Below are 114,043 nucleotides of genomic sequence, written 5' to 3' on the forward strand. Positions count from 1 at the left end.
GTCCCCGGCCGCCCCGGCGGGCACGCTCCCGCTCGGCACGGCGGCGGGCCGCCCGTCCCTCGAACTCCTCGGGCTCCGGCCGCCGCAGTCCCACGGTCAGCCGGTCGTCGTCCGCGGCCGCCTCGGCGGCGGTCCGCCCGGCGTCCGCCTGCCGGCCGGGCATCGGCGCTCCGGCCGCCCGCTCCCCGGCCGCCGCCTCCGCTTCGCGGGACTCCCGCTCCCGCGCGATCTGCTCCCGCAGCGGGCCCACGGAGAGCCCGACGGTCGGCGCCGGGCCCGCGGCACCCACCGCGCCGCCCTCCTCCGGCCAGGACTCCCGCGGCCCCAACTTCTGCCGCCCCGCGCCACGTTGGGCCGATCCGGCACCGCCGGAGGGGCGAGGGCTCGCGGTGTCCGGGGCCGGGGCGTGCGGGACGGGTGCTTCCGGGGCGGCGGCGTACGGGGCAGCCGGGTACGACGGGCCGGGGTCGCCGAGGCCGGAGGCGTACGGGTCCGAGGCGTACGGGTCCGACGCGGCCGCACCCGAGCCGTACGCGTCCGACGCGGCCCCACCCGCCCCGTAAGCCCCCGCCCCGTACGGATCAGCAGTCGGCGGGCCGGGGTTCTCGTTGGCGGGGTTCCGGCGCTGCGGACGGAACCAGGGGGAGCCGTGGTCCGGGTCCGGGGCGGCCTGCGCGCCCTCGTCTCCCGGCAGCGGGTCGTTGAGGGGGTCGGCGAGGGCGTCGACGGCGGCCTGGAACGCGCCGTTCCGGGCGTACGGCTCCGGCCCGTGAGCTCCCTCCTGCTCCGGGCGGAGGGACGTCACGCGACGACCTCCCCCGGCTGACGCCGGGCGGTGCCCCCTCCCTGCCCCTCGGCGGCGGGAGCGCGGAAGCCGGCGAGCCCGGCGGAGCGCTCGACGGCCTCCGGGTCGCCGCACTCCGTCAGCCAGTTCGCGAGCATGCGGTGACCCCACTCCGTCAGCACGGACTCGGGGTGGAACTGCACGCCCTCGACGGGCAGTTCACGGTGCCGCAGGCCCATCACGAGCCCCGCGTCCGTCCAGGCCGTCACGCGCAGCTCGGCGGGGACGTCCGCGCGGTCGACGCCCAGCGAGTGGTAGCGCGTCGCGGTGAAGGGCGAGGGCAGGTCGGTGAAGACGCCGGTGCCGTCGTGGCCGACCGGCGAGGTCTTGCCGTGCAGCAGCTCGGGGGCGCGGGTGACGGCGCCGCCGTACGCGGCCGCCAGCGACTGCATGCCGAGGCAGACGCCCAGCAGCGGAACCCCGCGCTCCGCGCAGTGCCGCACCATGTCGACGCAGACCCCGGCCGTGTCGGGGTTGCCGGGGCCGGGGGAGAGCAGGACGCCGTCGAACCCGTCGTCGGCGTGGGCCAGTTCGGTCTCGTCGTTCCGCACGACCTCGCACTCGGCACCCAGCTGGTACAGGTACTGGACGAGGTTGAAGACGAAGCTGTCGTAGTTGTCGACGACCAGAATGCGTGCGCTCATGACCCCGCTCCACCGCCATCGACGGTGACGTCATTGAACGGAAGGAGCGGCTCCGCCCAGGGGAAGACGAACTGGAAGAGCAGAAACACGACGACGGCGACGAGCGCGAGCGAGATCACCGCCCGCACCGCCGTGTTGCCCGGCAGATGCCTCCAGATCCAGCCGTACATCCCGCGATGCCGTCCTTTCCCTCCGCCGCGCCGTCCTGGCGCGCGCCCTCCAGAGTACGGGTCGGCCACGCCGGCCGTCGCCGGAGTCGGACTACTCGTCCAGTACGTCCGGCCTGCCCTCCGCGACGGGCTGGGTGGCGTCCAGGTGCGCCCAGGCGATCAGCCGGTGGCTGCTGCCCCACTCGGGCTCGCAGGTGGTGAGCGTGAGGTACCGCCCCGGGTCGCGGTACGGCGCGGCGGAGGGCGTCAGCGGGTCGGGGACGGGGTCGAGGACGCCGGTGTCGGAGGGCACCGTCTTGTACGGCCGGTCGTCGATCCGGTACGTGTACCAGGTGCGGCCGTCGGAGAGCACCACGGCGTCGCCCGGCCGCAGTTGGGGGAAGTCCTTGAACGGGTCGCCGTAGGTGCGGCGGTGCCCGGCGACGGCGAAGTTGCCGCGCCCGCCGAGCGCGGCGGTCTCCGCGTAGTGGCCGAGGCCCTTGCGGAGCGTCTGCTTCTCGGTGTTCTCCAGCACGGGCCTGGCCCAGTCCCGCCCGAAGCGGGGGATGTACATCACGGCGAAGGAACCGCCGTCCGGATAGCGCGTCCCGGCGTCGTCCCGCCCGGTGCCGTCGGGGCCGGCGAGCCCCTCGCCGGAGGAGCCCGGGGCGTCCTCGTCGGGGGCGTCGGCGGAATCGGACGTGCCCGGGGTCAGCGAGCCGGAGGCCCAGCGGTCCTGGAGCCGGGAGATCTCACCGGCGCCCGCGCTGTCGGCCTGAACTCCCGTCCAGTACAGGAAGTACACGACGAAGAGGACGATCAGCACCCCGCCCGTGATGCACAGCTCGCTGAACGTCCGCACGACCCCGCGCACCGAAACACGCACCGACACCCGACCCGACACCCCCCAAGGCGCCACTCAGCAGGCTTCGTTGACCTCGCTCACTCAGCAGGCTTCGCGTAGTGGAGGTCCACTGTGCCCGAGTACCCCGGAAGAGTCACCGCGTTGTGCCCGTCGACTTTCCAGCCGAGGCCGTACGCGTCCACGTACTGCATGTAGTTCTGGATCGCGGGCGAGGTGTCGAGGGCGCGGCGGAGCTTCTGCTGGTCCCCCACGGCGGTGATCGTGTAGGGCGGCGAGTAGACGCGGCCCTGGAGGATCAGGGTGTTGCCGACGCAGCGGACCGCGCTGGTCGAGATCAGCCGCTGGTCCATGATCTTGATGCCCTCGGCGCCGCCCTTCCACAGGGAGTTGACGACGGCCTGCAGGTCCTGCTGGTGGATGACGAGGTCGTTGGCCTGCGGCTCGGGGACGCCGGGGACCTGCGCCGTGGCGTTCGGCGGGGCGTCGTCGAGGGTGACGGTGAGGCCCGAGCCGGAGACCTTCTCGGTGCCGGCGTCGGCCTGGAGCTGCTCGAACTCGCGCTTCTCGGAACCGCTGGTCCCGCTGTCCCGACGGGCGAGGTCGTCGACCTGCTCGCGGACGGCGGCGGCCGAGGAGTCCAGTTCGGCGTTGGTGCGGCTGCGTTCCTGGATCAGGTCGGAGAGCCGCAGCATGGAGGAATCGCTGCGGATGTTCGTGCCCTGCGCCGTGTTGAAACTGATCCAGAAGATCAGCCCGGCGAGTGCGAAGACGCCGAGCGTGGCCAGCCGTACAGGACGGAAGCGGAATCTGGTCACCGTACCCCTGTCTCCCTCCACCACCGGGACGCACTACGCTAACGGACCATCGCAGAAAGCCACTTCCCGGCCGCGTCCGGGAGGCACCGGAGCGCGGTCACGCAGCGCATCGACAGGAGAACCTCTCGTGCCGAAGTCACGGATCCGCAAGAAGGACCGCGGAAGCGCCCCCACGCCGCCGTCCGAGAAGAAGACCGAGATCACGCTCAGTTCGGGCGGCCGCCGCTGGGTGGCCCCACTGATGCTGACCATGTTCCTGATCGGACTCGCGTGGATCGTGGTGTTCTACGTGACCGAGGGGACGCTGCCGCTCGACGCGATCGGCAACTGGAACATCGTCGTCGGGTTCGGCTTCATCGCCGCCGGCTTCGTCGTCTCGACGCAGTGGAAATGACGCGGCGGACCTGACGTGCCGGCCGGGCCGGGGCGTTCCCCGCGAGGCGGTCCGCCCTGTCCCGACGGCGCCGGGAGTGAGTTGTCCACAGGTTGATCCACAGGCTTGGAAAACTTCACAAGATCTGTGGATAACTCCACGGCGGTTGACGCCGGTGTGACCTTACCGCCGCCCGGCGGGACTCCGAAAACCCCGATCTTGCAGGGCAAACGCGGGTTCCCATCGATTCGCACACGAGTCCAGTGCGTCATGCACAGGGGTCAGCACGCTCTGTGGACAACTCCGGGGAAAGCCTGCGGAGGGCCGCCGGAATCTCAGCCCGTGAGCTGGAGCGTCCGCACCACGCACAGGGCGACGACCGCCAGCCCCACCGCCACGCACACGCCCCACTGCACCAGCGCCCGGTGCTCCCGCGGCGCGTGCACCATCCCGTACGCGATGGCCGCGCCCGCGACGAGCCCGCCCACGTGCGCCTCCCAGGCGATGCCGCTCCAGGTGAAGGTCAGGACGAGGTTGACCGCCAGCAGCACCAGGATCGGCCGCATGTCCTGCCGCAGCCGCCGCATCAGCACCGCCGCCGCGCCGAACAGGCCGAAGATCGCGCCGGAAGCGCCCAGCGAGGGCTGCGCCGGGTCCGCGATCAGATACGTCAGCGCGCTGCCGCCCAGCCCGGACAGCAGGTAGAGCGCGATGAACCGGACCCGCCCGAGCGCCTGTTCCAGCGGCGGGCCGAGGAACCACAGGCCCAGCATGTTCATCAGGACGTGCCAGACCTCCTGATGCAGGAACATCGCGGAGACCAGGCGGTACCACTGGCCCTCGGCGACGCCCTCGACCGGACCGAAGTGCTCCGTCATCGCCCGGCCGAAGAGCAGCATCGAGTCCCGCAGCCCGTCCCCGGCGATCTGCACCGCCAGGAAGACCGCGACGTTGATGCCGAGCAGGACCTTGGTGACCAGCCGCGGGTCGGACGTCAGCATCCCGCCCGCGAGGGTGCGGGGCCGCATCGCGCCGGGTGAGGCCCCCGTACCGCCGCCGTCGCGTACGCACTCGGGGCACTGGTGGCCGACCGCGGCGGCGATCATGCACTCGGGGCAGATCGGCCGCTCGCAGCGGGTGCAGGAGATGCCCGTCTCACGGTCCGGGTGCCGGTAGCAGTACGCCGGGCCCGGCCCGGCCGCTCGCTGTTCTTCCATGGCCCCGTCCCCTGTGCCCCTCCGTGCGTACATACTTTCCGGGCACAGACGCGCCCCACCCTGTCTACGGACGGGTGGGGCGTCACGGTTCCCGGGCGGGAACGCTCGTCTGCGCCGTACCGAGACCGCGGCGTCAGCGGCGCTCGACCGTGACCGACTCGATGACGACGTCCTGCGTCGGGCGGTCGGTGCGCGGGTTGGTGTCGACGGCGGCGATCGCGTCGACGACCTTCTTGCTCGCGTCGTCGGCGACCTCACCGAAGATGGTGTGCTTGCCGGTCAGCCAGGCGGTGGGGCCGACGGTCACGAAGAACTGCGAACCGTTGGTGCCCGGGCCCGCGTTGGCCATGGCCAGCAGGTACGCCTTGTCGAAGGCCAGGTCGGGGTGGACCTCGTCGCCGAACTCGTACCCGGGGCCGCCGGTGCCGTTGCCCAGCGGGTCGCCGCCCTGGATCATGAAGCCGCTGATCACCCGGTGGAAGACCGTGCCGTCGTACAGCCGGTTCGTGGACTTCTCGCCGGTCGCCGGGTGCGTCCACTCGCGCCGGCCCTCGGCGAGCTCCACGAAGTTCGCGACCGTCTTCGGCGCGTGGTGGGGGAAGAGCTGGACCACGATGCTGCCGTGGTTCGTCTTCAGGGTGGCGTAGAGCTGCTCAGCCACGATGTGCCTTTCCTTAAACCTGCAGGGACTTCCCCGATCCTCCCACGGACTCCCGGACGAGGAGGGCCGTACCGAATGACCCGGATGCCCGGCTGCGGCAGCCGGACAGCGCACACGCAGGCATGATCTTCAGAACGCGTGGAAAGCGACAGTGTGTCCGTTCGTCGTACCGCAGGGGCAACCCCCTGATCACCTGACCGCCACCGAGGAGGAGGATCCCCGTGACCCGTAAGGACAGCGTGCGCGCGTCCAGCACCGCCAAGGACAGCGTGCGGCACGCTGCGGAGGTGGTGGCGCCCTACGCGGAGAGCGCGAGGGACACCGCCGTGCACTACGCGCACGAGGCGGGCGCCCGGCTCGGCCCCCGTGCCTCCCGCGCCGCACACCAGGCCCGCTGCGCCGCGCGCGACGGCTACGACCAGCACGTCCTGCCCCGGCTCGCCCAGGCCAGGGAGCAGGCCAGGCAGAACCTGCCGCACGAGTGGGAGGTCGCCGCCGAGCGCGCCGCGCGCCGCACCCGCCGCGCGGCCCGGCAGGCCGGCGACTACGCGGCCCCCCGCATCGAGAGCGCCCTCAAGGAGGCCCAGGCCGCGGCCGGGCCCGCGAAGGAGGAGGCGGCCGCGCGCAGCGCCGCCGCGCTCGCCGCGCTGCGCGGGCAGGTCAGCCCGCGCGAGATCGAGAAGCTCAGCCGGCGCAGGTCGCGCCGCGCCTGCACCGGCCGTGCGCTGAAGCGGGCCGGGGTGCTCGCGCTGCTCGCCGGCGGCTGTTACGCGGCCTGGCGCTGGTGGGACAAGCAGGCCAACCCCGACTGGCTGGTGGAGCCGCCGGCCGCGACCGAGGTCGGCGACCGCGACACCCTGGCGCCCGAGGAGGGCCCGCTCGACCCCGAGGTACGGGCCAAGCAGGCCGAGGCGGAGGGCGGCGAGGGCACCCGCTGACCGCGGCCTCCCGTACCACGCCCCGCCCGGACGACGAAGGACGACGAACGGCCCGGCAGCCCGCGCGGCTGCCGGGCCGTCGTCCGTGCGGTCAACGCACGTGCCGGTGCCACCGGTTGGCCGCTGGGGCATGATGTGCCGGGCCCGGACCGGTCCGTGAAGCCGCAGGAGGAGTCGTCGTGAGTGACAGCAGCGAGCTCGCCGGGAGTGCCGCCGTGGGCGAGGGGATCGCGCACAACGCACGGGTCTGGAACTACTGGCTCGGCGGCAAGGACTACTACCAGGTCGACCGCGTCGTGGGGGACCGGGTCACCGGCATGTACCCGAGCATCCGCGAGGTGGCCCGCGCCGACCGCCGGTTCCTCGGCCGGGCCGTGCGGTACCTCGCGGGCGAGGCGGGCGTACGGCAGTTCCTCGACATCGGCACGGGGCTGCCGACGGTGCACAACACGCACGAGGTGGCGCAGGAGATCGCGCCTCAGGCGCGGATCGTCTACGTGGACAACGACCCGGTCGTCCTGCTGCACGCCCGTGCGCTGCTCACCAGCTCGCTGGAGGGCGCCACCGACTACGTCGACGCCGACGCGCGCGACCCCGAGCGCATCCTGCGCGCGGCCGCCGGGACGCTGGACCTCTCCCGTCCGGTGGGCCTGATACTGCTCGGCATCCTCAACTTCGTGCCGGACACCGAGGAGGCCACAGCTGTCGTCCGGACGCTGCTGGCGGCGCTGCCCTCCGGCAGCCATCTGGTGCTGACCCATCCGACGCTGGAGCTGGGCGGCGAGGCCAACGCCGAGGCCATGGAGTTCTGGAACGCGCACGCGACGCCCCCGATCGTGGCCCGCGGCCGGGAGGACGTCGCCCGCTTCTTCGACGGCCTGGAGCTGCTGGAGCCCGGCATCGTCTCCTGCTCCCGGTGGCGTGCCGGGAGCGGTGCGGACGAGGAGCCGGAGGTCGCCCAGTTCGGCGCCGTGGGGCGGAAGCCGTGATGCGCGGGACGGCGCTGCTGCGGGCCGTCGGGGCCGCGACCACGCTGTACGGGCTGACCGTCACCGCGCGGCCCGAGCTCCTGGCCCGCCCCTCCGGGCTCACCGACGCGGGCGGGCGCCGGGTGGCGGAGGCGACGCGCGTCTCGCTGCGGCCGTTGGCCTGGCGGGACGCGGCGAGCGGGCTGGCGCTGCTGCTGGCCCCCGAGGGCCCGGCGCTGCGCACCGCCGCCCGGGTGCGGATCGCGGCCGACCTCGGCGACGCGGTGCTGCTCGGCGCGACGCTGCCGGGCCGGGGCAGGCGCGCGGGCGCGGTCGCCGTCTCGCTCGGCTGGGGCGCGCTCTCCGTCGCGGGCCTCCTCGCGGACCGGCCGCGCCCCCGCACCCCGCGCCCCTGACGTACGCCCGGCGTACCGCCCGCGCGCCGGGTCCGGCACTGGCGGCGGCACGGGCAGAGTGGCCCCGTGCGTACTCGGAGAGACCCTGAAGAGCCCCCGCTGTGTCTGGTGACGGGGGCGAGCGGCTACATCGGCGGGCGCCTCGTGCCCGAACTGCTCGACGCGGGCCACCGCGTGCGCTGCCTGGCCAGGAACCCGGGCGCGCTGCGCGACCACCCGTGGGCCGGGCGGGCCGAGACCGTACGCGGGGACGTCACCGACGCGGAGTCCGTGGCGGCCGCGCTGGACGGAGTCGACGTCGCCTACTACCTCGTCCACGCGCTGGGCAGCGGGCGGGACTTCGAGGAGACCGACCGCCGCGCGGCGCGCGTCTTCGCCGAGCGGGCGCGGGCGGCGGGCGTGCGGCGGATCGTCTACCTGGGCGGGCTGACGCCCGAGGGGGTGCCCGAGCGGGAGCTGTCGCCGCATCTGCGCTCGCGGGCCGAAGTGGGCCGGATCCTGCTGGAGTCGGGGGTTCCGACGGCGGTGCTGCGGGCCGCCGTCGTCATCGGCTCGGGCTCGGCCTCCTTCGAGATGCTGCGCTACCTCACCGAGCGCCTGCCACTGATGATCACCCCGAGCTGGGTGCGGACGCCGGTGCAGCCGGTGGCCGTACGGGACGTGCTGCGGTACCTCGTCGGCTGCGCGCGGCTGCCGGAGGAGGTGAACCGGACCTTCGACGTCTGCGGCCCGGACGTGATGACGTACCGCGCGATGATGCGCAGGTACGCGGCCGTGGCCGGGCTGCCGCGCCGGGTGATCCTGCCCGTGCCGCTGCTCACGCCGGGGCTGTCCAGCCTGTGGGTCGGGCTCGTCACGCCCGTGCCGGCCTCGCTGGCGCGGCCGCTCGCGGAGTCGCTGCGGCACCCGGTCACCGCCCGCGAGCACGACATCGCCCGGTACGTGCCCGATCCGCCGGGGCATCCGCTCGGCTTCGAGGCGGGGGTGGAGCTGGCGCTGCGGCGGATCAAGGAGGCCGAGGTCAGCACCCGTTGGTCCTCGGCCGCGACGCCGGGGGCGCCGAGCGAGCCGCTGCCCACCGATCCGGACTGGGCGGGCGGCAGCCTCTACACCGATCACCGCAGCCGGGTCGTCGACGCGCCGCCCGAGGCGCTGTGGCGGGTGATCGAGGGGATCGGCGGCGAGAACGGCTGGTACTCGCTGCCGCTGGCCTGGAGCGTGCGCGGCTTCCTGGACCGGCTCGTCGGCGGCGTCGGCCTCCGGCGCGGGCGCCGGGACGCGGCCCGGCTGCGCGCGGGCGACTCGCTCGACTTCTGGCGCGTCGAGGAGCTCGAACGCGGCCGACTGCTGCGGCTGCGCGCCGAGATGCGGCTGCCCGGGCTGGCCTGGCTGGAGCTGCGGGTGGCCCGTGACGCGCGGGGCCGCACCGTCTACCGGCAGCGCGCGCTGTTCCATCCGCGCGGGCTGGCGGGGCAGGCGTACTGGTGGAGCGTCGTCCCGTTCCACGCGGTCGTCTTCGGCGGGATGGCCCGGAACATCGCGCGCGCCGCGGAGGCGCCGGGGGACGGGGCGTGAGCGCGGGCCGCGTGTCCGTCGCGCTGTTCACCTCGGATCTGCGGCTGCACGACAACCCGGTGCTGCGGGCCGCGCTGGCCGCGGCGGACGCGACGGTCCCGCTGTTCGTCCTGGACACCGGCGTCCGCGCGGCCGGTTTCGACGCGCCCAACCGCCGCGCCTTCCTCGCCGACTCCCTGGCCGCCCTCGACGCGGGGCTGCGGGAGCGCGGCGGGTGGCTGGTGGTGCGCGCCGGCGAGGCCGTGGCCGAGGTGCGGCGGCTGGCGGCGGAGACGGGGGCGCACGAGGTGCATCTCGCGGCGGGCGTCAGCGGCTACGCGCAGCGCCGCGAGGACCGGCTGCGCCGGGCGCTGGCGGCGGACGGGCGGCGGCTGCGGGTGCACGACGCCGTGGTGACGGTGCTCCCGCCGGGGGCCGTCGCCCCGCAGGGCCGGGACCACTTCGCCGTGTTCACCCCGTACTTCCGCCGCTGGAGCGCCGAGCGGCCGCGCGAGGTGCTGGACGCGCCGCGTGCGGTGCGGGTGCCGACGGGCGTCGCCTCGGAGCCGCTGCCCCGGCGCGCGGACGTGCCGGGGACGGCGCCCGCGCTGGCGGCGGGCGGGGAGCCGGAGGGCAGGCGCCGGTTCACGGCCTGGCGGCGGGGCGGGCGGCTCGGCGCGTACGCGGAGCGGCACGACGACCTGCCGGGCGACGCCACCTCGCGGCTGTCGCCGCACCTGCACTTCGGCACCCTCTCGCCGGTCGAACTCGTCGCGCTGGCACGGGAGTCGGCGCAGGACTCCGAGGCGTTCGTGCGGCAGCTGGCCTGGCGCGACTTCCACCACCAGGTGCTGGCGGCGCGGCCGCGGGCCGCCTGGTCCGACTACCGCCCGCCGCACGGCGGCTGGCGCTGGGACGAGGCGGAGTTCGCGGCCTGGTGCGCGGGCCGGACGGGCTACCCCGTCGTGGACGCGGCGATGCGCCAGCTGCGGCACGAGGGCTGGACGCACAACCGGGGACGGCTGCTCGCCGCGAGCTTCCTGACCAAGACGCTCACCCTGGACTGGCGGCACGGGGCGCGGTTCTTCCTCCGGCACCTGGTGGACGGCGACGTCGCGGACAACCAGCTCAACTGGCAGTGGGCGGCGGGCACCGGCACCGACACCCGCCCGGGCCGGGTCCTCAACCCCGTGACGCAGGCCCGCCGTTTCGATCCCGGAGGGGAGTACGTGCGCCGCTGGGTGCCCGAACTCGCGGGCGTCGGCGGCCCGTCCGTGCACCGGCCGTGGGCGCTGCCGCGTGCGGAGCGCGCCCGGCTGGACTACCCCGAGCCGCTCGTCGCGCTCGACGAGGGACTCGACCGCCACCGACGCATTCGGGGCCGTTCAGGTTGAGCCGGTTCCGGACCGACGTATCCGATTTTGGCCGGAGTATGCGTAGACGGGACAACCGTGGCAGGCGTTATGTGGACCACGGTATGTGGACAGACCTCCCCGGATCGGACCGGACGGGGAGTGCCCGCAGCACGGCACAGCACAGCGTCACGACGGACGACCCTTCGCCTGCGAGGCCACCATGAGTGAGATCACCGAAACCGTCCCGTTCCCCCAGGACCGCACCTGCCCGTACCACCCGCCCACGGCCTACGCCCCGTTCCGCGAGCACCGCCCCCTCTCCCGCGTCACGCTCTACGACGGCCGCGAGGTGTGGGTCGTCACGGGCCGCGACACCGCCCGCAAGCTCCTCTCCGACAAGCGGCTCTCCTCCCGCCGCGACCACCCGCACCTGCCGATCACCACCCCGCGGCTGGCCGCCAACGTCGACCGGCGGCCCGCGCTGCTCGGCGTCGACGACCCCGAACACGGCGTCCAGCGGCGGCTGGTGATCCCCAGCTTCAGCGTGAAGCGGATGGCCGAACTCCGCCCGCGCATCCAGGAGACCGTCGACCGGCTGCTCGACGCCATGGTCGAGCAGGGCCCGCCCGCCGAGCTCGTCGAGTCCTTCGCGCTGCCCGTCCCGTCGATGGTGATCTGCGCGCTGCTCGGCGTCCCGTACGAGGACCACGACTTCTTCGAGTCCGCGTCGCGTCGCCTGCTGCGCGGGCCGCTGCCGGAGGACAGCCGGCAGGCCGCCGACCAGCTGGAGGACTACTTCCGCACCCTCGTCGCGCACAAGCGGAAGCACCCGGGCGACGGCCTGCTCGACGACCTCGTCCAGCAGCGCCTGCCCGGAACGGGCACCGGGGACTCGGGGCTCTCCGCGGCGGAGGAGCGCGAGGCCGTCGAGGAGCTGATCAGCCTCGCCACGATCCTGCTCGTCGCGGGCCACGAGACCACCGCCAACATGATCTCCCTCGGCACCTACACCCTGCTCCAGCACCCGGAGCGGCTGGCCGAACTCCGCGCCGACGAGAGCCTGTTGCCCGCCGTCGTCGAGGAGCTGCTGCGGTATCTGTCCATCGCGGACGGCATGCTGCGCGTCGCCACCGACGACATCGACGTGGACGGCACCGTCATCCGCGCCGACGAGGGCGTCATCTTCTCCACCTCCGTCATCAACCGCGACCCGGACGCCTTCGCCGACCCGGACACCCTCGACTGGCAGCGCTCCGCGCGGCACCACGTCGCCTTCGGCTTCGGCATCCACCAGTGCCTCGGCCAGAACCTCGCCCGGGCCGAGATGGAGATCGCCCTGGGCAGCCTCCTGCGCCGGCTGCCCGGGCTCCGCCTGGCCGTCCCCGCCGAGGAGGTCCCCTTCAAACCGGGCGACACCATCCAGGGCCTGACCGAACTCCCGCTCACCTGGTAGGAGTTCCGCCCCCGCGCGTCCACGAGAGCGAGAGAGGCAGCACACGCATGCGTACGCACGTCACCATCGACCGGGAGCTGTGCATCGGCTCGGGCCAGTGCGCCCTCACGGCACCCGGCGTCTTCACCCAGGACGACGAGGGCCTCAGCGCCCTCCTCCCGGAGGCCGAGGCCGGCGACGGGACCGGAGCGGACCTGGAGGAGGCCGCCCGCGCCTGCCCCGTCTCCGCGATCACGCTCGGCTGAGCCCGCGGGCCCGCGCCCGCCGAGGACGCGGGCCCGCCGCCGGCTCAGGAGACGTACTTCCCCGCGCTCTCCACGATCTCGACGATCACCGGGATCAGCGAGAGCACCAGCAGCACCGCCATCGACACGTTGAACACCCGGAACTGGCGCGGCCGGTTCAGCACGCGCTTGAGCCCGATCCCGAGCAGCAGCCAGAAGAAGGTGCAGGGCGTCCCGAACACCAGGAAGACCAGCGCGACGGCCACGATGTTCCACACGTGCCCGCCGTCCAGCGCCGCCGCGTAGGTGGTGACGGCGCCGACGACCATCACCCACGACTTCGGGTTGACGAACTGGAACAGCGCGGCCTGCACCGCCGACAGCGGCCTGGCCTCGCCCCGTTCCTCCTCCCCGACCGGCGCCGAGGCGATCCGCCAGGCGAGATACAGCAGGTAGGCGGCCCCGGCCGGACGCAGCAGGTCGAGCACCTCCGGGTGGTCCCGCAGCAGCCCGTCGATGCCCAGCCCGACCGCGACGACCATGACGGGGAACCCCACGTTGATCCCCATCGCGTGCGGAAAGCTCCGCCGGAACCCGTGGTTCACCCCGGAGGACATGATCATGTTGTTGTTCGGCCCCGGCGTACCGCACGTGGCGATCACGAACAGGGCCAGGGAGACGTAGACCATCAGGTGTTTCCCGTTCCTCGGCTCAGCCCAGATCCTGGAGCGTGCCCCGCCGCCGGATGTCCACCGAGACGCAGTGGAACCCTCCGCTCAGGGTCCGCGGATGCCGCATCCGGAGCGGCGCCACGGTCACCCCGTGCCGCTCCAGCTCCCGGATCAGCGCGTGCTGGGTGTCCCCGACGACGGCCAGCTGCGGGCTGACCATCACGAAGTTCATGCCCATCGCGACGGACCCGCGGGGGAAGGCGCCGGTGTACCCGGTGTCCGCGATCTCCGAGGCCCAGATGATGTCCCAGCCCTGAAGCGGAGGCGGCAGCTGGTCCTCACGGATGCGTTCCGGATTGAGCACGACGAGCCCCGGCCGCACGGGCGTGATCGTGGTGTCCAGATGGGTGCCCTCGTACACCCCCGCCACCGGGTGCACCCGGTACCCGTCCCCGAGCACCCGGCGCAGCCAGCGGAAGCCGTACTCGTTCCCGCTGCACGAGATCTGGTACAGGATGTCCCGCCCGAGCCGCAGCACGTTCGCCGCGTCGAAGACCGGCTCGAAGTTCCGCAGCACCGGCCCCGCCGTACGGTCCGCGTTGTACGTCGCGTCGGGCAGCCGGGGCTTCGGCGCGGAGATCCAGTGCGCGCCGCTGTCGAAGTACTCGCGCAGGATGTCGCGGTACGCGAACGGCTCGAAGTAGCGCGAACGCAGCGTCATCGGCGCCTCGATGACGGTCTCCCCGATCGGCAGCAGCACGTCGCGCGGGCAGTAGTTGTACTCCCCGTCCGCGCTCCACTCCGGCGTCCCGAACCGGCGCGAGTGGTCGGTCACCTCCGGCCGCCGCACCGTGACGCCCTCGCCGCGCAGCAGCTCGACGAAGCCCTCCAGGTCCTCGTTCGCCTCCTCGACGACGCGGGGGTCGTACGGGCCGGTGGGGATCTCGGCGGCGGATTCCAGATCGTCGGCGTAGTCCACGGCGTACAGCCCCGGGTCGGGGGACGGCACCCGCGCGCCGTCCGCGATCCCGACGATGACCTCCTCCAGCGGATCCCACTCGTTGTGCACACTGACCAGCGACATGGCCTGCTCCTCCCGCTCCGCCACGGCCGCGCGAGCGCCCCGGCACACGCTCCGGGAGCCCCGCGCACACGAAGAGCCCGCCCCTGCCACGGGACGGGCTCGCAGATTCCGGTTCCGGTGATGGTGAGCCGTCCGGCGCGCTGGCCTCCGCCGGACGGTGGTCAACCGGCCGGTCCCCGGCGGCACTTGGGCCTCACCGAAGCGCGCGGACGCGGGCACAGCTGTGCCCCGATTCAGCGTGACAGCGGCACCCACCATGGTCAACACCGCCCATGCCGCACAGCATCAGGCGCGGCCCGCGGGAAGCGGACCGCGCCTCGTCGTACATCTTCCGGCGCCGTGCGGAGATCTCCCACTCCGGGTTCCGCACGCCTTGTCCGGCTCGTCACCGGCGCGGAACGATAAACGTTTCTGCGTCACGAGGGCACGGGCTGGGGACGCTGCGGCAGCACCGCGTGCCGCGGCCGGGACGGCGCGAGGTGGATGATCAGCAGCTGGAGGCAGGACAGCGCCGCGACCGGCGGCAGCGCGGCCACCGCGATGCTGGCCAGGTCGTTGTCGGCCCGCACCACGCACAGCGCCCCCGCGATCAGCGAGAAGGCCAGCAGCGCGGCCCAGGCGATCCGCGGCCGCTTCCCGCACCGCGCGGGCCCGCGCAGGATGAACAGGGAGGCAGCCGTCCACGGCCCGTAGATGAGGAACGGCCACCAGGCGGCCAGATACCCGACGCTCGGCGTGGCCATCGCCTTCAGCGGCGTGTACGTGATCAGCCCGCTGACGACGCTGACCGCCCCGAAGATGCCCATCGACACCGCGACGATCCCGAACGTCAGCGAGGGCCACAGCAGTTGGCGCACGGTGTGCCGCGCCCGCCGCCGCCGTCGCCTGGGCAGCACCGTCCCGCGCCCGTACGGCGGCACACCCGCGCCGTGCGTCACGGCGGACGACGAGCCGGCGGCGGGCGGCGCCGTGGAAAAACCTTCCGGCTCCTCCCGGTGCACCTCCTGGGCTTCCTGCGCCTGCTGCGCCTCCTGCGCGGAGTGCTGCCGCAGCAGCAGCGTCAGCTCGCTGTCCAGGTCCCAGCCGCGCCCCGACTCCATGAACTGCGCCGCGGGGAAGTCCGGTTGGGTCCCCTCGGCCCAGGCGTACGGGTCCTGCAAGGCGCCCTGCGCGTCCGGCGTGCCGCTGTACGGCTGCGCGAAGTACCGCCCGTCCTGCCCGTGTTCAGCCACCTGCCCGTACTCCCCGTACCCCGGATACTCCGCGTACGGCCCCTGCTCACCGCGCCCCGGCCCCTGCTCCGGACGCGGACACTCCTGCGGCCCGCCGAGCGTGGGCACGACGCCCCACTCGTCGGGCTCCTGCTGCCATGTCACGCGACGCCCCCGTGCTGCTGTTGTGAGAAGCGGTGCCGGAAGTCGTCCTCGATGCGGCTCATCCGCCCGAGGAACTCGGTCAACAACGGCTCCGCGGAACGTTCCTGGCCCCCACCGTGCCCGACTCTCCCGTCGCCGCCCGGGACCCGGGACGGCTGCGGCGGAACATGCGTCACCCGGTCCCCCGGCTCCCCGCACTCCGGCGCACACGGCGCCGCGGGGCAGGAGCAGAGGCCCGGGACTCGATTACCTGAGATGGTCACAGTCACGTGAACGAGAAGCCCTACGCCCCGGTACTCCGGCACATGGGTGAATACGCGACATCGAATCAACCGCCCACGGCCCGGATCACCAACACCCGAGGTCCCGCCGCCCGTTGACCACTCGACGTCCCCAACTCGCCCCGCCCACCGGTACGCACGAAAGTGCCCCGCTCGCGTCCTCCCGCTGACGCCCACCCGCGGTCACAGCACCGGACGGGACGGTCACCCAGGGTCGACCAGCCCCCGACTTCTCACCTGCAAGCCCACCGGAACCGACCCGCCACCGCACCCCCGCACCCCCGACGTGACGACGCCCACTCCCGCGCACGCCCCACCCGCGCGCTCCCCGCCCTCCGCCCGGGACCACCGGCACCCCGACGCCCCCCACGGCCCACGACGCCCCGCCACCGGCCCGCACCGGACCCACGCGTCCCAGGGCCTTGCCCGGCCCTCCCGGGAAGCGGCCCGGCACACACGAAAAAGAGGTCCTCCGACCTGCGTTTCCACAGGTCGGAGGACCTCTCGCGGTGTGGAGCCTAGGAGAGTCGAACTCCTGACATCTGCCATGCAAAGACAGCGCTCTACCAACTGAGCTAAGGCCCCGCGCTCAACAAGGGTACAAGAGCCTGAAGCCGAATCCTGACCGGGTCTCGCCCAGCGTCCCGCCCCCTCCGTAGGATGCACCGCAAGTTCGCGCCAGCGAAGCGGCCAGGGGAGCCAGGGGAGACGTGATGGACGCAGCACAACAAGAGGCAACCGCGAAGGCGCGGGAGCTCCAGAGCCAGTGGTACGGCGAGCCCCTGGGCACGCTCTTCCGCAGGCTGATCGACGATCTGGGGCTCAACCAGGCCCGGCTCGCCACCGTGCTGGGACTGTCCGCCCCCATGCTGTCGCAGCTGATGAGCGGCCAGCGCGCGAAGATCGGCAACCCGGCCGTCGTGCAGCGCGTCCAGTCCCTCCAGGAGCTGGCCGCCGAGGTCGCCCGCGGCGACATCAGCGCCGCCGACGCCACCCAGCGCATGGACGACATCCGCCGCACCGCCGGCGGCAGCGTCCTCAACAACAGCGCGCACAGCGGCCCTTCGGGCACCTCGCAGACCCCGGTCAAGCGCGTCGTCCGCGAGATCCAGTCGCTGCTGCGCTCGGTGTCGGACGCGGCGGACATCATCGAGGCGTCCTCGACGCTCGCCGACTCCCACCCCGAACTGGCCGAGTTCCTGCGGGTGTACGGCGCCGGCCGCACCTCGGACGCGGTGAAGCACTACGAGGCCCACCAGAACTGACGGCCCCGCCCCGCTCCGCAACCCCCGTACACAGCACGAGGCCCCGGCACCGCGAGGAACGCGGCCGGGGCCTCGGTCAGGAATGCTGCGGGGTCTGTGGGTCACACACCCGAACCTGCGGGCACGGAGTCGGTCGCCTCCGTCCACAGATCCTGCTCGGCGCGATCCGCCTGGATCTGGCGGTACACGAGGAGCCCGCCGACGGCGGCCAGTGCGACCAGGAGAAGCTTCTTCACCGCGCTACCTCGTCCTTCTGAGAGACGTTGGGACCTTCTGGCGCCCGATGATACCCAACAGCCTCACACGACAAAGCAGTCGGCCCGCCCGGAGATGATCTCCGAACGGGCCGACCGTTGCTGTGCGGCTACCTGGACTTGAACCAGGGGCCTCATCCTTATCAGGGATGCGCTCTAACCATCTGAGCTATAGCCGCTCGCGCTCTCGCGCTGCACCGAAAGATTAGCGCACTTCAGCCCGCGTTCCCAAATCCGCTCCCGGAGGCCCTTCCGGAGCGGCCGCCGGGCGGTCCGGAAGCCCCGCGACGAGGGCGTGCACCGCTCCCGGAAGGACGACGGCGGGTGCCGGGCCCGTGGGCCCCGCACCCGCCGTCGCGGGGTGTGTGCGCCGGGACTACTCGTCCTCGGCCAGCGTCAGTTCGACGCCGCCGACGAAGCCCGCGGAGATGTTGTAGATGAAGGCGCCCAGGGTGGCCAGGGCCGTCGCCAGGACGACGTCGATGACCGCGATCACCGAGGTGAACAGCAGCACCCGGGGCAGCGAGAGGAAGGACTCCAGGTCGAAGCCGCCGCTCTCACCGGTGCCCGTCGCCTCGCTGACCGTGCCGCCGACGGAGGTGAAGACGCCCATGGCGTCCATCACCATCCACAGCACGGAGGCGGCGACGATGGTGCACAGCCCCAGCGCCAGCGACAGCAGGAAGCTGACCTTCATCACCGACCACGGGTCGGCCTTGGCCACCCGGAGCCGCGCCTTCCGGGTCCTGGGGACCGTACGCGCGTCGGTGCGCGGCTTGCGGACGCCGCCGATCAGCGACTCGTCCTCAGCCGCCGACGGCGCCGGGTAGGCCTGCGGCGGACGGTGCGGCTCGGCCTGCGGCTGCGCCGCCGTGCCCGCGCCCCCCGCCGAAGCACCCGCCGACTGCGGTTCGGCGGCGGGGAGGGGCTGGGCGCCGGCCGCCGGAGCCGAGGACGACGTACCGGACCCCGACTTCGGCGCGGACTTCTTCGGCTCCGTCTTCGTCCCCGGCTTCTCGGACGTGGCCGGCGTACCCGAAGGCTTCTTCGGCTCCGTCGTCTTCGTCCTGTCCTTGGACTTCGTCCGCGCCGCCGCCCCCTGAGACGAGCCGGCCGACGGCTGGGGCTGAGCACCACTCACGACTTACTCCTCGTCGTTCGATGTGGCCGGGGACTCCCCGGACTCCCCACCGGGCTCCACAGCCGCCTCCACTTCCTCGGCCTCACGACCGGCCTCGGCGTTCCGCGCGATGCCGACAACCGCGTCCTTCTTGCCCAGGTTGATCAGTTGGACGCCCATGGTGTCACGGCCGGTCTCCCGCACCTCGCTGACCCGCGTGCGGATCACACCGCCGCCGAGCGTGATCGCGAGGATCTCGTCGCTCTCCTCGACGACCAGCGCGCCGACCAGTTCACCGCGGTCCTCCACGATCCTGGCCGCCTTGATGCCGAGGCCGCCGCGGCCCTGGATGCGGTAGTCGTCCACGTCCGTGCGCTTGGCGTAGCCGCCGTCGGTCGCGGTGAAGACGAAGGTGCCGGTGCGTACGACGTTCATGGACAGCAGCTCGTCGCCCTCGCGGAAGCTCATGCCCTTCACGCCGGAGGTGGCGCGGCCCATCGGGCGCAGTGCCTCGTCGGAGGCGACGAAGCGGATCGACTGGGCCTTCTTGCTGACCAGCAGCAGCTCGTCCTCGCCGGAGACCAGCTCGGCGCCGATCAGCTCGTCGTCGCGGCCGTCGTCCATCTGACGGAGGTTGATCGCGATGACGCCGCCGGAGCGCGGGGAGTCGTAGTCCTTCAGCGGGGTCTTCTTCACCAGGCCGGACTTGGTGGCGAGCACCAGGTACGGCACCGCCTCGTAGTCACGGATGGCGAGGATCTGCGCGATCTGCTCGTCCGGCTGGAAGGCCAGCAGGTTCGCGACGTGCTGGCCGCGGGCCTCGCGGCCGACGTCCGGCAGCTCGTAGGCCTTCGCGCGGTAGACGCGGCCCTTGTTGGTGAAGAACAGCAGCCAGTGGTGCGTGGTGGAGATGAAGAAGTGGTCGACGATGTCGTCCTCCTTCAGCTTGGTGCCGCGCACCCCCTTCCCGCCGCGCTTCTGGGCCCGGTAGTCGTCCGTCTTCGTCCGCTTGACGTAGCCGCCACGGGTGATCGTGACGACGATGTCCTCCTCGGCGATGAGGTCCTCGATGGACATGTCGCCCTCGAAGGGGATCAGCTTCGTCCGACGGTCGTCGCCGTACTTGTCGACGATGGCCGTCAGTTCGTCGCGGACGATCTCGCGCTGGCGGGCGGGCGAGGCCAGGATCTTGTTGTACTCGTCGATCTTCGCCTGCAGCTCGTCGTGCTCGGCGGTGATCTTCTGACGCTCCAGCGCGGCCAGGCGGCGCAGCTGCATCTCCAGGATCGCGTTGGCCTGGATCTCGTCGATGGCGAGCAGCTCCATCAGGCCGCCGCGCGCCACGTCGACCGTCTCGCTGCGCCGGATCAGCGCGATGACCTCGTCGATCGCGTCCAGCGCCTTGAGCAGGCCGCGCAGGATGTGCGCCCGCTCCTCGGCCTTCCGCAGCCGGAACTGCGTACGGCGGACGATCACGTCGATCTGGTGCGAGACCCAGTGCCGGATGAAGGCGTCCAGCGCGAGGGTGCGCGGCACGCCCTCGACCAGCGCGAGCATGTTCGCGCCGAAGTTCGTCTGCAGGTCGGTGTGCTTGTAGAGGTTGTTCAGCACGACCTTCGCGACGGCGTCCCGCTTGAGGACGATCACCAGACGCTGGCCGGTACGGGACGAGGTCTCGTCACGTACGTCGGCGATGCCGCCGATCCGGCCGTCCTTGACCAGCTCGGCGATCTTCAGCGCGAGGTTGTCGGGGTTGACCTGGTACGGCAGCTCGGTGACGACCAGGCACTGCCGGCCGTGGATCTCCTCGACCTCGACGACGGCGCGCATCGTGATCGAGCCGCGGCCCGTCCGGTACGCCTCCTCGATGCCCTTGCGGCCGACGATCAGCGCGCCGGTGGGGAAGTCCGGGCCCTTGATCCGCTCGATGAGGGCTTCGAGCAGCTCCTCGTTGGAGGCCTCGGGGTTGTCCAGGTACCACTGCGCACCCGCGGCGACCTCGCGCAGGTTGTGCGGCGGGATGTTGGTGGCCATGCCGACCGCGATGCCGGCGCTGCCGTTGATCAGCAGGTTCGGGAAGCGGGCCGGCAGGACCGTCGGCTCCTGGTTCCGGCCGTCGTAGTTGTCCTGGAAGTCGACGGTCTCCTCGTCGATGTCCCGGAGCATCTCCATGGCCAGCGGCGCCATCTTGCACTCGGTGTACCGCATGGCGGCGGCCGGGTCGTTGCCCGGGGAGCCGAAGTTGCCGTTGGAGTCGACCAGCGGCATCCGCATCGACCAGTGCTGCGCGAGGCGCACCAGGGCGTCGTAGATGGAGGTGTCGCCGTGCGGGTGGTAGGTGCCCATGACGTCGCCGACGACGCGGGCGCACTTGTAGAAGCCCTTCTCGGGGCGGTACCCGCCGTCGTACATCGCGTACAGCACGCGCCGGTGCACCGGCTTGAGGCCGTCGCGGATGTCGGGCAGCGCACGCGAGACGATCACGCTCATCGCGTAGTCGAGATACGAACGCTGCATCTCGGTCTCGAGGCTCACCGGGTCCACTCGGGCCGCCGCGCCCTCGATCTGGACCGGCGCCGGGTCGCCCTCGACGCTCTCGGGGCTGGGGGGGTTCTCGTCGGCCATACTCTCGCTCAAGTCCTGTCTGTGTTTTACGGAGGGGATTACGGAGCGTTTCCTCCGCGCTGTCCGCAGTTCCCGCGCGGGGGTACGAGACGGGCTCGTGACCGCCCGCGCGGGCCGGCCGACCGGCTCAGATGTCGAGGAAGCGGACGTCCTTGGCGTTGCGCTGGATGAAGGAGCGCCGGGCCTCGACGTCCTCACCCATGAGGATCGAGAAGAGGTCGTCGGCGGCCGCCGCGTCGTCCAGCGTCACCTGGCGCAGCACCCGGTGGTTCGCGTCCATGGTGGTGACGCGCAGCTCCTCGGCGTTCATCTCGCCCAGACCCTTGAAGCGCTGGATCGAGTCGTCCTTGATGCGCTTGCCCTGCTCGCGGCCGAGCTGGACGAGGCTGTCCCGCTCGCGGTCCGAGTAGGCGTACTGGTGCTCGTCCCGGCCCCACTTGACCTTGTACAGCGGGGGCTGGGAGAGGAACACGTGCCCGGCCTCGACGAGCGGACGCATGAAGCGGAACAGCAGCGTCAGCAGCAGGGTGTTGATGTGCTGGCCGTCGACGTCGGCGTCCGCCATCAGAATGATCTTCTGGTAGCGGAGCTTCTCGATGTCGAAGTCCTCGTGGATGCCGGTGCCGAAGGCCGAGATCAGCGCCTGGACCTCGGCGTTCTGCAGCACCTTGTCGATCCGCGCCTTCTCGACGTTCAGGATCTTGCCGCGGATCGGGAGGATCGCCTGGTACTCGGGGTCACGGCCGGACTTGGCCGAGCCGCCGGCGGAGTCGCCCTCGACGATGAAGATCTCGCACTTCGCCGGGTCGTTGGACTGGCAGTCGCTGAGCTTGCCCGGCAGCGAGGCCGTCTCCAACAGGCCCTTGCGGCGGGTGAGATCGCGGGCCTTGCGGGCCGCCACCCGGGCCGTCGCGGCCTGGATGCCCTTGCGGATGATGTCCGCGGCCTCGTTCGGGTTCCGGTCCAGCCAGTCGGCGAAGTACTCGTGCGTGATCTTCTGCACGAAGGTCTTGGCCTCGGTGTTGCCCAGCTTGGTCTTGGTCTGGCCCTCGAACTGGGGCTCGCCGAGCTTGACCGAGATGATCGCCGTCAGGCCCTCGCGGATGTCCTCACCCGTGAGGTTGTCGTCCTTCTCGCGCAGCAGCTTCTTGTCCCGCGCGTACCGGTTGATCAGGCCCGTCAGCGCCGCACGGAAGCCTTCCTCGTGGGTGCCGCCCTCGTGCGTGTGGATCGTGTTCGCGAAGGAGTAGACGCCCTCGCTGTACTGGTTGTTCCACTGCATCGCGACCTCGACCGAGAGCATGCGCTCCTTGTCCTCGGCCTCGAAGTCGATCACCGTGGGGTGAACCAGCTCCCCCTTGCGGGAGTTGAGGTACTTCACGAAGTCGGAGATGCCGCCCTCGTAGTGGTACGCGACGGAGAGCTGCTTGCCCTCCTCGTCGACGTGCTCGGGGCGCTCGTCGGTCAGCGCGATCGACAGGCCCTTGTTGAGGAACGCCATCTCCTGGAAGCGGCGGGCCAGGGTCTCGAACGAGTAGTCCGTGGAGTCGAAGATGTCGCCGTCGGCCCAGAACGTCACCGACGTCCCGGTCTCCTCCGTCGCCTCGTTCTTGAGCAGGGGCGCGGTGGGCGTGCCCATCTTGTAGTCCTGCGTCCAGCGGAAGCCGTCGGTCCTGACCTCGACCGCGACCTTGGTGGACAGCGCGTTGACCACGGAGACGCCGACGCCGTGCAGACCACCGGAGACCGCGTACCCGCCGCCGCCGAACTTGCCGCCCGCGTGCAGCACCGTCAGCACGACCTCGACCGCGGGCTTGCCCTCGGACGGGACGATGCCGACCGGGATGCCGCGGCCGTTGTCCGTGACGCGCACCCCGCCGTCGGCCAGCAGCCGTACGTCGATGGTGTCCGCGTAACCGGCCATCGCCTCGTCGACCGCGTTGTCGACGACCTCCTGCACCAGGTGGTGCAGGCCGCGCTCGCCGGTGGACCCGATGTACATACCGGGCCGCTTGCGTACCGCCTCCAGGCCCTCGAGCACGGTGATCGCGCTGGCGTCGTAGGACGGCTCGGGCGCCGCGGCCTCGGCCGCCTGACCGGCGCCGGGCTCGGCTACGGGCACGGCGGCGCCATCGATGTCGGAGGGGTTCTGCTCGTTCTCGGGGTGATTGCCGGAATCGGCCACGAAGCGCCCTTTCTGGCACAGCACAGGCCGTCTCCAGGGCATGGCGGAGCGGCTGCGTAGTTCGACATGTTCCGCAACGGGGCGGGGTTCGCGCTCCAGTGTACCGCTGGCGTCACGGGGAATGGGGGTTTGCCGGTGCCTGAGTCCGCATGTGCCGGTCTCAACCGCCCTGAGCCGACTCCCCATATGCAGACCGGGGGGCGGATGCGCTCACAGGGGCGCTCAGAGCTTTGATGTGTCAACGCTTCGTCACCGTGAGCGCCGTCACCCACTACGGACCCTTATCGCCCGATATGACGCCCCGCCGGAGGCCGGAACGGGCACGAGGAAGCCGGCGGCCTACCCGTAGGTGTCGCCCGGACCCTTGCTGCCCGGGGCGCGCAGCGGGCCGGAGCGCGTGGTCGGCGCCTCGGGGCCGCGCACCTTGATCAGCTTCACCGTGCCGGGGCCCAGGTCCTCGTTGAGCCGGGCGACCAGCCGGGGCGCCAGCAGCCGCAGCTGCGTCGCCCACGCCGTGGAGTCGCAGCGCACCGTCAGCGTGCGCTCCTCCTCGTCGTACCGCTGCGGCTCGCAGTGCTGCGCGACCTGCGCGCCCACCAGCTGCGGCCACCGGCCCATCACACCGCCGACGGCGGCGGGGGCCTCCCAACCGCGGTCCGTGATCAGCCCGTTGACGGCCGAGCCCAGCGCGACGGGGTCGCGCCCGTCCCGGCGCGCGCCGGAGCGCAGGCCGCCGCGGCGCGCCTGCTTCTTCTGCTGCGCGGCCGCTCCGCGCGCGCGGGCCTGCTCCTTCGCGGCCCGCAGCGCGACCCGGGCCAGGTCCACGCCGGTGGGCTCGGGCACCGGACGCTCCTCGGCGCCCGGCGGCGTACGGTCTTCCGCTTCCTCGCTCACAGCCGGGTGACCTCCCCTCGCGCCACCGCGTAGCGGGCGCCGGCCAGCACCCCGGGGACGTCCTCCGGTACGGCCGCGGTGACGAGCACCTGTTCGCCCGGAGCGACCAGTTCCGCGAGGCGTTCCCGGCGCTTCACGTCCAGCTCGGCGAAGACGTCGTCCAGCGCCAGCACCGGCTCGGGGCCCTCGCCCTCGCTCTTCAGCAGCTCGTAACTGGCCAGCCGCAGGGCCAGCGCGTACGACCAGGACTCGCCGTGACTCGCGTACCCCTTCGCGGGCAACTCGCCCAGTTTCAGGAGCAGTTCGTCACGGTGCGGGCCGACGAGGGTGACCCCGCGCTCGACCTCCTGCTTGCGCGCCTCGCCCAGCTCGGCCAGCAGCCGCTCGTACAGCTCCTCGCGGGAGCCGCCCACGGCCGGGCCCTTGTACTCCAGCTCGACGGGGCCGCCGCCCGGCGCGAGGGCCTCGTACGCCTTGTCGACCAGCGGGCCCAGCACGCCGATCAGGTCCAGCCGCTGGGCCAGCAACTCGGCGCCGACGCGGGCCAGATGCTGGTCCCACACGTCCAGGGTGGAGAGGTCGACGGTGCGGCCGCCGCCGTGCCTGCGGGCCATCGCGGCCGACTTGAGCAGCGAGTTCCGCTGCTTCAGCACCCGGTCGTAGTCCCCGCGCACGCCCGCCATCCGGGGCGAGCGCGCGGTGACCAACTCGTCCAGGAACCGGCGCCGTTCGCCCGGGTCGCCCTTCACCAGGGACAGGTCCTCCGGCGCGAAGAGCACCGTCCGCACGATGCCCAGCACGTCCCGCGGGCGCACCTGCGAGGAGCGGTTGATCCGCGCCCGGTTCGCCTTCCCCGGGTTCAGCTCCAGCTCGACGAGCTGCTGCCGCTCGCCCTCCCGCACGGCCGCGCGGACGATCGCGCGCTCCGCGCCCATCCGCACCAGCGGGGCGTCGGACGAGACCCGGTGGCTGCCCAGCGTCGCGAGATAGCCGACGGCCTCCACCAGATTCGTCTTGCCCTGGCCGTTCGGGCCGATGAACGCGGTGACGCCCGGGTCGAGGGGAACCTCGGCCCGGGCGTACGAGCGGAAGTCGGCGAGCGAGAGATGCGTCACGTGCACGGTCGGAGCCGACCTCCAGCGGCTGCTACTTCTTCTTGCTCTCCACCGCGTGGCCACCGAACTGGTTGCGCAGCGCGGCGATCATCTTCATCTGCGGCGAGTCCTCCTGGCGGGAGGAGAAACGGGCGAAGAGCGAGGCGGTGATCGCGGGCAGCGGCACCGCGTTGTCGATCGCCGCCTCCACCGTCCACCGGCCCTCGCCGGAGTCGGCCGCGTATCCGCGCAGGTCGGCGAGGTGCTCGTCGTCGTCCAGCGCGTTGACCGCCAGGTCCAGCAGCCAGGAACGGATGACCGTCCCCTCCTGCCAGGAGCGGAAGATCTCACGCACGTCCGTGACGGAGTCCGCGGCCTCCAGCAGCTCCCAGCCCTCGGCGAAGGACTGCATCATCGCGTACTCGATGCCGTTGTGCACCATCTTGGCGAAGTGGCCTGCGCCGACCTTGCCCGCGTGCACCGAGCCGAACTCGCCCTCGGGCTTCAGCGCGTCGAAGACCGGCTGGACCTTCGCGACGTCCTCGGCGGAGCCGCCGTACATCAGCGCGTAGCCGTTCGTAAGGCCCCAGACGCCGCCGGAGACGCCGCAGTCGACGAAGCCGATGCCCTTCTCGGCCAGCTCCTTCGCGTGCTTCTCGTCGTCCGTCCAGCGCGAGTTGCCGCCGTCCACGACGACGTCGCCGGGGGAGAGCAGCTCGGCCAGCTCGTCGATCGTCGACTGCGTGGCCGCGCCGTGCGGCACCATCACCCACACCACGCGGGGGCCCTTGAGCTTGCCCACGAGCTCCTCGAGCGAGGCGACATCGGCGATGTCCTGATTGCGGTCGTAGCCGACAACCGTGTGTCCTGCGCGGCGGATGCGCTCGCGCATGTTGCCGCCCATCTTGCCGAGACCGACGAGACCGAGCTCCATCACTGCCCCTTCTTTCACCAAAACTGACCCGGGTACCTGGGGCCGAGCCTACGCCCACAGGCCCCTGCACAGTTGTGGACTCGTCCCGCTCACATGGGCCTGACCTGCGGATCTTCCCCCGCCGGGGCCGCACCCGTCCGGGGCGGCGGGCCGCCGGGACGGCACGACGGCGCCCCGGGCCGTGGTCCGAAGACCGGCTCCGGGGCGCTTCGTCGCGGGCCTCCGGCCGCGGGCCGGAGAGGCGGCGTCAGCCGGAGAGGCGCACCGGCATGATCAGGTACTTGTACGCGTCGTCGGCCTCGACGTCCTTCGCGGGCTTGCCCGTGAGCAGCGCCGGCTTGGTGGACGTCGTGAAGGACAGCTGGGCCCAGGGGGAGTCGATGGCGCTGAGGCCCTCCAGCAGGAAGCCCGGGTTGAAGGCGATCGACACGTCGTCGCCCTCCAGGTCCGCCTCGACGCGCTCCACAGCCTGTGCGTCGTCGCTGGAACCGGCCTCCAGGGTGAGCACACCCTGCTCGAAGCTCAGCCGGACCGGGGTGTTCCGCTCCGCGACCAGCGCCACACGCTTCACGGCCTCGACGAACGGCGCCGTCTCGATCTTCGCGACCGAGTTGAACTCCGTCGGGAACAGCGTCCGGTACTTGGGGAGGTCGCCCTCCAGCAGCCGCGTCGTCGTCCGGCGGCCCGCGCCCTCGAAGCCGATCAGGCCCTCGCCGGAGCCCGAGCCGGAGAGCGCCAGCGAGACGCTGTCCCCGCTGCTCAGCGACTTGGCGGTGTCCAGCAGCGTCTTCGCCGGGACGAGCGCCACCGCGGAGGAGTCCGGCGTCTCCGGCTTCCACAGGAACTCGCGGACGGCGAAGCGGTAGCGGTCCGTGGAGGCGAGGGTGACGGTGTCGCCCTCGATCTCGATCCGCACACCCGTCAGCACCGGCAGGGTGTCGTCCCGGCCGGCGGCGATGGCCACCTGCTGGACGGCGGAGGCGAAGACCTCACCGGGGACGGAGCCGGTGGCGGTGGGCATCTCCGGCAGCGCCGGGTACTCCTCCACAGGCAGTGTGTGGAGGGTGAACCGCGAGGAGCCGCAGACCACCGTGACGCGGACGCCGTCGGTGGAGATCTCCACCGGGCGGTTCGGCAGCGCGCGGCAGATGTCCGCCAGCAGCCGGCCGGAGACCAGGACGGTGCCCTCGTCGTCGACCTCTGCGTCCACCGAGACCCTCGCGGAGACCTCGTAGTCGAAGCCGGAGAGGCTCAGCGTGCCCTCTTCCGCCTTCAGCAGCAGGCCCGCGAGGACCGGCACCGGCGGACGGGCGGGGAGGCTCTTGGCCGTCCAGGCCACCGCCTCCGCGAGAACATCGCGCTCTACCCGGATCTTCACCTTCAGCCGCCTCCTGCTGTTGCTGGCTGCTCGCCCTGCTCGTGTCTGTCGCTGCTTGCCGGCTCCACCGCTGTGGGGCGTTGCCGGGGGTCCAGTCTGACGCACGTCTCGGACAGTCGGTGCGGGCACGGGTCAAGTCGAGCCGAGCGGGGTATGACGTGAGCGGCTCGAGTTATGCACAGCCCCCACTTCGAATCGAATCCCGGGCTCTCTCTAGGTGGTCGTAGTAGTAGGGCTTGTGGAAACCGTGGATAAGCCCGTTTCCGCAGCTCAGAGCCGAGATTTTGTCCACCGGGCCTGTGGGCGCAGCAGTGGACGGAGAGGGGTTCGCTGTGGACACGCGAGCTCTGTACACACCCGATGCACAGGCGGACGGCACTTCCCCACAGCTCCGCCCACAGAATTACCCGGCTTACCCACAGCCCAACCCACGGCCTTGGTGTGACGGCTTTCACTCGCACCGGTGAGCAGGCGCGTGCGCTTGCCGAACAGTGGACAGCTCTGTGGAGAAGCTGGGGACAACCCCCGTCTTCCTGTGGGCGGGCAGTGGACAACCAACTCACCGTCCGGTGGGCCCAATCAGGCGTCCACACCCTGTGGATGACGATTGCGCACAAGTACACAGCCCTCTGACCTCGGCAAACTATCCCGTGCGCCGGTGCCCTGTGGACACTGTCGGGAAAAACTACGGGGTCCCCAGGGTGTGGACGCCATCTTCCGCCCAGATCTGTGGACTTCGCATCCCCAAGACGGTGGATTCGAACAGCGAGCTTCCGACGGGGAGTTGGCGCGTCCGCTCCTCAACACCCGCCGCCCGCACCCACAGACGGTGGACGGCGCCCATCGCGCTCGCGGGAGCGCCCTCACCGACGTACCAGGGGCGCACCCCGCGTACGCGAGAGAAGCGCCCGTACGCACGCGAGGGGCCCGGCGGCGCGTGTGTGCGCCGCCGGGCCCCTCGGGCGGTGTGTCCGGCCGTCAGCCGTTCTTGATGCGGTTGGTCAGCTCGGTGACCTGGTTGTAGATGGAGCGGCGCTCGGCCATCAGCGCGCGGATCTTCCGGTCCGCGTGCATGACGGTGGTGTGGTCGCGGCCGCCGAACTGCCCGCCGATCTTGGGCAGGGAGAGGTCCGTGAGCTCACGGCACAGATACATGGCGATCTGTCGCGCGGTGACCAGGACCCGGCTGCGCGAGGAACCGCACAGGTCGTCCACCGTCAGCCCGAAGTAGTCGGCGGTGGCGGCCATGATGGCGGGCGCGGTGATCTCCGGGGTGGCGTCCTCGCCGCCGGGGATGAGGTCCTTCAGCACGATCTCGGTCAGCCCGAGATCCACCGGCTGCCGGTTCAGGGACGCGAAGGCGGTGACGCGGATCAGCGCGCCCTCCAGCTCCCTGATGTTCCGCGAGATGCGGGAGGCGATGAACTCCAGCACCTCCGGCGGGGCGTTGAGCTGTTCCTGCACCGCCTTCTTCCGGAGGATCGCGATCCGCGTCTCCAGCTCGGGCGGCTGGACGTCCGTGATGAGGCCCCACTCGAAGCGGTTCCGCAGCCGGTCCTCCAGCGTTACCAGAGCCTTGGGCGGCCGGTCGCTGGACAGCACGATCTGCTTGTTCGCGTTGTGCAGCGTGTTGAAGGTGTGGAAGAACTCCTCCTGCGTCGACTCCTTGTCGGCGAGGAACTGCACGTCGTCGACGAGCAGGATGTCCATGTCCCGGTACCGCTTGCGGAAGGTGTCCGCCTTGCCGTCCCGGATCGAGTTGATGAACTCGTTGGTGAACTCCTCCGAGCTCACGTACCGCACCCGCGTCCCCGGGTAGAGGCTGCGCGCGTAGTGCCCGATCGCGTGCAGCAGATGCGTTTTGCCGAGCCCCGACTCCCCGTAGATGAACAGCGGGTTGTACGCCTTGGCCGGCGCCTCGGCCACGGCGACGGCGGCCGCGTGCGCGAACCGGTTCGAGGCGCCGATGACGAAGGTGTCGAAGAGGTACTTCGGGTTCAGCCGCGCCGTCGGCTCACCGGGCCCGGTGGCCGGCGCGGGCTGCGCGGCCAGCGGCCCGGGCGCCCCGCTCGGCGCGGGCAGCTGCGAGGGCCCGTCGTACGGCGGCGCCGGCGGCTGACCCTGCGCGGGCAGCCGCGGCTCGGCCTGCTGCGGCCTGCCCTGATGCCGCCCGCCGCCCTGCTGCCCCCGGTCGTAGGAGTGCTGCTGCGGCACGGCGGCCTGCTGCTCGTAGCGCTGCTCGTACGCCTGCTGCTCGTACTGCTGCGCCGGATGCGGCTGCTCGTACTGCTGGGGCTGCTGCTCGTACTGCGGCTGCTCGTAGGGCTGTTGGGGCAGCTGGCCCGCGTAGTGCTCGGGCGCGGGCTGCTGACCCGGCCAGCTGCCGGGACGGTGCTGCCCCTGGCCCTGGCGGCCGTGCCCCTGCTGCGGGTGGCCCTCGCCGCCGAAGTCACCGGGGAACTGGCCCTGCTGCTGCGGAGCTTGGGGGAAGTCCGGGTACGCCGGACGGGCACCGGGAAGCTCCCGGCCGCCGTCGTAGCCCTGCTGGCCCTCGTACGACTCGTACTGCTCGTACGCCTGGCCGCCGCCCTCGTACCCCTGCTCGTACCCGCCGGCGCCGTGCTGCTGGGGCACCGAGGGGCCCGGCTGCTGCTCCTGCGCGGGCTGCGGCTGCTGCGGCGCCGACTGCGGGGCGGGCTGCGGCTGTTGGGGCGCGGGCTGGGCCTGCTGCGGCGCGGAGGCCATGCCGGGGACCTCGGGGGCCGGGCCCGTGACGGTGATCGCCAGCCGGATCGGCTGCCGGCACTCGCGGCCGAGCGCCTCGCTGATCATCGGCGAGAGCCGCCCCTCGACGACACCCTTCGCGTACTCGTTGGGAACCCCGATCAGCGCGGTGCCGGAGACGAGGACGAGGGGCTGGCAGTCGCGCAGCCAGCGCTGGTCCTTGGCCTCGACACCCTGTTCGTCGGAGAGCAGCTGATCCAGTACGCGTGGCCACACTGCGGCAAGATCGGCAGGTACGTCAGCCACGCGGCACGCTCTCTCACTCGCTGGGTGTGGGGGCCTTCCGGGAAGTCGACCGGATCCCACGAATGTGTGGTTCTCAGCGCGGTCGGGAAGGATCGGGAGTTCCGTCACGGTAGTCAGCCCGGCGTGCACCATTCAAGTCGTTGTCCACAGGCTGTGCACGAGTGCAGTAGGCGCAACCCCTGGAAGTGCGGGGTGGGAGGGCTTGGGACGGGGTGCCGGAGGGGTCCCGTCAGCCCTCGTTTGACCGGATGCTGTGGCCGCGCGTACCGTAACCAGGTCGAGTTGTCGACGGCTGCTGCCGCCTGCCTCCGATGGGCAAAGGTCCCCGAGAACCTTCGTGGATCGTGATGCGGTGCACACTCGGGCGTGATCGCGAGCTCCTCGTGGGCGCACGGTGACAGCCAGTCGACGCCCCACACCCTGTCGCACGGGATCCGTGTGACTCGAAGCATTTCTGGAGCCCCCGAGTGAGCAAGCGCACCTTCCAGCCGAACAACCGTCGCCGCGCCAAGACCCACGGTTTCCGGCTGCGCATGCGGACGCGCGCCGGCCGCGCGATCATCGCGAACCGCCGCAGCAAGGGTCGCGCCCGCCTGTCGGCCTGATCTGTCTGACCGCAGGTCCATGTCGTGCTGCCTACCGAGAACCGGCTGAGGCGGCGCGAGGACTTCGCAGCCGCGGTACGCCGAGGACGTCGCGCCGGAAGGCCGCTCCTCGTCGTACACCTACGCAGCCGCAAGGACCCGCACGTGGCGGGGGGAGAGGCTCCCCCCGCGCGTGCGGGTTTTGTCGTAAGCAAGGCGATAGGCAACGCCGTCGCCCGCAACCTCGTGAAGCGAAGGCTGCGGCATCTGGTGCGCGAGCGGTTGGCTCTCCTGCCCGCAGGTAGCCTGGTGGTGGTGCGGGCGCTGCCCGGTGCGGGTGAGGCGGGCTACGACGAGCTGGCCCGCGACCTGCACACCGCTCTGCAGCGGCTGCTTGGAGGGCCTTCGCGATGAAGTACCCGCTGCTGTGGTTGATCAAGCTGTACCAGTGGACCATCAGTCCCCTGCTCGGTCCTGTGTGCCGCTACTACCCCTCGTGCTCGCACTACGGGTACACGGCCATCAACCGGCACGGTGCTGTGAAGGGAACGGGGCTGACCGCCTGGCGCATCCTGCGCTGCAACCCGTGGTCACCAGGTGGCGTCGATCACGTTCCTGCCCGGAAGCACCCGGTATGGCACCAGCGGCTGCGTGCCCGCTGGCAGCAGCGCCGGACCCAGTCCAACGCCCAAGGAGCTTGATTCGTGGACACGATCCTCGGTCCTCTCTATACCGCTGTCTCCTGGATCATTGTCCAGTTCCATTCGCTGTTCAGTCTGGTCTTCGACGCGGACGGCGGCTGGGCCTGGGGTCTGTCCATCTTCTGCCTGGTGGTCCTGATCCGGATCTGCCTGATCCCGCTCTTCGTGAAGCAGATCAAGTCGACCCGGAACATGCAGGCGCTCCAGCCGAAGATGAAGGCCATCCAGGAGCGCTACAAGAGCGACAAGCAGCGTCAGTCCGAAGAGATGATGAAGCTGTACAAGGAGACGGGCACCAACCCGCTCTCCTCGTGCCTGCCGATCCTCGCGCAGTCGCCCTTCTTCATCGCGCTCTTCCAGGTGCTCAACCACATCGCGAGCAACAAGCCCGTCGGCGTCCTCAGCGCCGAGCAGGTGGACAGCGCGCGGAACGCCCAGATCTTCGGCGCCCCGATCGCCGCGAAGTTCATGGACAGCGCCGACAAGGCCGCTGAGCTCTCCGCCTCGCTGACCGACATCCGCGTGGTCACGGTCATCATGATCGTCCTGATGTCGGCGTCGCAGTTCTACACGCAGCGCCAGCTGATGACGAAGAACGTCGACCTCACGGTGAAGACGCCGTTCATGCAGCAGCAGAAGATGCTGATGTACGTCTTCCCCATCATGTTCGCCGTCTTCGGCATCAACTTCCCCGTCGGTGTCCTCGTCTACTGGCTGACCACCAACGTGTGGACGATGGGCCAGCAGATGTACGTGATCAAGCGCAACCCGACTCCGGGGTCCCGTGCCTTCACCGAGCGCCAGGAGAAGCTGCGCGCCCAGGGCAAGCTCAAGGAGGACCCCAAGGAGGTCGAGGCGCGCGAGGCCGCCGAGGCCGCGCGTACCCGTCGCCAGCAGCCCAAGCGGCAGACGAAGGCCCAGCGCCAGTCCGGCGCCGCGGGCTCCCAGACCCAGGACGCGGGCGACGGCTCGACCGGGTCCGAGGAAGCCGCCGAGTCCGGGAAGAGCGCCGGCGCCTCGCTGGACAAGGGCGACTCCCCGGCCAAGAAGTCCGGCTCCGGCCAGCAGTCCAAGAAGTCGGGTCAGAAGAAGTCCGGGCAGCAGCGCAAGAACGGCCCGCAGCGCCCCAAGCACCCGTCGAAGAAGTAGGAAGAAGGAGTCCACGCCGTGACGGAGACGACTGCCGCAGAGGGCGCCGACACCATGACCCACCTGGAGCAGGAGGGTGAGGTCGCGGCCGACTACCTCGAGGGGCTTCTCGATATCGCCGACATGGACGGCGACATCGACATGGACGTCGAGGCCGACCGTGCCGCGGTGTCGATCATCGGTGAGGGTGCCGGGCGCGACCTGCAGAAGCTGGTCGGCCGCGACGGCGAGGTCCTGGAGGCGCTCCAGGAGCTGACCCGCCTCGCGGTGCACCGCGAGACCGGTGAGCGCAGCCGCCTGATGCTGGACATCGGCGGGTTCCGCGCGCGCAAGCGCGAGGAGCTGGCCGAGCTCGGCGCGAAGGCCGCCAAGGACGCGCGGAGCGGCGGCGAGCCCGTCAAGCTCCGGCCCATGACGCCCTTCGAGCGCAAGGTCGTGCACGACGCCGTCAAGGCGGCCGGCCTGCGCAGCGAGTCGGAGGGCGAGGAGCCGCAGCGTTGTGTGGTTGTGCTGCCGTGAGTGACGAGGCAGCGGAATCAGCGAAACTCCCGGAGCCTCCCGAGGCGGCCGAGGAGGTCTTCGGCGATCGCCTGCCGGAGGTCGTGCGCTACGCCGAGCTGCTCGCGGACGCCGGTGTGCGGCGCGGGCTGATCGGTCCGCGTGAAGTGCCGCGCCTGTGGGAGCGGCACCTGCTGAACTGTGCGGTGCTCTCGGAGGCCGTCTCCGAGGACGTCACCGTCTGCGACGTCGGCTCCGGTGCGGGCCTGCCCGGCATCCCGCTGGCACTGTGCCGCCCCGACCTGCGGATCACGCTGCTGGAGCCCCTGCTGCGGCGGACGACCTTCCTCCAGGAGGCCGTCGAGCTGATGGGCCTGGACCACGTCACGGTGGTCCGCGGCCGCGCCGAAGAGGTGCTGGGCACGCTCGACCCGGTGCATGTCGTGACCGCCCGCGCGGTCGCGCCGCTGGAGCGGCTGGCCGGCTGGGGCGTGCCCCTGCTGCGTCCGTACGGCGAGATGCTGGCGATCAAGGGGGACACGGCCGAGGAGGAGCTGCGTACCGCGCGTGCGGCGCTGCAGAAGCTCGGCGTCGTGGAGACCTCGGTGGTGCACGTCGGCGAGGGCATCGTCGATCCGCCGTCGACGGTCGTACGGGCCGAGGTCGGGGAGAGCCCCGGCGGCGTCCGGTTCGCGGCGAAGCGGGCCAAGGCCCAGAAGGCCGCCCGGTCGGGCCGCTCCTCCAGGGGCGGGCGCCGGCGCCGCTGACGCACATCGGAACAGGCAGAAGCCGGATCGCTTGAGAGCGGTCCGGCTTTTCCGTGTCCGCGGGGCCTACGGGGCTGGCCCAGGCACTGCCCGGGGGGGGGGGACTACTCCAATGAGCCGCTTGCGGCGTGTGGCGCGGAGTGTCGTCGGGGTGCGAACTGCCGCACCGTGCATCGTGTTTCACGTGAAACGCCGCTCACTCTTGCACGGAATCATTGGTCGCGGTCGTGCGGCGGCTACTGCTGCTGGTCCGCGCGACCCCAAGAAGAGGCTTGAGCCCCGTTCTGAGACGGATTCATCCACAAGTCAGTGGGGCTCGCTGGTTCATGACACCGAAGGCATGGCAGGCTCTGTGCATAGCGAGCCTGATGTCGAGGAGAGTGAACCGTTGCGGTCCGACGCCAACATCGCGGGACCGATGGCCGATCCGGTCCCCGGCCCCCGTTCGGAACAGGTGGAAGTTTCACGTGAAACTCCACCGCCCATGGATGATGCGCCGATCGGGCGCGCCGCCCAGCAGGCAGTTGAGGCGATGAACCAGGGAGGCGAGAGGCTTCCCCGTCCCGAGCAGACCCGGACGATGATCATCGCCAACCAGAAGGGCGGGGTGGGGAAGACCACGACGACGGTCAACCTCGCGGCCTCGCTCGCCCTGCATGGCGCCCGGGTCCTGGTCGTGGACCTCGACCCGCAGGGCAACGCCTCGACCGCGCTCGGCGTCGACCACCGCGCCGAGGTCCCCTCGATCTACGACGTCCTGGTCGAGAGCAGGCCCCTCTCCGAGGTGGTCCAGCCCGTGAAGGACGTCGAGGGCCTCTTCTGCGCCCCGGCCACCATCGATCTCGCCGGTGCGGAGATCGAGCTGGTGTCGCTGGTGGCGCGGGAGAGTCGTCTGCAGCGGGCCATCGCCGCGTACGAGCAGCCGCTGGACTACATCCTCATCGACTGTCCGCCCTCGCTCGGGCTGCTGACGGTCAACGCCCTGGTCGCGGGCGCCGAGGTGGTCATCCCGATCCAGTGCGAGTACTACGCGCTGGAAGGGCTCGGGCAGCTGCTGCGCAACGTCGACCTCGTGAAGGGCCATCTCAACCCGAGCCTCCACGTGTCGACGATCATCCTCACCATGTACGACGGCCGTACGCGACTGGCCTCGCAGGTGGCGGAGGAGGTGCGGACCCACTTCGGGGCCGAGGTGCTGCGCACCAACATCCCCCGCTCGGTCCGGATCTCCGAGGCCCCCAGTTACGGGCAGACGGTCCTCACGTACGACCCGAGCTCCAGCGGTGCGCTCTCCTACCTGGAGGCGGCCCGTGAGGTCGCGCTGCGCGATCCGAACGCGCGGCGTCAGGCAGCGGTGGCTGCACAGCAACAACAGCACAGCGGTATGGCGGAGGGGACCCAGTGAGCGATCGACGTAGGGGGCTGGGACGGGGGCTCGGTGCGCTGATCCCGGCCGCGCCCGCCCCGGCCAACGGTGAAGTGGCGGGGGACGGGCAGGCGACCACGTCTCCGTCGAGCGTGCCCGTGATGCCGTCGGACCGTGGCGTCGCGGCGGCGAAGGTCGCCGGGCTCACCGGCAGCGGGACGGTTTCACGGGAAACGCCGCCCGAGGAACCGCAGTCGGAGACGCCCGCCGAGCAGCCGGCCGAGGAGACCGAGAGCGTCGAGGCGGTGGAGGGCGCGCACTTCGCGGAGCTGCCGCTGGCCTCGATCACGCCCAACCCGCGGCAGCCGCGTGAGGTCTTCGACGAGGACGCGCTCGCCGAGCTGGTCACCTCCATCAAGGAGGTCGGCCTCCTCCAGCCCGTCGTCGTACGGCAGTTGGAGCCGGGGCGCTACGAGCTCATCATGGGCGAGCGGCGCTGGCGGGCCTGTGGCGAAGCCGGTCTGGAGAAGATCCCGGCCATCGTGCGAGCCACGGAGGACGAGAAGCTCCTCCTGGACGCGTTGCTGGAGAACCTGCACCGGGCGCAGCTGAACCCGCTCGAAGAGGCGGCCGCGTACGACCAGTTGCTCAAGGACTTCGACTGCACGCACGACCAGCTGGCCGACCGCATCGGGCGGTCGCGTCCGCAGGTGTCCAACACGCTGCGGCTGCTGCGGCTTTCGCCGTCGGTGCAGCGCCGGGTGGCGGCGGGGGTCCTCTCGGCGGGGCACGCCCGCGCGCTGCTCTCGGTGGAGGACGCCGAGGAGCAGGACCGGCTGGCCCACCGGATCGTGGCCGAGGGCCTGTCCGTACGGGCGGTCGAAGAGATCGTCACGATGATGGGCGGCTCGGCGAAGAAGTCGGCGAAGGCGAAGGGGCCGCGCGCGGGCAAGCGCGTCTCCCCCTCGCTGGACCACCTCGCCAGCCGGCTCTCCGACCGCTTCGAGACCCGGGTGAAGGTCGACCTGGGGCAGAAGAAGGGCAAGATCCTCGTCGAGTTCGCGTCGATGGAGGATCTGGAGCGGATCATCGCGCAGCTGGCTCCCGGTGAGGGACCCGTGATGGAGAAGCCTTCGGACGGTGAGGCCGAGGAGAAGCCGGACGAGAAGTAGGCGGCTGCCCCGCTGCACAACCTTGCGCCGGGCCGGGCCCGGCGAAGTCACCGACGAGCTGTCGCCCCGTGGATACGATGGATCCATGGGGCGACAGCTCGTTCCGCTCACGCTGGACAATCTCTCGGACCTGCCCGACCCGTGCCGCGACTGTGTGTTCTGGGAGTTGGACCCCGTCAGCGGTGGCTCGGCGGCACGTGCCGGCAGAGCCGCGGCGGAGAAGGAAGCCTGGATCTCGGCGGTGCTGCTGGAGTGGGGCTCGTGCGGCCGCGTCGTCCATGTCGACGGTGAGCCCGCGGGGTTCGTGCTGTACGCGCCGCCCGCGTACGTGCCCCGCTCCTTCGCGTTCCCGACGAGTCCCGTCGGGCCGGACGCGGTGCAGCTGATGACGGCGCGGCTGCTGCCGGAGTTCCAGGGGCAGAGGCTCGGGCGGGTGCTGGTGCAGACGGTGGCGAAGGACGTGCTGCGGCGCGGCTTCCGCGCGCTGGAGGCGTTCGGGGACACGCATTGGACGGCCCCCGCCTGCGTTCTGCCCGCCGACCACCTGCGCGCGGTCGGCTTCAAGACGGTGCGGGCGCACTACCGGTATCCGCGGATGCGGCTCGATCTGCGCTCGACCGTCACCTGGAAGGAAGACGTGGAGCGGGCGCTGGACCAGCTGTTGGGCGCGGTGCAGAAGGACCCGGCGCTGCGGCCGCTGTGACGGGCGCGGCAACGAGAACGGGCCCGGCCTCCGGGCGAGGCGCGGGCCCGTTTCACGTGGAACCGAGGAGGTTCAGCCGATGAAGTCGGCGAGGTCCTTCTCGATCGCGGCCTTCGGCTTGGCGCCGACGATGGTCTTCACGACCTCGCCGCCCTGGTAGACGTTCATCGTCGGGATCGACATGATGCCGAACTTGGCGGCGACCGCCGGGTTCTCGTCGATGTTGAGCTTGACGATGGTGAGCTTCTCGCTGTGCTCCGCCGCGATCGCCTCCAGGGAGGGGGCGATCTGGCGGCAGGGGCCGCACCATTCGGCCCAGAAGTCGACCAGCACGGGCTTGTCGCTCTTCAGGACAAGCTCGTCGAAGTTCGCGTCGGTCGCGGTCACGGTGGCACCGGCCATGGGGTGTGCTCCTCTTCTTGTGGTGGGTGTGGGGGATTACGTGTGCGGCGTCCGGGGCGGCGGACCGGTCGGGCCGGTCCGCCCGCTCGGACGGATCAGACCGCGGTGGCCTTCTCCGGCTCCGGGGTCTTCTCGCCGTCCACGAGGGCGGCGAGGAAGCGCTCGGCGTCGAGGGCGGCCGAGCAGCCGGTACCGGCTGCGGTGATGGCCTGGCGGTAGGTGTGGTCGACGACGTCACCGGCGGCGAAGACACCGGGGATGTTCGTGCGGGTGGAGGGGGCGTCGACCTTGAGGTAGCCCTCCTCGTCGAAGTCGAGGACGCCCTTGAACAGCTCGACGCGCGGGTCGTGGCCGATGGCGACGAACAGGCCGGTGACGGGCAGCTCGGAGGACTCCCCCGTCTTCGTGTTCTTCAGCGTGAGGCCGCCCAGCTTGCCGTCCTTGCTCTGGATCTCGGCGACCTCGCTGTCCCAGGCGAAGGTGATCTTCGGGTCGGCGAAGGCGCGCTCCTGCATCGCCTTGGAGGCGCGCAGGGTGTCGCGGCGGTGCACGACCGTCACGGACTTGGCGAAGCGGGAGAGGAAGGTCGCCTCCTCCAGCGCGGTGTCGCCGCCGCCGACGACGGCGATGTCCTGCTCGCGGAAGAAGAAGCCGTCGCAGGTGGCGCAGTAGGAGACGCCGCGGCCCGACAGCTCGTCCTCCATGGGGAGTTCGAGCTTGCGGTGCTGCGAACCGGTGGCGATGATCACGGTGCGGGCCTGGTGCACGGTGCCCGCCGAGTCGGTCACGGACTTGATCTCACCGGAGAGGTCGACGGAGGCGACGTCGTCCGGGATGAGCTCGGCACCGAAGCGCTCGGCCTGGGCGCGCATCTGGTCCATGAGCTCAGGACCCACGATGCCGTTCTGGAAGCCCGGGTAGTTCTCCACCTCGGTGGTGTTCATCAGCGCGCCGCCGGCGGTGACGGAGCCCTCGAAGACGAGGGGCTTCAGGGACGCGCGGGCGGTGTAGAGAGCTGCGGTGTAGCCCGCGGGCCCCGAGCCGATGATGATCACGTTGCGGACGTCGCTCACGGGAGTCTTCCTTGTCTGCAGTCTGCCTTCAGGGGTCCTCTGCCGAGGCTCTCACCCCAACCCAACGGATCCTAAACGGGAGACATTCCCGTCCGCGCACAGCGTGCCAAGGCGCGTCCGGTTACCGCGAGGAGCATTCCGGCGGGCTTCCGCGGGCCGCGTGCCGATCCTCTTCCGGACGCTGTTCCCGGGCCGCCGTCGCCACCTGCGGCACACGGTGCCGGTGCGGATCAGCCGCGGGGGTACGTCCGGTGGAGGAGGACGTCGCCGGGGCCGGACGCGTCGCCGCTCACGCAGGAGGCGTCGACGAGGTAAGCGTCGACGCGGTCCCCGCTGCCGCCCGCGTGCGGGTAGACGACGAGATAGCCCGTGCGGTCGTCGACCCGGACGTCGTCCTCGGCGGCGATCGGGGTCTCCTCGCGGCCGGTTCCCTCCCGTACGCACGAGGGGACCGTGGTCGCGTCGCCGCTGAGCGGGCTGTTGCCCGGGCTGCGCCGGGTGTCGACCTTGGGCGAGGCGCCGGTCGCCGGCTGCCCGTCCGTGACCAGGGCCTGCACGCGCCGCTGGAGCGCCTCGTCCTCGCCGGGGCCGGGCGGGCGCTCGGCCACGGGGGCGGGCGCCGTCGTGGTGACGGCCTGGACGACGATGCCGCCGACGCCGAGCAGCGCGGCGACGCAGGCGCCGACGAGCAGGCCGAGCCGCTTCCGGCTGCGGCGCCGGGGGCCGGTCTGGCGGCCGGGGCCGGTGGCCGGGGTGTGGGCGCGGGGGCGGCCGGCTCCGCGGGTGGCACCGGTTTCACGTGAAACGGGGACCGGCGTATCGGGGGCGGGGCGGGCGGGCTCGGGCTCAGCTTCGTCGGTCCGGTCCTCGGGCTCCGGGAGTGCGGCGGCGTCGGACGGGTCCGTGGCGTCGACCCGTTCCGTGGTGTCGGACGCGGTGCCGGTTTCACGTGAAACGGCTGCCGGCGGGGCGGCGTCGAGGAGGGCCTCGGCCGCGAGGGCGGCGTCGATGCGGCCGGCGATGTCCTCCGGCATCCGGACCGGTCCTGGGAGCGTGCCGAGGGCGTCGCGGATCTCGTCGAGGGAGTCCCGGACGTCGGCGCAGAGGGGGCAGTCCGCGAGGTGGGCGCGGACGTCCGTGGCGCGCTCGGGCGGGAGCAGGCCCTCGGTGAGGGCGGAGAGCTCGGCGACCTCGGGGTGCTCGTCCGTGGGGGACGACGGGTCGGGTGTGAAGGGGGTGGGCGTCATGTCTCTTCTCCTCCCTTCACGGTTCCGGGCGGTCCTGCGGTGTCTCTCGAGGGTGGGACGGATGTCCTCCGAGTCCGGTTCCTTCCCCGGCGAGGCGGTGACGTATCCCCCTTCGCTCCTTCGGAGTCGGGGGACTGCGGGGACTCGGTGGCCTCGCCCGGTGGCCCGTCCGCGTCCGGCCGGGGCGGTGCCGGTGGGCGGAGGTGGCCGAGGAGGGGGAGGAGGCGGGCGCGGCCGCGGGCGCAGCGGCTCTTGACGGTGCCGACGGCGACGCCGAGCACCTCGGCCGCCTCGGCAACGGGGTAGCCCTGCATGTCGACGAGGACGAGGACCGCGCGCTGGTCCACCGGGAGCTGCCCGAGGGCGGTGACGAGTTCGCGGTGCAGATCGCGGCGCTCGGCGGGGGCCGCGGCCGACTCCTCCGGCTCCAGCAGCTGGTCGAGGCGCTCGGTGTCGTCGGTGAGTGACGTACGGCGGGCGGTGGTCTTGCGGGCGCGGTCCAGGCAGGCGTTGACGGTGATGCGGTGCAGCCAGGTGGTGACGGCGGACTTGCCGCGGAAGGTGTGGGCGGCGCGGTAGGCGGAGACGAAGGCGTCCTGGACGGCGTCGGCGGCCTCCTCGCGGTCGCCGAGAGTGCGGAGGGCGACGGCCCAGAGGCGGTCGCGGTGGCGGCGTACGAGTTCGCCGAAGGCGTCGGGGTCTCCGTCGACGTGCCGGGCGAGGAGCGTCCGGTCGTCGGTGTCCCGGAGGGCGCGTGGGCCGTCGCGGGCGGGTGGCTCCTGCTCGCCGTGTGTGTCGTTCACCGCTGACTGCCTCCCCTGGTCCCCGCCCGTCGACGCCTCACCGGCGCCGACTCGTCCGGGTGGCTTCTCGTCCCGCCGCTATCCCCGGTCCGGCGGCTGGAGCTCCGCGTCCGGTTCGTTGCTGCTGCCCCGTGCCCCGCGCGGTACGCCCCGCTCCCCCGCACGGCCGCCGAGCGCCCCCGGGCCGCGCCCCGGGTCAGGGGCGGGCCGGGGGTGGTGCGTCAGGTGTCAGGACCTGACTTCGATCTCCGAGATGCGGCCACGGTAGTTGCCGTCCTCGGCCTGCGGGAGTTCCGTCAGCCAGACCATCACGTACTGCGTCGTGACCGGCTTCTTGGCCTTGAGGGTCAGGTGCTTGGCGGAGCCGGAGTCGACCTTGCTGAAGCCGCCCAGGGTGGTGGGCATGCCGTTGGTGCTCTTGGGCGCGGCGAGGAGGTCGGCGGAGGTCTTGCCGAGGAAGTCGATCTTCACCTCGCTGACCTGCTGCTGCTTGCCGAGGTCGAGGATCAGGCCGACGCCGGACTTGAGGTTCCCGAAGTCGGGGCGGCCGTAGTACTTGTTCGTCAGCCAGTACGTCGCCGGGTCCTTGTCGTAGGCGTCCGGGACGTCCTCGGCGTTCTCGCTGCCGTCGCCCTCGGGGTCGAAGTCCTTGGCGTCGACGATGTCCACGGGCTTGCCCGTCGGCTTCTCCTCGTGGGCCTGCGCCGGGCCGGTGCCCTCGCCAGGGGTGTCGCCCTTCAGCAGGGTGTCGGCGACCTGCCAGCTGCCGAGTCCCAGCGCCGCGATCAGCAGCGCGGAGACGCCCCACTTGAGGACCTTGCCGGTGCGCCCGGGCAGCGTCGGCGGCGCGGGCGGCTCGGCACCGGCACGCGCGGTGGCCGTGGCCGGCGCCGCGGGCGCGCCGTTCCCGTCCGGACCCGCGTACGCGCCCTGCTGGTACGTCGTGCGCTGGTACGGCGAGGGCGCGGTGTACGTGGGCTCCGGCGGGCGGATGCGCGGCATGGCGGCGACCGCGCGCTGGAGCTCCTCGGGGGTGGCGCAGGGCTGCTCGTGCCGGGAGGCGGTGGCGCCGTCGTTCATCAGGGCGCGCATCGCGAGCTGGGAGAGCCCGCGGTGGACCCCGGCGCGTACCTGGTCGGGCGCCGCGAGCGCGCTCATGGAGAGCGAGCCGACGCCGGGCAGCCCGTACGCGTCCTCCTCGTACGGCCAGCGCTGGCTGAGCGAGGCGTAGAGGAGGGCGCCGATGGCCTCGGTGTCGTCGCGCTGCGGGGTGTCGCTGGTGATGCCGCGGAGGGCGGCGTTCACGGCGAGGCCGCGTACCCGGTACTGGCCGCTGCCGGTGCGCAGCACGGTGCCGGGGGTGAGCTGGAGGTGGGCGAGGCCCTCGCGGTGCGCGCTGGTCATCGCCTGGGAGAGCTGGCTGACGAGCTGGTACGCCTCGTGAGCCTCCAGCGCGGCGGTCGGCAGGATGTCGCTGAGCGGCTTGGCGTCGGGCAGCCACTCGTGCACGACGTAGACCAGCTCGCCCTCCTCCACCGCGTCCAGCACCTGGACGAAGCGGGGGTCGGCGAGCAGCGCGGCGGAGCGGGCGGCGGAGAGCACGGCGTGCGCGCGCGGATGGCCGGAGGAGATCAGGTGTACGCCGACGGCGCGGCGGAGCTTCTCGTCCACCGCGCGCCAGCTGCTGAAGCCCTCCAGACGGGTGACGCACTCCTCGAGCCGGTACCGGCGGGCGAGCTTGTGGCCGCTGTGCAGCTCCGGGGGTTCGGGCGCACCGGTGACGCCCGCCTCGGCGTGGTCGCCGGTGGTGCCGGCCTCGTCGGGTCTGGCCCGGCCGGTGTCCGCCGGGGTCTCGTCGCCGCCGTTGTGCTGGTCTGCCGCGCCGTCCGCGCCGGTACCGTCCCCGTGGGCGGTGAGCGGCTCGTCTTCACCGCTCGTCTCGGCCACGCCGAGGGCAGCTGTGCTCCGTTCCGCCACCGTCGTTCCTGCCTCCCCAATCCGTTGCCGCAAGTCTTCGAAGTCAGCTCACCAATTGTGCCCACAGTCCACTGCTGTGCACGACACGCGGTGGTGGCTGAAGGTTGTACGGGACGCGTCGGTTCACCGGCCCAGGCGGGCCCGTACGGCGCCGACCATGGCGGTCAGTTCCTCCACGCGCATCCGCTTCGCCGCTAGGACGAAAACGGCGGCCAATGCGATCCCTCCGGCGAGGACGGCGACGACCGCCCCGAGGGTTCCGTTTCCGAGGCCCTGGAGGATGCCGTACGCGACGGCGCCCGAGACGACCGTCGCCGGGACGCTCGCGCCGGCCAGCCGGATGTAGGTGCGCAGGACGCGGGCGCCGTCGAGGTCGCCGCCGAGCCGTACGCGCAGCCGCCGCCAGGCGACGCCGACGCCGATCACGTAGGCGAGGCCGTAGGAGAACGCCATGCCGACGACGGCCCAGCGGGCGGGCAGCAGGAAGAAGCAGAGCGCCGAGGCCACGGCGTTGACCGCGGCGACTATCACGGTGTTGAAGAACGGGGTGCGGGTGTCCTCGTAGGCGTAGAAGGCGCGGAGGACGACGTACTGCACGGAGAAGGGGATCAGGCCGACGCCGAAGGCCATCAGCGCGTAGCCCATGGAGGTCGCGGCCTCGGTGCCGGAGGAGCCGTAGATCATCAGGCACATCGGGATGCCGAGGGCGACGAAGCCGAAGGCGATGGGCACGATGGCGACGGCGGAGTTGCGCAGGCCCTGCGAGATGTCGTCGCGCACGGCGCCGTTGTCGCCGTCGCTGGCGGCGCGGGAGAGCCGGGGCAGCAGGGCGGCCATCACCGAGACGGTGATGATGGCCTGCGGCATGTTCCAGATCAGCTGGGCGTTGGAGTACGCGATGTAGCCGGTGCCGGGGTTGCCGTCGGCCGAGGCGGTCTCGCCGGCCCAGGTCGACAGCTGGGAGACGACGAGCACGCCGGCCTGGTTGGCGAGGACGAACAGCACCGTCCACTTGGCCAGCCGCGCGGCCTTGCCGAGGCCGTGCCCGCGCCAGTCGAAGCGGGGGCGGACGCGGAAGCCCGTCGCGCGCAGGTACGGGATCATCGCGAGGGCCTGCACGACGAGGCCGAGCAGGGTGCCGACGCCGAGCAGCCGTACGCCCTCGGGCGGGATCGTGGTGACCGTCAGGCCCGAGGTGCCCGCGGTGCCGTAGACCCACAGGAACATGCCGATGGTGCCGATGATGACGATGTTGTTGAGGACCGGGGTCCACATCATCGCGCCGAAGCGGCCGCGTGCGTTGAGGATCTGACCCATCACCACATGGACGCCCATGAAGAAGATGGACGGCATGCAGTAGCGCACGAACGTCACGGCGACCTCGTTGGCCGCCGGGTTCTCCGCGATCTTCACGGACATCGCGCGCACCAGCAGCGGCGCCGCGAAGACGGCCGCCACGGCGAGCACGCCGAGGATCACGGTGACGAGCGTCAGCAGCCGGTTCGCGTACGCCTCGCCGCCGTCGTCGTCCTCCTTCATGGCCCGTACGAGCTGGGGGACGAAGACGGAGTTGAGGCCGCCGCCGACGGTGAGCACGTAGAGCATCGTCGGGAGGGTGATCGCGAGCTGGTAGGTGTCGCCGAGGACGGCGGCGCCGACCGCGGCGACGATCATCGCGGAGCGGATGAAGCCGGTGAGCCGGGAGACCATCGTGCCCGCGGCCATCACGGCGCTGGACTTCAGCAGGCCGCTCGCCTTGGACGCCGGCGCCTCGGCGGGTTCCGCCTTCTCGGGGGCGGGCGCTGCCTCGGGGGCGGGGGCGTACGGGGCGGGCGCGGGGTCCGGTTCCGGTTCGGCCTGGGCCGGGGTGCGGTCGTTCTCCGGCATCGGGGGCGGGGAGATGTGCTGCGGCGCGGCGGGCTGCCGGTCCGGGCTGTGCCCCTGGTCGCGGAAGAGGTGCGCGAACGCGTCGTTCCCGGCGGGCCGTCGGGGCTGCGCGGGCTTCGGCGCAGGGCCGCCGGGCAGGCCGTCGTCCTCCGGGCCCGCGGGGCCGGTGCCGAAGTCGAGGGTCCGGTGCTGCGGGGCCGGGGCGTCGGCGGGCTGCTGGGGCCGCGGCTGGTGGAGGGCCTGCGGGTCCTGGGTCTGCGGGGTGCCGAGGGAGGTGGTGTCGGGGAAGGAGCCGCCGGCGCCGGGGAACTGGACCGTCTCGTCGTGGCCGGAAACAGGCCCCTGACCTGCGCCGGGAGTGACGGGGGGAGGACCGGGGGTGACGGCGGGACCCTGCGCGGTGGCGGAGCCGGGGGCCTCGGGCCAGGTCTGCGGCCGGGGCGTGCGGGCGTCCGGGAGCGGCTGCTCGGGGCCGGTGCCGCTCAGCGGGTCCCGGTCCTCGGGGGCGGGCCGGTACGGGTCGCGCGGATACGCGTCCCGTACGTACGGCTCCTCCGGCTGCCCGGAGCCGTCGCCGGGGGCGCGGCCCCGGTCACCGTCGTACGGCGCATTCATCGCTGTCTTCCCCTGCCCCTGTTTGCCGGCTGACTCAACGGTTCACCTTCTCACCCGGGCCGGGCGGGCCACCGCTTTCCCGCCCGGTGTCGTTCCCGGCCCCGGAGGCGTCCGGGCCCGTCCCGTTCCCGTTCTCCGTGCCGTTCCGGGAGGGCTTGTCGCCGTCCTCGTCCGCGCCGTCCGCGTCCTCGTCCGCGCCGGTCTCGTCGAGCGGGGCGTCCGGGTCGGGGCGCGGGCCGCGGCGCTTGCGCTGGGTGTACATGCGGATGCCCGCGAGGACGACGAGGAGGACGCCGCCCGCGATGACGAGCAGCACGGCCGAGGTGATGGAGGTGACGTTCACCCGGAACGTCATCGGCTTGCCGTAGGGCTGGCCGTCCTTGGTGTACAGCTGCGCCTTGACCACGGAGCGGCCGTTGGCCTTGGCCGTGGTGTTGAACTTCACGGACTGGCTGTGCCCGCCCGCGACCCGGACGGGCTGTTCCTTGCCGACGTCGAGGCCGATCCGGCGGCTGGACTCCAGCTTCAGCGTCAGGCCGTCCACGTCCTGGAAGAGGTTGTTCTGGACGGTGACGGGGATGGTGGCGCTGCGCCCGGAGAGCGTGATCGGCGACTTCTGGATCAGCTCGACCTTCTTGGTCAGGCCCGTCAGGTAGTCCTCGACGTCGTCGCGGAAGTCCTGGCCGGCCTGCTCCTCCGCGCGCCAGGCCGTGGACGTGGCGCGGTGCAGCGCGGTGCCGAAGGGTGTGATGACGCGGTCCTGGCGGCTGAGGATCTTCTGGAAGTCGTCGAGCACCGCGTTGGTGTGCCGGACCTGCTCGTACGCCTCCTTGGGCAGCTCCTGAGCGCGCAGCGAGCGCGGGTACGCGCCGTTGCCGGGGACGGCGCGGGTGGCGCGCGGGTCGGGCTTGGCCTCGGCGGCGGCGGAGAGGTCGGCGCCCTCCGTCCAACTCCCGTTGTCGTTCAGGGCCTTGAGCGAGGTGGCCATCGCGCGCGCCTGTGCCGCGGTCGGCATCCGCTGCGGGGCGACGACGACGCTGCGCTGCTGTGCGGGCTGCTCGGCGGTGAGCGTGTGCGTCTGGGCCAGGAACCGCTGGACGGCCTTGGAGGACGCTCCGGGCTTGCTCAGGTCCTCGTCGAAGGCGGTGGAGAGGCCGGCGTCGGCGACGAGTGCGGTGTTGCCGCCGCCGATGGGGCGGGCCGAGGTGGGGGTGTAGGAGATGCCGGTGTCGCGGAAGTGGTCGCTGCGAGCGATGACGTTGCGGGCCCCGGCGGAGGTGGCGACGTCGACGATCGACGGGTCGAGGGCGCCCTGGTCGGGCCAGGCGAAGTCGGTGCCGGCCTCGGTGTGCAGTATCGCCTCGACGGCGACCTCGGAACGCTTGGTGGCCGGGCCGAGGTTGCCGAGCGCGCCGGGCACGTACTTGCCCTTGTGCGCGAGCGAGGCGAGGTCCGGGTCGGCGAAGGGCAGGGCGACGACCTCCTCGCCGCGCACGGCGTCCTGGAGGTCGCTCAGCCACTGCTTCGCGTACTCCTGGCCCTTGCCCGGGACCTCCTTGCCGTTCTCGTCGCGTACGAGATAGCGCTTGGTCATCGCCTCGGCGCTGGCCAGCAGGTCGGGGTCGATGACCCAGGTGATGGGCAGGTCCTTGCCGAGCCGGACCAGCTGCTGGAGGCGGCCGCCGGGGGCGAGCTCCTCGGCGAGCCGGTCGTCGCGGAAGACCGGGGTCTGCTGCTCGTCCGACTCGGTGCGGGCGGTGAGCTGCGGCGTCGAGATCAGCGGCCACATGTAGGTGAGCTGGGTCTTGTTCTCGGCGTCGGAGGTCTGCCAGGGCAGGAAGCTGCGCTCGATGCCGAGGACCTGCTCGTAGCCGACGCCGCGGGTGCGTCCGGAGAGGGCGACGCCGATCTGGTAGACGCCGGAGTCGCGCAGCTTGAGGGCCTGCACGGGGACCTTGAGCGAGAAGCTGCGGCTGATGCCGGGCCGCATGCTGCCGACGTCGACGCTGGTGCGCTTGCCGGTGACCTCGGTGCCGTCGGCGGAGCTGTTGTAGCCCTTGCGCTTGGCGTTCTGCTCGATCGCGCTGCGGCTGTCCAGCTTCGGGCCGACGCGGAGGCCGAGCTCGCCGTCGGTGATCGCGTGGTCGCTGCTGTTGGTGACCTTGCCCGTGATGCGGAGGGTGTCGCCCTTCTCCGGCACGGACGGGGTGAGCGCGTTGACCGTGATGTCAGCGGTGCGGGAGCCGGTGCCCTGCTCGCCGGAGGCGGGGGCGGACGCGGGCGATGCCGAGGACGCCGAGGAGGCGGGCGCTTGGGCGACCGCCGTCGCGGCGGGGAGGAGGCCGCCGAGCAGGGGCAGCGTCGCGGTGAGGACCGTCGCCGTACGCCGCAGCCACCGGCGGGGCGGCGCGTTCGTGGTGCCCTGCATCTCAGCCGCCTCGGCCACGCGCTCGTCCATCCCGTCGTGTCGTCGTCGCTCGGTCTGTCGGTTCCGCCGGTCTTCGGCCGGTCGTCGGTCAGCTGGGCGGGCTGGGGGAGCCGGAGGATCCGGTTCCCGGGGAGTCCGTCCACGGGCTTCTGAACCCCTGATGGTAACGATGCTCCATAGGTGGAAGTGCCGCGGCTCGCTCCACATGATCACGGGGCGGTCGCGGCAGCTGTGCTGCTGCGGGGTCCGCCCGCTGTGCGGGGCAACGTACCCTGTGCTGTCGTGCCGAACGACAGCAATGACCTTCAGCAGACCCAGCGGCCCCAGCCCGTGCAGCCCGCCCACGAGCAGCTCAGTGTGGTGCAGCGGCGCGCGGTGAGCGAACTGCTGCGGGTGTCCCCCGTCGCCGACGACCTGGCCCGGCGGTTCCGGGAGGCCGGGTTCCACCTGGCGCTGGTCGGGGGCTCGGTGCGGGACGCGCTGCTCGGCCGGCTCGGCAACGACCTGGACTTCACCACGGACGCGCGCCCCGAGGACGTGCTCGCGATCGTGCGGCCCTGGGCGGACGCGGTCTGGGAGGTCGGCATCGCCTTCGGCACGGTGGGCTGCCGCAAGGACAACCCCGACCCGGCGGGCTCGCCCCGCGACTTCCAGATCGAGATCACCACCTACCGCTCCGAGGCGTACGACCGGACCTCGCGGAAGCCGGAGGTCGCGTACGGCGACTCGATCGAGGACGACCTGGTGCGCCGTGACTTCACGGTGAACGCGATGGCGGTGGCGCTGCCGGAGAAGACCTTCGTGGACCCGCACGGCGGCCTGGAGGACCTGGCCAGGCGCGAGCTGCGCACGCCCGGCACCCCCGAGGAGTCCTTCTCCGACGACCCGCTGCGGATGATGCGGGCCGCGCGCTTCTCGGCCCAGCTGGGCTTCTCGGTCGCGGATGACGTGGTCGCGGCGATGACGTCGATGGCGGACCGGATCGGGATCGTCTCGGCGGAGCGGGTGCGTGACGAGTTCAACAAGCTGCTGCTGTCGCCGGAGCCGCGGCGCGGGCTGAAGCTGCTGGTCGGCACCGGACTTGCGGAACATGTCATTCCGGAAATCCCGGCGCTCCGGCTGGAACGTGACGAGCACCACCGTCACAAGGACGTCTACGAGCACTCGCTGACCGTCCTGGAGCAGGCCATCGACCTGGAGGACGAGGGGCCGGACCTCACGCTCCGGCTCGCGGCCCTGCTGCACGACATCGGCAAGCCGCGGACGCGGCGCTTCGAGGGCGACGGCCGGGTCTCCTTCCACCACCACGAGGTGGTCGGCGCGAAGATGACCAAGAAGCGGATGACCGCGCTGAAGTACTCCAACGAGCTGGTGAAGGACGTCTCCCGGCTCGTCGAACTGCACCTGCGCTTCCACGGCTACGGCACCGGCGAGTGGACCGACTCCGCCGTGCGCCGGTACGTACGGGACGCGGGCCCGCTGCTCACGCGGCTGCACAAGCTGACCCGCTCCGACTGCACGACGCGGAACAAGCGCAAGGCCGGCGCGCTCTCCCGGGCCTACGACGGGCTGGAGGAGCGGATCGCGCGGCTCCAGGAGCAGGAGGAGCTGGACGCGATCCGGCCCGACCTCAACGGCAACGAGATCATGGAGGTGCTCGGCGTCTCGCCGGGGCCGGTGATCGGGCAGGCGTACAAGTACCTGCTGGAGCTGCGTCTTGAGCACGGGCCGCTGGGGCGGGAGGCCGCCGAGGCGGAGCTCAAGAAGTGGTGGGCCGAGCAGAGTTGACGCCGGGGTGCCCGCGTTTCACGTGAAACATGACGAGCGCGGTGGCCGCGTAGATCGCGGCCGCCGTCGCCACCAGGGCGACCGAGCGTCCGTCGGGCGGCAGCATCAGTGAGGCCACGGCGGCGGCGCCGACGAAGGCGACGTTGAAGAGCATGTCGTAGAGGGAGAAGACCCGGCCCCGGTAGGCGTCGTCCACCGCGAACTGCACCGCGGTGTCCGTGGTGATCTTCGCGCCCTGCGTCGCGAGCCCGAGCACGAACGCGGCCACCAGCATCGGCGTCGGCGCGAAGGGCAGCATCAGCGCGGGCACCAGCACGGCGGAGCCGCCCGCGCACAGGGCGAGCCAGCCGAAGCGTCCGGTGCGTCCGACGACGGACGGGGTGACCACGGCGGCCGCGAAGAAGCCGACGCCCGAGACGGCGACGGCGACGGCGAGCAGCTTCAACCCCCGGTCGGTGTCGGCCGGTTCGAGCCCGACCGAGCCGCCGCCGGTGAGTTCCGAGGGGCCAGGACCCGGCAGCGAGGGGTCGCTCCAGGCGTAGCGGCAGAGCATGAGGACCATCACCGTGAGCGCGCCGTAGCAGAACCGCATCAGCGTCATGGCGGCCAGCGCGTACGCGGCGGAGCGGCGGCGGGCGAGGTGGCGTACGCCGTCGACCAGCCCGTGCGCCGTGCCGGCGACGGCGGCCAGGACGCGGGGCCGCAGCTCGCGCGGGCCCGGCCCGAGCAGGTTGCGGCCCATCCGGAGCGCGGAGAGGCCGGCCAGCAGGTACACCGCGGCGGCCACCGTGACCACCAGCGCGTCGCCGCTCCGGCCGCCGCCGGGGGCGGCGATCCGGACGGCGAAGGCGACGCCGCCGCCCGCGGTGGCGGCGAGCGTACCGGCCGTCGGGGAGAGGGAGTTGGCCATCACGAGCCGCTCGTCGTCGACCACGCGGGGCAGCGCGGCGGAGAGCCCGGCGAGGACGAAGCGGTTGACGGCGGTGACGCAGAGGGCCGAGAGGTAGAACAGCCAGTCCGGGGTCTTCGCGAGGATCAGCGCGGCCGTGGCCGCCGCGAGGACGGCCCGCAGCAGGTTCCCGTAGAGCAGCACCTGGCGGCGGCGCCAGCGGTCCAGCAGGACGCCGGCGAACGGGCCGAGCAGCGAGTACGGGAGCAGCAGCACGGCCATCGCCGAGGCGATGGCGGCCGGGGAGGTCTCCTTCTCCGGGGAGAAGACCACGTAGGCGGCGAGGGCGACCTGGTAGACGCCGTCGGCGAGTTGGGAGAGCAGCCGGACGGTGAGCAGGCGGCGGAAGCCGGAGAAGTGCAGCAGAGTGCGGAGATCGCCGACGGTGCCCATGGGCACACTGTAAGCCGCCGCGCGGGCGCCTCACCGGGTCAGTCGCGGCCGTCCCGGCCCGCGCCGCCGTGGTGCCCGCGGGCGCCCCAGCGGACGAGTGGAGCCTCCGGTTCCGGGCCGCGGCCGGCGGCGGCGGCGAAGCGGCCGAGGGTGAAGCGGTCGCGGGCGCCGTCCAGGACGCCGCCCGAGGGGTCGTCGGAGCCGTCGGTGCGGACCGGGTCCCGCTCCGGCAGCAGCGCGTCCGCGACGACCAGCGCGCACAGGTACAGCGTGCCGCACAGGTGGACGAGGATCGCCAACTGGTAGCCCTCGGTGGGCAGTCCCTGGTGGGCGTCGCCGCTGCCGGTGTACGCCAGGTACATCCAGATCCCGAGGAAGTACATGACCTCGCAGGCCTGCCAGACCAGGAAGTCCCGCCACCGGGGCCGGGCCAGCGCGGCCAGCGGGATCAGCCACAGTACGTACTGCGGCGAGTAGACCTTGTTGGTCAGGATGAACAGCGCGACGACGAGGAACGCCAGCTGCGCGAAGCGCGGGCGGCGCGGGGCGCACAGCGCGAGCGCCGCGATGCCGCCGCAGCCGAGCAGCATCAGCAGCGTCCCGAAGGTGTTGGCGTTCTCCAGCGGGGTCTGCAGGCGCTGCGACAGGATCAGCCAGATCGAGCCGAAGTCGACCGGCCGCTCCTGGCTGAAGGTGTAGAACTTCGCCCAGCCCTCCGGCGCCAGCAGCATCACCGGAACGTTCACCACCGCCCAGGCGCCGACGGCGCCGCCCAGCGCCCGCCCGAACTCCCGCAGCCGCCCGGCCCGCAGACAGAGCACCAGCAGCGGCCCGAGCAGCAGCAGCGGGTACAGCTTCGCCGCCGTCGCCAGCCCGATCAGCACCCCGGCGAGCACCGCCCGGCCCCGGGACCAGGCCAGCATCCCGGCGGCGGTCAGCGAGACGGCCAGCAGGTCCCAGTTGATGGTGGCGGTCAGCGCCAGCGCGGGCGCGAGCGCGACGAACATCGCGTCCCAGGGGCGCCGCCGGTGGGTGCGTGTCACGCAGACGGCGAGGACGGCGGCGCAGGCCATCAGCATGCCCGCGTTGACGAGCCAGTACAGCTGCTCCTGGTGCTGCACCGCGCCGCCGCCCGGCGTGAGCCAGGCGGCGATCTGCATGAACACCCCGGTCAGCACCGGGTATTCGAGGTACTCCATGCCGCCGGAGACCGCGTCCGGGATGCGGTCGACGTACGGGACGAGCCCGTCGGCGAAGCCGCGGCCGCCGAAGAGGTGCGGGATGTCGGAGTAGCAGGCGTGCACGTACTGGCTGGTCTGGCCGGAGAACCAGGCGCCGTTGTAGCAGGGCAGCTTCTGCACCATGCCGAGCGCGAACATGCCGAGCGTCACCAGCACCACGACCCGCAGCGGGGTCCACCAGCCGCCCGGGACGGCCCGCCTCCCCTGCGGCCCGCCGATCAGTTCGCTGGCCGCTGCGGCGACTTCGTCCCGGTGGGTGGGGTGCGGGCTGTGGCCCGGCGAGCCGTGCTGGGGTACGGAGCCGGGCACGACGTCGTGGGGGTGCGTGCTCGTCATGGGGCAATCCTGCCGTACCCGGCTGTGCGGTGCGGGCGGCCCCGGCATGCGGGAAGCCCCGCCGCGGAGACCTGTTCGGTGCTCCGCGACGGGGCTTGACCGGCGGGTGTCCCGCCGTGTGTCACTCCTCCTCGGGACGGGCGGCGCCGCCGCCCGTGGGCCCGCCGAAGATGCCGCCCGGGTTGCCGGGCTCCTCGGTGGGACCGCCGTCCTGGCCCTGGTCCATACCCTGGTCGGTGCCTTGGTCGGCGCCCTCGTCGGTGCCGGGCTCGCCGCTCTGGCCCTGGTCCTGACAGCCCTCGTCCCAGGGGAACTTGCAGCTCTCGCTCGGCGACGGCGAGGGCGAGGCGGACTCGGACGCGTCGTCCGACGGCGACTCGGAGGGCTTCTCCGAGGGGGTGTCGGACGGGGTCGGCTTCGGCGACGGGCTGGCGCCGTCCCCGTAGACCTTCTCGCCGATGGGCGTCGGCTCGGGGAAGTCGACGACCTTCTTGCCCTTCATCGCCTGCTGCATGTACTTCGTCCAGATCTCCGCGGGGAAGGACGCCCCGTGGATGGACTTCTGGCCGCCGACGCCGTACATCTCCAGGAACTGCTGGTTCTTGGCGTTGGCGTTCACCCGCCACATGCCGATCGAGGTGGACAGCTGCGGCGTGTAGCCCGCGAACCAGGCCGACTTGTTGCCGTCGGTGGTGCCGGTCTTGCCCGCGGCGGGACGGCCCAGGGCCTTCGCCGGGGTGCCGGTGCCCTCCTGGACGACGGTCTCCAGCGAGCTGGTGACGTTGTCCGCGACCGCCGCGTCGAAGGCGCTGGTCGTCTCCTTCTTGTGCTCGTACTTCACCTCACCGTCGCGCTCGACCTTGGTGACCGAGTACGGCTTGGACGCCATGCCGCTGTTGGCGAAGGTGCCGTAGGCGTTGGCCAGCCGGACGGCGCTGGGCGCCGAGGTGCCCAGCGAGAAGGTCGGCGTGGTCTTGGTGAGCTGCTCCTCGGGGATGCCGGCGTCGAGCGCGGCCTGCTTCACCTTGTCGGTGCCGACGTCCATGCCCAGCTGGATGAAGGGCGTGTTGATGGAGTACTGCATGGCCGTGCGGAGGTTGACGCGGCCGTAGTCCTCCTCGCCGTCGTTCCGCTGGTGCCACTCCTTGCCGTTCCGGTCGTGCCAGATCTCGCCGTTGTAGTCGCGGAGTTTGACCCGGTTGTCGCCGTTGTAGACGCTCTGCAGCGAGACCTTCGTCCGCTCCGCCTCGGTCTGCACCTTGGCCAGGTTCGGGTCCCGCTTGCCGTCGCGCATGGCGGCGGCGAGGACGAACGGCTTGAAGGTGGAGCCGACCTGGACGCCGGTGTAGTCGGCGTTGTTGCGGTAGTGCGTGGTGGCGTCCTCGCCGCCGTAGATGGCCCGGATCGCGCCGTCGCCCGGCACCACGGAGGCCCCGCCGAACTGGACGTACTTGTCGACGTCCCGGGTCTTCGGGTCGATGTTGGCCTTCTTGACCTTCTCGACCGAGTCCTCCATCGCCTTGATGGCCTTCTTGTCGAAGGTCGTGTGGATCCGGTAGCCGCCGCGCTCCAGCTGACGCTCCGTGATGTCCGTCTCGGAGGTGATGTAGTTCTTGGCCATCGTGACGAGGTAGCCCGTCTGGCCCTTCAGCTCCATCGAGGGCCTCGGCGGCTGCGGCATCGGGAACTCGGTGATCTTCGCGCGCTGGGCCTTCTTCAGCTCACCGGTCTCCACCATGCGGTCGAGAATCCACGACCAGCGCGCCTCGGCCCGCTTCTTGTTCTTCTGCGGGCTCGCGGCCTCGCCGATGCCGCCGGCCGGGTCGTAGAGGTTCGGGCCGTTCAGCGTGGATGCGAGGAAGGCGCTCTCGCTCGCGTTCAGCTCACGCGAGTTCTTCCCGTAGTACGCCTGCGCCGCGGCCTGGATGCCGTACGCGCCGCGCCCGTAGTACGCGGTGTTGAGGTACCCGGCGAGGATCTTCTCCTTGCCCTGCGTGGCCCCCACCTTGGTGGAGATCAGCAGCTCCTTGACCTTCCGCTCGATCGTCTGCGACTGGTCGAGGTAGGAGTTCTTCACGTACTGCTGGGTGATCGTCGAGCCCGACTGGGTCTCGCCGCCCATCGCCATCCGGCCGAGGGCGCGGATGATGCCCATCGGGTCGACGCCCTTGTCCGTCCAGAACGTCTCGTTCTCGGCGGAGACGACCGCTTCCTGCATCTCCTTGGGGATCTGCGCGAGCGGGACGATCTGCCGGTTCTGGTCGCCGCCGCCGGCGACGACCATCTGCGTGCCGTCCTTCCAGTAGAAGACGTTCTTCTGGGCCTTGGCCGCGGCCTGCACCTTCGGAACGTCCACCCACCACAGACCGATACCGGCGAGGACGATCATCAGGCCGAGGAAGCCGAGGCAGGTGCCCGTCACCAGACGCCAGGACGGCATCCAGCGCTTGGCGCCGTCCTTGTCCACCCGCGGGTAGTTGATGAACCGCTTCTCGGACGGATCGACGGGACGGCCGCGCCGGGAACCGGCGGCCCGTGCGGCACCCGCCGCCCCCGCGCCCGCTCCGGCGGCACGCGCCGCGCGCCTGCCGCCTCCGGCCGCGCGCCCCTCGGCGCCCATCGCGGCGCCCGCGCCCGCACCCGCGCCCGAGGCGGCGCGCCTGCGCCCCCCGCCACCGCGGGCAGCTCTGCGCGCCTCGGCGCGGCCTCCGTACGGACTGCCGGAAGGCGCGGCGTCCCGCGGCGGCTCGCTTTCGCGGCCGGCGGGGCCTCCGCGGCCGGTGGCCGACGGAGGTGCTGATCGTCGTCCGCGCCCCTGCGGCGGCTTACGACGGTGCTCGCTCATGGAACAGCTACTCCTCGGGCAGGCGTTCTCGCCTGAAGGTGGCAGTTGACGTCTGGTCCCCCCGAGTACGGCTCGCCCCCTGGCCGGATGCGGCCGCACTGCACCCAGGACGAGGACGCGCATGTATCTCGCGTGGTTCCCGTTGGGGCTCTGCAAGCCGACACCCTACGCAGCTCCAAAAACCCCGCCCGAGAGCATTCGCCTCATTCGGTGCAACTTGCCCCCGGGGAATCGGTGATGTGAGTCCCTTCACCCACACCCCACTTGTCGCGGAGGGCACTCGGTTCTATCGTCGGGATGTATCGAGCCGATACATCGGCGGAATACATCACAGCCGCGGCACAGGCTGGGCACAGTCGCGGCAGGGTCACAGCACAGGTCCCGCGCGGCATGCGGGACCTGTGGCACAGCAAGAGCGGGCAGCCACTTCGGAGGTGACGGCGGACGATGAGCAGACGCTCCGGAATCCTGGAGTTCGCCGTGCTCGGCCTGCTCCGTGAATCCCCGATGCACGGTTACGAGTTGCGCAAGCGGCTCAACACCTCGCTCGGCGTCTTCCGTGCCTTCAGCTACGGCTCCCTCTACCCCTGCCTCAAGGCGCTGGTGCAGCGCGGATGGCTGGTCGAGGAGCCGGGCGAGCGCCCGGAGGACCCGCTCGCGGCGCCGCTCGCCGGACGCCGGGCGAAGATCGTCTACCGGCTCACGGCCGAGGGCAAGGAGCACTTCGAGGACCTGCTCTCGCAGAGCGGTCCGGACGCCTGGGAGGACGAGCACTTCGGCGTCCGCTTCGCCTTCTTCGGCCAGACCTCGCGCGATGTGCGGATGCGGGTGCTGGAAGGCCGCCGCAGCCGCCTGGAGGAGCGGCTCGCCAAGATGCGGGCCTCCCTGGCACGCACGAGGGAACGGCTGGACGACTACACGCTCGAACTCCAGCGCCACGGCATGGAGTCCGTCGAGCGCGAGGTCCGCTGGCTCAACGAGCTCATCGAGAGCGAGCGCGCCGCGGGGACGGAGCGTACGGCCGGTACGGCGGAGATGCCGGGCACCGGCGGCGCGACGGGAACGGCCGGAAGCACGGACGTAAGCGAAACGGGCGGCGAGGCCCGGCGCCGGGGAACCACCCCGCCGGACCCGTCCGACGAGACCACCTGAAATCCCGCGCACAGAGCGGGAATTCCTCGATCACACACAGGGAGCAACCGGAATGGGTTCGGTTCGCGTAGCCATCGCCGGCGTGGGCAACTGCGCCGCCTCGTTGGTGCAGGGCGTCGAGTACTACAAGGACACCCCCAAGGACGCCAAGGTCCCGGGGCTCATGCACGTCCAGTTCGGCGACTACCACGTCGGTGACGTGGACTTCGTCGCCGCGTTCGACGTCGACGGCAAGAAGGTCGGGCTCGACCTCGCCGACGCCATCGGTGCCAGCGAGAACAACACCATCAAGCTGTGCGACGTGCCGCCCACCGGCGTCACCGTGCAGCGCGGCCACACCCACGACGGTCTGGGCAAGTACTACCGCCAGATCATCGAGGAGTCCGACGCCGAGCCGGTCGACGTCGTCCGGGCGCTCAAGGACGCGCAGGCCGACGTGCTGGTCTGCTACCTGCCCGTCGGCTCCCAGGAGGCCGTCGAGTTCTACGCCCAGTGCGCCATCGACGCGGGCGTCGCCTTCGTCAACGCGCTGCCGGTGTTCATCGCGGGCACCAAGGAGTGGGCCGACAAGTTCACCGCCGCCGGGGTCCCGATCGTCGGCGACGACATCAAGTCCCAGGTCGGCGCGACCATCACGCACCGCGTGATGGCGAAGCTGTTCGAGGACCGGGGCGTCGTCCTGGACCGCACCATGCAGCTGAACGTCGGCGGCAACATGGACTTCAAGAACATGCTGGAGCGGGAGCGGCTGGAGTCCAAGAAGATCTCCAAGACGCAGGCCGTCACCTCGCAGATCCGCGACCGCGAACTCGGAGAGGACAACGTCCACATCGGCCCGTCCGACTACGTGGCCTGGCTGGACGACCGCAAGTGGGCCTACGTCCGGCTGGAGGGGCGCGCCTTCGGCGACGTGCCGCTGAACCTGGAGTACAAGCTGGAGGTCTGGGACTCCCCCAACTCCGCCGGCGTCATCATCGACGCCCTCCGCGCCGCGAAGATCGCCAAGGACCGGGGGATCGGCGGCCCGATCCTCTCCGCCTCCTCGTACTTCATGAAGTCGCCGCCCGTGCAGTACTTCGACGACGAGGCCCGCCAGAACGTGCAGGACTTCATCGACGGCAAGTCCTGACCCCGAGCCGTACGAGGGCCCGGCTCCCGCGCATTCCGCGTGGGGCCGGGCCCTCGGCGTGCGTCCCGTGAGATGGGCGTCCGGCGGGAGAAACAAGATGCGGCGGGGCTTCCGCTTCCGGGCGCGGGGCGGGCAGGTTGTGAGGCGGAATCCGCACACGGCACAGGAAACGGGTGAGACCGTGCACGAACGGAACAAGCGCCCCCAACCCCCGGACGCCGGGCCCGAGTCCGGCTGGTACGTCGACCAGCGGTGCACCAACTGCGACGTCGCCCGGCAGCTCGCGCCCGACCTCATCGTCGAGACCGGCGGCCGCTCCGAGGTCGTGCGCCAGCCGCGCGGCGCGGACGAGACCCGCCGCATGCTGGCCGCCGCCTTCGCCTGTCACACCCGCTCCATCCGGCACCCCGGGCAGCCGCTGCTGCCCTCCCTCGACCCCTTCCCGCTCCCGGTCGAACAGGCCGTCGCCCCGTACGGGCCAGGGCCCCTCCCGGAGGCGGGCGGTGAGGTGTACGTCCTCGGGCAGAACTCCACGCACACCGCCGGCGCCAACGCGTACCTGCTCCGCCGCCCCGCCGGGAACGTGATGCTCGTCGACACCCCGCGCTGGAACCGCGCCCTCGCCGACCGGTACGCCTCCTACGGCACCGTCACCGACGTGCTGCTCACCCACCGCGACCACGCCGCGCACGGCCGCCGCTACGCCGACCACTACCGAGCCCGGCTGTGGATCCACGAGGGCGACCTCGACGCGGCGCCGGACGCGGACCGGGTGCTGCGCGGCACCGAACCCGTCGAGCTGGACGCGGGGCTGACCGTCCATCCGCTGCCCGGGCACACCCGGGGCAGCGTGCTGTACGTCGCGGACGAGCGGTACTGCTTCAGCGGGGACAGCTTCTACTGGTCGCGGACGACCGGGGACATCGAGGTCGCCGACACCGTGACCTGGTACTCCATCGAGGAACTCGCCGCCTCGCTCGCGCGCACGGTGCCGCGGCTGCGCTTCGAGTGGCTGCTTCCCGGCCACGGGGACCGCCGTCACCTGCCGGCCGACGAGATGGCGTCCCGCCTCCGCTCCCTCGCCCACCGCACGGGCCAACTGCGGCCGCGGGAGGTGGACTTCACGGGGCTGCGGTGGTGAGTGGCGCTTCGCGTGCCTTCGCGGGGTGCGGTGTGGTGCCTTGTGGTGCGTCGCGGGGTGCGGGTCTCGTCGTGGCTGGGGGTTTGCGCAGTTCCCCGCGCCCCTTATTCGCGGGCTCGGCCCGCTTTTTCGGGTGCGGCGGCGTCGGGGCTGGGGTCTTCGCGCAGTTCCCCGCGCCCCTTGTCGCGGGCTCGGCCCGCTTGGGAGAACTGCGCCTAGGCGCAGGGCTGGCAAGCGCAGCGCCCGCCCCGGCGCGGGGTGCGCATCGCCGTCACCGGCCCGCCCCGTACGTCGTGGCAAGCGCAGTTCCCCGCGCCCCCAGGAGGGCGCCCCGCACAGCAACGACCGATAGCATCCGCCCCGCTTCCGACCTGCGTCGACGTCATACGGGGGGATCCACGTGTTCGGAATTGTCCGGCCCTGCAGCCATCGCCTGTCCCAGGGGCTCCAGGCCGAATGGACGGCGCACCTGTGCGGCCTGTGCCTCGCGCTGCGCGCCGATCACGGCCAGTTCGCGCGCGTCGTCACCAACTACGACGGGCTGATCGTGTCCGTGCTGACCGACGCCCAGTCCGGCGTCGCCGCGCACCGCCGCCGCACCGCGGGCCCCTGCCCGCTGCGCGGCATGCGCACCGCGTCCGTCGCCACCGGCGAGGGCGCGCGGCTGGCCGCCTCCGTCTCGCTCGTCCTCGCCTCGGCGAAGATCCGCGACCACGTCGCCGACCGGAACGGGCTGCTCCGCCGCCGCCCCGTCGCCGCCGCCGCGCGCCGCGTCGCCGCGGGCTGGGACCGGGCCGGGGCCCGCACCGGCGCCACGCTCGGCTTCGACACCACGCTCCTGGTCGACGCCGTCGACCGGCAGCCCGGCGTCGAGCAACTCGCGGGCCCGGGAACGCCGTTGACCCGCGTCACCGAGCCCACCGAGACCGCCACGGCGGCCGCCTTCGCGCACACCGCCCACCTCGCGGGCCGCCCCGGCAACGCGGCGCCGCTCGCCGAGGCCGGACGGCTGTTCGGGCGGCTCGCGCACCTCCTCGACGCCGTCGAGGACCGGGAGGCGGACGCCGCCGAGGGCGCCTGGAACCCGCTCACCGCCACTGGCGCCGACACCGCCGCGGCCCGCCGTCTGTGCCAGGACGCGCTGCACGGCATCCGACTGGCCCTGCGCGACGTCGAGTTCGCCGACGACTCCCTCGTCCACGCCCTGCTCGTGCACGAGCTCCGCCGCTCCGTCGACCGCGCCTTCGGCACCACGGCCTGCGCCCACCTCGGCCCCGCCGCCGGGCACCGGGACCACGACCCGCTGCGCAAGGACCCCGCCCCGTACGCCGCGGGCGCCGCGCACCTCAACAGCCCGCAGGGCGGGGGACACGGGGGCCATGACGGCCACGGGGGTCACGGGGGACACGGCGGCTCCGGTTCCGGCCACGGTGCCGGAGGATCCGGCTCCGGACCGAAGAAGCCGCGCGGCCTGATCGCCGGGTGCTTCGCCTTCGTCGGGCTGTGCTGCACCTGCCGGCTGTGCTGCGCGGACGAGTACGAGGGCCCCTGGTCGCGGAAGAGGCGCGAGGGCTTCTGCCGCGACTGCTGCGACGGCTGTGACTGCTGCGGCAACTGCTGCGACGGATGCAGCTGCTGCGAAGGGTGCTGCTGCGACGGCTGCGACTGCGGGTGCGACTGAGCCCTCAGAGGCGGACGTCGAGCCGGTACAGCCGCGTCACCTGGCTGTCGCTCTCGTTGTCGTCGCTGACCAGCAGCAGCCGCAGCGGACCGCCCCGCGCGCCCCGCGTCACGGCCATCCCCTCGATGTTGTCCACCAGCGGACTCCCCTCCGCCGCATGGCCGTCGGCACCGGACGTCCCGCAGTCCCCGAGGTCCGCGAGCAGGCGCTTCGGGGCCGGGGCGCCGTCGGACGCGGCGCGGCGCGGATCGGCCAGGTGGAGGCGGACGGTGCTGCCCGTCCGCTCGTCGTAGCCGCGCTCCAGCACCAGGAGGCGGCCGTCCGCGAGGGCGGTGATCTCGGGGACGAACAGGGTGTCGTCCACCGCGTACCGGTACTGCCGCCCGAGCCGGAACTCCCCCGCGCCGCGGCCGTCCCGCTCCCAGGTCTGGAAGCGGACGACGCGGTGGCCGTGCGCGTCGGGCCGTTCGCCGTCGAGCGGGCCCTCCATGGCGGCGGTGAGCGTCCGCCCGTCGGGCGACAGGGTGAGCCCTTCGAGGGTCTGGTTCTCCCGGGCGCGGCCCTCCGGCGCGACGCGCAGCTCGTCCGGGACCGGCAGCCGCCCCAACAGCCGCCCGTCAGGCGCGTAGTGGCGTACCGAGGGCTCGGTCTCGGAGCTCACCAGCAGGCTGCCGTCGCGCTCCTGGACCAGCCCCTCCGAGTCCAGCGGCCGCCCCGCCTCGTCGGCCAGCGGAACGACGCGCTCCGGACGGTGGTCGCGGGCGCCCAGGGTGAACAGCGCGGAACGGTCGGACAGCGCGTCGACCCGCCCGTCCGGCCCCGCCGCCAGCGCGGACAGCCCGGCGACGGGCCTGCCGCCGAACTCGGTCTTGTCCAGCGCGTCCGAGTACCCGCGCAGGCGCACCTGCGGCGAGCACACGCCCCCGGCCCGCTCCTCCGCCCCGGCGCCCGGCGGGGCGGCCGAGGCCGTGCCGCAGGTGAGCGCGACGGAGGTGGCGACGACGACAACTGCACTGCGGATACCCAAAGTTCGGCCCTGCCTCGGTCGGTCCCATCGAGCTTCGGAAGCAGAGTGCCCCCGGACCCGACGACCATGCCCCCTCCCGCCCCACCCGGGACGAACTCCCGGCGGACACCCGGCGAACTCCCGGTGCGCCCAGGCCCGTTCAGTCCTCGGGCAGGAGCGGGAACAGACGGGTGATCAGCGCCACCGGAAGGGCGCCCTCCGGCCGGGCCAGCGGCCGCTGTTCCCGGTCCCGGTACGGCGCCAGCGCGCCGCGTACGGCGTCCGCCACGCGGTGCAGCTCCTCCGGCGTCAGGTACGCCACGGCGCTGAACGCCTCGTCCCGGCGCCACTCGGGCGGCGCCTGCCCGCGCCGCTCCAGCCAGCGCTGCCAGCTCTCGTCCTCCAGACCGCGCGCCATCGCCCCGAACTCGTCCTCCCCGGACGCGGGTCCGGGCGTCGTGAGGCGCCAGGGGCGGGCGCGGCCGCCGCTGCGCGGGGCCTCCTCGATGTGCCCGTGCCGCGCGAGCTGCCGCAGGTGGAACGAGCAGAGGCCGGAGCTGTACCCGAGCCGCGCGGCCGCCTCCGTCGCCGTGACGGTGCCGACCTCGGCGAACAGCTCCAGCAGCGCCGTACGCACCTCGTGCTCCGGCAGCCCGTTCAACGCGCCGTGCGCGCCCCTGCGTTCGTCCTCAGCGTCTTCAGCCACTTTGCAAACTCTGCTACTTTGCAAAGCCGTTGGCAAGGTGTGAGCGGAACGAGGGAGAGCGCGATGTCCGTACGTCACGACCGGCGGGTCCGGGTCCAGGGCCGCCCCGTCGACAGCTACCCGGACCTGGCCCCCGAGGCGGAACGGGGCACCGTGCGCCGGATCACCGTCGTCGGCGAGGAGATCCTCGCCAGGCCGTGCGCCGAGGTCACCGACTTCGGCACCGAGGAACTGTGCACGCTGATCGACGACATGTTCCTCACCATGTACGCGGCCGACGGCGCCGGCCTCGCCGCCAACCAGGTGGACGTCCCCCTCCGCCTGTTCGTCTACGACTGCCCGGACGACCACGGCGTCCGCCACGTCGGCCACCTCGTCAACCCCGTGCTCGAACTCCCCGACCCGGGCAGCCGCCGCCTCCTCGACGACACCGAGGGCTGCCTCTCCGTCCCCGGCGCCGGCCTGTCCGTCCCCCGCACCGACCGCGCCCTCGTACGCGGCCTCGACAAGGACGGCCGGCCCCACGTCATCGAGGGCACCGGCTACTTCGCCCGCTGCCTCCAGCACGAGACCGACCACCTGCACGGCCACACCTACCTCGACCGCCTCTCCCACCGCGACCGCAAGAACGCCCTCCGCCAGATGACCGCCCGCCACGACGAGATCCTCACCCGCCGCGCGGCCAAGGCGGCCCGGCTGAGCGGGAGTTGACCGGACCTCCGCACAGCCGCTTGCGGTACCAGCGCTCCGCGTACGGCTCCTGATTGTGCGGCGCGGTCCGTTCGTAGCCGCTGCGTTCGTACAGTGACCACGCCTCCGCCAGGTCGCTGCGGGTGTCGAGCAGCAGGACGCGGGCGCCCAGCGCCCGGGCCGCCTCCTCGGCGGCCGCCAGCAGGACGGGGCCGCCCCCGGTGCCGCGTGCCCGCGCGTGCACGAAGAGCCGCTTCAGCTCGGCGGCCGGCCCGCCGCCGAGGAGCCGCACCCCCGCGGTACCGGCCGGCTCGCCCCCGTACCGCCCGAGCAGCAGCGTGCCGGACGGCGGAACCAGCGTGCCGTGGTCGTTCGCCGCGACGACCTCCCGCTCCAACTCCTCGGCCGGAGTGTCCCGTTCCTCGTGCAGCCGGAACCACCGGTCACTCACCTCCGTGTAGTACGCGCGCTACAACGCGAGCGCGACGGAGGAGCCGGCGGGCTCGGGCGAAACGGTCCAGTCGCTGGTCATGGCGCCATCCCAGGCCAGGGCCGCGGCGCCGGGCAAGCGGATTCCAGCAGGTTCTCCCGCTCCGTGTCCTCCGCCGGGGCCGTGACCTGGGCGCTCGGACCGCGCACCGATGAGTTTCCCGCGCCGCGCCGGTGTGTACGAGTGGGACGACTCACGGAAGGCGGGCACCATGCGGAAACTGAGCTACGGCATGAACCTCACCCTGGACGGCTACATCGCCGCGCCCGGCGACGACATCGGCTGGGGCGGGACACCGAGCGACGAGCTGTTCCAGTTCTGGTCCGACCAGTTGCAGGCGACCGACGTGTCCCTGTACGGGCGCAAGCTGTGGCAGACGATGAGCTCCTACTGGCCCACCGGCGACCGGCAGCCCCACGCCACCCCGGCGCAGACCGAGTTCGCGCGCCGCTGGCGGGACATGTCGAAGGTGGTGTTCTCCTCGACGATCGCCACGGTCGACTGGAACACCCGCCTGGTCACCGGCGACGCCGTCGCCGAGATCACCCGGCTCAAGGCCGAGGACGGCGGCCCGATGGCCATCGGCGGCGCGACGCTCGCCGGGGCGGCCATGCGGGCCGGGCTGATCGACGAGTACGTGCTGGCCACCGCGCCCGTCCTGGTGGGCGGCGGCACACCGTTCTTCACCGCGCTGGACAGCTGGGTGAACCTGCACCTGGCGGAGACCCGGACGTTCCCCGACGGCGTGATCCTGACCAGGTACGAGACGAGGCGCTGAGCGTCCGTCCGGATGCGGCCGCTTCGGCGGATCCTTACGTCTGCGCCATGTCCACGAAGCGCGAGTAGTGCCCCTGGAAGGCCACGGTGATCGTCGCCGTCGGACCGTTACGGTGCTTCGCCACGATCAGATCCGCCTCACCGGCCCGCGGCGACTCCTTCTCGTACGCGTCCTCGCGGTGCAACAGGATCACCATGTCGGCGTCCTGCTCGATGCTGTTGTGGATGTGGATGCCGTTGGCGACGAAGTTGTGCGTGCCCAGCACCGTGGCGTCGTAGACGTCCTGCTCGCCCAGGCTCTCGACCGAGACGATCCGGTCCCACTGGACGTCGCTGGTCGCCAGCAGTTCCAGCTCCTGGCTCTCCAGTACCTCGGCGACCCGGCCCAGGCGGCTGCGGCTGGGCGAGGACTTGTACAGCGACGAACCGCAGTACCGCATCCCCAGCTCCGCCTGGAAGGCCCTGGTGGTCACGGACTTCTCGCGCATCGCCTCGCGCACCGCGCCCCAGACCTCCTGGGGGACGGTGTCGACGTTGGTGTTCGCCACGACCTCGCGGAGCCGTTCGGAGGCCGCGACCACGTGCCGCTCCCGGTCTCCGTGCACCCCGACCTCGTCGAGGAACCGGCGCTGGTCCTCCACACCGGACACGTCCACCGACCAGCCCGGCCTGCCCTTGGTGTTGCCCACGCGTCGGACGCGGGCCCGGATGTCCACCCGCAGCATGAGCTGCTGGACGTCGCGGGCGAGCCGCTCGCTCGTCGTCGCGTAATAGACGCGCACCGCGCCGGACTTGGCCACCGTCACCGAGCCGTCCGTCGCCCACAGGTGGCGCAGGAAGAGCCGCACCTGGTCGTCGGGCAGGCCGTGCACCTGCTGCGGCAGGAACTTCTCGTGCGAGCGCTTGCCGTACAGCCCCATGCCGTCCAGCCACTCCGCCACGGGGTTCCGGCGCCCGTGGGTGAGGTGGTGGGGCGCGGGCAGGTAGACGTGCGACCAGGCGTCCTGACGCTCCCGGCGCGGCGTGATGCCGAAGTGCTCCGCGGCCTCCTCCACCGCTCGCAGGTTCGCCTCGTCCGCGCTGGTGTAGTGCACGGGCTGGCGCGGGGCCACGCAGCCGTCGCCCAACAGGTGGGCCAGCATGACGACTTCCGCCTCCGGGAGGCGCACGGCCTGGCCGGGGGCATCCGTACGGCGCGGTACCGCGACCCGCGACCCCTCGGCCAGCTCGCCCAGCGGCGTCCAGCCGTCGTAGGTGAGGAAGGGGTGGTTCGCCGTCGCCTCGATCTCCCGGCCCGACGCCAGACGCAGCCGGAAGACCTCCTTCCGCCCGCTGGGGAAGACGTGCGTCATGGTGCGCGGGACCATGCGCAGGTTCTCGTCCAGCGACCAGACCGGAATGTCCCGGGCGCCGCTCTCCAGGAGTTCGCCCATCGTCACCTCGGCGCCGGTGTCCGCGCGCAGGACGCGCGTACCCGCTGTGACACAGCCCGATTCCCGCAGGTCGGAGACCATCGGCTTCTTGTCGGTGCGCTGTTCGGGGCCTCGGTTCAGCTGGGAGAGGGCGATCACGGGGACCTCCAGCTCCTTGGCCAGCAGCTTGAGGTTACGGGACATGTCCGAGACCTCCTGCTGACGGCTCTCGGGCCGGCGGGAGCCGCCGGTCTGCATCAGCTGGAGGTAGTCGATGACGATCAGCTGGAGGTCGTTCCGCTGCTTCAGGCGGCGGCACTTGGCGCGGATCTCCATCATCGACAGGTTGGGCGAGTCGTCGATGTAGAGCGGCGCGTCCGTGACGCCGGGCATCTGACGCGCCAGCCGCGTCCAGTCGTCGTCCGTCATCGTCCCGGACCGCATGTGGTGCAGCGCCACCCGCGCCTCGGCGGACAACAGCCGCATCGCGATCTCGTTCCGCCCCATCTCCAGCGAGAAGATCACACTCGGCATCGTGTGCTTGATGGAGCAGGCGCGGGCGAAGTCCAGGGCGAGGGTGGAGTTGTGCGTGGGGACCATGGACCGGGTGGCCAGGTACAGGCGGTCCGCGTTGTCCACCTGGACGCACCGCACCGGGACGCCGGGGATCTCCCGTACGTCGGTGATGTAGCGCCGCTCCGCCTTCGGCGCCCGCTCCCGCCCGCGCTCGGCCTGTGCCCGGCGCTTGCGGTCGAGGCCGAAGACCTCGTCGGTGCAGGTGAAGTTGAGCTGGTACGCCGTCGACGTCGCCTCGCTGCGCCCCTGCACGTCGCGGGTGGCGATGCTGCACCGGTGGCCGAGGCCGACGACGAGCTCCCGCACGCTCTCGGCGAGGGCCCGGTTGGTGACGGTGAACTGGACGGAACCGCTGTTGGTGACCGTGCCGTCGGTGTCCAGCAGTCCGGCGAGCAGTGCCCTGCGCTGCTGGGCCGAAGCACGCAGATACCGCTGCGGAATGTGCTTGTCGCCGAGCACCCCCAGCTCCCGCAGGGCGGTGAGCAGGCTGCCGTGGCGCCGGGTGCAGCTGTCGCAGCGCGGTTCGGCGAAGGGTGAGTGGCAGCGGGTGCCGCAGTCCACGCAGGTGGTGTGCGGCACGGGGTCCGAGACGCCCCGGGCCTTGCCCCCGCAGGACTGCCCGCAGGTGCGTACGTGCGCGAGCTTCGGCACGAAGGCCGTGCCGCAGACGACGCATTCGCGCTCCAGCCGCCGCGGCGGCTCGGTCGCGAAGGCCAGGGCGTAGGTGATCGACGAGCCGACCGGCTTCGCCGTCAGCCCCTCCTCCTCGATGCGGGCGATGACCTGCGGGTCGGCGGAGGTGATCCGCGCGGCCTCGGTGTGGCCGTCGCCGAGCCAACTGCCCAGCGTGTACGGCGGAATGGGAAGCTCTGCCTCCGGCAGGTCGAGGGGGGCCGCGTTGCGGACGCTGTGGTTGATCCGTCCGTCGGCCGTGGTGCACCGCAGCGTCCCGGCGATCTCCTTCGTGGTGCGGACGCCCGGGGGCACGTGCGCCGAACGGCGCGAGGCGCGCGTCTCGGTGAGCCACTGGTGGTCCGCGTCCGCGACGACCGTCGTGCCGTCGTCGAAGGTCAGCTCGTAGCAGGGGCGCTCCGTCATGACCTCGGTGGCCGCCACGACGCGGGTCGGGCGGCCGTCGGCGTCGAGGAGGAAGTCGCCCTCCCGGACCTCGCCCATCGTGGTCCAGCCGTCCGGGGTGGGGAGCGGGGTGTCGAGGGCCAGGGCCTTGCCCATCGCCGGACGTGCCGCGATGACGATCATCTGGCCCGGGTGGAGGCCGTTGGTGAGGGCGTCGAGGTCGGTGAAGCCGGTGGGGACGCCGGTCATCTGGCCGCTGCGGGAGCCGATGGCCTCGATCTCGTCGAGGGCGCCCTCCATGATGTCGCCGAGCGGGAGGTAGTCCTCGGTGGTCCGCTGCTCGGTGACCTGGTAGATCTCCGCCTGGGCCGAGTTGACGATGTCGTCGACGTCGCCGTCGGCCGCGTATCCCATCTGCGTGATGCGGGTGCCGGCCTCGACGAGGCGGCGGAGGACGGCGCGTTCGTGGACGATCTCCGCGTAGTACTCGGCGTTGGCCGCGGTGGGGACCGTCTGCACGAGGGAGTGCACGTACCCCGGGCCGCCGACGCGGGCGATCTCGCCGCGCTTGGTCAGCTCGGCGGTGATGGTGATGGGGTCGGCGGGCTCGCCCTTGGCGTAGAGGTCGAGGATCGCCTGGTAGACGATCTCGTGCGCGGGGCGGTAGAAGTCGTGGCCCTTGAGGACCTCGACGACGTCCGCGATGGCGTCCTTGGACAGCAGCATGCCGCCGAGCACGGACTGCTCGGCCTCCAGGTCCTGCGGGGGGACGCGTTCGAAGCCGCTGGGCTGCGCGTCACCGCCGCGGCGGTCGGAGTCGCCGCCGTTGTTGCCGCCGGAGCCGTTGCGGCGCTGGCGGGCGACGGGGAAGTCCGGCTCGGGGGGCGGCTCGGGGCCGGGATCCATCAGCCACGGATCCTCGACGTGCTCGGGCTGCTGCGTCACCCCGGCCACCTCCTCCTCGTGCGGTCACGTCGGCCGTGCGTCGCGTGGCCACGTCCGGCCGGGGCCCGACGGCCCGGCGGCATCCACGTTCCTACGGCACGGCTCTGACAAATGGGGCGCCCGATTCCGCTTACGGCGCGTCGAGCCCCCGGTGAAGTGGAGGGGAACCCAGGGCGGGCGCTGCACTACGGTAGAGCGGGGTCCGACGTCAGCCAATCTGGTTATCCACAGGGTGGTGTGGACGACGGACCCGTTCCTGTGGAGAAGCTGCCGAAAGCTGTGCACGAACCGGGGGACAGTGCTGTGGAGAAGTCCGCGCCCTCCCCGTTTCACCGCCTCTGACCTGCGGTGATGGCGGCCCGCGCCGGTGCACGGAAAAAACTCCGGAACTGGGGCCGATATCACGTCCCCAGGTGGTCGCACAGGTCTCCCAACGCTCGAACCGTAATAGACAACGGCCTCTTGTGCCTCTTACTTGTGGATGCTTGGATCGACACCATGAACGGTACGAACGGCGAAACCCCGGGCGGCGCCCCGACCCGGGAATCCCAGGGCACCCGCGCCACCCGCGCGGCCGTCCGGCGGCACGACCGCGAGATCGTCTCGCTCGCGCTGCCCGCCTTCGGCGCCCTCGTCGCCGAGCCGCTCTTCGTCATGGCCGACAGCGCCATCGTCGGCCACCTCGGCACCCCGCAGCTCGCGGGCCTCGGAGTCGCCGCCGCGCTGCTCCAGACCGGCGTCAACATCTTCGTCTTCCTCGCGTACGCCACCACGGCGGCGGTCGCCCGCCGGGTCGGCGCGGGCGATCTGCCCGCCGCGATCCGGCAGGGCATGGACGGCATCTGGCTGGCGCTGCTGCTCGGCGCCGCCGTGATCGCGGTGGTGCTGCCGACGGCGCCCGCGCTCGTCGACCTGTTCGGCGCCTCGTCCACCGCGGCGCCGCACGCCGTGACGTACCTGCGGATCAGCGCCCTCGGCATCCCCGCCATGCTCGTCGTGCTCGCCGCGACGGGCGTGCTGCGCGGCCTCCAGGACACCAGGACCCCGCTGTACGTCGCCATCGGCGGCTTCACCGCGAACGGCGTGCTCAACGTCGCCCTCGTGTACGGGCTCGGCCTGGGCATCGCGGGCTCCGCCTGGGGCACGGTGATCGCCCAGTTCGGGATGGCCGCCGTCTACCTCGCCGTCGTGGTGCGCGGCGCCCGGCGGCACGGCGCCTCGCTCCGCCCGGACGCCGCGGGCATCCGCGCCTGCGCCCAGGCCGGGGTGCCGCTGCTGGTGCGGACGCTCTCGCTGCGCGCCGTGCTGATGATCGCGACGGCGGTCGCGGCGCGGCTCGGGGACGCGGACATCGCGGCGCACCAGATCACCCTCACCCTCTGGTCGCTGCTGGCCTTCGCGCTGGACGCCATCGCCATCGCCGGGCAGGCGATCATCGGCCGCTACCTCGGCGCGGGGGACGAGGCGGGGGCGCGGGCGGCCTGCCGGCGGATGGTGCAGTGGGGGATCGCCTCGGGTGTGGTGCTGGGCGCGCTGGTCGCGCTGGCCCGGCCGCTGTTCATGCCGCTGTTCACCACGGACCAGGAGGTCATCGGGCAGCTCACGACGGTGCTGCTGGTGGTGGCGGTGACGCAGCCGATCGCCGGGGTCGTCTTCGTCCTCGACGGGGTGCTGATGGGCGCGGGCGACGGGCCGTACCTGGCCGGGGCCATGCTCGTCACGCTGGCGGTGTTCGCGCCGGCCGCGCTGCTCGTGCCGGTGCTCGGCGGCGGGCTGACGGCGCTGTGGTGGACGGTCGCGGGCGTGATGATGGGCGCCAGGCTCGTCACGCTGTGGCTGCGGGCGCGCTCGGGACGCTGGGTCGTCACGGGGGCGGTGCGGGCGTAGGGCCCGCGGAACGCCCGCGCGCGGCACGGGAGTTGCACGACAAGGGGCCGTGACCTCGCCCGAGGGCGGGTCACGGCCCCTTGCCGTGTGTCGTCTGCGTCCGGGCCGGGCGCGACGATCAGGTCAGCGCGGTCAGGCCGCGACGACCTCGACGTCGACCTTGGCGGTCACGTCGGCGTGCAGACGGACCGAGACCTGGTGCGCGCCCAGGGTCTTGATCGCGTTGCCCACCTCGATGCGGCGCTTGTCCAGCTCGGGACCGCCCGCGTCCTTGACGGCCGAGGCGATGTCGGCCGGGGTGACGGAGCCGAACAGACGGCCCTGGTCGCCGGCGCGGACCGGGAGGCGCACCTGGGTGCCCTCAAGGCGGCCCTTGACCTCGTTGGCCTGCTCGATCGTCGCGATCTCGTGGATCTTGCGAGCGCGGCGGATCTGCTCGACGTCCTTCTCGCCACCCTTGGTCCAGCGGATCGCGAAACCGCGCGGGACCAGGTAGTTGCGGGCGTAGCCGTCGCGGACCTCGACGATGTCGCCGGCGGAACCGAGACCGGAGACCTCGTTGGTCAGGATGATCTTCATCAGTCGGTCACCCTTTCCTTATCGAGCGGTCGAGGTGTAGGGCAGCAGCGCCATCTCACGGCTGTTCTTCACGGCCGTGGCGACGTCACGCTGGTGCTGGGTGCAGTTGCCGGTGACCCGGCGGGCACGGATCTTGCCGCGGTCGGAAATGAACTTCCGCAGCAGGTTCGTGTCCTTGTAGTCGACGTAGGAGATCTTCTCCTTGCAGAAAACGCAAACCTTCTTCTTGGGCTTGCGGGGAGGCGGCTTCGCCATGTCTCTCTCCAGATGATTCAAGAAGTGTGCAGCTAGGAGCCGGACTTCCACAGTCCTGCCGGTCCGGGGACCGGAGGATCAGAAGGGGGGCTCCTCCGAGTAGCCACCACCGGAGCCACCGCCCCAGCCGCCGCCACCGCCCTGGCCGCCGGCCGGTGCGCCCGTGGCCCACGGGTCACCCGCGGGGGCGCCGCCGCCCTGGCCGCCGGGGCCGCCGCCCCAGCCGCCCTGGCCCTGACCGCCCTGGCCGCCGCCGAAGCCGCCACCCTGGCCGCCGCGGCCGCTGGTCTTGGTGACCTTGGCCGTGGCGTTGCGGAGACTGGCGCCGACCTCGTCGACGTCCAGCTCGTAGACCGTGCGCTTGATGCCCTCGCGGTCCTCGTAGCTGCGCTGCTTGAGGCGGCCCTGCACGATGACGCGCGTTCCCTTGGTGAGGGACTCGGCGACGTTCTCCGCCGCCTGCCGCCAGACCGAGCAGGTCAGGAACAGGCTCTCGCCGTCCTTCCACTCGTTGGTCTGCCGGTCGAAGGTGCGGGGGGTGGACGCGACGCGGAACTTCGCGACCGCCGCACCGGAGGGGGTGAAGCGCAGCTCGGGGTCGTCGACGAGATTGCCGACGACCGTGATGACGGTCTCGCCTGCCATGGGGTACCTCTCGGCGGGTGCTGCTGGCTGTAGCTGGCTGCTGTGGCCTCTGGTGGCCCTCCGGAACCGCTGGCTCCGGGGGGCGTGGATCTACTCGGACCCGTCAGGACGGCCGGACTCGGCGGCCCGGTCCGTCGCTCGGCTCAGAGAGCCTGCTCAGTGAGCGGCGGGACGGAGGACCTTGGTCCGCAGGACCGACTCGCTCAGGTTCATCTGGCGGTCGAGTTCCTTGACGGTCTCAGGCGTGGTCTGCAGGTCGATGACCGAGTAGACGCCCTCGGGCTTCTTCTTGATCTCGTAGGAGAGCCGGCGACGGCCCCAGGTGTCGACCTTCTCGACCTTGCCGCCGTCCTCACGGACGACCGACAGGAAGTTCTCGATCAGCGGGGAGATCGAGCGCTCCTCGAGATCGGGGTCGAGGATCACCATCACCTCGTAGTGACGCATTAAGAACCCACCTCCTCTGGACTCAGCGGCCACGGTCGTTCCGTGGCAGGAGGGTCGTGATGCGTGTCGCATGACCGGAGCCATGCAGACGGTCCAGCGTACCCGGCACCCGCCCCCGGGTTGAAATTCAGGTGCGGTTCCCCGCAATCTGGACGTCTCGGGTGTGGCCGGTGTCACAGAGGCGCCGGGCGCGCGGGTTCCGGTCAGGAGGTGCCGCATGGCACAGGCAGTCAGGCACGGACACGGACGCAGTCTCTTCTCCCTCCTCAACACCGACGGCAAGGCCCATCCCGTGGAGAACGCCTTCGCCGCGGTGACGATCCTGCTCGGCGCGATCGCCGCGATCTCGGCGATCTGGCCCGCCGCGCACCACCTCAGCTCCTGGACGGGGCTGGTCGGCATCGGCACCGGGCTGTGGGGGCAGTTCATCTCGGCCACGACGGCCGAGCGGTTCGTCCTGATCATCGGCCTGGGCGCGTCCGCGGTCGGCTTCTACCTCGGCGTCGCACACGGCGGCCTGTACGGCTGACCACCGCTGAACCACGGCGGGACCCCGGCCGTTCCCGCCACCCCCGGCGGCCCGTTCGCGCCCCGCGGTGCGGGCCGCGGGCGGCCGGGGGATGGCCGTGCGGGGGTGCGGGCCCAGTAGGCTTCCCGGCGAGTCACCACAGTCGCCGGAGGAGCGTCCCCGCATGAGCCTGACCCTGAGGACCATCAGCCGAGAGCAGCATCTGGCGTTCATCCAGAGCCAGCCCTCGGCCAGCCACTGTCAGGTGCCCGCCTGGGCGGACGTCAAGGGCGAGTGGCGCTCGGAGAACCTGGGCTGGTTCGGCGAGACCAGTGGGGAACTCGTGGGCGCGGGCCTGGTGCTGTACCGGCAGCTGCCGAAGGTGAAGCGGTACCTGGCGTACCTGCCCGAGGGCCCGGTGATCAACTGGTACTCGCCGCAGCTGGAGGAGTGGCTCCAGCCGATGCTGGCGCACCTGAAGCAGCAGGGCGCGTTCTCGGTGAAGATGGGCCCGCCCGTGGTGATCCGGCGCTGGGACGCCCCGGCCATCAAGAAGGGCATCCAGGACCCGGAGGTCAAGCGGCTGCGGGACATCGAGGCCACGCACATCGAGCCGCGTGCCTTCGAAGTGGCCGACCGGCTGCGGAAGATGGGCTGGCAGCAGGGCGAGGACGGCGGCGCCGGCTTCGGTGACGTGCAGCCGCGGTACGTCTTCCAGGTGCCGCTGGCCGAGCGTTCGCTGGAGGAGGTCCACAAGGGCTTCAACCAGCTGTGGCGGCGCAACATCAAGAAGGCCGACAAGGCCGGTGTGCAGGTCGTCCAGGGCGGCCTGGAGGATCTGGACGACTGGCAGCGGCTGTACGAGATCACGGCCGAGCGGGACAAGTTCCGGCCGCGTCCCAAGTCCTACTTCGAGCGCATGTGGAAGGTCCTGAACGCCGAGGACCCGAACCGCATGCGGCTGTACTTCGCCGAGCACGAGGGCGAGCGGATCGCCGCCGCGACGATGCTGATCGTCGGCGAGCACGTCTGGTACTCCTACGGCGCCTCGGCGAACCACAAGCGCGAGGTGCGCCCGTCGAACGCCATGCAGTGGAAGATGCTGCAGGACGCGTACGCGCTCGGTGCGAGCGTCTACGACCTGCGCGGCATCAGTGACTCGCTGGACGAGACGGACCACCTCTTCGGTCTGATCCAGTTCAAGGTGGGCACCGGCGGTGAGGCCGCCGAGTACATCGGTGAGTGGGACTTCCCGCTCAACAAGCTGCTGCACAAGGCGCTGGACATCTACATGTCCCGCCGCTGAGCCTCACCCACCGCCCGCGCACCGACACCCGAACGCACCCCAGGAAAGGTTTCGTACCGGCCATGGCGCTCACCCTCTACGTCGACACCGATCGCTGGCGGGCGCACCAGCGCGCGGTCGTGCAGCAGTTCCCTGGCATCGTGCCGGTCTGCAAGGGCAACGGCTACGGATTCGGGCACGAGCGGCTGGCCGAGGAGGCCACCCGTTTCGGCTCCGACATCCTGGCCGTCGGCACGACCTACGAGGCCGCCCGGATCAAGGACTACTTCGGCGGCGACCTGCTGGTGCTGACCCCGTTCCGGAAGGACGAGGAGCCGGTGCCGCTGCCGGACCGGGCGATCCGCTCGGTCTCGTCGGTCGAGGGCGTCGGGCTGATGCGCGGGGCGCGCGTCGTCATCGAGGTCATGAGCAGCATGAAGCGGCACGGGGTCACCGAGGAGGACCTGCCGAAGCTGCACGCGGCGATCGACGAGGTCCGTCTTGAGGGCTTCGCGATCCATCTGCCGCTGGACCGCGCGGACGGTTCGGACGCGGTGGAGGAGGTCATCGGCTGGATGGACCGGCTGCGCGCGGCGCGGCTCCCGCTGGACACGATGTTCGTCAGCCACCTGAAGCCGGACGAGTACATGCGGCTGACGCAGCAGTTCCCGCAGACGAACTTCCGCGCGCGGATCGGCACCCAGCTGTGGCTGGGCGATCACGAGGCGACGGAGTACCGGGGCGCGATCCTGGACGTCACGCCGGTGCAGAAGGGCGACCGCTTCGGTTACCGGCAGCAGAAGGTCGCCGGTGACGGCTGGCTGGTGGTCGTCGCGGGCGGTACCTCGCACGGGGTGGGCCTGGAGTCGCCGAAGGCGCTGCACGGGATGACCTCGCGGGCGAAGGGCGTCGCGCGGGCCGGGCTGGCCACGGTGAACCGGAATCTGTCGCCGTACCAGTGGGCGGGCAAGCAGCGCTGGTTCGCGGAGCCGCCGCACATGCAGGTGTCGATCCTGTTCGTGCCGTCCGAGGCGGGCGAGCCGAAGGTCGGCGAGGAGCTGGTGGCGAGCCTGCGGCACACGACGACGACGGTGGACCGTACGGTCGACCGCTGAGTCTCCTCCGTCCCGACTTCCGCGCCCCCACGGTCTGTTGACCGCGGGGGCGCTGTCGTGTCAGGGGAGCAGGGCGGCGAGGAAGGTCTCGATCTCGGGGGCCGGGTCGGTGGTGTCCTCTTCCGGGAGGGGGACGAGCGCGCGGTGCAGCATGAGGCCGTCGAGGTAGTCGAAGAGCATCCGGCAGTGCTGTCCGGGGGCGGCCGAGCCGAGGTGGCGCAGCCAGTCGGCGGCCCAGGTGATGAGCGCGGTGCGGCTGCGGGCGAGGGGTTCGCGGACGTCCGCGCGGGCGGCTCCCTCGACGAGGAGCGCGTACCGGGCGACGGTGCGGACGCGGCCGGGTCCGGTGGTGGCCGTGTGCACCATCCGGCCCAGCAGGACGGCCAGTTCGCGGGCCATGCCGGGGAGTTCGGCGTGCTGGAGGTTCTCCCAGTCCTGCCGGTCGAGGGCTTCGAGGTGGGCGACGACGCCGGTGACGAGTGCGTCGCGGCTGCGGAAGCAGTTGGACGCGGTGCCCGGCGGAACCTGGGCGGCGCGGTCGACGGCCTGGTGGGTGAGTCCGCGGGCGCCGGCGGTGCCCAGGACGGTCAGTGCCGCGTCGAGGACCTGCCGTCGTCTGCCGCCCGCTGCCGGGGTCCTGGTGGCCATGCCGCTCGTCTCCTTCGCCGTCCGTCCCCGTTCACTATATTCGTAGTGCCGCGGCACTATAAACGTAGTACGGTCGGGACATGAACCTGAGCGGGACGAGGACAGCGGCCGTCGTCGGTGGCGGCATCGGCGGGCTCGCCGTGGCCCTGCGGCTGCGGCAGGCCGGCTGGGACGTCGAGGTACTGGAGCGCGCGCCCGAACTCCCGCGCGCGGGAACGGCGCTCGGGCTCTGGCCGAGCGCCCTGCGCGCCCTGGACGCGCTCGGCCTGGGCGACGCCGTCCGCGCGACCGGGCGGGCCCAGGCCGGCGGCGCCTTCCTGCGCGCGGACGGCAGCACCATCGCCGAGCTGGCCGTCGGGGAGCTGCGGCGCGGCACGGGGGACGGCGTCCGGCTCCTCTCCAGGCCCGCGCTGCTGGGCCTGCTCGGCGAGGCGGTACGGACGGCGTCCGGGCCCGGGTCGGTCACCCTGCGCCTCGGCGAGCCGGTGCCGGACGTCACCGCGCTGCGCGGCCGCGCCGAGGTGCTCGTCGCCGCCGACGGGGCGCACAGCCGGGCCAGGACGGCGCTGTTCGGGCCCCGGTACGCGGCCAGGTCCGTCGGCGTGACCGCCTGGCACGGCACCGTCGGCGGCGACGTGGACACCGTGACGGAGACCTGGGGCGCGCGGCGCCGCTTCGGCATCACGCCGCAGGAGGGCGGGGTCACCAACTGGTTCGCGTGCGCGGTCGGGCGGCCGGGCGCGCAGCGGGTGCGCGAGTCCGCGGACCGGGAGGCCGAACTGCGCCTGCTGCGCGGGCACTTCGGCGACTGGCACGGCGCGGTGCGCGCGGTGCTCGGCCGGGTCGAGCAGGGCGAGGGGCCGCTCCTCCGCCGCGAACTGCACACCCTCAGGCCGCCCCTGCCCAGTTACGTCCGCGACGGCATCGCGCTGATCGGCGACGCGGCGCACGTGATGACGCCCGACCTCGGACGCGGGGCCTGCGAGGCGCTGGTCGACGGGGTGACGCTCGCCGACTGCCTGGTCCGGCACACGGGTTCGGGCGGCGGCGGGCTCGCGGCCGGGCTGCGGGCCTACGACGCGGAGCGGCGGCGGCCGACGCAGCGGCTGGCCCGGCAGTCGCTGCTGATGAACCGGATGGTGCACGCGCCCGTCGGCCCGGCGCGGAACGCGGTGCTGCGGGGTGCGCTGGCGCTGGGCGGTCCGCCGGTGTGACGGTCGGGAATCCGGGTGGGACGAGCCGGATGATCTTGGGTTTAGACTGGTCACGGGCCCGAAGTCGCAAGCTCGGATTGCGACTTCGGGCCCGTCCCGTCTCCGCCCCCGGTGCCGTGGGCCGGCTCAGAGCAGCATCTTGAAGCCCAGGTGCGAGGCCTCGAAGCCCAGCCGCTCGTAGAAGCGGTGCGCGTCGATCCGGGTGGCGTCGGAGGTGAGCTGGAGCACCGAGCAGCCCAGCCGCCTGGCCTCCTCGACGCACCACTCGAACATCCGCGTCCCCAGCCCGCCCGCGCGCACGTCCGCGTGCACCCGGACCGCCTCGATCAGCGCGCGGCTCGCGCCCTGCCTGGACAGCCCGGGGATGACGGTGAGCTGGAGCGTGCCGACCGTGCGGCCGTCCAGCTCGGCGACCATCAGGTGCTGGTTCGGGTCGGCGGCGATCCGCTCGAACGCCGCGAGATAGGCGGCCGGTTCGTCCGGCGTCTCGCGCAGCGCGCCCAGGTGGTCGTCGGCGAGCATGCCGACGATCGCCGGGACGTCGCTCGCGGTGGCGCGGCGCAGGACGGGCGCGTCCTGCGCGCCGGCCGGTCCGTCGGCCTGGGGGGAGGGTGACGCAGTGCTCATGATCCGCACCCTACGCCCCGGAATCGGCCGGTGGCGCGGGGCTGTTGCCCGCTTTTCCGCCGCCGCGCACCCGGCCCCCGGGCGCTCCGGGCGGGCGTGTACGGAGGCCGTGGCGCGACCTACCATCGGGCGCATGACGACGCGTGCGCCACAGGCCGCCGGAGCGGAACCCCGTACGGGCCCGCGCCTGCACCTCTTCGACCTCGACGGGACGCTGATGCGCGGTTCCGCCGCGCTCGCGATCTCGCGCCGGCTGGGGCTGGAACCGGAGACCCGGGAGCTGGAGCGCCGGTTCTCGGAGGGCCTGCTGACGCCGCCCGAGTTCGCGGCGGAGGCGTGCGCGCTGTGGGCGGAGCTCATCACGCACGCGCACGTGGCGGAGGCGTTCGCCGAGGCGCCGTGGCTGGACGGCATCCGCGAAGTATGGGACGAGATCAGGGAGTCGGGGGAGCACTGTGCGGTGATTTCCCTTTCGCCCGACTTCTTCGTCCGGCTGCTGGCGGAACAGGCCCCTCCGGGGCGGCGGTCGGAGGGCCTCCCGGCGGCGGACGGCCCGGGGCGCGGGGCCGACGCGGCGCGCGGCTCGGTCTGGCCCGCGCTCCCGTTCCGCGACCCGGTCGACCCGGCGGGCATCCTCTCCGCGGCCGCGAAGGTGAAGATCGCGGATGAACTGTGTGCCGCCTTCGGGGTGTCGAGGGCGGACTGCGTGGCCTACGGCGACTCGATGTCGGACGTCGCGCTCTTCGGCGCCGTACCGGTCTCGGTCGCGGTGAACGCGGACCACCACGTGAGCGGCCTGGCCGCGTACGAGTACCGCGGAGACGATCTCCGCGAGGCTTACCGACTCGCGCGTTACGAGGGGTAATTCGCGCTTAGTGGCCGGAATCACGGAATTCGGTGGAACCGTCTACGGGTCTTGTGCACTGAAGTCATAACGGTATGGTCGTCTGCGCATCGTCCGGTATGGATCGCTCTATGGGATTCCTCGGGCGTTGACACAGGGGGACGATTAGCCACGCGTTCCGCTTGCGGAAGTGCGAAGACGGTCCGGGAGAGTTCGAGGCGAGGCTGAGCATGACCACCACGTCATCCGACAACGGTGCGACCGCCGGTGACGGTGGCGGCGGCAGCGGCGATTGGGGTTGGTTCGCCCCGGCCAGACCCGGTGCCCAGCAGCGCCCCGGAGCCGAAACGGGCCCCGAGGACGAACGCGGCGGCACCGCCGAGCCGGCCACCGAGACCCCCGACGGCGCCCGGGAGACCCCGAGCCGTCCCGTCGCCGCGATACGCCCCGTCGGCGAACGGGCCCGCAGCGCCCAGCAGATATCCCGGGCCGCGCGGCCCGGGAGCGGCCCGGACGCCGGTGCGCCGCAGCTCCCGGCGCGGGGTGCCGAGCCGGGAGCCGCGGCCCCCTCGCTGTTCTCGCCGGCGTCCCGTACGACCGGCACGCCGGCCGTCACCGGACGGGTACCGGAACCGCGCCCGCAGGGCGACGACGAGCCCGAACCGGAACACCAGCCCGTGCCCCCGTCCGGCCTCCAGGGCCTGACCCCCGCGGGCGCCTCGGCCCCGGCCGGCCCCGCACCCCTGATGCCGCGCACGGCCCCGGCACTCCCCGCCCGCCCCGGCCCGGCGGACGCCCCCGGAACCGGAGCCCCGGACCGGGCCGCGCCCGCCGCCGGAACCGGAGCCAGGATCGCGATCGCCGCCGGTCCCGCCGCCGGCGCAGGACAGGCCCGGGTGAGCGAGCCGTCCCGGGACGCGGTGCTCATCCGCCGTTCCCTCGACGAGATCGGCGACCGTTCGGACGCCGTGACGGCGTACTTCTACGCCCTGCTGTTCGTCCAGCACCCCACGCTGCGGGACCTCTTCCCCGCGTCCATGGACACCCAGCGGGACCGCCTGTTCCAGGCCCTGCTGACGGCCGTGAAGTACATCGACGACCTGCCCCGGCTGACCGAGTACCTGACCGGCCTCGGGCGCGGGCACCGCAAGTACGGCACCCGTCCCGAGCACTACCCGGCCGTCGGCGAGTGCCTGCTGGGCGCCATCGCCCAGTACGCGCCGGAGAGTTGGGACGACGCGACCGAGGACGCCTGGGCGCGCGCGTACACCACGATCTCCCAGGTCATGATCGACGCCGCGGCCGAGGACGAGCTGCGCTCCCCCGCCTGGTGGGAGGCCGAGGTCGTCGCGCACGAGCAGCGCACCCCGGACATCGCGGTGCTCACCGTCCGGCCGGACCAGCCGTACCCGTTCCTCGCCGGGCAGTACACGAGCATCGAGACGCCGTGGTGGCCGCGCGTGTGGCGGCACTACTCGTTCGCCTCCTCGCCGCGCTCCGACGGGCTGCTCACCTTCCACGTCAAGGCCGTCCCCGCGGGCTGGGTCTCCACCGCGCTCGTCTACCGCGCCAAGCCCGGTGACGTGCTGCGGCTCGGGCCGCCCGCCGGGAGCATGACCGTCGACCACCGGCGGGACGGCGGGCTGCTCTGCCTCGGCGGCGGCACCGGCATCGCCCCGATCAAGGCGCTGATCGAGGACGTCGCGCAGCACGGCCGCGCCCGCCCCGTCGAGGTGTTCTACGGCGCGCGCAGCGACCACGACCTGTACGACCTGGAGACGATGCTCGAACTGGAGCGCCGCAACCCGTGGTTGTCGCTCCGCCCCGTGGTGTCCGTCGGCCCCGGGCCCGACCACCCGCAGACCCTCTCCGGTGAACTCCCGGACGCCATCCGCGCGTTGGGTCCGTGGACCTCGTACGACGGCTATCTCTCCGGCCCGCCCGGCATGATCCGCAGCGGGCTCGACGCGCTGGTCGGCTCCGGCATACCCGCCGGCCGCATCCGGCACGACTCGCTGGACGAGCTGGTCGCGGGCCGATGACGGAACACGGGGGACGGCACGCGGCGCACGGTCATGCCCTCAGCGGGTCTGCCGTGAACGGGTACGAGGCGGGCGCGGACGAAGGGGGAGCCGGCGTGCCCGGGACGCACGGCTGGGAGGACGCGCGGGCCGACCGTCCCGGCAGCGCGGGCGAGCACGCGTTGCAGGCCGCCATCGGCACCGAGGACCGCGCCGACCGCTTCTACGACGACCAGGTTCTCGGTCATCTCAACGCGCGCATGCGGGAGTTCACGGAACGTCAGGAGATGTTCTTCCTGGCGACCTCGGACAGCAAGGGCGAGTGCGACAGCAGCTTCCGCGCCGGACCGCCCGGATTTCTGCGGGTAATTGACGAGAAGACTCTCGTCTTTCCCGAGTACCGCGGCAATGGTGTGCACGCCAGCCTGGGGAATATCCAGGAGAACCCGCACCTGGGAATCCTGATGGTGGACTTCCTCCAGGCCCGGATCGGCCTGCACATCAATGGCCGCGCGGAAGTTCACGAGGACGAAGAGATGCGTTCCGTCCTCCCCGGACTGCCCGACGACCCCGTGCCCGGGCGGCGCGCCAGGATGTGGGTCAAGGTCGAGGTCGAAGAGGCGTACATCCACTGCGCCAAGCACATCCCGCACCTGCAGAAGGCGCCCAAGCGGACGGCCCGCGACTGGGGCACCGACGACTACAAGCGCAAGGGCGGCGACTTCTTCGGCGTGGCCCGGGACGCGAAGGAGGCGCGGGCGCGGGCCGAGGCCGCCGCTCCGGCGGAGCCGGAGTCCGCGCCGTCCGGGCCTTTGCCGTTGCCGCCGGGGGCGCCGCCCGTGCCCGCGGCGCCGCCGGCTCCTCCGGTTCCTCCGGTTCCGCCGGTGCAGGATGTGCCGCCGTTGCCGTCCGCGCCGCCGCTTCCGGCGATTCCGCCGCCGCCGGCCGAGCCGCCGGCTCCGGTTCCGGCCTCGGCCCCGGCTCCGGTCGCGGACGGGATCGCGCACTGGCGGCAGCAGGCGGAGCAGGCGCTGGCGGAGGCGCGGCGCAGGGGGGCCGAACGGGCCCGTGAACAGGGGTCGTTCGCGGACTGGTTCGGGCGGGCCTAGGGGGCGCCGCGGGGTGCCCCTTCTTGTGCGTCGCGGGGTGCGGGTGCGTCGTGGCCCGGCTTTTCGCGCAGTTCCCCGCGCCCCTGATCGGGCTCGCCTCGCTTCTCGGGCTCACCCCGCTTGGGAGAACTGCGCCGTAGGCGTAGGGCTGGCAAGCGCAGCGCGCTCACCCCCGCGCGGGGTGCGCAACTGCCGTCACCGGGCCACCCCGTACGCCGTGGCCGTTCGCGCAGTTCCCCGCGCCCCCAAGAGGGCGCAGTTCCCCGCGCCCCCAAAAAGGGGCGCTCAGCCCAGGTCCGGGGACAGGAGGGAGCGGATGCCCTCGATGTTGGTGTCGAGGTAGGTGCGGAGGGTCGGGGGGACGATGTCGACGGAGGCGATGCCCTCGCGGGTGAAGGGGACGCGGACGACCTCGTACTCCCCGCAGGGCTCCTCCACTTCGGGCCCGTGCCGCTTGGTCAGGTCCATCGAGGCCAGGCGGCAGACGAAGAAGTGCTGGATCTTCACGCCGTGCGCCGCGTGCGCCGTCGAGTGGTGCACGGTGTCGACGAAGGCGGGGACCACGTCGGTGACCTTCGCGCCCAGCTCCTCGTCCACCTCCCGGTGCAGCGCGTCGACGACGGTCGCGTCCACGCCGGGTTCGACGCCGCCGCCCGGCGTGATCCAGTACGGCTCGCAGTCCGGCTTGGTGCGCTTGATGAGGAGCAGGTCGGGGGTGCCGCCGAGCGGGACCAGGCCGGGCACCGCGGCGTCGCCGTCCTGCCGGCCGGTGTCCAGCAGGAGGGCGCGGGCGGTGCGCTTGACCACGGGACGTTCTGAGGTCATGCAGGAGGTGTGGCCGCCGCGCCGCCCCGCCAAACGTCGCGTCGTGCCGTCACCCGTCGCGGCCCTTCCCCGAGGACCCGAGCAGGGCGGTCACGCGGGTGGAGACGGCGGTGGCGGCGGCGGTGAGGAAGACGAGGGAGTAGAGGATCTGCAGGACGACGACGAGGCGGGCCGACTGGCCGGTGGCCGCGATGTCGCCGTAGCCGACCGTCGCGGTGCTGACGAGGGTGAAGTAGAGCGCGTCGATGTGGGTGCGCAGCCGGCCCGTCATCTCGCCCGGCTGGTGGGCGAGTCCGAGGTAGGCGGTGGCGAAGACGAGCACCGAGAGGCAGACGAGCACCGTGATCCGGAGGACGGGGCGGGCGCCGGGCCGGTCGGTGAGCGCGTCCCGGATGGCGCGCAGCAGCAGCGCGGCGATGAGCGCGAGCCCGGCGGTGAAGACGGCCCAGCTGAGGACGGGCCGGTGCGGGCCGAAGGTGCCGACGGGCAGCAGGAAGTAGACGACGGCCGGTACGAGGACCCAGCCGAACAGCCACCACCAGCCGCGCACCACCTCCCGCGCCTCGCCCGTCGCCGCCGCTCTCGTCCGCCGCCTCATGCGGGCAATTCTCGGCGGCGCCCCGGGCCCGCGCCCCCGCGCACCCGCCCGGCGTGTCCCCGGGCGGGCGCTCAGGCGGGCCGTTCGCGGGCCATGAAGGCGGCGCGTTTGCCGGGCAGGTCGAGTTCGCGGAGCTTGCGGAACCCGGCCCGTTCGTGGGCCCTCACGCCCCGCACGTCCCGGACGTCGGGTTCGGCGACGACGCGGGAGGCGTACGGGTCGAGCGAGAGCTGCCAGTCGGAGACGGCGCGCAGCAGGCGGGCGCCGAGGCCGCGGCCGCGCGAGTGGTGCGGGCCGATCAGCAGCCGCAGGCCCGCGTCGTGGCGGCGGGCGGTGTAGAGGGTGGCGAAGGGGGCGAGGTCGGCGCGGTACAGCTCCCAGTAGCTGCTCGGTTCGCCGTCGAGGCAGCCGACGAACGGCGTGGAGTAGCTGCTCGCCAGCTGCTGCCGCAGGTACGCCTCGATCTGCCCGGGCGGGTGGGCGAGTTGCCAGAAGCGGGCGACGTCCGGGTCGTTCATCCAGGAGTGCACCAGCGGGGCGTCGGCCGTCGGGTGGACGCAGCGCAGCGAGAACACGGCGCCGCCCGGCAGCCGGGCGACGGTGACCCCGTGCCCGGGCGGCAGGTCCGGCTCCGCCGGCTCCTCGCGCACGGCCCCGCGCCCGCCGTCCCCGTACCCGGGTCCGGTGCGGGCGCGGCCGCCGGTGACGGTGCCGAGGGTGCGGGGGACGGTGTCCTGCGCGGTCACGCGGCCGCTCCGTGCAGCCGGACGTGGGCGGCGATGGCGGCGTCGGCGGCGGCCGGTGCGGGGAGCGTCACGGGCCTGCCGTGCAGCGCGGCCTCGGTGGCGACGCCGTGGCTGTCGGCGGTGTCGGCGATGCGCTTCAGCAGCCCGTGCGGTTCCGGCGGGGTGGCCGTCCCCGGGTGGAGCAGGGTGGCCTTGAGCCAGAGCTTGTCGACGCCGTCCGCGTCGGTGGCGACGGTGCGGCCGAGCACGGCCGAGCCGTCGGCCAGCAGTTTCCTGCGCACCGCCGCGACCAGCAAGTCGCCCTCGCCGCGCGGCAGTTCGTCGGCGGCGAGCGGCCGGAACAGCACGGTGCTGATGCCGTGGGTGCCGGCCGCCGGGTACGCGCGCAGGGCCGGGTGGGCCTCGACGGCGCGGGCGAGGCGGTCGGCGCCGTCCACGCAGTTCTCGACGAGCGCGGCCACGCCCTCGCGGCCGAGCGCCCGCAGCGTGACGGCGATCTTCAGCGCCCCGGTGCTGCGCGAGCCGAGCCCGGAGCCGCAGGTCGGGTCGACGGGGTCGAGCGGGTCGAGGTGGCCGAGCGTGTTCCCGTCGGCGACGGTGAGCGCCCCGGCGGTGACGGGCTGGCCGCCGAGCCCGAGCCGGTGCAGGTCGAGGGCGACGGAGTGTGCGTACTGGATGCCGTCGAGGCGTGGGGCGAGGCGCTCGCTGAACAGCAGCGTGCCGCCGTAGGCCGCGTCGACGTGGAAGGTGGCGCCGTGCGTGGCCGCGACCTGGCCGAGCTCGGACAGCGGGTCGACGAGCCCCGCGTCCTCCGTGCCCGCCGTGGCGACGACGAGGACGGGCACGGAGGCCACACCGCCGCACTCGGCGAGCACCCGGTCCAGCGCGGCCGGCTGCATCCGGCCGCGGGGGCACTCGACGGTGAGCGGGGTCGGCAGGCCCAGCGTCCAGGCGGCCCGGTGCACGCTGCGGTGCGCGTTGGTGCCGCAGACGACCTGGACGGTGCGGGCGCCGGTGTCGCGGGCCCGCTCGCGGGCGAGGAGCAGGGCCGCGAGGTTGGCGCCGTCGCCGCCGCTGGTGACGACGGAGCCGGGTGCGGGGCGGCCGGGGTGCACGAGCGTGGCGAGCGCCTCCGTCACCTCGCGCTCCACGACGGCGGCCGCGGGCCCCTCCTCCCGGCAGTCGGCGACCGGGGCCAGCGCGGACGCGGCGAGGTCGGCCGCGGCGGCGAGGGCGAGCGGCGGGGCGTAGGGGCCGGCGGCGCAGTACGGGTCGGACGGGTCGGCGGAGCCGCGCGCGGTGGCGCGGACGAGGGAGCGCAGCGCGTCGTGCGCGCCGACTCCCTGCTCGGGGAGGACGGGGGCGCAGGCGGCGCGCGCCCGGGCGGCGGCCGGGGCCGGGCCGCCGGAGGGGAGGGGGCCGTCGCGGTCGAGGGCGCCCTGGACGAGCGCGTCGATCACGACGTCGGTCAAGTCCCGCAGGACTTCCGGGCCTTGGACTCCTCCGGCGGTGGCCCGCGCGTAGCGGTCACCGCCCGTCTCGGCTGCCATCACGCGCGTCCCCTCGGTGGTCCTGTCGTGGCTGTGCTTGCTGTCGTCGCGGTGTGCGTACGTGCCGGTCATGGGGTGCGTCCCGGGGAGCGGAGCGGGAGGTAGAAGGCGCGGTCCGCGCAGGGGCAGTGCGCGGCGGGCGGCGGGGTGTCCGGGCGGCGGCGGAGGCGGAGCGTGCCGCGCGGGTGCCGGTCCGGGTGCTGCGGGCGGTTGAGGTCGCGGTGGGGTGGTGGCACGGCTGGCATGGCGGCTGCCCCTCGGGTCGTCGGCGCGGACGGGGCTGTGCGCACGACGGCCCCTCCCGGGGGATGCCGTCGGTCACAACACTCACGGATCAACTTAGGTTAGGCAACCCTAACCAGCCAAGTCCATGGGGCCTCCGACCGCCCGATTCAGGACAGCTGTGATCCACTTCTCACTCGTCGCGCGGTTTCACCCCGCACGACCCCTCTGGCCTGCCGATCCGCCTCATGGCGGGGTCGATCCGGACGCACCGCTGCCCGTTCGTCCGTTACTCACCCTTGGAGCTCCGTTTGTAATCGATTTGTCATACATGCTCAGGTGTGAGCCGGGTAGCCGCCGGAATCGGGCAGGTCCTTGATCTTTCGGGCCCGGCGCCCGTGAACCTTGTTTCCGACACAGAGGACAGAGTGTGACTGCGCAACCGCTGGAGGGCTCACCGGAGAAGGGTGGCTCCACACCCGGCAGACAGGAGGCGGGGTCCTCGGGGGCCTCGTCGACCGAGCCGAAGAAGCCAGGGTCGGAGAAGAAGAAGCCCTCCATCGCCCCGCGCGTGTTCTACCCGTCCGCCGCGATCATCCTCGCCTTCGTGCTGTACGCCGTCCTCTTCCAGGACTCGGCGGCGTCCCTGGTCTCCGCGATCCAGGACCGGATCGTCGGCGGACTCGGCTGGTACTACACGGCGCTGGTCTCGCTCTTCGTCATCTTCTGCCTCTGGGTCGGCATCGGCCGCTACGGGGACATCAAGCTCGGCAAGGACAAGGACGAGCCCGAGTTCGGGATGATGTCCTGGCTGGCGATGCTGTTCGCGGCCGGCATGGGCATCGGCCTGGTCTTCTGGGGCGTCGCCGAACCGCTGAACTTCTTCGACGCGCCGAAGCCGGGCGTCGGTGAAAGCGACGGCGACAAGGCCCAGTTCGCGATGATCCAGACGTTCCTGCACTGGGGCATCCACCCCTGGGCGATCTACGTCGTGGTCGGTCTCGCCGTCGCCTACGCGGTGCACCGCAAGGGCCGTCCGGTCTCCATCCGCTGGGCGCTGGAGCCGCTGTTCGGCGACAAGATCAAGGGCCGCTGGGGCGACGTCATCGACGTCATCGCGATCGTCGGCACCCTCTTCGGTGTCGCCACCTCGCTCGGTTTCGGCGTGATGCAGATATCCGCCGGACTGGACTTCGTCGGCTGGGTCGACTCCCCCGGCAAGGGCCTCCAGGTCGCCCTCATCATCGGCATCACCCTGCTGGCGACGGCGTCCGTCGTGACCGGCGTCGGCAAGGGCATCAAGTGGCTGTCCAACATCAACATGGGCCTCGCCGCGGCGCTGATGATCTTCGTGCTGATCGCCGGGCCGACGATGTTCATCATGAACGGCTTCGTCCAGGACATCGGCGCCTACCTGCAGAACGTCGTGCAGATGAGCTTCGACACCGGCGCCATGCAGGGCAGCGAGGGCACCGACTGGGTCAAGGGCTGGACGATCTTCTACTGGGGCTGGTGGATCTCCTGGTCGCCGTTCGTCGGCGTCTTCATCGCCCGTATCTCGCGCGGCCGCACCGTCCGTGAGTTCGTCTGCGGTGTGCTGCTCGTGCCGACCCTGCTGACCTTCTTCTGGTTCGCCGTCTTCGGCGGCGCCGGTCTGCACCGCGAGATGTTCGGTGACGGCGGCATCATCCACAAGGCCGGCGTGAACACCGACAGCGCGCTCTTCGAGCTGCTCAACACGCTGCCCGGCGGCCCGGTGATCGCGGGCGTCACGATCCTGCTGATCGTGCTGTTCTTCGTCACCTCCTCCGACTCCGGCTCCTACGTCGTCGACATGCTCGCCTCCGGCGGCGACCCCAACCCGCCGGTGTGGAGCCGGGTGTTCTGGGCCTTCGCTGCGGGCGCCGTCGCCATCGCGCTGCTCGTCACGGGCGGCGCCGGCGCCGACTCGCTGACGACGCTGCAGACCACGGCGATCATCATCGCGCTGCCGTTCAGCGTCGTGATGCTCGCGATGTGCTTCGCGACGCTGAAGTCCTTCCGCCGCGAGCGGCAGGCGTACCTCGCCCGCCGGCGCGAGCGGCAGCAGGAGCACATCGTCGACAAGACGATCGCCGCGATCGAGGAGGGCCTGGAGAACGGCACCCTCGAAACCACCGGCGAGCACCAGCTCCCGACGCTGACGCGCACCACCAAGGAGTAACTCCGGCCCTGAAAGGGGCGCGGGGAACTGCGCGAACAGCCACGACGCACCCGCGGGCCGATCGCCGACGGCAGGCCGGCCGACGGGACGGAAAGGGGCCCCGCCGCACAACTTCCGTGCGGCGGGGCCCCTTTGGTGTCTTCGGTGTCCTGGCGAATCCCGGGCGGGAAGCCACAGGCGCTCACTCGTACATGACGTACTCCGGCGTCGGCCGCAGCTTCAGGACCTCCGACGGTGTCATCACACGGCTGCCCTCGGCCTCCGCGTCCTCGTCGTAGAACAGCTTGAAGCCGGTGTGCAGCCCGGCGGGCAGCGACTTGACCAGGCCGTTCCACGTCTGCCGCTTCAGCTCGGGGGCGCCGATGCCGTCCGCGCTCATGATCGGGACGACGCCGGGCGAGGTGCGCAGCGCGCTCCGCTCGGGGACGACGGAGAGCCCGACCTGGTGGAAGACCATCGGCTTCTCCGGCAGCCCGTGCTTCTCGACGATGCCGGAGAGGTAGCCCGCGATGGCGGTGAGCTCCCGGCCCGTGGTCCGCCCGTACTTCTTGCCGGGGACCTCGCCGGGGCCCATGTCCCACTCGGGGTCGACGGCGACGCCGACGTCCGGGTGGACCAGCCACTTCTCCAGCGCCTTGACCTCCTCCAGCATGTCCGCCTGGCCCGGCTGCACGTTCAGCAGCAGCAGCGCCTCGTGGCGGCGGGCCGCGTCGAGGTGGCGTTCGATGGTGTCCGGGCTGGTCCGCGTCCGGTACTTGCCCTCGGCGCCCGGCACCGGGTTCGCGATGGTGGCCAGCAGCTCCAGCACGGGCATGGGCTCGCGGTCCCGCGCGTACTCCTCGGCCTTCTTGCGGACCTCCTTCACCCGCTCGTCGAGGTCGCCCGTACCGAGCCGGCCCAGGGCGGCCGCGCCGGGCAGTCCGCAGTAGCCGGTCATCTGGTAGCGGGGGAACAACTCGCGGCCGCCGCCCGGGAGTTCGGGCCGCTTCGCGGGCCGCTTCGGCGGGGAGGCGGACGGCGCCGCCGAGCCGCCGCCCGCGCCCTGCGAGGGTCCCGCGCCGCCCGGCGGGCTGCCGCCCGACTCGCCGCACGCCGCGAGCAGCGCGCCCAGCCCGGCCGCCGCCGTCCCGGCGAGGATGCCGCGCCTGCTCGGGGTGCCGCCCGTGTGGCTCCGGGGGCGCGGCGTGCGGCCGGCCGCGTCGGTTCCGTCGTCTCGTGCCCCGGGGTCACCGGGAATGCTGCGTCGCACTGACCCTCCGTCCGCCGGTTGACCGGCTGTGTCGCGCGCGGTCACATACGTGCTGTGACCTGCGCGTTTCTGCGCGTTTTTGCGCCTTCCACGGCTCAGCCAGTGAAACACATAGCAGGACAATCAGGACGGAGGCCCGCTACCGCCACACACCGCCCGTTCCGGAGAGGCACCGGAACGGGCGACGAGGGGCGGCGGCGGGCCTCGGGGGCCTGCGGCAGCGGCGGGCGGCCGGGGCTCAGCGCTCCGGGCGGGAGGTCGCCATGGACGTGAGCTTGTCGCGCTGCTCCTGCGACAGGTAGGCGTCGGTGCGTTCGAAGTCGGCCAGCCTGCCCGCGCTGCGGGCCAGGAAACCGGTGCGGACGAAGTCGTCCCCGGTGAGTGAGTTGAGCACCCAGTTGGCCGCCGTCCTGGCCCGGGCCGTGCCGGTGCGCAGTGCCCCGAAGTGGTAGCCGCGGGTCACCAACTGCGCGGACAGGCCCGTCAGTTCGAAGCCGAGCGGGCGGGCGACGGCGTCGCAGCCGCCCAGGTCGACGACGAGGCCCAGGTCCTTGTGCCGGTACGGCTGGGTCGCCTCGCCGCGCAGCGTCGCCGCGACGTTCCCGGCCGCGCGCCAGCCCTGCCGCATCGCGTGCTGCGCGGTCGGCGGGCAGATCGCGTCGTACTCGCCCTCCGCCGCCTTCGCCAGGTCCGGGACGGCCGCGGCGTCGCCGAGCGCGAACACCCCGTCCGCGCCGTGCACCCGCAGGTCGGCGGTGACGGCCAGGCGGCCGCGCACCGTGTCCAGCCCGAGCGTCCCGATCAGCGGGCTGGCCGCGACGCCGGCCGTCCAGATCAGGGTGTGGCAGGGCAGGGTGCGGCCGTCGGTCAGCGAGACGGTGTTCTCGGTGACCTCGGAGACCGAGACGCCGAGCGAGACCTCGGTGCCCCGGCCGCGGATGATCTGCAACGCCCGGCGGCCCAGCCGGTCGCCCAGCTCGGGCATGATCTTCGGCGCCAGGTCGACGAGGTGCCACTTGATCAGGCTCGGGTCGAGGCGCGGGTAGCGGCGGAGCGCGGAGTTCGTCAGCCGCTGGAGGCAGGCGACGGTCTCGGTGCCCGCGTACCCGCCGCCGACCACCACGAACTGCAGCCGCGCGGCGCGCTCGGCCTCGTCCTCCGTCGCGCTGGCGATGTCCAGCTGCGCGATCACGTGGTCCCGGACCCAGGCGGCCTCGGCCAGCGTCTTCATGCCCCGGCCGTACATGTCGAGCCCGGGGATGTCGAAGCTGCGGGTGACGCTGCCCGGGGTGAGGACGAGGTAGTCGTAGCGCTCGTTCACCATCTCGTCGGTGATCAGCCGTACGACGCAGACCTTCGCGTCCGTGTCGATGCCGACGGCGCCGCCCGGCACGATGTGCGTGCGCCGCAGCAGCCTGCGCAGCGGGGCCGCGACGGACTGCGGCGTGAGCACGCCCGAGGCGACCTGCGGCAGCAGCGGCAGGTACAGCTCGTAGCTGGTGGGCGTGACGAGGGTCAGCTCCGCCTCGTACGGCTGGAGTTGCCGCTCCAGGCGCCGGGCGCACTCGACGCCGGCGAAGCCGCCGCCCACGATCAGGACTTTCGGTCGTTCCATGAGGCACCCGCAAGGTCGGCGAAACGGTGCGGACATCTGGGACATCACCGCACAGAAACCCTCGCACGCCCCCGTGACCCCCGCCACTGGCCCGCCACCGGACGGGCCCGGGGGCGCGCCGCCGCACGCCCCGGGGGCCCGGGTGCTCTCAGCCGGTGACGGTCAGGCGCCGACCTGCCCGCCGTTCCGCGGCCAGGCGGCGACGACGGCGGGGCGGACGTACGAGCCCGGCCCGTCGGGCCACTGCGAGGCGGGCTTCTCCACGCTGGCGCCGTCGATCTCGCCCGGGTGCTGGACGGCGACGAGCACGCGCCGGTCCTGGACGAGCGGGCCGCAGGTCTCGGCGCCGGCCGGGACGGTCAGGAACTGGCGGACCTCACCGCGGCGCGGGCCGCGGGTGGCGACGCCGAACAGGCCGTCGTGCGAGCCCAGCTCGTTGCCGTCGGTGGAGATCCACAGGTTGTCGAACGCGTCGAAGGTGACGTTGTCCGGGCAGGAGATCGGGCTGACCTGCTCCTTCGGGAACCCGGCGAAGTAGGTGCCCGGGTCCTTGGGGTCGCCGCAGACCAGGAAGAGGTTCCACGTGAAACGTGTCGCGGCCGCGTCGTTCCGGCGCTCGGTGAACTCCAGCACCTGGCCGTGCTTGTTGTTGTTCCGCGGGTTGGCCTCGTCCGCGCCCGCCTTGCCCTTGGCGCCGCGGTCGGTGTTGTTGGTGAGCGCCGCGTAGATCTTGCCCGTGCGGGGGCTCGGCTCGACGTCCTCGGGGCGGTCCATCTTCGTCGCGCCGACCTTGTCACCGGCGATGCGGGCGAAGACGTACACCTCCTCGGCGGTCATGCCGGGCACGTGCGAGGTGTCGCCGGTGGCCAGCGGGATCCAGCGGCCGCGGCCGTCGAACTCGCCGTCCTCGGGCAGGGTGCCCTCGCCGTCGATCTGGTCCTCGGGGCTGTTGCCGGTCAGCTTGGCGACGTACAGGGTGCCCTCGTCGAGGAGGGTCATGTTGTACTCGCGGTCCGCCGCGCTGGTGCCGCGCCGCATCCGGCGCGAGGAGACGAACTTGTACAGGTACTCGAAGCGCTCGTCGTCGCCCATGTAGACCACGGGGCGGCCGTCGTCGGTCAGCCGCGGCTGCGCGCCCTCGTGCTTGAAGCGGCCGAGCGCGGTCCGCTTCCGCGGCTTCGACTCCGGGTCGTACGGGTCGAGCTCGACGACCCAGCCGAAGCGGTGCGGCTCCTGCGGCTCCTTCGTCACGTCGAAGCGCTTGTCGAAACGCTCCCACTTGCGCTCCGAGTCGGCGCCCTTCAGCGCGTAACGCTCCAGCCGCTTGCGGTGCTTCGCGTCCCTGACCTTCTCGGTGTTCGCGAAGTACTGGTCGATGTTCTCCTCGCCGTGCAGCGTCGTGCCCCACGGGGTGGTGCCGCCCGAGCAGTTGTTCAGCGTGCCCAGGACGGTGCGGCCCTCGGGGTCGGCGTGGGTGCGCATCAGCTCGCCGCCCGCGGCCGGACCGGTGACCTCGAACGGGGTCGTGGCCGTCACGCGGCGGTTGAGCGGGTGGCGGGGGACGGCCTTGAGCGCGCCGGTGCGGCTCTCCTCCTCCACCACGACGACGGACAGGCCGTGCGCGGCCATCGCCGTCTCGGCCTGCTCGCGGGTGGGGTTGTCCTCGTCGTACCCGGCGAACATCAGGACCTCGTCGGTGTACTCGTGGTTGGCCACGAGCAGCTGACGGCCGCGCTCGCGCTCCAGCGGGAGCAGGGCGAGGAAGTCGTTGTTGTAGCCGAACTGCCCGGCCTGCGCCTTCGCGGACTGCCGCTCCGGGTCGAAGTCCGGCGCCCCGCGCAGGATCGGGTCACCCCAGCGGATGACGATGTTCTGCCCGTAGCCCTCGGGGACGGTCACGGTGTCGGCGGTGTTCGGCGCGACCGGCGCGAAGCGCAGCCCGCGCGCGGGCTTGCCCTTGGGGCCCTTGTTGTTGGCGTGCGGCGGGGGCGCGGCCACGGCCGGGGCCGGCTCGCCCGCGACGCCCGAGCCGACGGCGGCGGCCGCGCCGACCACGGCCGAGGCGCGCAGCACGGAACGGCGGGACACGGCCCGCGCGATGATGTCGCCCGCGTACTCGTTCCCGCTGGTGTTGGGCGCCGGGTGGAAGCAGGCGTCGCCGCAGCGGAAGCGGCAGGTCAGCGCGGAGCGCCCGCCTTGGTGGGAGCCGAGTATCGGCAGCATCTTGCGCATGGTGGTGTCCCCTCCGGACGTCCTTCGGTCACGGCGTTCGCGGCCCGCGCCGCGCTCCGGGAGGAGCTCACGGCGCCCCGCGCGCACGCCGCGTGCGTCTACGCGCGGCGACGCTATGGGGGCCGGTACGCCGGGGGGCGTCCTCGGCGTGAACTGCGGGTGAACGAGCCCGGTCCCCTCGGGCGGAACGCGCGTCTGTCACCGTGCGTAACGGCTTCGCTTCCGGGGTTCGCGGGCCGATAGGATTTCGACCATGGCGGCCACTGGATCAGAGCAGACAGGGTCGAAGGCTTTCTACGTCTCGACCCCCATTTACTACGTGAACGACGCTCCCCACCTGGGCCACGCCTATACGACCGTCGCAGGCGACGTGCTCTCGCGCTGGCACCGTCAGCGCGGCGAGAAGGTGTGGTACCTCACCGGCACGGACGAGCACGGTCAGAAGATCATGCGCACTGCCGAGGCGAACGGGGTCTCCCCGCAGGAGTGGTGCGACCGGCTCGTGGAGGAGGCCTGGAAGCCCCTCTGGGAGCACCTCGACATCGCGAACGACGACTTCATCCGGACCACGGAGCAGCGGCACACCGACCGCGTCCGTGAGTTCGTGCAGGACCTGTACGACCGCGGCGAGATCTACCAGGGCGGGTACGAGGGCCCGTACTGCGTGGGCTGCGAGGAGTACAAGACCACCGGCGAACTGCTCGACGGCGAGGGCGACTTCGCGGGCCAGAAGCTGTGCCCGATCCACAAGAAGCCGGTGGAGATGCTGAAGGAGGAGAACTACTTCTTCAAGCTCTCCGAGTACGGCCCGAAGCTCCTGGAGCACTACGAGGCCAACCCCGGCTTCATCCAGCCCGAGTCGGCGCGCAACGAGGTCGTGAACTTCGTCCGCCAGGGCCTGGAGGACCTCTCCATCTCGCGCTCCACCTTCGACTGGGGCGTCAAGGTCCCGTGGGACGACAAGCACGTCATCTACGTCTGGATCGACGCGCTGCTCAACTACGCGACCGCCGTCGGGTACGGCACCGACCAGGCCCGCTTCGAGGGCACCTTCCCGGCCGACGTGCACCTCGTCGGCAAGGACATCCTCCGCTTCCACGCGGTCATCTGGCCCGCCATGCTGATGGCCAACGGGCTGCCGCTGCCCGGCCGGATCGCCGCCAACGGCTGGCTGATGGTCGGCGGCGAGAAGATGTCCAAGTCCAACCTCACGGGCATCTCCCCGCAGCAGCTCACCGAGCACTTCGGCGTCGACGCGTACCGCTGGTACTTCCTCCGCGCCATCGCCTTCGGCCAGGACGGCTCCTTCTCCTGGGAGGACTTCACCGCCCGCTACACCAGCGAGCTCGCCAACGACTACGGCAACCTCGCCTCCCGCGTCGCCGCGATGATCGGCAAGTACTTCGGCGGCGAGCTGCCCGAGGCCACCGCGCACGGCGAGGCCGAGGACGCGATCGTGGCCGGCCTGGAGAAGGCCGTCGCCACCGCCGACGAACGGATCGGCGAGGAACTGGACTTCAGCGGCGGCATCGCGGCCGTCTTCGAGTTCATCAAGCAGGTCAACGGCTACCTCACCGAGCAGGAGCCGTGGAAGGTCGCCAAGGACAAGAGCGACGAGGGCCAGGCCCGCCTCGCCACTATCCTCCGCACCGCGGCCGAGGCGCTCCGCGCCTGCGCCGTCCTGCTGAACCCGGTGATGCCGGAGTCCAGCCAGAAGCTGTGGGAGTCCCTCGGCGCCGAGCCGCACCTCGGCCCCCTCGCCGAGCAGCGCGTCCCCGACGCCGCCAAGTGGAACCAGCTCGCGACGGGCTCCACCGTCACCAAGGGCGCCGTCCTCTTCCCGCGCCTGCCGGAGCCGAAGGAGTAACCCTCCTCCCGCGCACCACGACGAGTGCCCCGGGGCCGGGCGGCTCCGGGGCACTCGTGCGTGTGGCGGGCGGGCGGAAGGTCAGCGGACCCAGTCCGTCAGCGGGGCGGTGTCCAGCTCGATGCCTACCGGGGCGGGGAGGGCGACGGTCTTGCCGAACGGTACGGTCGTGACCTGCTCGTAGCGGACGCCGTCCGGCTCGGAGTGCACCTTCACCTCCTGGCTGTCCCGGTCGATCAGCAGGTAGACCGGGATCGCGGCCTCGGCGTACGCGCGAGGCTTCTCCACGCGGTCGCGGAGGTCGGTGTCCCGGTCGCCGGAGGTCACCTCGACGACCATCAACACCCCGTCGGTGCTTGCCCATTCGCCCTGGCCGACGAAGTTCCCGCTGGCCGCGAGCGCGCCGTCGGGCCGAGCGTTGCCCTTGCGGTACGTCTCCACGCGCAGGCCCTGATGCGGATAGAGCCACCAGCGGGGGCGGGCGTGCAGAACGCACTGTGTCAGCCAGGCGATGATCCGGGCCCGGTTACCGTCCGGCCACGCCTTGGCCGCTGCCCTGCCGTCGAGGAGTTCCAGGCGAGGGGCGTCGTCGCTCCGCGCCGAGCGACGGGAGAGTGCCTCGAACTCGCGCTGGGACAGCTCCTGTTGCTGTGTCATGCGAGAACGCAAGCACGAGAAAGCCCGGGATCCAGCGGATCCCGGGCTTTTCGCTCGTGCGGGGTGTCTTACGTCAGCTTCGGCTTGCGGATGTCGAGGTGGAGTTCCTTGAGGCGGGACTCCTCGACCTCGCTGGGGGCGCCCATCATCAGGTCCTGGGCGTTGCCGTTGAGCGGGAAGGCGATGGTCTCGCGGATGTTCGGCTCGTCGGCGAGGAGCATCACGATGCGGTCGATGCCGGGGGCGATGCCGCCGTGCGGCGGGGCGCCGAACTGGAACGCGCGGAGCATGCCGCCGAACTCGCGCTCGACGTCCTCACGGGAGTAGCCCGCGATCTCGAAGGCCTCGAACATGATCTCCGGCTCGTGGTTCCGGATCGCGCCGGAGGACAGCTCGACGCCGTTGCAGACGATGTCGTACTGCCAGGCCAGGATGTCCAGCGGGTCCTTGGTGCGGAGCGCCTCCAGGCCGCCCTGCGGCATGGAGAACGGGTTGTGCGAGAACTCGATCTTCCCGGTGTCCTCGTCCTTCTCGAACATCGGGAAGTCGACGATCCAGCAGAAGCGGAAGACGCCTTCCTCGAAGTGGCCGGTGCGCTTGGCGGCCTCGACGCGGACGGCGCTCATGATGCGCGAGACCTCGTCGAACTCGCCCGCGCCGAAGAAGATCGCCGTGCCCGGCTTGGCGTTCAGCGCCGTCAGCAGGGCCGAAGTGTCCTCCTCGGTGAGGAACTTGGCGATCGGGCCGGTCAGCGTGGAGTCGTCGCCGACGCGGACCCAGGCCAGGCCCTTGGCGCCCTGCTCGACGGCGAAGTCGCCCATCTGGTCGAAGAACTTGCGCGGCTGGTCCGCGGTGTCCGGCACCGCGAGCGCGCGCACGTGCTTGTCCGCGAACGCCTTGAAACCGGAACCCGCGAAGACGTCCGAGACATCGGTGAGTTCGAGCTGCGCGCGCAGGTCGGGCTTGTCCGAGCCGTACTTGAGCATCGCCTCACGGAACGGGATGCGCGGGAACGGCGAGGTGACGTGCCGGCCGTTGCTCAGCTCCTCGAACAGGTCGGTCATGACCTTCTCGATGACCTGGAAGACGTCCTCCTGCTCGACGAAGCTCATCTCCATGTCGAGCTGGTAGAACTCGCCGGGCGAGCGGTCCGCGCGGGCGTCCTCGTCCCGGAAGCAGGGCGCGATCTGGAAGTACCGGTCGAAGCCGGCGATCATCAGCAGCTGCTTGAACTGCTGCGGCGCCTGCGGCAGCGCGTAGAACTTGCCGGCGTGCAGCCGGGAGGGGACGAGGAAGTCGCGGGCGCCCTCGGGGGAGGTCGCGGAGAGGATCGGGGTGGCCATCTCGTGGAAGCCCTCGCCGACCATCTTCTCGCGGATCTTCGCGATGACCTGCGAGCGCAGCATGATGTTGCGGTGCATGCGCTCGCGGCGCAGGTCGAGGAAGCGGTACTCCAGGCGGCGCTCCTCGTTGACCCCGTCCTCGGTGTTGATCGTGAAGGGGATCTGCTCGGCCGCGCCGAGCACCTCGACGGAGGTGACCTCGACCTCGATCTCACCGGTCGGCAGCTCGGGGTTGACGTTGTCGGCGCCGCGCGCCGTCACCTTGCCGTCGACGCGGACGACGCTCTCCTTGGAGAGCGAGCTGAGCCGCTCGTTGACCTCGGTGTGCTCGGGCCGGACGACCAGCTGCACGATGCCGTAGTGGTCACGCAGATCGATGAAGTTGATACCGCCCAGATTCCGCCGGTTGTGCAGCCAGCCACTCAGCCGGACGTCGGCGCCGACGTCCGAGGCACGGAGCTCGCCGCAGGTGTGGGAACGGTACCGATGCATCATTCATCCAGTCGTTGGCTCTGAGGAAGTCACAGGGGAATCGCCCCCAGAATAACGCCCTGGCTCATCCCCACTCGCCGCCTTTTCGCCAACCCGCATAAAGTGGGGCAATGCGCTCCGAGGACGTTCTGGCCGCCGTGCGGACCGGACTCTGGCAATGGGACAGCGCGACCGGCTCCGCCACCCTCGACAGCACCGCCGCGCATCTCCTCGGCGTCCCCTCGGCCCCCGGCCGCAGCGGCATCCTCACCATGTCGGCCGCGACCTTCCGCTCCCGCGTGCACGTCGTCGACTACGTCGAACTCCAGGGCATCATCGACCTCGCCCTGGAGGAGGGCACCCTCGCCGAGGCCCTGCTGCGCATCGTCTCCCCCGAGGGGACGGTGCTGCGCACCGTGCGCGTGAAGCTCCGCGCCGAGCAGCCCAGGGGCGAGCCCGTACGCCCGGACCGACCCCTGGACCCCGAGCACCCCGTGCACCCCGAGCGCTCCCTGCGCCCCGAGCACGTGCGGGGCCCCGAGCGGCACGGGGACGTGCGGATGGTCGGCGTCGTCTCCGAGGTGCCGGAGCCGTCCGCCGCGCAGACGCCCGTCACCGGTGACTGGCGGCGCAGCCGGGAGGCGTTCCTGCTGGACGCGGGGCGGGCGCTGGCCGAGGCGTACTCGACGAGCGAGGTGCTGCGGGTCGCCGCCTCGCTGTCCATGCCGGGCTTTTCGCCGGACGGGCAGGCCGTCTTCGGCGTCGACGGCGGGCGGCTGCACGTCATCGGGCACCACGGGCAGCAGCCCAGCGAGGAGAACCCGTTCAACGGGATGCCGCTGGAGACCGACTACCCGGCCTGCGAGTGCATCCGCACCGGCCGCGCCGTCTACCTGGCCCGCCCCGAGGACTACCGCTCCCGCTACCCGGGCACCTGGCCGCTGGCCGAGCGGTTCGGCCGCAACTCGTGGGCGTTCCTGCCGCTGAACGTCGCGGGCCGCACGATCGGCTCGTGGATGGCGGCCTTCTCGCACCCCGTCTCGTTCACGCCCGACGAGCGGTCGGTGCTCACCACCGTCGCGCGGATGCTGGCCCAGGCGCTGTCCCGGACCACCCAGCACGAGACGGAGCGGGAGCTGAGCGCCGGGCTCCAGCGCACCATGCGGCCCGTGCACAAGCCCGACATCGTGGGGATGGCGCTGGCCGCGCGGTACGTGCCGACCGGCGGCGGCCTCCAGGTCGGCGGCGACTGGTACGACGTGATCCCGCTGCCCTCGGGCCGTACCGCGCTGGTGATCGGGGACGTGCAGGGGCACGACGTGCGGGCGGCGGGCGTCATGTCGCAGCTGCGCATCGCGCTGCGCGCGTACGCCTCCGAGGGGCACCACCCGGACTCGGTGCTCTCCCGCGCCTCCCGCTTCCTCGCGGGGCTGGACACGACCACCGAGGACGCCTGGTCCGGCGCGGGGACGGGCACCGGGCGGGACGGGCTGGGGCCCGAGACCCGCTTCGCGACCTGCCTCTACATGGAGGTCGACCCGCTCACCGGCATCATCGACATCGCCCGGGCCGGGCACCCGGACCCGGCGATCCGGATGGTCGACGGCACCGTCCTCGTCCGCCCCACCGCGGGCGGGCTGCCGCTGGGTGTCGAGCCGGACACCGAGTACCCCACGACGCGGCTCATCCTCGAACCCGGCGAGACGCTGCTGGCCTGCACCGACGGGCTGCTGGAGACCGGCGGCCACGATCTGGACACCGGCTGGCAGCGGGTCCGCGCGATCTTCGGCGAGCACCGCGACGAGGCGTTCCCGGACGGCGATCTGGAGGCCCTCGCCGACGACATCCTCCAGGCCGTGCACGGCCCGCCCTCGCACCACACCACGGGCCCGCTGCACGAGCGCCGGGACGACGACATCGCGCTGCTGCTCCTCGCGCACGCCGACCGCTGCGCCGTCGTCCCGGGCCGGCCGGGGCGTCCCGGGTCGGCGGAGGGGCGGACGTCGCGGCGTACGGTGCTGGCCGTCGGGCAGTCCGAGCCGGACCGGGTCGCGGACGCGCGGCACCAGTTGCAGAGCCTGCTGTTCGACTGGAGCAGCGAGGACCAGGTCGACGGGGCCGTGCTGATGCTGTCCGAGATGCTGACGAACGTGCTGGTGCACACCGACGGGGACGCGCTGCTCGTCGCCGAGATCAGCGGTCCGCACGGGGAGCGGAAGCTGCGTGTCGAGGTCGCGGACCGCAGCGATGAGCTGCCGCACCGGCGGCAGCCGGGGGAACTGGCCTCGTCCGGGCGGGGGTTGGTGCTGATGGAGATGCTGGCCGGGTCGTGGGGCGTCGACCCTCGCGGGGAGGGCAAGAGCATCTGGTTCGAGGTCCGCGAGGACGAGCCCGCACCGCAGTGGGGCTGAGCGCCCCTTTTTCGGGGGGGGCGCGGGGAACTGCGCAAACCCCGAGCCACGACGGCGCCGCACCCGAACAAGCGGGGCGCACCCGCGAATCAGGGGCGCGGGGAACTGCGCGAAAACCCGGGCCACGACGCACCCGCACCCCGCGTCGACTCGAAGTCGGCCGCCTGGTGCGGGCTGACGCGTCCACCTCCCCGTCGAGGCAGCGCCCGCGGGCTCCGCACGAAGCCGTGTGTGACTCCCCGGACCCCCCCGAATATTCGGTCACCACCGAGCCGGTCATTAGGGACACTGGTCACCGGTGCGGCCGGCCGCCGCCGAGACGGGGCGGCGCCCCCCAGGGTGACGGGCGCGGGTGCACGCCGCGAACTCCCCTGCTGCCGACGGGAGTTCGGAACACGACGGGACAACGGAGGGTGACAGTGACCGACGAGGCTTTCCTGGACCGGCTCGGCGGGCGGCTCGCGGGCCTGCCCGGCGTCGAGACCGTCACGCTGGGCGGCTCGCGCGCCCAGGGCACGCACGGTCCGGACAGCGACTGGGACGTGGCCGTCTACTACCGGGGCGCGTTCGACCCCGAGGACCTGCGCGCGCTCGGCCTGCCCGGCGAGGTCTCGGAGCTGGGCGCGTGGGGCGGCGGGGTGTTCAACGGCGGCGCCTGGCTGACCGTCGAGGACCGCAAGGTGGACGTGCACTACCGCGATCTGGACGTGGTGGAGCGGGAGCTGGAGCGGGCGGAGCGCGGGGAGTTCCACGTCGAGCCGCTGATGTTCCACCTGGCGGGCATCCCCAGCTACCTCGTCGTCGCCGAACTGGCCCTGAACCGCGTGCTGCACGGTTCGCTCCCGCGCCCCGACGGCTACCCGCGCGCCCTGCGCGAGGCGGCGCCCCCGTACTGGCAGGGCGTCGCGCACCTGACCCTCTCGTACGCCCGCGCCGCCCACGCGCCGCGGGGCCGTCTCACGGAGACGGCGGGAGCGGTGGCGACGGCCGCGACGCAGACGGCGCACGCGGTGCTGGCCGCGCGCGGCGAGTGGATCACCAACGAGAAGACGCTGCTGTCCCGCGCCGGCCTCCGCCCTCTCGACTCCGTCCTCGCGGGCGCACGCGCCGACGCGCAGTCCCTCACCTCCGCCGTGGACGAGGCGACCCGCCTCTTCTCGGAGGCGACGGGCGCCCGTTAGGGGGCGCGGGGAACGGCGCCCTCCTGGGGGCGCGGGGAACTGCGCGAACGGCCACGGCGTGCGGGGTGGTCCGGTGACGTCATGGAGCACCCCGCGCCGGGGCTGGGGCGCTGCGCTTGCCAGCCCTGCGCCTAGGCGCAGTTCTCCCAAGCGGGGTGAGCCCGAGAAGCGAGGCGAGCCCGATCAGGGGCGCGGGGAACTGCGCGAAACCCCGGGCCACGACGCACCCGCACCCCGCGACGCACAAGAAGGGCACCCCGCAAAGCGCTCACCCCCGGTAAGCCCCCGGCGTCTCCCCGAACGCGGAGCGAAACGCGTCGATGAACGCACTCGCCGACGACCACCCGCACCGATGCGCGACGGCAGTCACCGAGTACGACTCCGTCAGCAGCAACAACGCGTGGTAGAGCCGCAGTTGCGTACGCCACTGCGGAAAACTCATGCCCAGCTCCCGCCGGAACAGCCGGCTGAGCGTCCGCTCCCCGACCCCCGTCGCCGCCCCGAGCGCGGCCAGCCCCCGCCGCTCGGCCGGGTCCCGGTGCAGCAGCGCGCAGACGGCCCGCAGCCGGGGGTCGGTGGGTGCGGGCAGATGCACCGGCTGCTGCGGTGAGGCCCGCAGCCGGTCGAGCAGGACGGCCCGCAGCCGCCGCCGCTCGGGGCCGCCGTCGTCCGGTTCGCGGGTGCAGGCGAGGATCAGTTCGCGCAGCAGCGGTTCGACGGCGAGCACGGTCGGTTCGGTCAGCCCGAGCGGGTTGGTCCCGGGAGGCAGCCCGATCAGGTGCAGCGCCAGGTGCCCGCCGTGCGCCCGGTGCGCGTGCACGCATCCGGCGGGCACCCACAGCGCCCGGTTCCCCGGCGCCACCCAGGTCCCGGCGGCGGTCGTCACGGACAGCACCCCGTCCCCGGCGTACACGATCTGATGCTCGTCGTGCCGGTGCGCGTCGATCTCCTCCCCCGGCGCGAGCACCTTCGTACGCGTCGGCGCCCGCGGCGCGTGACGCACGTCCGCTCTGGCCACCAAGTGGCGGGTTTCCGGCATGAGTTGGCAACTTATCGGAAGTGGGCCAGGAACAGAACCCGTTGTTCGATGAGGCCGTGCATCTCACGATCCAAAAGGTGCGGAACTCTTGCGCAGCTATACGGAAATGTGCCGCCAGCGATACCTCTGCACCGAGGGGGCCGTCACGCTGTGTGACCGGACTGATAAAATCGGTCACGTTGTTGCAGGGTGCACTGTCGAAACATGCAGACCAGTGCGGCGAATTTCAGTACGGCTGGTCATGCGAAAACCGGTGACGGCGTATCGATGAAGGATCTCTCCGACCGAGAGGTGAAGGCCAGGAATGATGCCGTATGGGGAAGCGGCAGTCTCAAGATTCAGGCTGAAAAGCTCAGTTTGCGGCCGTTGATCGCGGGTGGTGCGCAGGCGCTGCACGGTGACGTTATCGGCGGAATCAAGACTGCGTCCGGGTGGCTTCCTGGCTATTTTGCGGGAAAAGGGTTGGAGAAGACGGAGGAGTCGTACCGGGGTGGCCCTGGTGCGGGGGGACGGCACCGCGCTCCCTCGTTCATCAACAAGGCGGCAGGCGTTGGCACCAAGATATTTGGGCTTCCGGTAAGCGTCGCGGCGACGGCCGTCGATTTTATTTATACTCCAGAAATCGATCCGGATGAGAAAATGAAGAAAAGTGAAGTAGTGGCCCCGGAAAAGCCGCAACCTCAGGAATGGAAGTAGCGCGTTGTCGCATGTCGGTGATCCGCATCGCCCCGACCGGCCGCCGCGGACGCGGCAGTCGTTCGGGAGGCGGATGTGGGACGTTCTGGTCGATGCTGTGCGCCCACGGGGATGGCGGAATCTTGCCGTCGGCTGCTTCTTCGCAGTGGTCGGAACCGGGGCACTGCTCTTCGCTCTGCCGCAGGGCAAGTTGAGTCTTGCCGACGGTCTGGTGGCCGTCGCGGCGGCTGCCTTCGGGTGGCCCTATCTGATCGCCTGTTGTCGCTCGTACGTGAGGCGTGACCGCGAGAGGTAGCTCCGCGGGGCCAGGTCTCCAGCGCTCCTGGCGCCGGCCATGCTCAAGTGGCGGGTTTCCGGCATGAGTTGGCAACTTATCGGAAGTGGGCCAGGGGGTGGGGTCGTGACGATGGGGGGATGCGGAGACGGAGTGGGCGGGAGAGTGGGCGGCGGGCCGTGGGGCTGCTGGCGGTGGGGCACGCGTGCGTGGACGTGTACCAGGGGGCGGTGGCGGCGCTGGTGCCGTTCTTCGTCGCCGAACGCGCGTACACGTACGCGGCGGCTTCGGGGATCGTGCTGGCGGCCTCGCTGCTGTCGTCCGTGGTGCAGCCGCTGTTCGGGGCGCTGACGGACCGGTGGGCGATGCCGTGGCTGCTGCCGGTGAGCACGGTGGTGGGCGGCGTCGGGGTGGCGCTGTCCGGGGTCACGGGCTCGTACGGGCTGACGCTGCTGGTGGTGGCCGTTTCCGGGGTCGGGGTGGCGGCCTATCACCCGGAGAGCGCCCGGGTGGCGCGGCGGGTGAGCCGGGGCAGTCACACGGCGATGGGCTGGTTCTCCCTCGGCGGCAACCTGGGCTTCGCCACCGCCCCGCTCCTGGTCTCGGCCGTCGTCGCCACCGGCGGCCTCGGCCTCTCCCCCCTCCTGGCCGTCCCCTCCCTCGCGGGCGCGGCCCTGTGCGTGGCCGCGCTGCGGACGGTGGGCGGGGTGGGTGCCGACCTTGCGTCGGGTGGTGGCCGGGCGTCGGGTGGTGGCCCGGCGTGGGGTGGTGGCCCCGCGTCGGGCGTCGGCCGGGGATCGGGCACCGCCTCTGTGTCGGGCGTCGGCCCCGCGTCGGGCGTTGATCCGGCGTCGGGTGGTGGCCCCGCGTCGGGCGCCGGCCCCGCGTCCGGCACCGGCCCGGGACCGGGCACCGCTTCTGTGTCGGGCGTCGGCCCCGCGTCGGGCGTTGATCCGGCGTCGGGTGGTGGCCCCGCGTCCGGCACCGGCCCGGGATCGAGCACTGATTCGGCTTCCGCCGCCGACTCCGGCACCGGCACCGGTCCGGCGTCCAGCACCGGCCCCGCGTCCGGCACGGACCCGGCGTCCGGCACGGACCCGGCGTCTGGCACCGGCCTGGGATCGGGTACTTGCCCCGCGTCCGGCACGGACCCGGCGTCCGGCCCCGCCCCCGCATCCGCCCCCGCCCCCGCGTCCGCCCCCGCCCCGGGACCGGGCACCAACCCCGCGGCCACCCTCACCCCCCGCGACGACTGGTCCTCGTTTCTGCGGCTGACCGGGGCCGTCGTGTGTCGGTCGGTGGTGTTCATGGGGCTGAGTGCGTTTGTGGGGCTGTTCGTGCGGGAGCGGGTCGGTGGGGGTGAAGTGGTGGGGACGGCTGCGTTGTTCGTGCTGTATGTGGGCGGTGCGGTGGGGACGGTGGCGGGTGGGTGGCTTGCGGGGCGGTTCGGGCGGGTGCGGGTGGTGCGGTGGTCGTACGCGGTGACGGGGCCGGCCGTGGCCGGGGTCCTGCTGGTGCCGGGGCCCGCGGTGTACCTGTGCGTCCTGCTGGTCTCGGCGGGGCTGTACGTGCCGTTCTCGCTGCACGTCACGCTCGGCCAGGACTATCTGCCGCGCCGCGTCGGCACCGCGAGCGGCGTCACGCTGGGGCTGACGGTCAGCGTCGGCGGCCTGGCCAGCCCGCTGATCGGCGCGCTCGCGGACGCCGTCTCGCTGCGCGTCGCCCTCGCCCCGCTGACCGTCCTGCCCGCGCTCGGCCTGCTGCTCCTGCTCGGTCTGAAGGAGCCGGTGGCGATCGAGGCGGTGGCCGGTACGAGCCCGGCGCGCGTGCCGGACGAGGACCCCGCGCGCCGCGCCTGAGCGCCCCCTCACAGCCGGAGCCGTATCCGCAGGTGGTTGAACTCGCTGACCCGCGCCCGCAGTTCGTCACCGCTGTGCGCCGTCACGGGGCGCAGGTCCTCGACCGGGACGTCCCACTCCAGGCCACCGCCCGGCGGGCGCAGCTGCGCGTACGGCCCCGTGCGGGCCATCACCTCGCCGACCCGCCCGCTGCGCGTGTCCACCGCGTACGCCCCCACCTCCGCTCGTCCCTCGCTCACCCCGGGAACTCCTCCCCGTACGCGGCCCATTCGGGCATCTCGTACAGCCGCAGCGGTTCCGGCATGTCCTGGCCGAGCGTGGCGAGGGCCAGGGCGCGGCGGCGCATGCGCTGTTCGTGGGCGACGAGGTACGGGCGGACCAGCGCGGCCGCGTCCCCGTCGAGCGCGGCGAGTTCGTCCGGGACGCGGCGGGGCCGGGACGGTTCCTGTCCCGGCAGGTACGGCGGCCGGTGCGGGCGGAGGACGAGGGTGCGGCGGCGCGGGGTGCCCGGCTGCGGCGGGACGGGCGGGCGGCGGTGGCGTCCGCGTCCCCGGCGGCGCCTTCCCCGTGGGCACAGGGTTCGGGTGACGCGGCGGAGTAAGCGGCCGATCACGTGCGGGACCCCCGCTCGCGCAGTGCGGCGGCCAGGCGGCGGGCGGTGTCGCGGGGGCAGCGGCCGAGTTCGATCAGCGGGTCCGGGGGCCGGCGGGCGTAGGTGACGAGGTCGAGGCCGAGGGTGGGCAGCGTGACGCCGACGTCGTGCAGCGCGGCGCGCAACTCCTCGACCACGGCCTCCGCTTCGGCCACGGCATGCCCCTCCGGGCCACTGGCATATGCGTGTTGATCCGACATGCGGACACGATCGCGTCCGGATACCTAGACTTCGAGGTCCTCTGAAGGTACAAATCGCGATCTTGGCGGTATGTACACGGGATGTACCAGAAGGGCAGCTCCCATGGCCGACACCAACGGCGAACTCCCCGCGAATCTCCGCTACTTGGGCAACCAGTTCCAGCTCTGGCGCGTGGACGCCGGCGTCAGGAGAGAGGCTGCCGCCGAGGCCGTCGGCTACTCGGTCGAGACGGTCAAGTCCGTCGAGTACGGCCGCCGCAAATGCCCGCCCAAAATGGCCCTCATCGGCGACGAGCTGTTCGGCGCCAAGGGGAAGCTGAAGGCGGGGCTTCAGTACCAGGAGCCGGAGAAGTATGCGCCACAGGCGCAGGACTTCATCCCTGTCGAGCAGCAGGCCAGTTGGCTTTGGACGTACGAAAGCACCCTCATGCCCGGCCTGTTGCAGACAGAGCGCCATGCGCGGAGCTTGATGGAGGACCACTGTCCTCCGTTCGATGACGAGACCGTCGAGCAGCGGCTCACCGCGCGAATGGACAGGCAGAAGCTGCTGTCTCCCGATGCCAAGCCGCTTGTCGAGTACAGCTGCGTACTGGCGGAGGCAGTTCTGCGTGTACCAGTAGGCGGTCGTGACACGCATCGAGAGCAGTTGCAGCACCTGCTGAAAGTAGGCGGCCAACGCAACGTCTCAGTACAGGTGTTGCCCTTCGAGTGCGTGACAGAAGCGGCGATGCTCGGCCCGATGGTGATCGTGGAGACCAGAGAGCAGGAGCTCTACGGGTACATGGAAGTGCACATGGCGAGCAGCCTGACTTCGGACCCGAGGGATACGAACACGCTGATGAGGCGCTATGGAATGATCCGCATGCAGGCGTTGAGCGTTGAGGAGTCAGCGCGGTTCATCGAGCGGACGGTGGCAGAGCTATGAGCGAGCAGCTCGCGTGGTTCAAGTCGACGTACAGCGGCGGCGACGGCGGCAACTGCGTCGAGGTCGCCACCACCCTCCGCACCGTCCACATCCGCGACTCCAAGCGTCCCGTCTCCGACCCGTATCTGACCGTTCCGTCCGCCGCGTGGAGCGCGCTGGTCGCGTACGCGCGCGAGGCGTAGGGGTGCGCCCCGGAGGGGGCGCGGGGAACTGCGCGAACCGCCGCGGCGTACGGCGGGCGGCCTGGGTGAACCTGCTGCTCGGCGTGCCCGCCGTCGTCCCGTTGTCCCTGGCGTGGTGGCTGGCGACCGAGTACCTGCCGATGGACTGCCGGAGCGTCGCCGACCTCTCCGATCCGGGGCTGGCCCACTGCAACTACACGACGCTGGACCACGCGCCCGTGATGATGTTCCTGCTCGCCGTGACGGGGCTGCTCATGCTGTGGCTGATCCTCGCGGTGAACGTCTTCCGCCCGCGCAGACTGGGCCGCCCGCGCGGGGCGTGGCTCGGCGGCACGCTCCTGATCCCGGTCCCGTTCGCCGTGCTCCTGCTCCTCACCTGACCGCCCCGCCGGGGGCGCGGGGAACTGCGCGAACGGCCACGGCGACGGGGTGGTCCGGCGACGGCAGAAACGCACCCCGCGCCGGGGCGGGCGCTGCGCTTGCCAGCCCTGCGCCTAGAGCGTGTCTCCTTGATGGGTTGAGCTGTTGATCGGGTGTGTCCGTGCGACTGGTGATCAGCGATGTGATGTGGGGCCGGATCGAGCCGTTGATGCCGCCTGACCCGGTCCGTGGCCGACGGTGGGCGGACCATCGCCGGACTCTGGAGGCCATCGCGTGGAAGTTCTGAACGGGAGCGCCCTGGCGGGACCTGCCCGAGGAGCTCGGCTCGTTCAAGACCGCCCATAAGCGGCTGTTGCGTTGGGTGGTGGATGGCGCATGGGCCCGCATCTTCGCTGCTGTCCTGGCGGTGGCGGACGCGGACGGCGACATTGGGTGGGTGGTCTCGGTGGACTCCACAGTCTGCCGGGCCCATCAGCACGCGGCTGGCGCCCGCAAAGGGGGACTCCGGCCGGGGGGGGCTGGCCGACCACGCGCTGGGACGCTCGCGAGGTGGCCTGAGCACGAAGGTTCACCTGGCTGCCGACTCCAACGCTCCTCCCTTGGCGATCGTCCTGACGGCTGGTCAGGCTGGTGACGCGCCCGCGTTCACCGCGGTGATGGCCGCCATCCAGAGCGGGCGGCCGCGGACCCGACCGGACGTGGTGCTCGCGGACCGGGCCTATTCCTCGCGCGCGATCCGTGCTCACCTGCGCGAGCGGCACGTGCGGACGGTGATTCCACAGCCGGTGGACCAGGCCCGTCACCGTCGGCGGCGCGGCTCGAACGGCGGGAGGCCGCCGACGTTCGCCCCAGAGGCGTACAAGGGACGCAACAGCGTTGAGCGGTGCATCGCCCGGCTGAAGCAGTGGCGCGGTCTGGCCATGCGAACGGAGAAGCTCGTCATCACCTACCAGGCGGCGCTCCACCTCGCCGCGATCCTCATCTGGGCCCGGCGACAGATGCGGTCAGCGGTCGACCACCCCCACGCGCGTCCGCAGGCGAAGTGCCAGCACCGACGTGCTGCACGATGCCGAACGCCATGCACGTGGGGGCGGTGTTCTCATCCGGGCGTCAGGTGGCTAGTCCGTCTTGACGGGCAGGAGCGCCCAGGCGTACTGGAGGTCGGAGTCGAAAGGCGCCAGTTCGAGTTCAGGCGGGAAGATCATCGCTGACGACACCGCCAGCTGCAGGTCCTTGTCGGGGACACGGATGAAGTAGGCGGCCGGCTGCGGCGCCTGCGGGGCCGGCTCGACCTTCCACACACGGGTGGGGAAGTCACTCAGCGGCCCCAAGACCACCCTCTCGCCCTTCTCCGGCTCCTTGTAACCCAGGGAACGAGAGGGGAAGAGCCGGGCGGGAACCTGAATGGCGCAAGTGCCGTCCTCGAGGACCTCCACGCTGAACTCTTGCTCCCGTTCCGACGCAGCCCCGGGAGCCGTAACGGTCACACCGTTTGCCCCGGCTGTGAGGACCCGCGCGTCGGGGCCGGTGGCGTCGGGCCAGCTGACGATTCGATAGACGCCGGAGGACAGGGCTCCCATGGATGACTCCTTCACCTAGTGATTGCTACGGCCGACTCAGGTCGACAGCCTCCTGCGGCAACGACCGGGCCGGACCGCGGATCGGCCGGACCACCAGGCAACACTGCCGAAGCTCTGAAGATGCACCCCAACACTGCAAACCACCCGAAGGCGGGAAACTACAAGGAGACACGCTCTAAGGCGCAGTTCTCCCAAGCGGGGCGAGCCCGAGCAGCGCCGCAGGCAAAACGGGGCGGGCCCGCGAATAAGGGGCGCGGGGAACTGCGCGAAAAGCCGGGCCACGACGAGCCCCGCACCCGGCGACGTACGCAAAGCCCCCCCCCGCACCCGGAAAGCGCGCACCGCGCCCAGGCCCCACCATGGGACCCGTGGAGGTGAACCCATGGCTGAGGCAGGCGTGACCTGCAAGCGCGTGCTCGTGACCGGCGAGGTCCAGGGCGTCTTCTTCCGGGACACCTGCCGCCAGACGGCGGCCCTGCACGGGGTGAGCGGCTGGGTGCGGAACCTGCCGGACAGCCGCGTCGAGGCGCTCTTCGAGGGCCCGCCCGAGGCGGTGGCGAACATGGTCGAATGGGCGCACGACGGTCCCCCGGCGGCGCTCGTGGAGGACGTGCAGGTCCTGGACGAGGAGCCGCACGGGCACTCGGGGTTCGAGGTGCGCGGCACCCCGCCCCGGCAGAACCTGTGAGCGCCCCGCTCCACGTCCACGTACCGCCCGAGCTGCGCTTCTTCCTCCCGGCCCGGCGCCGCGCGGAAGAGGCCGTGTGCCCGTACGACGGGACGTCCTCGCTCGGGCACGTCGTCGCGGCGCTGGGCATCCCGCCGACGGAGGTGGGGCGGCTGCGCGTCGAGGGCCGGAGCGTGCCGGGCGCGTACCGGCCGCCGGGCGGGGCGCGGGTCGAGGTGGAGGCGGTGGCGCGCCCGCAGCCGCTGCCGCCGTCCGCGCCCGCGCCGCCGCGCTTCGTGCTGGACGTGCACCTGGGGGCGCTGGCGCGGCGGATGCGGCTGGTCGGGGTGGACACGGCGTACCGGAACGACGCGGCCGACCCGGAGCTGGTGACGGAGGCCAACGCGGAGCTCCGCATCCTCCTCACTCAGGACCGGGGGCTGCTGCGCCGCCGCGCGCTGTGGCTGGGCGCGTACGTACGCGGCAGCGCGCCGGACGACCAGCTGACGGACGTCCTCACTCGCTTCGACGTCCCGCTCGACCCGTGGACCCGCTGCCCGGTCTGCAACGGCACCCTGGAGCCGGTCGCCAAGGCCGAGGTGCAAGGCCGCATCCCGCCGGGCACCCGGCGCACCTACGACACCTTCACCCGCTGCACCGCCTGCGCCCGCGTCTACTGGCCGGGCGCCCACCACGCCCGCCTCGCCTCCCGGGTACGGGCGGCGCGGGCGGCGGCGGGCCGCGAACGTACTCCGCACGACCCGCCGGAGAGCGTGGCGGGAAGAGGCGGGGCCGGCGCGGGGGACGTTCTGGACGCGGCGTACGGGGATGCAGCAGGGTGACCGGAGGCGGGGGTCAACGGACAGGGAGGGCAGGGGAGTTGGCGGGAGAGGCGTACGGGGAGGGTGAACCGGCGGAGCACGTCTGGCTGTTGAGCGGTCACCGGCTGGACGATCCGGACACCGGGCGGAAGGCGGACTACGTGCCCGGGTGGGTGGCGGCGGGCCACTGCTCGATGAACTGGCGGGACGTCCGCGAGACGCTGCCGTCCGGCACTTCGCGGGAGGGCGTGCGGGCCGCCGTCGAGCGCGGTATGCCGGACCCGGAGCACACGGAGAAGCGGCGGGACATCGCCGCGTCCCAGCTGTACGGCTTCGTCACGCGGATGCGGCCCGGGCACCTGGTCGTGGCGCGTACCGACCCGGCGGAGTCGAACCTGCTGCACATCGGCGTCATCACGGGCCCGGTGGAGCCGGAGCCGCGCGCCTCGCCGTGCACCCGCCGCCGTCCGGTCCGCTGGGCGACGGAGTACGCGCCGCTGGAGTGGAGTTCACTCCCCGAGGAGCTGCGCTCCTATCTGGACAACCGGCGCCGGATGACGCTGTACGGGATCAGCGAACGCGCCGCCGAGATCGAGCGGCTGGCGCACGAGGCGGCGTCGGCCGAGGAGGCGGACGGGCCGGGCGGCTTCCGGCTGGAGGGCAACCGGAGCCGGGACGTGCCGGCCCGGCGCCGGTACCGGCCCGAGCAGGGGCTGTTCCGGGAGCGGGTGCTCGCCCGGTACGACGGCCGGTGCCCGCTGTCCGGCATCGGCGTCCCGGAGATGCTGGAGGCGGCCCATCTGCACCCGGACGCGGCGGGCGGCAGCTCCGACCCGGGCAACGGGCTGCTGCTCAACGCGGCCCTGCATCGCGCCTTCGACGCGGGCCTCTTCGCCGTCCACCCGGAGACCCTCGCCGTCGAGACCCTGCCGGACGGGCCCGGCCTCGCCGACCTGGGCATCACCACCCCGTCCCTGCCCCGCGCCCGCGCCCCGCACCCGGAGGCCCTGCGCCGCCGCTACGACGGCTGGCGCCGGGGGGCGGGGTAGCCGCCCGCCGGGCGGTCCCGGTGGCGGCGGTCAGTCCCAGCGGTAGCCGTCGCCCAGGTTGAGGGTGTGCTCCAGTACGTCCTCCATCGGGTCGTCGACCTGGCCGGTGTTGATCAGGCCGATCCTGGGGCCGTTGTGCGAGTTCCGGTTGGTCTCGTCCGCCTGTGCCGTGCCGGCCGTCGCCAGGACGGCCGCGGCGGGGAGCACCACCGCCACCGCCGTCATCATCGCGCCACGGGAGAGAGTGCGTGCCCAACGTCCGTTCACTGCCTGCTCCTTGATCTCCGGCGGATGCGTGCCGCGCGGGCACGCGTCGTCCTCAACCCTGCTCAACACCTTGTGTGATCAAGAGGTAACCAACGGTCATACGAATGAGTGGAGTACGGGGCCGGGACGGGACGGAGGCCGGTGGTCCTGGTCCCTTCGTCCGATGGCGGCGGGCGGCCCCGGGCAGCAGGATTCCGGTGGGGCGGGGTGCGACGAGACCGACGGGAGCGCGGGATGAGGGTGCGGGACGTACTGGACGCGCTGGAGCGGGCGTGGAACGCGGGGGACGGCGCGGCGTGGGCGGCCTGCTTCGCGCCGGACGCCGAACTCGTCGACGCCGTCGGCAGGTTGCAGCGGGGCCGCGCCGAGATCGCCGGTGAACTGGCCGGGCTCGCCGCGGGCGTCTACCGGGGCAGCGTCATCGAGTTCGGCGAACTCGCCGCGCGCCCGGTCGGCGCCGGCCTGACGCTCGCGCACACGCGGTCCCTGCTGCGGGTCCCGGCCGGCGCGCGCGCCGGGGACACGCACTCCACGCAGACCCTGCTGATCGGCGCGGACGGCCTGGTCGTCGCCTTCCAGAACACCGTCCGGGCCGACTTCGCGGCCTTCACGGGCGGCACGGTCTGAGCCGTCCCGTTCAGCCGGCCCGCTCAAGGGGTCCGGGGCGGCGGGGGAGGCAGGAGAGGACGGCGACGAGGGGCCAGACGGTCTGGGCCGTGGTCAGGACGCGCTCGGCGAGGCCCGCGTCCCCCCGGCCCTGGAGCTCGATCAGGAACCACACCGCGCCGACGCCCATCAGCGCGCAGACGGTGATCGCCGCCGAGGGGCGGAGGGCCCACGGCGCCGCCCCGTCGTGGTCGGCGCCCAGCACCGGCCACAGGGCCATCAGCGCGAAGCCGACGCCGACCACCCAGCCGTGCGACAGCGAACCGCCGCTGCTCGGCGCCGGGAACAGCGCCAGCAGGATCACCGCCACCCCGCCCCCGGCCAGCGCCAGCCGTCCCGCGGGCGCGGCCGCGCGCAGGCCCGAGGCGGTGACGAGGTGGCACAGGCCCAGCGCGAGCAGCGCGGCGGTGAGGACCCACCGCCCGGCGGCGCCGTCCGAGGCGAGCAGGCTGATGGTGTCCGTGGCCGGGTCGTAGCCGGGCCCGTGCAGCACCGTCGCGACCGTCCAGCCGCCGACCAGCAGGACGGGCGCACACCCGGACGACAGCACGGTCCACCACGGCGCGAGTCTCACCGGACCACCATAAATCGGGGCATGTGCCGTCCCGGCGGAGTCGCAGCCCGCTAGCGGCCGGTGCCGTCGCCGACGGCGGCCGGGACGGGCACCGGTGCGGCCGCGCGTGCGGTGCGGGCCGCGCGGCCGCGGGCGCCGGGGAGGACGACGTGACCGTCCAGGACGAGCAGGAACCGTTCCAGCCCCGGCACCACCACGTGCACCACCGCGAGGTGCTCGCTCACGTACCGCTCCCACGCCCACGCCCGGAAGCCGCGCGCGGCCAGCCGCCGCAGCAGCGTGCACAGGTGCGCCTCGGGGGTGCGGGGTACGGGCCGCCGTCCGGTGCCCGGCGCGCGGAGGGCCGGTGCCGGGAGCACCGGGTCGTCGGCCGGTACGGCGGCGGAGGGCGCGGCCTCGGCGAAGGCGGGGTCGGTGAAGACGGGGCCGGGGACGCCCGCCTCGGCGAAGTCGAGCAGCGTGGCCGAGGGCAGGCGGGACGCGAAGTCGGCCAGGTAGCAGCGGTGCAGCGCGGGGTAGGGCGTCGTCCGCACGCAGTCCGGCTCCGGCGCCGGCGCCTCGTCCAGGGACAGGCTGTGGCTCTGCACCAGCTCGGTCAGCGCGCGCTCGGCCGCGTAGCGCGGGCTGAGCGAGGCGCCGCAGCCGCGGGTGCGCGGCGGGCGCCCGGGCGTGGGCGGCGTCGCGTACGCCCAGAACGCGGGGACGCCCAGGTCGGTCGTCATGTCGAGCAGGTGGACGCGCCGGCCGATGCGGGACTCGGCGTCCGCGTGCAGCGCGGCCAGTCCCGGCGGCAGGCTCGCCGGGTCGACGACCCGGAGCGGTGCCGGGTCGTCGGCGAGGAACTGCCCGGCCAGCAGCAGCGAGACGGCGTCCCGCTCGATGGTCTCGTTCAGCGCGTGCACGGCCGCCTCGGCCGGGGTGGTGCCGGCGGCCCAGCCGCTGTTCGAGGTGTAGCGGCTGACCGCCGAGTAGTCGTACAGATCGCCCAACTCGGCGCGGGCGGCGGCGTGTTCGGGGCCCGGGTAGCCCGGCGCGGAGAGGAACAGCGGGAACGCGCGGACCGGGCCGCCCGCGTCCGTGGCGCCCGGGCCCCCGAGCGTGGTCGCCGCCGGCCGGTACGGGAGGCAGGCGAGCGGCGCGTCGGGGCCCTCGGCCAGCAGCGCGAGCGCGGCGTCCCCGGCGAGCGGGGTTTCGGCCGCTTCCGGTGCGTCGGCCGTGCGGGGGCCGTCCGTGGGCGGGCGGCCGTCGTCGGTGCGCAGGAGTGCGTGGGCGGTGCGGAGCAGGAGCTGGTCCGGGGCGGGAAGTTGGGCCGAGAGATGGTGCTCCAGCGCCTCGAAGACGGCGCCGACCCGGGCCGCCTCCTCCGGCCCCTTGCCGAGCCCGACCCCGAGCGGTACGGGTGCGCCGTCCCGGTGCAGGGTGCAGCGCCAGGAGCCGGGGCGGCTCGCGGGCACCGGCTCGACGGGCGCGGTCAGGCCGAGCGC

General features: G+C 72.3%; 101 protein-coding genes, 2 tRNA genes and 4 pseudogenes (1 of these 107 cut by a window edge). 48 read left to right on the plus strand and 59 right to left on the minus strand.

Annotated elements, in window-relative coordinates; all coding sequences use genetic code 11:
• The 5 genes and pseudogenes from HCC30_RS19830 to HCC30_RS19850 form a co-directional block, all read right to left on the minus strand.
• Window positions 1-805 (minus strand): annotated as a pseudogene (locus HCC30_RS19830) (hypothetical protein); the annotation flags it as partial.
• Entirely contained in the window at window positions 802-1,488 is a 687-nt protein-coding gene (locus HCC30_RS19835; RefSeq protein ID WP_169443965.1) for an aminodeoxychorismate/anthranilate synthase component II, read from the minus strand. The gene HCC30_RS19835 and the pseudogene HCC30_RS19830, both read right to left, overlap by 4 nt.
• On the minus strand, window positions 1,485-1,658 hold the full coding sequence (locus tag HCC30_RS19840) for a hypothetical protein (protein ID WP_169443966.1): 174 nt from the start codon (window positions 1,656-1,658) through the stop codon (window positions 1,485-1,487). Before HCC30_RS19840 ends, HCC30_RS19835 begins: the two co-directional genes overlap by 4 nt.
• A 91-nt stretch (window positions 1,659-1,749) precedes the next feature.
• Window positions 1,750-2,529, minus strand: coding sequence for a class E sortase (locus HCC30_RS19845; RefSeq protein WP_169443967.1), 780 nt, complete (start codon window positions 2,527-2,529; stop codon window positions 1,750-1,752).
• 50 nt (window positions 2,530-2,579) lie between these two features.
• Window positions 2,580-3,338: a DUF881 domain-containing protein gene (locus HCC30_RS19850; protein ID WP_169443968.1), complete on the minus strand. Its 759-nt coding sequence runs from the start codon at window positions 3,336-3,338 to the stop codon at window positions 2,580-2,582.
• Between the two features lie 106 nt (window positions 3,339-3,444).
• On the opposite strand from HCC30_RS19850, the gene crgA reads away from it, so the two are divergent.
• Entirely contained in the window at window positions 3,445-3,711 is a 267-nt protein-coding gene (gene crgA, locus HCC30_RS19855; protein WP_169443969.1) for a cell division protein CrgA, read from the plus strand.
• Window positions 3,712-4,025: 314 nt separating this feature from the next.
• Here the strand turns inward: crgA and HCC30_RS19860 are convergent, their stop codons facing one another.
• Both HCC30_RS19860 and HCC30_RS19865 read right to left on the minus strand, forming a co-directional pair.
• Window positions 4,026-4,907: a rhomboid family intramembrane serine protease gene (locus HCC30_RS19860; RefSeq protein WP_169443970.1), complete on the minus strand. Its 882-nt coding sequence runs from the start codon at window positions 4,905-4,907 to the stop codon at window positions 4,026-4,028.
• A gap of 133 nt (window positions 4,908-5,040) precedes the next feature.
• Window positions 5,041-5,568 carry a peptidylprolyl isomerase gene (locus HCC30_RS19865; RefSeq protein ID WP_169443971.1) on the minus strand — a complete coding sequence of 176 codons (528 nt, stop codon included), beginning with the start codon at window positions 5,566-5,568 and terminating at the stop codon, window positions 5,041-5,043.
• A gap of 221 nt (window positions 5,569-5,789) precedes the next feature.
• Here HCC30_RS19865 and HCC30_RS19870 point away from each other — a divergent pair, with 221 nt between their 5' ends.
• The 7 genes from HCC30_RS19870 to HCC30_RS19900 all read left to right on the plus strand — a co-directional run bounded on the left by HCC30_RS19870 (window position 5,790) and on the right by HCC30_RS19900 (window position 12,497).
• Entirely contained in the window at window positions 5,790-6,506 is a 717-nt protein-coding gene (locus HCC30_RS19870) for a DUF5324 family protein (RefSeq protein ID WP_169443972.1), read from the plus strand.
• A 179-nt stretch (window positions 6,507-6,685) separates the two neighbouring features.
• The gene (locus tag HCC30_RS19875; RefSeq protein WP_169443973.1) at window positions 6,686-7,495 is read left to right on the plus strand and encodes an SAM-dependent methyltransferase; all 810 of its coding nucleotides are present in this window, start codon (window positions 6,686-6,688) and stop codon (window positions 7,493-7,495) included.
• Window positions 7,495-7,890 (plus strand): hypothetical protein, encoded by a 396-nt coding sequence (locus HCC30_RS19880; protein ID WP_169443974.1) that lies wholly within the window; start codon window positions 7,495-7,497, stop codon window positions 7,888-7,890. The genes HCC30_RS19875 and HCC30_RS19880 overlap by 1 nt, the downstream gene beginning before the upstream one ends.
• Before the next feature lie 66 nt (window positions 7,891-7,956).
• Entirely contained in the window at window positions 7,957-9,465 is a 1,509-nt protein-coding gene (locus tag HCC30_RS19885) for an SDR family oxidoreductase (RefSeq protein ID WP_346776712.1), read from the plus strand.
• On the plus strand, window positions 9,462-10,838 hold the full coding sequence (locus HCC30_RS19890; protein WP_346776713.1) for a deoxyribodipyrimidine photo-lyase: 1,377 nt from the start codon (window positions 9,462-9,464) through the stop codon (window positions 10,836-10,838). Before HCC30_RS19885 ends, HCC30_RS19890 begins: the two co-directional genes overlap by 4 nt.
• Window positions 10,839-11,019: 181 nt before the next feature.
• Window positions 11,020-12,252 (plus strand): cytochrome P450, encoded by a 1,233-nt coding sequence (locus HCC30_RS19895; RefSeq protein ID WP_169443975.1) that lies wholly within the window; start codon window positions 11,020-11,022, stop codon window positions 12,250-12,252.
• Window positions 12,253-12,299: 47 nt separating this feature from the next.
• Window positions 12,300-12,497: a ferredoxin gene (locus HCC30_RS19900; protein ID WP_169443976.1), complete on the plus strand. Its 198-nt coding sequence runs from the start codon at window positions 12,300-12,302 to the stop codon at window positions 12,495-12,497.
• Between the two features lie 44 nt (window positions 12,498-12,541).
• On the opposite strand, the gene HCC30_RS19905 is transcribed toward HCC30_RS19900, so the two are convergent.
• The 4 genes from HCC30_RS19905 to HCC30_RS19920 all read right to left on the minus strand — a co-directional run bounded on the left by HCC30_RS19905 (window position 12,542) and on the right by HCC30_RS19920 (window position 16,473).
• Window positions 12,542-13,165: a LysE family translocator gene (locus tag HCC30_RS19905; protein ID WP_169443977.1), complete on the minus strand. Its 624-nt coding sequence runs from the start codon at window positions 13,163-13,165 to the stop codon at window positions 12,542-12,544.
• 22 nt (window positions 13,166-13,187) lie between these two features.
• A complete protein-coding gene (locus tag HCC30_RS19910) occupies window positions 13,188-14,231 on the minus strand; it encodes an inosamine-phosphate amidinotransferase 1 (protein WP_169443978.1) in 1,044 nt (347 codons plus the stop codon).
• A 416-nt stretch (window positions 14,232-14,647) separates the two neighbouring features.
• Complete coding sequence (locus tag HCC30_RS19915; RefSeq protein WP_169443979.1) at window positions 14,648-15,607, minus strand: hypothetical protein; 960 nt, start codon at window positions 15,605-15,607, stop codon at window positions 14,648-14,650.
• Between the two features lie 793 nt (window positions 15,608-16,400).
• A tRNA-Ala gene (locus HCC30_RS19920) sits at window positions 16,401-16,473 on the minus strand.
• Window positions 16,474-16,601: 128 nt separating this feature from the next.
• Here HCC30_RS19920 and HCC30_RS19925 point away from each other — a divergent pair.
• Window positions 16,602-17,153 carry a DNA-binding protein gene (locus HCC30_RS19925; RefSeq protein ID WP_169443980.1) on the plus strand — a complete coding sequence of 184 codons (552 nt, stop codon included), beginning with the start codon at window positions 16,602-16,604 and terminating at the stop codon, window positions 17,151-17,153.
• Window positions 17,154-17,254: 101 nt separating this feature from the next.
• On the opposite strand, the gene HCC30_RS28765 is transcribed toward HCC30_RS19925, so the two are convergent.
• The 10 genes from HCC30_RS28765 to dnaA all read right to left on the minus strand — a co-directional run bounded on the left by HCC30_RS28765 (window position 17,255) and on the right by dnaA (window position 30,667).
• Window positions 17,255-17,389 (minus strand): DLW-39 family protein, encoded by a 135-nt coding sequence (locus HCC30_RS28765; protein WP_212732741.1) that lies wholly within the window; start codon window positions 17,387-17,389, stop codon window positions 17,255-17,257.
• Between the two features lie 123 nt (window positions 17,390-17,512).
• Window positions 17,513-17,586, minus strand: a tRNA-Ile gene (locus tag HCC30_RS19930).
• Between the two features lie 197 nt (window positions 17,587-17,783).
• Window positions 17,784-18,548, minus strand: a complete 765-nt coding sequence (locus tag HCC30_RS19935; protein ID WP_169443981.1) for a DUF3566 domain-containing protein — start codon at window positions 18,546-18,548, stop codon at window positions 17,784-17,786.
• 3 nt (window positions 18,549-18,551) lie between these two features.
• A complete protein-coding gene (gyrA, locus tag HCC30_RS19940; protein WP_169444111.1) occupies window positions 18,552-21,152 on the minus strand; it encodes a DNA gyrase subunit A in 2,601 nt (866 codons plus the stop codon).
• A 127-nt stretch (window positions 21,153-21,279) separates the two neighbouring features.
• Entirely contained in the window at window positions 21,280-23,361 is a 2,082-nt protein-coding gene (gene gyrB / locus HCC30_RS19945) for a DNA topoisomerase (ATP-hydrolyzing) subunit B (RefSeq protein ID WP_169443982.1), read from the minus strand.
• Window positions 23,362-23,676: 315 nt separating this feature from the next.
• A complete protein-coding gene (locus tag HCC30_RS19950) occupies window positions 23,677-24,231 on the minus strand; it encodes a DciA family protein (protein ID WP_169443983.1) in 555 nt (184 codons plus the stop codon).
• Window positions 24,228-25,352 (minus strand): DNA replication/repair protein RecF, encoded by a 1,125-nt coding sequence (gene recF, locus HCC30_RS19955; RefSeq protein ID WP_169443984.1) that lies wholly within the window; start codon window positions 25,350-25,352, stop codon window positions 24,228-24,230. Before recF ends, HCC30_RS19950 begins: the two co-directional genes overlap by 4 nt.
• 25 nt (window positions 25,353-25,377) lie before the next feature.
• Entirely contained in the window at window positions 25,378-26,259 is an 882-nt protein-coding gene (gnd, locus tag HCC30_RS19960; RefSeq protein ID WP_169443985.1) for a phosphogluconate dehydrogenase (NAD(+)-dependent, decarboxylating), read from the minus strand.
• A 247-nt stretch (window positions 26,260-26,506) separates the two neighbouring features.
• The gene (dnaN, locus tag HCC30_RS19965) at window positions 26,507-27,637 is read right to left on the minus strand and encodes a DNA polymerase III subunit beta (protein ID WP_169443986.1); all 1,131 of its coding nucleotides are present in this window, start codon (window positions 27,635-27,637) and stop codon (window positions 26,507-26,509) included.
• A 978-nt stretch (window positions 27,638-28,615) separates the two neighbouring features.
• Window positions 28,616-30,667: a chromosomal replication initiator protein DnaA gene (dnaA, locus tag HCC30_RS19970; protein WP_169443987.1), complete on the minus strand. Its 2,052-nt coding sequence runs from the start codon at window positions 30,665-30,667 to the stop codon at window positions 28,616-28,618.
• A 467-nt stretch (window positions 30,668-31,134) separates the two neighbouring features.
• Between dnaA and rpmH the strand changes: the two genes are divergently transcribed.
• From rpmH to HCC30_RS20015, 9 genes are all read left to right on the plus strand, one after another.
• Window positions 31,135-31,272, plus strand: coding sequence for a 50S ribosomal protein L34 (rpmH, locus tag HCC30_RS19975; protein ID WP_016472057.1), 138 nt, complete (start codon window positions 31,135-31,137; stop codon window positions 31,270-31,272).
• A 24-nt stretch (window positions 31,273-31,296) separates the two neighbouring features.
• Window positions 31,297-31,665, plus strand: coding sequence for a ribonuclease P protein component (gene rnpA, locus HCC30_RS19980; protein ID WP_169443988.1), 369 nt, complete (start codon window positions 31,297-31,299; stop codon window positions 31,663-31,665).
• Window positions 31,662-31,952, plus strand: a complete 291-nt coding sequence (yidD, locus tag HCC30_RS19985) for a membrane protein insertion efficiency factor YidD (protein ID WP_169443989.1) — start codon at window positions 31,662-31,664, stop codon at window positions 31,950-31,952. Before rnpA ends, yidD begins: the two co-directional genes overlap by 4 nt.
• 3 nt (window positions 31,953-31,955) lie before the next feature.
• On the plus strand, window positions 31,956-33,101 hold the full coding sequence (gene yidC, locus HCC30_RS19990; RefSeq protein ID WP_169443990.1) for a membrane protein insertase YidC: 1,146 nt from the start codon (window positions 31,956-31,958) through the stop codon (window positions 33,099-33,101).
• A gap of 18 nt (window positions 33,102-33,119) precedes the next feature.
• The gene (locus HCC30_RS19995; RefSeq protein ID WP_169443991.1) at window positions 33,120-33,620 is read left to right on the plus strand and encodes a R3H domain-containing nucleic acid-binding protein; all 501 of its coding nucleotides are present in this window, start codon (window positions 33,120-33,122) and stop codon (window positions 33,618-33,620) included.
• On the plus strand, window positions 33,617-34,366 hold the full coding sequence (gene rsmG / locus HCC30_RS20000) for a 16S rRNA (guanine(527)-N(7))-methyltransferase RsmG (protein WP_169443992.1): 750 nt from the start codon (window positions 33,617-33,619) through the stop codon (window positions 34,364-34,366). Before HCC30_RS19995 ends, rsmG begins: the two co-directional genes overlap by 4 nt.
• Before the next feature lie 340 nt (window positions 34,367-34,706).
• Window positions 34,707-35,771: a ParA family protein gene (locus HCC30_RS20005; RefSeq protein WP_277348014.1), complete on the plus strand. Its 1,065-nt coding sequence runs from the start codon at window positions 34,707-34,709 to the stop codon at window positions 35,769-35,771.
• Window positions 35,768-36,904: a ParB/RepB/Spo0J family partition protein gene (locus HCC30_RS20010; protein ID WP_169443993.1), complete on the plus strand. Its 1,137-nt coding sequence runs from the start codon at window positions 35,768-35,770 to the stop codon at window positions 36,902-36,904. The genes HCC30_RS20005 and HCC30_RS20010 overlap by 4 nt, the downstream gene beginning before the upstream one ends.
• Window positions 36,905-36,989: 85 nt before the next feature.
• Window positions 36,990-37,607, plus strand: coding sequence for a GNAT family N-acetyltransferase (locus tag HCC30_RS20015; protein ID WP_169443994.1), 618 nt, complete (start codon window positions 36,990-36,992; stop codon window positions 37,605-37,607).
• Between the two features lie 72 nt (window positions 37,608-37,679).
• On the opposite strand, the gene trxA is transcribed toward HCC30_RS20015, so the two are convergent.
• The 7 genes from trxA to HCC30_RS20050 form a co-directional block, all read right to left on the minus strand.
• Window positions 37,680-38,009, minus strand: coding sequence for a thioredoxin (gene trxA, locus HCC30_RS20020; protein ID WP_169443995.1), 330 nt, complete (start codon window positions 38,007-38,009; stop codon window positions 37,680-37,682).
• A gap of 95 nt (window positions 38,010-38,104) precedes the next feature.
• On the minus strand, window positions 38,105-39,082 hold the full coding sequence (gene trxB, locus HCC30_RS20025; RefSeq protein WP_169443996.1) for a thioredoxin-disulfide reductase: 978 nt from the start codon (window positions 39,080-39,082) through the stop codon (window positions 38,105-38,107).
• A gap of 230 nt (window positions 39,083-39,312) precedes the next feature.
• Complete coding sequence (locus HCC30_RS20030) at window positions 39,313-40,329, minus strand: zf-HC2 domain-containing protein (RefSeq protein WP_169443997.1); 1,017 nt, start codon at window positions 40,327-40,329, stop codon at window positions 39,313-39,315.
• Window positions 40,326-41,132, minus strand: coding sequence for an RNA polymerase sigma factor SigM (sigM, locus tag HCC30_RS20035; RefSeq protein WP_169443998.1), 807 nt, complete (start codon window positions 41,130-41,132; stop codon window positions 40,326-40,328). Before sigM ends, HCC30_RS20030 begins: the two co-directional genes overlap by 4 nt.
• Before the next feature lie 228 nt (window positions 41,133-41,360).
• Window positions 41,361-43,109, minus strand: a complete 1,749-nt coding sequence (locus HCC30_RS20040) for a protein kinase family protein (protein WP_169443999.1) — start codon at window positions 43,107-43,109, stop codon at window positions 41,361-41,363.
• A 123-nt stretch (window positions 43,110-43,232) separates the two neighbouring features.
• Complete coding sequence (gene murJ / locus HCC30_RS20045) at window positions 43,233-45,611, minus strand: murein biosynthesis integral membrane protein MurJ (RefSeq protein WP_169444000.1); 2,379 nt, start codon at window positions 45,609-45,611, stop codon at window positions 43,233-43,235.
• Between the two features lie 34 nt (window positions 45,612-45,645).
• Window positions 45,646-48,057, minus strand: coding sequence for a DUF6049 family protein (locus HCC30_RS20050; RefSeq protein WP_169444001.1), 2,412 nt, complete (start codon window positions 48,055-48,057; stop codon window positions 45,646-45,648).
• 264 nt (window positions 48,058-48,321) lie between these two features.
• On the opposite strand from HCC30_RS20050, the gene HCC30_RS20055 reads away from it, so the two are divergent.
• Window positions 48,322-49,827, plus strand: coding sequence for a CCA tRNA nucleotidyltransferase (locus HCC30_RS20055; protein ID WP_169444002.1), 1,506 nt, complete (start codon window positions 48,322-48,324; stop codon window positions 49,825-49,827).
• Here the strand turns inward: HCC30_RS20055 and HCC30_RS20060 are convergent.
• The 3 genes from HCC30_RS20060 to HCC30_RS20070 form a co-directional block, all read right to left on the minus strand.
• Window positions 49,799-51,169, minus strand: a complete 1,371-nt coding sequence (locus tag HCC30_RS20060) for an MFS transporter (RefSeq protein ID WP_169444003.1) — start codon at window positions 51,167-51,169, stop codon at window positions 49,799-49,801. The two genes, HCC30_RS20055 and HCC30_RS20060, sit on opposite strands and share 29 nt — an antisense overlap.
• Window positions 51,170-51,207: 38 nt before the next feature.
• Complete coding sequence (locus tag HCC30_RS20065; RefSeq protein WP_169444004.1) at window positions 51,208-52,746, minus strand: glycosyltransferase 87 family protein; 1,539 nt, start codon at window positions 52,744-52,746, stop codon at window positions 51,208-51,210.
• A gap of 121 nt (window positions 52,747-52,867) precedes the next feature.
• The gene (locus HCC30_RS20070; protein WP_169444005.1) at window positions 52,868-55,591 is read right to left on the minus strand and encodes a transglycosylase domain-containing protein; all 2,724 of its coding nucleotides are present in this window, start codon (window positions 55,589-55,591) and stop codon (window positions 52,868-52,870) included.
• Window positions 55,592-56,038: 447 nt separating this feature from the next.
• Here HCC30_RS20070 and HCC30_RS20075 point away from each other — a divergent pair, with 447 nt between their 5' ends.
• The 4 genes from HCC30_RS20075 (at window position 56,039) to HCC30_RS20090 (ending at window position 60,694) form a co-directional block, all read left to right on the plus strand.
• Complete coding sequence (locus tag HCC30_RS20075) at window positions 56,039-56,743, plus strand: PadR family transcriptional regulator (protein WP_169444006.1); 705 nt, start codon at window positions 56,039-56,041, stop codon at window positions 56,741-56,743.
• Between the two features lie 52 nt (window positions 56,744-56,795).
• Window positions 56,796-57,872: an inositol-3-phosphate synthase gene (locus HCC30_RS20080; RefSeq protein ID WP_169444007.1), complete on the plus strand. Its 1,077-nt coding sequence runs from the start codon at window positions 56,796-56,798 to the stop codon at window positions 57,870-57,872.
• 181 nt (window positions 57,873-58,053) lie between these two features.
• Complete coding sequence (locus HCC30_RS20085) at window positions 58,054-59,013, plus strand: ferredoxin (RefSeq protein ID WP_346776714.1); 960 nt, start codon at window positions 58,054-58,056, stop codon at window positions 59,011-59,013.
• A gap of 400 nt (window positions 59,014-59,413) precedes the next feature.
• The gene (locus HCC30_RS20090; RefSeq protein ID WP_169444009.1) at window positions 59,414-60,694 is read left to right on the plus strand and encodes a DUF5685 family protein; all 1,281 of its coding nucleotides are present in this window, start codon (window positions 59,414-59,416) and stop codon (window positions 60,692-60,694) included.
• 4 nt (window positions 60,695-60,698) lie between these two features.
• Here the strand turns inward: HCC30_RS20090 and HCC30_RS20095 are convergent, their stop codons facing one another.
• Window positions 60,699-61,721 (minus strand): esterase-like activity of phytase family protein, encoded by a 1,023-nt coding sequence (locus HCC30_RS20095; RefSeq protein ID WP_169444010.1) that lies wholly within the window; start codon window positions 61,719-61,721, stop codon window positions 60,699-60,701.
• A 139-nt stretch (window positions 61,722-61,860) separates the two neighbouring features.
• Window positions 61,861-62,406: an ArsR family transcriptional regulator gene (locus tag HCC30_RS20100; protein WP_346776715.1), complete on the minus strand. Its 546-nt coding sequence runs from the start codon at window positions 62,404-62,406 to the stop codon at window positions 61,861-61,863.
• Between the two features lie 63 nt (window positions 62,407-62,469).
• Between HCC30_RS20100 and def the strand changes: the two genes are divergently transcribed.
• Window positions 62,470-63,117: a peptide deformylase gene (def, locus tag HCC30_RS20105; protein ID WP_169444011.1), complete on the plus strand. Its 648-nt coding sequence runs from the start codon at window positions 62,470-62,472 to the stop codon at window positions 63,115-63,117.
• On the opposite strand, the gene HCC30_RS20110 is transcribed toward def, so the two are convergent.
• A complete protein-coding gene (locus tag HCC30_RS20110) occupies window positions 63,074-63,547 on the minus strand; it encodes a GNAT family N-acetyltransferase (RefSeq protein WP_346776716.1) in 474 nt (157 codons plus the stop codon). The genes def and HCC30_RS20110 overlap by 44 nt on opposite strands.
• 250 nt (window positions 63,548-63,797) lie before the next feature.
• Here HCC30_RS20110 and HCC30_RS20115 point away from each other — a divergent pair, with 250 nt between their 5' ends.
• The gene (locus HCC30_RS20115; RefSeq protein ID WP_169444114.1) at window positions 63,798-64,364 is read left to right on the plus strand and encodes a dihydrofolate reductase family protein; all 567 of its coding nucleotides are present in this window, start codon (window positions 63,798-63,800) and stop codon (window positions 64,362-64,364) included.
• A 34-nt stretch (window positions 64,365-64,398) separates the two neighbouring features.
• On the opposite strand, the gene HCC30_RS20120 is transcribed toward HCC30_RS20115, so the two are convergent.
• On the minus strand, window positions 64,399-68,334 hold the full coding sequence (locus HCC30_RS20120; protein WP_277348015.1) for a replicative DNA helicase: 3,936 nt from the start codon (window positions 68,332-68,334) through the stop codon (window positions 64,399-64,401).
• 537 nt (window positions 68,335-68,871) lie between these two features.
• On the opposite strand from HCC30_RS20120, the gene HCC30_RS20125 reads away from it, so the two are divergent.
• Window positions 68,872-70,260: an MATE family efflux transporter gene (locus tag HCC30_RS20125; RefSeq protein WP_169444012.1), complete on the plus strand. Its 1,389-nt coding sequence runs from the start codon at window positions 68,872-68,874 to the stop codon at window positions 70,258-70,260.
• Window positions 70,261-70,392: 132 nt separating this feature from the next.
• Here HCC30_RS20125 and rplI read toward each other — a convergent pair whose 3' ends face one another.
• The 4 genes from rplI to rpsF form a co-directional block, all read right to left on the minus strand.
• Entirely contained in the window at window positions 70,393-70,839 is a 447-nt protein-coding gene (gene rplI / locus HCC30_RS20130) for a 50S ribosomal protein L9 (protein ID WP_169444013.1), read from the minus strand.
• Window positions 70,840-70,857: 18 nt separating this feature from the next.
• Complete coding sequence (gene rpsR / locus HCC30_RS20135) at window positions 70,858-71,094, minus strand: 30S ribosomal protein S18 (protein ID WP_018838794.1); 237 nt, start codon at window positions 71,092-71,094, stop codon at window positions 70,858-70,860.
• Between the two features lie 78 nt (window positions 71,095-71,172).
• Entirely contained in the window at window positions 71,173-71,739 is a 567-nt protein-coding gene (locus HCC30_RS20140; protein ID WP_169444014.1) for a single-stranded DNA-binding protein, read from the minus strand.
• Window positions 71,740-71,895: 156 nt separating this feature from the next.
• The gene (gene rpsF / locus HCC30_RS20145; protein WP_169444015.1) at window positions 71,896-72,186 is read right to left on the minus strand and encodes a 30S ribosomal protein S6; all 291 of its coding nucleotides are present in this window, start codon (window positions 72,184-72,186) and stop codon (window positions 71,896-71,898) included.
• A 217-nt stretch (window positions 72,187-72,403) separates the two neighbouring features.
• Here rpsF and HCC30_RS20150 point away from each other — a divergent pair, with 217 nt between their 5' ends.
• The 3 genes from HCC30_RS20150 to HCC30_RS20160 all read left to right on the plus strand — a co-directional run bounded on the left by HCC30_RS20150 (window position 72,404) and on the right by HCC30_RS20160 (window position 75,094).
• On the plus strand, window positions 72,404-72,715 hold the full coding sequence (locus HCC30_RS20150; RefSeq protein WP_169444016.1) for a hypothetical protein: 312 nt from the start codon (window positions 72,404-72,406) through the stop codon (window positions 72,713-72,715).
• A 163-nt stretch (window positions 72,716-72,878) separates the two neighbouring features.
• Window positions 72,879-74,000, plus strand: a complete 1,122-nt coding sequence (locus tag HCC30_RS20155) for a peptidoglycan bridge formation glycyltransferase FemA/FemB family protein (RefSeq protein WP_169444017.1) — start codon at window positions 72,879-72,881, stop codon at window positions 73,998-74,000.
• 62 nt (window positions 74,001-74,062) lie between these two features.
• A complete protein-coding gene (locus HCC30_RS20160; RefSeq protein WP_169444018.1) occupies window positions 74,063-75,094 on the plus strand; it encodes an alanine racemase in 1,032 nt (343 codons plus the stop codon).
• A gap of 60 nt (window positions 75,095-75,154) precedes the next feature.
• Here HCC30_RS20160 and HCC30_RS20165 read toward each other — a convergent pair whose 3' ends face one another.
• Complete coding sequence (locus HCC30_RS20165) at window positions 75,155-75,742, minus strand: TetR/AcrR family transcriptional regulator (protein ID WP_169444019.1); 588 nt, start codon at window positions 75,740-75,742, stop codon at window positions 75,155-75,157.
• Between the two features lie 80 nt (window positions 75,743-75,822).
• On the opposite strand from HCC30_RS20165, the gene HCC30_RS20170 reads away from it, so the two are divergent.
• Window positions 75,823-76,956, plus strand: a complete 1,134-nt coding sequence (locus HCC30_RS20170; protein ID WP_169444020.1) for an FAD-dependent monooxygenase — start codon at window positions 75,823-75,825, stop codon at window positions 76,954-76,956.
• 126 nt (window positions 76,957-77,082) lie between these two features.
• On the opposite strand, the gene HCC30_RS20175 is transcribed toward HCC30_RS20170, so the two are convergent.
• Window positions 77,083-77,478, minus strand: a complete 396-nt coding sequence (locus tag HCC30_RS20175) for a GNAT family N-acetyltransferase (protein WP_240979761.1) — start codon at window positions 77,476-77,478, stop codon at window positions 77,083-77,085.
• Window positions 77,479-77,716: 238 nt separating this feature from the next.
• On the opposite strand from HCC30_RS20175, the gene HCC30_RS20180 reads away from it, so the two are divergent.
• The 3 genes from HCC30_RS20180 (at window position 77,717) to HCC30_RS20190 (ending at window position 81,557) form a co-directional block, all read left to right on the plus strand.
• Complete coding sequence (locus HCC30_RS20180; protein WP_169444022.1) at window positions 77,717-78,448, plus strand: HAD-IB family phosphatase; 732 nt, start codon at window positions 77,717-77,719, stop codon at window positions 78,446-78,448.
• A 209-nt stretch (window positions 78,449-78,657) separates the two neighbouring features.
• On the plus strand, window positions 78,658-80,469 hold the full coding sequence (locus HCC30_RS20185) for a globin domain-containing protein (protein ID WP_169444023.1): 1,812 nt from the start codon (window positions 78,658-78,660) through the stop codon (window positions 80,467-80,469).
• A gap of 161 nt (window positions 80,470-80,630) precedes the next feature.
• Window positions 80,631-81,557: a pyridoxamine 5'-phosphate oxidase family protein gene (locus HCC30_RS20190; RefSeq protein WP_240979762.1), complete on the plus strand. Its 927-nt coding sequence runs from the start codon at window positions 80,631-80,633 to the stop codon at window positions 81,555-81,557.
• 285 nt (window positions 81,558-81,842) lie between these two features.
• Here the strand turns inward: HCC30_RS20190 and HCC30_RS20195 are convergent, their stop codons facing one another.
• From HCC30_RS20195 to HCC30_RS20215, 5 genes are all read right to left on the minus strand, one after another.
• Entirely contained in the window at window positions 81,843-82,382 is a 540-nt protein-coding gene (locus HCC30_RS20195; RefSeq protein WP_169444025.1) for an NUDIX hydrolase, read from the minus strand.
• A gap of 49 nt (window positions 82,383-82,431) precedes the next feature.
• Window positions 82,432-82,980 carry a potassium channel family protein gene (locus tag HCC30_RS20200; protein ID WP_169444026.1) on the minus strand — a complete coding sequence of 183 codons (549 nt, stop codon included), beginning with the start codon at window positions 82,978-82,980 and terminating at the stop codon, window positions 82,432-82,434.
• A 71-nt stretch (window positions 82,981-83,051) separates the two neighbouring features.
• Window positions 83,052-83,726 carry a GNAT family N-acetyltransferase gene (locus HCC30_RS20205; protein ID WP_346776717.1) on the minus strand — a complete coding sequence of 225 codons (675 nt, stop codon included), beginning with the start codon at window positions 83,724-83,726 and terminating at the stop codon, window positions 83,052-83,054.
• Window positions 83,723-85,348 (minus strand): pyridoxal-dependent decarboxylase, encoded by a 1,626-nt coding sequence (locus HCC30_RS20210; RefSeq protein ID WP_240979752.1) that lies wholly within the window; start codon window positions 85,346-85,348, stop codon window positions 83,723-83,725. The genes HCC30_RS20205 and HCC30_RS20210 overlap by 4 nt, the downstream gene beginning before the upstream one ends.
• Window positions 85,345-85,521, minus strand: a complete 177-nt coding sequence (locus HCC30_RS20215) for a hypothetical protein (RefSeq protein ID WP_169444027.1) — start codon at window positions 85,519-85,521, stop codon at window positions 85,345-85,347. The genes HCC30_RS20210 and HCC30_RS20215 overlap by 4 nt, the downstream gene beginning before the upstream one ends.
• A 407-nt stretch (window positions 85,522-85,928) precedes the next feature.
• On the opposite strand from HCC30_RS20215, the gene HCC30_RS20220 reads away from it, so the two are divergent.
• Window positions 85,929-87,701: a BCCT family transporter gene (locus tag HCC30_RS20220; RefSeq protein WP_346776718.1), complete on the plus strand. Its 1,773-nt coding sequence runs from the start codon at window positions 85,929-85,931 to the stop codon at window positions 87,699-87,701.
• A gap of 181 nt (window positions 87,702-87,882) precedes the next feature.
• Here the strand turns inward: HCC30_RS20220 and HCC30_RS20225 are convergent, their stop codons facing one another.
• The 3 genes from HCC30_RS20225 to HCC30_RS20235 form a co-directional block, all read right to left on the minus strand.
• Window positions 87,883-88,950, minus strand: coding sequence for a hypothetical protein (locus HCC30_RS20225; protein ID WP_346776719.1), 1,068 nt, complete (start codon window positions 88,948-88,950; stop codon window positions 87,883-87,885).
• Between the two features lie 238 nt (window positions 88,951-89,188).
• Entirely contained in the window at window positions 89,189-90,565 is a 1,377-nt protein-coding gene (locus HCC30_RS20230; RefSeq protein ID WP_169444028.1) for an NAD(P)/FAD-dependent oxidoreductase, read from the minus strand.
• Window positions 90,566-90,727: 162 nt separating this feature from the next.
• Window positions 90,728-92,797 carry a PhoX family protein gene (locus HCC30_RS20235; RefSeq protein WP_169444029.1) on the minus strand — a complete coding sequence of 690 codons (2,070 nt, stop codon included), beginning with the start codon at window positions 92,795-92,797 and terminating at the stop codon, window positions 90,728-90,730.
• A 253-nt stretch (window positions 92,798-93,050) separates the two neighbouring features.
• On the opposite strand from HCC30_RS20235, the gene metG reads away from it, so the two are divergent.
• Entirely contained in the window at window positions 93,051-94,664 is a 1,614-nt protein-coding gene (gene metG, locus HCC30_RS20240) for a methionine--tRNA ligase (protein ID WP_169444030.1), read from the plus strand.
• An 81-nt stretch (window positions 94,665-94,745) separates the two neighbouring features.
• Here metG and HCC30_RS20245 read toward each other — a convergent pair whose 3' ends face one another.
• Window positions 94,746-95,321 carry a Uma2 family endonuclease gene (locus HCC30_RS20245; RefSeq protein WP_169444031.1) on the minus strand — a complete coding sequence of 192 codons (576 nt, stop codon included), beginning with the start codon at window positions 95,319-95,321 and terminating at the stop codon, window positions 94,746-94,748.
• A 68-nt stretch (window positions 95,322-95,389) separates the two neighbouring features.
• Complete coding sequence (gene aspS / locus HCC30_RS20250) at window positions 95,390-97,156, minus strand: aspartate--tRNA ligase (RefSeq protein ID WP_169444032.1); 1,767 nt, start codon at window positions 97,154-97,156, stop codon at window positions 95,390-95,392.
• Window positions 97,157-97,266: 110 nt separating this feature from the next.
• Here aspS and HCC30_RS20255 point away from each other — a divergent pair, with 110 nt between their 5' ends.
• Window positions 97,267-99,546: a SpoIIE family protein phosphatase gene (locus HCC30_RS20255; RefSeq protein ID WP_169444033.1), complete on the plus strand. Its 2,280-nt coding sequence runs from the start codon at window positions 97,267-97,269 to the stop codon at window positions 99,544-99,546.
• Window positions 99,547-99,965: 419 nt separating this feature from the next.
• Window positions 99,966-100,727 carry a nucleotidyltransferase domain-containing protein gene (locus HCC30_RS20260; protein ID WP_169444034.1) on the plus strand — a complete coding sequence of 254 codons (762 nt, stop codon included), beginning with the start codon at window positions 99,966-99,968 and terminating at the stop codon, window positions 100,725-100,727.
• Window positions 100,728-100,995: 268 nt separating this feature from the next.
• Here the strand turns inward: HCC30_RS20260 and HCC30_RS20265 are convergent, their stop codons facing one another.
• A complete protein-coding gene (locus HCC30_RS20265; protein ID WP_169444035.1) occupies window positions 100,996-101,766 on the minus strand; it encodes a helix-turn-helix transcriptional regulator in 771 nt (256 codons plus the stop codon).
• Window positions 101,767-101,970: 204 nt separating this feature from the next.
• On the opposite strand from HCC30_RS20265, the gene HCC30_RS20270 reads away from it, so the two are divergent.
• From HCC30_RS20270 to HCC30_RS28775, 3 genes and pseudogenes are all read left to right on the plus strand, one after another.
• A complete protein-coding gene (locus tag HCC30_RS20270) occupies window positions 101,971-102,462 on the plus strand; it encodes a hypothetical protein (protein WP_169444036.1) in 492 nt (163 codons plus the stop codon).
• A 414-nt stretch (window positions 102,463-102,876) separates the two neighbouring features.
• A pseudogene (locus tag HCC30_RS28770) lies at window positions 102,877-103,437 on the plus strand (MFS transporter); the annotation flags it as partial.
• 543 nt (window positions 103,438-103,980) lie between these two features.
• A pseudogene (locus tag HCC30_RS28775) lies at window positions 103,981-104,595 on the plus strand (MFS transporter); the annotation flags it as partial.
• Between the two features lie 8 nt (window positions 104,596-104,603).
• Here HCC30_RS28775 and HCC30_RS20280 read toward each other — a convergent pair.
• Genes HCC30_RS20280 through HCC30_RS20290 form a run of 3 tightly spaced genes read right to left on the minus strand, consistent with a single transcriptional unit; the run spans window position 104,604 to window position 105,402 of the window.
• Complete coding sequence (locus tag HCC30_RS20280; RefSeq protein ID WP_240979773.1) at window positions 104,604-104,834, minus strand: hypothetical protein; 231 nt, start codon at window positions 104,832-104,834, stop codon at window positions 104,604-104,606.
• Window positions 104,831-105,208 (minus strand): hypothetical protein, encoded by a 378-nt coding sequence (locus HCC30_RS20285; RefSeq protein WP_346776720.1) that lies wholly within the window; start codon window positions 105,206-105,208, stop codon window positions 104,831-104,833. Before HCC30_RS20285 ends, HCC30_RS20280 begins: the two co-directional genes overlap by 4 nt.
• Entirely contained in the window at window positions 105,205-105,402 is a 198-nt protein-coding gene (locus tag HCC30_RS20290) for a hypothetical protein (protein ID WP_240979774.1), read from the minus strand. Before HCC30_RS20290 ends, HCC30_RS20285 begins: the two co-directional genes overlap by 4 nt.
• Before the next feature lie 148 nt (window positions 105,403-105,550).
• Here HCC30_RS20290 and HCC30_RS20295 point away from each other — a divergent pair, with 148 nt between their 5' ends.
• From HCC30_RS20295 to HCC30_RS20310, 4 genes and pseudogenes are all read left to right on the plus strand, one after another.
• A complete protein-coding gene (locus tag HCC30_RS20295; protein ID WP_169444039.1) occupies window positions 105,551-106,372 on the plus strand; it encodes a helix-turn-helix transcriptional regulator in 822 nt (273 codons plus the stop codon).
• Window positions 106,369-106,554 carry a DUF397 domain-containing protein gene (locus tag HCC30_RS20300; RefSeq protein WP_169444040.1) on the plus strand — a complete coding sequence of 62 codons (186 nt, stop codon included), beginning with the start codon at window positions 106,369-106,371 and terminating at the stop codon, window positions 106,552-106,554. The genes HCC30_RS20295 and HCC30_RS20300 overlap by 4 nt, the downstream gene beginning before the upstream one ends.
• A gap of 2 nt (window positions 106,555-106,556) precedes the next feature.
• Window positions 106,557-106,934, plus strand: coding sequence for a hypothetical protein (locus HCC30_RS20305; RefSeq protein WP_206324076.1), 378 nt, complete (start codon window positions 106,557-106,559; stop codon window positions 106,932-106,934).
• Window positions 106,935-107,089: 155 nt separating this feature from the next.
• Window positions 107,090-107,927 (plus strand): annotated as a pseudogene (locus HCC30_RS20310) (IS5 family transposase); the annotation flags it as partial.
• Between the two features lie 126 nt (window positions 107,928-108,053).
• Here the strand turns inward: HCC30_RS20310 and HCC30_RS20315 are convergent.
• Window positions 108,054-108,515, minus strand: coding sequence for a hypothetical protein (locus HCC30_RS20315; RefSeq protein ID WP_169444041.1), 462 nt, complete (start codon window positions 108,513-108,515; stop codon window positions 108,054-108,056).
• Between the two features lie 382 nt (window positions 108,516-108,897).
• Between HCC30_RS20315 and HCC30_RS20320 the strand changes: the two genes are divergently transcribed.
• Genes HCC30_RS20320 through HCC30_RS20330 form a run of 3 tightly spaced genes read left to right on the plus strand, consistent with a single transcriptional unit; the run spans window position 108,898 to window position 111,052 of the window.
• On the plus strand, window positions 108,898-109,203 hold the full coding sequence (locus HCC30_RS20320) for an acylphosphatase (protein WP_169444042.1): 306 nt from the start codon (window positions 108,898-108,900) through the stop codon (window positions 109,201-109,203).
• Window positions 109,200-110,024 carry a Mut7-C RNAse domain-containing protein gene (locus tag HCC30_RS20325; protein WP_346776721.1) on the plus strand — a complete coding sequence of 275 codons (825 nt, stop codon included), beginning with the start codon at window positions 109,200-109,202 and terminating at the stop codon, window positions 110,022-110,024. The genes HCC30_RS20320 and HCC30_RS20325 overlap by 4 nt, the downstream gene beginning before the upstream one ends.
• A gap of 38 nt (window positions 110,025-110,062) precedes the next feature.
• Window positions 110,063-111,052 carry an HNH endonuclease signature motif containing protein gene (locus tag HCC30_RS20330; RefSeq protein ID WP_240979753.1) on the plus strand — a complete coding sequence of 330 codons (990 nt, stop codon included), beginning with the start codon at window positions 110,063-110,065 and terminating at the stop codon, window positions 111,050-111,052.
• A gap of 30 nt (window positions 111,053-111,082) precedes the next feature.
• Here HCC30_RS20330 and HCC30_RS20335 read toward each other — a convergent pair whose 3' ends face one another.
• Window positions 111,083-111,280: a hypothetical protein gene (locus HCC30_RS20335; protein ID WP_169444124.1), complete on the minus strand. Its 198-nt coding sequence runs from the start codon at window positions 111,278-111,280 to the stop codon at window positions 111,083-111,085.
• 273 nt (window positions 111,281-111,553) lie between these two features.
• Between HCC30_RS20335 and HCC30_RS20340 the strand changes: the two genes are divergently transcribed.
• A complete protein-coding gene (locus HCC30_RS20340; RefSeq protein WP_169444044.1) occupies window positions 111,554-111,946 on the plus strand; it encodes an SgcJ/EcaC family oxidoreductase in 393 nt (130 codons plus the stop codon).
• A 10-nt stretch (window positions 111,947-111,956) separates the two neighbouring features.
• Here HCC30_RS20340 and HCC30_RS20345 read toward each other — a convergent pair whose 3' ends face one another.
• Both HCC30_RS20345 and HCC30_RS20350 read right to left on the minus strand, forming a co-directional pair.
• On the minus strand, window positions 111,957-112,559 hold the full coding sequence (locus tag HCC30_RS20345) for a DUF998 domain-containing protein (RefSeq protein WP_169444045.1): 603 nt from the start codon (window positions 112,557-112,559) through the stop codon (window positions 111,957-111,959).
• Window positions 112,560-112,609: 50 nt separating this feature from the next.
• Window positions 112,610-114,043: the 3' portion of a YcaO-like family protein gene (locus HCC30_RS20350; protein ID WP_169444046.1), read on the minus strand. Its footprint extends 132 nt past the window's final position; 1,434 of the gene's 1,566 nt are visible here — the last part of the coding sequence; its start codon lies off the right edge, out of view; it ends in the stop codon at window positions 112,610-112,612.

The sequence above is a fragment of the Streptomyces sp. HNM0574 genome (genome assembly GCF_012726235.1).
GTDB lineage: Bacteria > Actinomycetota > Actinomycetes > Streptomycetales > Streptomycetaceae > Streptomyces.

Bases quoted from the DNA above. Each gene is read 5' to 3' on its own strand.
- HCC30_RS19900 (WP_169443976.1), top strand. From the start codon at position 12,300: ATGCGTACGCACGTCACCATCGACCGGGAGCTGTGCATCGGCTCGGGC.
- HCC30_RS20300 (WP_169444040.1), top strand. From the start codon at position 106,369: ATGAGCGAGCAGCTCGCGTGGTTCAAGTCGACGTACAGCGGCGGCGAC.
- HCC30_RS19895 (WP_169443975.1), top strand. From the start codon at position 11,020: ATGAGTGAGATCACCGAAACCGTCCCGTTCCCCCAGGACCGCACCTGC.
- HCC30_RS19840 (WP_169443966.1), bottom strand. From the start codon at position 1,658: ATGTACGGCTGGATCTGGAGGCATCTGCCGGGCAACACGGCGGTGCGG.
- HCC30_RS20080 (WP_169444007.1), top strand. From the start codon at position 56,796: ATGGGTTCGGTTCGCGTAGCCATCGCCGGCGTGGGCAACTGCGCCGCC.
- HCC30_RS20295 (WP_169444039.1), top strand. From the start codon at position 105,551: ATGGCCGACACCAACGGCGAACTCCCCGCGAATCTCCGCTACTTGGGC.
- HCC30_RS20140 (WP_169444014.1), bottom strand. From the start codon at position 71,739: ATGGCAGGCGAGACCGTCATCACGGTCGTCGGCAATCTCGTCGACGAC.
- rpsR (WP_018838794.1), bottom strand. From the start codon at position 71,094: ATGGCGAAGCCGCCTCCCCGCAAGCCCAAGAAGAAGGTTTGCGTTTTC.
- HCC30_RS19910 (WP_169443978.1), bottom strand. From the start codon at position 14,231: ATGTCGCTGGTCAGTGTGCACAACGAGTGGGATCCGCTGGAGGAGGTC.
- HCC30_RS20160 (WP_169444018.1), top strand. From the start codon at position 74,063: ATGGCGCTCACCCTCTACGTCGACACCGATCGCTGGCGGGCGCACCAG.
- HCC30_RS20115 (WP_169444114.1), top strand. From the start codon at position 63,798: ATGCGGAAACTGAGCTACGGCATGAACCTCACCCTGGACGGCTACATC.
- HCC30_RS19925 (WP_169443980.1), top strand. From the start codon at position 16,602: ATGGACGCAGCACAACAAGAGGCAACCGCGAAGGCGCGGGAGCTCCAG.
- rplI (WP_169444013.1), bottom strand. From the start codon at position 70,839: ATGAAGATCATCCTGACCAACGAGGTCTCCGGTCTCGGTTCCGCCGGC.
- trxA (WP_169443995.1), bottom strand. From the start codon at position 38,009: ATGGCCGGTGCCACCGTGACCGCGACCGACGCGAACTTCGACGAGCTT.
- HCC30_RS20150 (WP_169444016.1), top strand. From the start codon at position 72,404: ATGGCACAGGCAGTCAGGCACGGACACGGACGCAGTCTCTTCTCCCTC.
- murJ (WP_169444000.1), bottom strand. From the start codon at position 45,611: ATGAATGCGCCGTACGACGGTGACCGGGGCCGCGCCCCCGGCGACGGC.
- HCC30_RS20170 (WP_169444020.1), top strand. From the start codon at position 75,823: ATGAACCTGAGCGGGACGAGGACAGCGGCCGTCGTCGGTGGCGGCATC.
- def (WP_169444011.1), top strand. From the start codon at position 62,470: ATGTCCGTACGTCACGACCGGCGGGTCCGGGTCCAGGGCCGCCCCGTC.
- HCC30_RS19905 (WP_169443977.1), bottom strand. From the start codon at position 13,165: ATGGTCTACGTCTCCCTGGCCCTGTTCGTGATCGCCACGTGCGGTACG.
- HCC30_RS20255 (WP_169444033.1), top strand. From the start codon at position 97,267: ATGCGCTCCGAGGACGTTCTGGCCGCCGTGCGGACCGGACTCTGGCAA.
- HCC30_RS20340 (WP_169444044.1), top strand. From the start codon at position 111,554: ATGAGGGTGCGGGACGTACTGGACGCGCTGGAGCGGGCGTGGAACGCG.
- HCC30_RS20265 (WP_169444035.1), bottom strand. From the start codon at position 101,766: ATGCCGGAAACCCGCCACTTGGTGGCCAGAGCGGACGTGCGTCACGCG.
- HCC30_RS20125 (WP_169444012.1), top strand. From the start codon at position 68,872: ATGAACGGTACGAACGGCGAAACCCCGGGCGGCGCCCCGACCCGGGAA.
- HCC30_RS20195 (WP_169444025.1), bottom strand. From the start codon at position 82,382: ATGACCTCAGAACGTCCCGTGGTCAAGCGCACCGCCCGCGCCCTCCTG.
- HCC30_RS20215 (WP_169444027.1), bottom strand. From the start codon at position 85,521: ATGCCAGCCGTGCCACCACCCCACCGCGACCTCAACCGCCCGCAGCAC.
- yidD (WP_169443989.1), top strand. From the start codon at position 31,662: ATGAAGTACCCGCTGCTGTGGTTGATCAAGCTGTACCAGTGGACCATC.
- HCC30_RS19860 (WP_169443970.1), bottom strand. From the start codon at position 4,907: ATGGAAGAACAGCGAGCGGCCGGGCCGGGCCCGGCGTACTGCTACCGG.
- HCC30_RS20235 (WP_169444029.1), bottom strand. From the start codon at position 92,797: ATGCGCAAGATGCTGCCGATACTCGGCTCCCACCAAGGCGGGCGCTCC.
- HCC30_RS20175 (WP_240979761.1), bottom strand. From the start codon at position 77,478: ATGCTCGCCGACGACCACCTGGGCGCGCTGCGCGAGACGCCGGACGAA.
- HCC30_RS20180 (WP_169444022.1), top strand. From the start codon at position 77,717: ATGACGACGCGTGCGCCACAGGCCGCCGGAGCGGAACCCCGTACGGGC.
- HCC30_RS20060 (WP_169444003.1), bottom strand. From the start codon at position 51,169: ATGGGCACCGTCGGCGATCTCCGCACTCTGCTGCACTTCTCCGGCTTC.
- HCC30_RS19835 (WP_169443965.1), bottom strand. From the start codon at position 1,488: ATGAGCGCACGCATTCTGGTCGTCGACAACTACGACAGCTTCGTCTTC.
- HCC30_RS20270 (WP_169444036.1), top strand. From the start codon at position 101,971: ATGCAGACCAGTGCGGCGAATTTCAGTACGGCTGGTCATGCGAAAACC.
- HCC30_RS20065 (WP_169444004.1), bottom strand. From the start codon at position 52,746: ATGACGAGCACGCACCCCCACGACGTCGTGCCCGGCTCCGTACCCCAG.
- HCC30_RS20075 (WP_169444006.1), top strand. From the start codon at position 56,039: ATGAGCAGACGCTCCGGAATCCTGGAGTTCGCCGTGCTCGGCCTGCTC.
- HCC30_RS20155 (WP_169444017.1), top strand. From the start codon at position 72,879: ATGAGCCTGACCCTGAGGACCATCAGCCGAGAGCAGCATCTGGCGTTC.
- HCC30_RS20015 (WP_169443994.1), top strand. From the start codon at position 36,990: ATGGGGCGACAGCTCGTTCCGCTCACGCTGGACAATCTCTCGGACCTG.
- HCC30_RS20210 (WP_240979752.1), bottom strand. From the start codon at position 85,348: ATGACCGGCACGTACGCACACCGCGACGACAGCAAGCACAGCCACGAC.
- HCC30_RS20230 (WP_169444028.1), bottom strand. From the start codon at position 90,565: ATGGAACGACCGAAAGTCCTGATCGTGGGCGGCGGCTTCGCCGGCGTC.
- HCC30_RS20185 (WP_169444023.1), top strand. From the start codon at position 78,658: ATGACCACCACGTCATCCGACAACGGTGCGACCGCCGGTGACGGTGGC.
- HCC30_RS20070 (WP_169444005.1), bottom strand. From the start codon at position 55,591: ATGAGCGAGCACCGTCGTAAGCCGCCGCAGGGGCGCGGACGACGATCA.
- HCC30_RS20005 (WP_277348014.1), top strand. From the start codon at position 34,707: ATGGCAGGCTCTGTGCATAGCGAGCCTGATGTCGAGGAGAGTGAACCG.
- gnd (WP_169443985.1), bottom strand. From the start codon at position 26,259: ATGGAGCTCGGTCTCGTCGGTCTCGGCAAGATGGGCGGCAACATGCGC.
- HCC30_RS20120 (WP_277348015.1), bottom strand. From the start codon at position 68,334: ATGGATCCCGGCCCCGAGCCGCCCCCCGAGCCGGACTTCCCCGTCGCC.
- HCC30_RS20200 (WP_169444026.1), bottom strand. From the start codon at position 82,980: ATGAGGCGGCGGACGAGAGCGGCGGCGACGGGCGAGGCGCGGGAGGTG.
- HCC30_RS20245 (WP_169444031.1), bottom strand. From the start codon at position 95,321: ATGACACAGCAACAGGAGCTGTCCCAGCGCGAGTTCGAGGCACTCTCC.
- rpsF (WP_169444015.1), bottom strand. From the start codon at position 72,186: ATGCGTCACTACGAGGTGATGGTGATCCTCGACCCCGATCTCGAGGAG.
- gyrA (WP_169444111.1), bottom strand. From the start codon at position 21,152: ATGGCCGACGAGAACCCCCCCAGCCCCGAGAGCGTCGAGGGCGACCCG.
- HCC30_RS19880 (WP_169443974.1), top strand. From the start codon at position 7,495: ATGCGCGGGACGGCGCTGCTGCGGGCCGTCGGGGCCGCGACCACGCTG.
- aspS (WP_169444032.1), bottom strand. From the start codon at position 97,156: ATGCATCGGTACCGTTCCCACACCTGCGGCGAGCTCCGTGCCTCGGAC.
- HCC30_RS20335 (WP_169444124.1), bottom strand. From the start codon at position 111,280: ATGATGACGGCGGTGGCGGTGGTGCTCCCCGCCGCGGCCGTCCTGGCG.
- HCC30_RS20165 (WP_169444019.1), bottom strand. From the start codon at position 75,742: ATGGCCACCAGGACCCCGGCAGCGGGCGGCAGACGACGGCAGGTCCTC.
- HCC30_RS20030 (WP_169443997.1), bottom strand. From the start codon at position 40,329: ATGACGCCCACCCCCTTCACACCCGACCCGTCGTCCCCCACGGACGAG.
- metG (WP_169444030.1), top strand. From the start codon at position 93,051: ATGGCGGCCACTGGATCAGAGCAGACAGGGTCGAAGGCTTTCTACGTC.
- HCC30_RS20320 (WP_169444042.1), top strand. From the start codon at position 108,898: ATGGCTGAGGCAGGCGTGACCTGCAAGCGCGTGCTCGTGACCGGCGAG.
- HCC30_RS20315 (WP_169444041.1), bottom strand. From the start codon at position 108,515: ATGGGAGCCCTGTCCTCCGGCGTCTATCGAATCGTCAGCTGGCCCGAC.